At 53.2% G+C, this 115,343-nt stretch carries 113 protein-coding genes, 1 pseudogene and 1 riboswitch (2 of these 115 cut by a window edge); of the genes and pseudogenes, 24 read left to right on the top strand and 90 right to left on the bottom strand.

Translation table 11 applies throughout. The annotated features are described in order from the left end of the window. From BN3795_RS16005 to BN3795_RS15990, 4 genes are all read right to left on the bottom strand, one after another. Nucleotides 1–1,745: the 5' portion of an elongation factor G gene (locus BN3795_RS16005; protein ID WP_068785693.1), read on the bottom strand. 229 nt of this gene lie to the left of the window's left edge; the window shows 1,745 of its 1,974 coding nt (coding positions 1–1,745); the start codon lies at nt 1,743–1,745; its stop codon lies beyond the left edge, outside the window. Between the two features lie 18 nt (nt 1,746–1,763). Further along, entirely contained in the window at nt 1,764–3,119 is a 1,356-nt protein-coding gene (locus BN3795_RS16000; RefSeq protein ID WP_269800218.1) for a PFL family protein, read from the bottom strand. Nucleotides 3,120–3,142: 23 nt separating this feature from the next. Further along, on the bottom strand, nt 3,143–3,412 hold the full coding sequence (locus BN3795_RS15995) for an ACT domain-containing protein (protein ID WP_068785691.1): 270 nt from the start codon (nt 3,410–3,412) through the stop codon (nt 3,143–3,145). 90 nt (nt 3,413–3,502) lie between these two features. Beyond that, entirely contained in the window at nt 3,503–4,012 is a 510-nt protein-coding gene (locus BN3795_RS15990; RefSeq protein WP_068785690.1) for a MerR family transcriptional regulator, read from the bottom strand. A gap of 189 nt (nt 4,013–4,201) precedes the next feature. On the opposite strand from BN3795_RS15990, the gene BN3795_RS15985 reads away from it, so the two are divergent. After that, nucleotides 4,202–5,056 (top strand): SDR family NAD(P)-dependent oxidoreductase, encoded by an 855-nt coding sequence (locus tag BN3795_RS15985; RefSeq protein WP_068785689.1) that lies wholly within the window; start codon nt 4,202–4,204, stop codon nt 5,054–5,056. A gap of 39 nt (nt 5,057–5,095) precedes the next feature. On the opposite strand, the gene BN3795_RS15980 is transcribed toward BN3795_RS15985, so the two are convergent. The 5 genes from BN3795_RS15980 to BN3795_RS15960 form a co-directional block, all read right to left on the bottom strand. Beyond that, the gene (locus BN3795_RS15980; RefSeq protein WP_068785688.1) at nt 5,096–6,637 is read right to left on the bottom strand and encodes a glycine betaine uptake BCCT transporter; all 1,542 of its coding nucleotides are present in this window, start codon (nt 6,635–6,637) and stop codon (nt 5,096–5,098) included. 72 nt (nt 6,638–6,709) lie between these two features. Next, nucleotides 6,710–7,279: a GNAT family N-acetyltransferase gene (locus tag BN3795_RS15975; RefSeq protein ID WP_068785687.1), complete on the bottom strand. Its 570-nt coding sequence runs from the start codon at nt 7,277–7,279 to the stop codon at nt 6,710–6,712. Between the two features lie 100 nt (nt 7,280–7,379). Next, a complete protein-coding gene (locus tag BN3795_RS15970; RefSeq protein ID WP_068785686.1) occupies nt 7,380–8,246 on the bottom strand; it encodes a VOC family protein in 867 nt (288 codons plus the stop codon). Between the two features lie 175 nt (nt 8,247–8,421). Beyond that, nucleotides 8,422–8,856 (bottom strand): Rrf2 family transcriptional regulator, encoded by a 435-nt coding sequence (locus BN3795_RS15965; protein WP_068785685.1) that lies wholly within the window; start codon nt 8,854–8,856, stop codon nt 8,422–8,424. Nucleotides 8,857–8,954: 98 nt separating this feature from the next. After that, nucleotides 8,955–9,443, bottom strand: coding sequence for a cysteine hydrolase family protein (locus BN3795_RS15960; protein WP_068785684.1), 489 nt, complete (start codon nt 9,441–9,443; stop codon nt 8,955–8,957). Nucleotides 9,444–9,613: 170 nt separating this feature from the next. Here BN3795_RS15960 and BN3795_RS15955 point away from each other — a divergent pair, with 170 nt between their 5' ends. Both BN3795_RS15955 and trxA read left to right on the top strand, forming a co-directional pair. Beyond that, the gene (locus BN3795_RS15955; RefSeq protein WP_068785683.1) at nt 9,614–10,003 is read left to right on the top strand and encodes a MerR family transcriptional regulator; all 390 of its coding nucleotides are present in this window, start codon (nt 9,614–9,616) and stop codon (nt 10,001–10,003) included. After that, the gene (trxA, locus tag BN3795_RS15950) at nt 9,984–10,322 is read left to right on the top strand and encodes a thioredoxin (protein WP_068785682.1); all 339 of its coding nucleotides are present in this window, start codon (nt 9,984–9,986) and stop codon (nt 10,320–10,322) included. Before BN3795_RS15955 ends, trxA begins: the two co-directional genes overlap by 20 nt. Nucleotides 10,323–10,390: 68 nt before the next feature. On the opposite strand, the gene BN3795_RS15945 is transcribed toward trxA, so the two are convergent. Continuing rightward, entirely contained in the window at nt 10,391–10,774 is a 384-nt protein-coding gene (locus BN3795_RS15945) for a MerR family transcriptional regulator (RefSeq protein ID WP_068785681.1), read from the bottom strand. Nucleotides 10,775–10,994: 220 nt separating this feature from the next. Here BN3795_RS15945 and BN3795_RS15940 point away from each other — a divergent pair, with 220 nt between their 5' ends. Beyond that, nucleotides 10,995–11,933, top strand: coding sequence for an aldo/keto reductase (locus BN3795_RS15940; RefSeq protein WP_068785680.1), 939 nt, complete (start codon nt 10,995–10,997; stop codon nt 11,931–11,933). 77 nt (nt 11,934–12,010) lie between these two features. Here BN3795_RS15940 and BN3795_RS15935 read toward each other — a convergent pair whose 3' ends face one another. The 3 genes from BN3795_RS15935 to BN3795_RS15925 form a co-directional block, all read right to left on the bottom strand. Further along, nucleotides 12,011–12,478, bottom strand: a complete 468-nt coding sequence (locus tag BN3795_RS15935; RefSeq protein ID WP_068785679.1) for a hypothetical protein — start codon at nt 12,476–12,478, stop codon at nt 12,011–12,013. A 111-nt stretch (nt 12,479–12,589) separates the two neighbouring features. Next, nucleotides 12,590–13,675 carry an AI-2E family transporter gene (locus BN3795_RS15930; protein WP_110945205.1) on the bottom strand — a complete coding sequence of 362 codons (1,086 nt, stop codon included), beginning with the start codon at nt 13,673–13,675 and terminating at the stop codon, nt 12,590–12,592. Between the two features lie 48 nt (nt 13,676–13,723). Then, entirely contained in the window at nt 13,724–13,996 is a 273-nt protein-coding gene (locus BN3795_RS15925; protein ID WP_068785678.1) for a hypothetical protein, read from the bottom strand. A gap of 173 nt (nt 13,997–14,169) precedes the next feature. Between BN3795_RS15925 and BN3795_RS15920 the strand changes: the two genes are divergently transcribed. Further along, nucleotides 14,170–15,402 carry an aminopeptidase gene (locus BN3795_RS15920; RefSeq protein WP_068785677.1) on the top strand — a complete coding sequence of 411 codons (1,233 nt, stop codon included), beginning with the start codon at nt 14,170–14,172 and terminating at the stop codon, nt 15,400–15,402. Nucleotides 15,403–15,482: 80 nt separating this feature from the next. Here BN3795_RS15920 and BN3795_RS15915 read toward each other — a convergent pair whose 3' ends face one another. Continuing rightward, entirely contained in the window at nt 15,483–16,691 is a 1,209-nt protein-coding gene (locus tag BN3795_RS15915; RefSeq protein WP_068785676.1) for an MFS transporter, read from the bottom strand. Nucleotides 16,692–16,904: 213 nt separating this feature from the next. On the opposite strand from BN3795_RS15915, the gene BN3795_RS15910 reads away from it, so the two are divergent. Further along, a complete protein-coding gene (locus BN3795_RS15910) occupies nt 16,905–17,492 on the top strand; it encodes an RNA polymerase sigma factor (RefSeq protein ID WP_068785675.1) in 588 nt (195 codons plus the stop codon). Between the two features lie 19 nt (nt 17,493–17,511). Here BN3795_RS15910 and BN3795_RS15905 read toward each other — a convergent pair whose 3' ends face one another. The 3 genes from BN3795_RS15905 to BN3795_RS15895 all read right to left on the bottom strand — a co-directional run bounded on the left by BN3795_RS15905 (nt 17,512) and on the right by BN3795_RS15895 (nt 20,026). Beyond that, entirely contained in the window at nt 17,512–18,831 is a 1,320-nt protein-coding gene (locus BN3795_RS15905) for a hemolysin family protein (RefSeq protein WP_068785674.1), read from the bottom strand. 276 nt (nt 18,832–19,107) lie between these two features. Next, nucleotides 19,108–19,560: a spore coat protein GerQ gene (gerQ, locus tag BN3795_RS15900; RefSeq protein ID WP_068785673.1), complete on the bottom strand. Its 453-nt coding sequence runs from the start codon at nt 19,558–19,560 to the stop codon at nt 19,108–19,110. A 43-nt stretch (nt 19,561–19,603) separates the two neighbouring features. Then, nucleotides 19,604–20,026: a cell wall hydrolase gene (locus tag BN3795_RS15895; RefSeq protein ID WP_068785672.1), complete on the bottom strand. Its 423-nt coding sequence runs from the start codon at nt 20,024–20,026 to the stop codon at nt 19,604–19,606. A gap of 266 nt (nt 20,027–20,292) precedes the next feature. On the opposite strand from BN3795_RS15895, the gene BN3795_RS15890 reads away from it, so the two are divergent. After that, nucleotides 20,293–21,615, top strand: coding sequence for an FAD-dependent oxidoreductase (locus BN3795_RS15890; RefSeq protein ID WP_068785671.1), 1,323 nt, complete (start codon nt 20,293–20,295; stop codon nt 21,613–21,615). A 138-nt stretch (nt 21,616–21,753) separates the two neighbouring features. Here the strand turns inward: BN3795_RS15890 and BN3795_RS15885 are convergent, their stop codons facing one another. From BN3795_RS15885 to BN3795_RS15870, 4 genes are all read right to left on the bottom strand, one after another. Continuing rightward, nucleotides 21,754–22,173 carry a DUF2500 domain-containing protein gene (locus tag BN3795_RS15885; RefSeq protein ID WP_068785670.1) on the bottom strand — a complete coding sequence of 140 codons (420 nt, stop codon included), beginning with the start codon at nt 22,171–22,173 and terminating at the stop codon, nt 21,754–21,756. Between the two features lie 203 nt (nt 22,174–22,376). Next, nucleotides 22,377–22,574, bottom strand: coding sequence for a hypothetical protein (locus tag BN3795_RS15880; RefSeq protein ID WP_068785669.1), 198 nt, complete (start codon nt 22,572–22,574; stop codon nt 22,377–22,379). 205 nt (nt 22,575–22,779) lie between these two features. After that, nucleotides 22,780–24,066 (bottom strand): WD40/YVTN/BNR-like repeat-containing protein, encoded by a 1,287-nt coding sequence (locus BN3795_RS15875; RefSeq protein WP_232729950.1) that lies wholly within the window; start codon nt 24,064–24,066, stop codon nt 22,780–22,782. 66 nt (nt 24,067–24,132) lie between these two features. After that, complete coding sequence (locus BN3795_RS15870) at nt 24,133–25,146, bottom strand: polysaccharide deacetylase family protein (RefSeq protein WP_068785667.1); 1,014 nt, start codon at nt 25,144–25,146, stop codon at nt 24,133–24,135. 348 nt (nt 25,147–25,494) lie between these two features. On the opposite strand from BN3795_RS15870, the gene BN3795_RS15865 reads away from it, so the two are divergent. Continuing rightward, nucleotides 25,495–26,421, top strand: coding sequence for an L-lactate dehydrogenase (locus BN3795_RS15865; RefSeq protein WP_068785666.1), 927 nt, complete (start codon nt 25,495–25,497; stop codon nt 26,419–26,421). Nucleotides 26,422–26,570: 149 nt separating this feature from the next. On the opposite strand, the gene BN3795_RS15860 is transcribed toward BN3795_RS15865, so the two are convergent. Together BN3795_RS15860 and BN3795_RS15855 are read right to left on the bottom strand one after the other, a co-directional pair. Further along, on the bottom strand, nt 26,571–27,815 hold the full coding sequence (locus BN3795_RS15860) for an MFS transporter (protein WP_068785665.1): 1,245 nt from the start codon (nt 27,813–27,815) through the stop codon (nt 26,571–26,573). An 18-nt stretch (nt 27,816–27,833) separates the two neighbouring features. Further along, entirely contained in the window at nt 27,834–28,289 is a 456-nt protein-coding gene (locus BN3795_RS15855; RefSeq protein ID WP_068785664.1) for a CBS domain-containing protein, read from the bottom strand. 164 nt (nt 28,290–28,453) lie between these two features. Here BN3795_RS15855 and BN3795_RS15850 point away from each other — a divergent pair, with 164 nt between their 5' ends. The 3 genes from BN3795_RS15850 to xerS are packed head-to-tail and all read left to right on the top strand — an operon-like array spanning nt 28,454 to nt 30,736. Next, nucleotides 28,454–28,891, top strand: coding sequence for a MarR family winged helix-turn-helix transcriptional regulator (locus tag BN3795_RS15850; protein WP_332835610.1), 438 nt, complete (start codon nt 28,454–28,456; stop codon nt 28,889–28,891). A 57-nt stretch (nt 28,892–28,948) separates the two neighbouring features. Then, on the top strand, nt 28,949–29,608 hold the full coding sequence (locus BN3795_RS15845) for a spermine/spermidine synthase domain-containing protein (RefSeq protein ID WP_068785663.1): 660 nt from the start codon (nt 28,949–28,951) through the stop codon (nt 29,606–29,608). Between the two features lie 30 nt (nt 29,609–29,638). Beyond that, nucleotides 29,639–30,736, top strand: coding sequence for a tyrosine recombinase XerS (xerS, locus tag BN3795_RS15840; RefSeq protein WP_068785662.1), 1,098 nt, complete (start codon nt 29,639–29,641; stop codon nt 30,734–30,736). Nucleotides 30,737–30,782: 46 nt separating this feature from the next. Here the strand turns inward: xerS and mobB are convergent, their stop codons facing one another. From mobB to BN3795_RS15815, 5 genes are read right to left on the bottom strand one after another with little or no spacing between them, the layout of a single operon-like run. Further along, nucleotides 30,783–31,271 carry a molybdopterin-guanine dinucleotide biosynthesis protein B gene (gene mobB / locus BN3795_RS15835; protein ID WP_068785661.1) on the bottom strand — a complete coding sequence of 163 codons (489 nt, stop codon included), beginning with the start codon at nt 31,269–31,271 and terminating at the stop codon, nt 30,783–30,785. A gap of 48 nt (nt 31,272–31,319) precedes the next feature. After that, nucleotides 31,320–32,588 (bottom strand): molybdopterin molybdotransferase MoeA, encoded by a 1,269-nt coding sequence (locus BN3795_RS15830; RefSeq protein WP_068785660.1) that lies wholly within the window; start codon nt 32,586–32,588, stop codon nt 31,320–31,322. Further along, nucleotides 32,585–32,929, bottom strand: coding sequence for a prenylated flavin chaperone LpdD (gene lpdD / locus BN3795_RS15825; RefSeq protein ID WP_068785659.1), 345 nt, complete (start codon nt 32,927–32,929; stop codon nt 32,585–32,587). Before lpdD ends, BN3795_RS15830 begins: the two co-directional genes overlap by 4 nt. Before the next feature lie 38 nt (nt 32,930–32,967). After that, entirely contained in the window at nt 32,968–33,900 is a 933-nt protein-coding gene (locus BN3795_RS15820; protein ID WP_068785658.1) for a dihydroorotate dehydrogenase, read from the bottom strand. Beyond that, a complete protein-coding gene (locus tag BN3795_RS15815) occupies nt 33,897–34,592 on the bottom strand; it encodes a dihydroorotate dehydrogenase electron transfer subunit (RefSeq protein WP_068785657.1) in 696 nt (231 codons plus the stop codon). The genes BN3795_RS15820 and BN3795_RS15815 overlap by 4 nt, the downstream gene beginning before the upstream one ends. Nucleotides 34,593–34,781: 189 nt before the next feature. Here BN3795_RS15815 and BN3795_RS15810 point away from each other — a divergent pair, with 189 nt between their 5' ends. After that, nucleotides 34,782–35,600 carry a polysaccharide deacetylase family protein gene (locus tag BN3795_RS15810; protein WP_232729949.1) on the top strand — a complete coding sequence of 273 codons (819 nt, stop codon included), beginning with the start codon at nt 34,782–34,784 and terminating at the stop codon, nt 35,598–35,600. Nucleotides 35,601–35,639: 39 nt separating this feature from the next. Here the strand turns inward: BN3795_RS15810 and BN3795_RS15805 are convergent, their stop codons facing one another. The 4 genes from BN3795_RS15805 to BN3795_RS15790 all read right to left on the bottom strand — a co-directional run bounded on the left by BN3795_RS15805 (nt 35,640) and on the right by BN3795_RS15790 (nt 39,022). After that, a complete protein-coding gene (locus BN3795_RS15805) occupies nt 35,640–36,347 on the bottom strand; it encodes a 3D domain-containing protein (RefSeq protein WP_068785656.1) in 708 nt (235 codons plus the stop codon). Between the two features lie 7 nt (nt 36,348–36,354). Further along, a riboswitch (cyclic di-AMP (ydaO/yuaA leader) is annotated at nt 36,355–36,522 on the bottom strand. A gap of 180 nt (nt 36,523–36,702) precedes the next feature. Continuing rightward, nucleotides 36,703–37,425 (bottom strand): amino acid ABC transporter ATP-binding protein, encoded by a 723-nt coding sequence (locus tag BN3795_RS15800; protein WP_068785655.1) that lies wholly within the window; start codon nt 37,423–37,425, stop codon nt 36,703–36,705. Next, on the bottom strand, nt 37,412–38,074 hold the full coding sequence (locus BN3795_RS15795) for an amino acid ABC transporter permease (RefSeq protein WP_068785654.1): 663 nt from the start codon (nt 38,072–38,074) through the stop codon (nt 37,412–37,414). Before BN3795_RS15795 ends, BN3795_RS15800 begins: the two co-directional genes overlap by 14 nt. 96 nt (nt 38,075–38,170) lie before the next feature. After that, the gene (locus BN3795_RS15790) at nt 38,171–39,022 is read right to left on the bottom strand and encodes a transporter substrate-binding domain-containing protein (RefSeq protein WP_068785653.1); all 852 of its coding nucleotides are present in this window, start codon (nt 39,020–39,022) and stop codon (nt 38,171–38,173) included. Nucleotides 39,023–39,309: 287 nt separating this feature from the next. Between BN3795_RS15790 and BN3795_RS15785 the strand changes: the two genes are divergently transcribed. After that, nucleotides 39,310–41,058, top strand: coding sequence for an alpha-glycosidase (locus BN3795_RS15785; RefSeq protein WP_068785652.1), 1,749 nt, complete (start codon nt 39,310–39,312; stop codon nt 41,056–41,058). Nucleotides 41,059–41,087: 29 nt separating this feature from the next. Here BN3795_RS15785 and glgA read toward each other — a convergent pair whose 3' ends face one another. Next, nucleotides 41,088–42,518 (bottom strand): glycogen synthase GlgA, encoded by a 1,431-nt coding sequence (gene glgA / locus BN3795_RS15780; RefSeq protein ID WP_068785651.1) that lies wholly within the window; start codon nt 42,516–42,518, stop codon nt 41,088–41,090. Continuing rightward, nucleotides 42,515–44,446: a 1,4-alpha-glucan branching protein GlgB gene (gene glgB, locus BN3795_RS15775; RefSeq protein ID WP_068785650.1), complete on the bottom strand. Its 1,932-nt coding sequence runs from the start codon at nt 44,444–44,446 to the stop codon at nt 42,515–42,517. Before glgB ends, glgA begins: the two co-directional genes overlap by 4 nt. A gap of 182 nt (nt 44,447–44,628) precedes the next feature. Between glgB and BN3795_RS15770 the strand changes: the two genes are divergently transcribed. Then, the gene (locus BN3795_RS15770; RefSeq protein ID WP_068785649.1) at nt 44,629–45,846 is read left to right on the top strand and encodes a glucose-1-phosphate adenylyltransferase; all 1,218 of its coding nucleotides are present in this window, start codon (nt 44,629–44,631) and stop codon (nt 45,844–45,846) included. 71 nt (nt 45,847–45,917) lie between these two features. On the opposite strand, the gene BN3795_RS15765 is transcribed toward BN3795_RS15770, so the two are convergent. The 6 genes from BN3795_RS15765 to BN3795_RS15740 form a co-directional block, all read right to left on the bottom strand. Beyond that, on the bottom strand, nt 45,918–46,460 hold the full coding sequence (locus BN3795_RS15765; RefSeq protein ID WP_068785648.1) for a GNAT family N-acetyltransferase: 543 nt from the start codon (nt 46,458–46,460) through the stop codon (nt 45,918–45,920). Nucleotides 46,461–46,462: 2 nt separating this feature from the next. Next, nucleotides 46,463–47,887, bottom strand: a complete 1,425-nt coding sequence (locus BN3795_RS15760) for a sensor histidine kinase (RefSeq protein WP_068785647.1) — start codon at nt 47,885–47,887, stop codon at nt 46,463–46,465. Next, entirely contained in the window at nt 47,884–48,582 is a 699-nt protein-coding gene (locus BN3795_RS15755) for a response regulator transcription factor (protein ID WP_068785646.1), read from the bottom strand. The genes BN3795_RS15760 and BN3795_RS15755 overlap by 4 nt, the downstream gene beginning before the upstream one ends. Before the next feature lie 28 nt (nt 48,583–48,610). Further along, nucleotides 48,611–49,867 (bottom strand): FG-GAP repeat domain-containing protein, encoded by a 1,257-nt coding sequence (locus tag BN3795_RS15750; RefSeq protein WP_232729948.1) that lies wholly within the window; start codon nt 49,865–49,867, stop codon nt 48,611–48,613. Nucleotides 49,868–49,881: 14 nt separating this feature from the next. Next, nucleotides 49,882–50,616, bottom strand: coding sequence for a phosphonate ABC transporter ATP-binding protein (locus BN3795_RS15745; RefSeq protein ID WP_068785644.1), 735 nt, complete (start codon nt 50,614–50,616; stop codon nt 49,882–49,884). A gap of 96 nt (nt 50,617–50,712) precedes the next feature. Further along, nucleotides 50,713–50,904: a hypothetical protein gene (locus tag BN3795_RS15740; RefSeq protein ID WP_068785643.1), complete on the bottom strand. Its 192-nt coding sequence runs from the start codon at nt 50,902–50,904 to the stop codon at nt 50,713–50,715. A gap of 74 nt (nt 50,905–50,978) precedes the next feature. Here BN3795_RS15740 and BN3795_RS15735 point away from each other — a divergent pair, with 74 nt between their 5' ends. Then, entirely contained in the window at nt 50,979–51,896 is a 918-nt protein-coding gene (locus BN3795_RS15735) for a winged helix-turn-helix domain-containing protein (RefSeq protein WP_068785642.1), read from the top strand. Nucleotides 51,897–52,004: 108 nt separating this feature from the next. Beyond that, nucleotides 52,005–52,772, top strand: coding sequence for an HAD family hydrolase (locus BN3795_RS15730; RefSeq protein WP_068785641.1), 768 nt, complete (start codon nt 52,005–52,007; stop codon nt 52,770–52,772). Nucleotides 52,773–52,915: 143 nt separating this feature from the next. On the opposite strand, the gene BN3795_RS15725 is transcribed toward BN3795_RS15730, so the two are convergent. From BN3795_RS15725 to thyA, 10 genes and pseudogenes are all read right to left on the bottom strand, one after another. Further along, nucleotides 52,916–53,410 carry a DUF4358 domain-containing protein gene (locus BN3795_RS15725; protein WP_068785640.1) on the bottom strand — a complete coding sequence of 165 codons (495 nt, stop codon included), beginning with the start codon at nt 53,408–53,410 and terminating at the stop codon, nt 52,916–52,918. Beyond that, on the bottom strand, nt 53,407–54,543 hold the full coding sequence (locus BN3795_RS15720; RefSeq protein WP_332835609.1) for a DHHW family protein: 1,137 nt from the start codon (nt 54,541–54,543) through the stop codon (nt 53,407–53,409). The genes BN3795_RS15725 and BN3795_RS15720 overlap by 4 nt, the downstream gene beginning before the upstream one ends. A gap of 23 nt (nt 54,544–54,566) precedes the next feature. Further along, entirely contained in the window at nt 54,567–55,973 is a 1,407-nt protein-coding gene (locus BN3795_RS15715; RefSeq protein WP_068785639.1) for an MBOAT family O-acyltransferase, read from the bottom strand. Nucleotides 55,974–56,020: 47 nt separating this feature from the next. After that, nucleotides 56,021–56,701, bottom strand: a complete 681-nt coding sequence (locus tag BN3795_RS15710; RefSeq protein WP_198524735.1) for a GDSL-type esterase/lipase family protein — start codon at nt 56,699–56,701, stop codon at nt 56,021–56,023. Nucleotides 56,702–56,846: 145 nt separating this feature from the next. Further along, nucleotides 56,847–58,673, bottom strand: a complete 1,827-nt coding sequence (locus BN3795_RS15705) for a sensor histidine kinase (RefSeq protein WP_068785637.1) — start codon at nt 58,671–58,673, stop codon at nt 56,847–56,849. Beyond that, entirely contained in the window at nt 58,670–59,347 is a 678-nt protein-coding gene (locus BN3795_RS15700) for a response regulator transcription factor (protein WP_068785636.1), read from the bottom strand. The genes BN3795_RS15705 and BN3795_RS15700 overlap by 4 nt, the downstream gene beginning before the upstream one ends. A 156-nt stretch (nt 59,348–59,503) precedes the next feature. Beyond that, nucleotides 59,504–61,604 (bottom strand): annotated as a pseudogene (locus tag BN3795_RS15695) (DNA topoisomerase 3). A gap of 135 nt (nt 61,605–61,739) precedes the next feature. Then, nucleotides 61,740–63,227: a glutamate synthase subunit beta gene (locus BN3795_RS15690; protein ID WP_068785635.1), complete on the bottom strand. Its 1,488-nt coding sequence runs from the start codon at nt 63,225–63,227 to the stop codon at nt 61,740–61,742. Nucleotides 63,228–63,327: 100 nt separating this feature from the next. Next, nucleotides 63,328–63,813, bottom strand: coding sequence for a dihydrofolate reductase (locus BN3795_RS15685; protein ID WP_068785742.1), 486 nt, complete (start codon nt 63,811–63,813; stop codon nt 63,328–63,330). A 33-nt stretch (nt 63,814–63,846) separates the two neighbouring features. Further along, the gene (thyA, locus tag BN3795_RS15680; protein ID WP_068785634.1) at nt 63,847–64,641 is read right to left on the bottom strand and encodes a thymidylate synthase; all 795 of its coding nucleotides are present in this window, start codon (nt 64,639–64,641) and stop codon (nt 63,847–63,849) included. A gap of 277 nt (nt 64,642–64,918) precedes the next feature. On the opposite strand from thyA, the gene BN3795_RS15675 reads away from it, so the two are divergent. Next, complete coding sequence (locus BN3795_RS15675) at nt 64,919–65,692, top strand: hypothetical protein (protein ID WP_068785633.1); 774 nt, start codon at nt 64,919–64,921, stop codon at nt 65,690–65,692. A 7-nt stretch (nt 65,693–65,699) separates the two neighbouring features. Here the strand turns inward: BN3795_RS15675 and BN3795_RS15670 are convergent, their stop codons facing one another. After that, entirely contained in the window at nt 65,700–66,164 is a 465-nt protein-coding gene (locus BN3795_RS15670) for a hypothetical protein (protein ID WP_068785632.1), read from the bottom strand. Between the two features lie 177 nt (nt 66,165–66,341). On the opposite strand from BN3795_RS15670, the gene BN3795_RS15665 reads away from it, so the two are divergent. The 3 genes from BN3795_RS15665 to BN3795_RS15655 all read left to right on the top strand — a co-directional run bounded on the left by BN3795_RS15665 (nt 66,342) and on the right by BN3795_RS15655 (nt 70,118). After that, nucleotides 66,342–66,629: an ArsR/SmtB family transcription factor gene (locus tag BN3795_RS15665; RefSeq protein WP_068785631.1), complete on the top strand. Its 288-nt coding sequence runs from the start codon at nt 66,342–66,344 to the stop codon at nt 66,627–66,629. A 4-nt stretch (nt 66,630–66,633) separates the two neighbouring features. Beyond that, nucleotides 66,634–69,159: an FAD-dependent oxidoreductase gene (locus BN3795_RS15660; RefSeq protein ID WP_068785630.1), complete on the top strand. Its 2,526-nt coding sequence runs from the start codon at nt 66,634–66,636 to the stop codon at nt 69,157–69,159. 119 nt (nt 69,160–69,278) lie between these two features. After that, nucleotides 69,279–70,118, top strand: a complete 840-nt coding sequence (locus tag BN3795_RS15655; protein WP_068785629.1) for a class I SAM-dependent methyltransferase — start codon at nt 69,279–69,281, stop codon at nt 70,116–70,118. A gap of 43 nt (nt 70,119–70,161) precedes the next feature. On the opposite strand, the gene lpdA is transcribed toward BN3795_RS15655, so the two are convergent. The 4 genes from lpdA to pdhA all read right to left on the bottom strand — a co-directional run bounded on the left by lpdA (nt 70,162) and on the right by pdhA (nt 75,388). Further along, entirely contained in the window at nt 70,162–71,577 is a 1,416-nt protein-coding gene (lpdA, locus tag BN3795_RS15650) for a dihydrolipoyl dehydrogenase (protein WP_068785628.1), read from the bottom strand. Between the two features lie 3 nt (nt 71,578–71,580). Beyond that, the gene (locus tag BN3795_RS15645; RefSeq protein ID WP_068785627.1) at nt 71,581–73,200 is read right to left on the bottom strand and encodes a 2-oxo acid dehydrogenase subunit E2; all 1,620 of its coding nucleotides are present in this window, start codon (nt 73,198–73,200) and stop codon (nt 71,581–71,583) included. A 90-nt stretch (nt 73,201–73,290) separates the two neighbouring features. Further along, nucleotides 73,291–74,271 (bottom strand): alpha-ketoacid dehydrogenase subunit beta, encoded by a 981-nt coding sequence (locus BN3795_RS15640; protein ID WP_068785626.1) that lies wholly within the window; start codon nt 74,269–74,271, stop codon nt 73,291–73,293. A 49-nt stretch (nt 74,272–74,320) separates the two neighbouring features. Continuing rightward, a complete protein-coding gene (gene pdhA, locus BN3795_RS15635; protein WP_068785625.1) occupies nt 74,321–75,388 on the bottom strand; it encodes a pyruvate dehydrogenase (acetyl-transferring) E1 component subunit alpha in 1,068 nt (355 codons plus the stop codon). Nucleotides 75,389–75,646: 258 nt separating this feature from the next. On the opposite strand from pdhA, the gene BN3795_RS15630 reads away from it, so the two are divergent. Then, on the top strand, nt 75,647–76,375 hold the full coding sequence (locus tag BN3795_RS15630) for an alpha/beta hydrolase (protein WP_068785624.1): 729 nt from the start codon (nt 75,647–75,649) through the stop codon (nt 76,373–76,375). Nucleotides 76,376–76,479: 104 nt separating this feature from the next. Here the strand turns inward: BN3795_RS15630 and BN3795_RS15625 are convergent, their stop codons facing one another. Continuing rightward, entirely contained in the window at nt 76,480–77,160 is a 681-nt protein-coding gene (locus BN3795_RS15625) for a trimeric intracellular cation channel family protein (protein WP_068785623.1), read from the bottom strand. Between the two features lie 145 nt (nt 77,161–77,305). Between BN3795_RS15625 and BN3795_RS15620 the strand changes: the two genes are divergently transcribed. Both BN3795_RS15620 and BN3795_RS15615 read left to right on the top strand, forming a co-directional pair. Beyond that, nucleotides 77,306–77,947 carry a thiamine diphosphokinase gene (locus BN3795_RS15620; RefSeq protein WP_068785622.1) on the top strand — a complete coding sequence of 214 codons (642 nt, stop codon included), beginning with the start codon at nt 77,306–77,308 and terminating at the stop codon, nt 77,945–77,947. A gap of 280 nt (nt 77,948–78,227) precedes the next feature. Beyond that, nucleotides 78,228–78,737, top strand: a complete 510-nt coding sequence (locus tag BN3795_RS15615; protein WP_068785621.1) for a C40 family peptidase — start codon at nt 78,228–78,230, stop codon at nt 78,735–78,737. A gap of 112 nt (nt 78,738–78,849) precedes the next feature. Here the strand turns inward: BN3795_RS15615 and BN3795_RS15610 are convergent, their stop codons facing one another. The 23 genes from BN3795_RS15610 to BN3795_RS15505 all read right to left on the bottom strand — a co-directional run bounded on the left by BN3795_RS15610 (nt 78,850) and on the right by BN3795_RS15505 (nt 102,961). Further along, the gene (locus tag BN3795_RS15610; RefSeq protein ID WP_068785620.1) at nt 78,850–79,527 is read right to left on the bottom strand and encodes a response regulator transcription factor; all 678 of its coding nucleotides are present in this window, start codon (nt 79,525–79,527) and stop codon (nt 78,850–78,852) included. Nucleotides 79,528–79,622: 95 nt separating this feature from the next. Beyond that, complete coding sequence (locus tag BN3795_RS15605; protein ID WP_068785619.1) at nt 79,623–80,696, bottom strand: MoeB/ThiF family adenylyltransferase; 1,074 nt, start codon at nt 80,694–80,696, stop codon at nt 79,623–79,625. Between the two features lie 114 nt (nt 80,697–80,810). Further along, on the bottom strand, nt 80,811–81,803 hold the full coding sequence (locus BN3795_RS15600) for a F0F1-type ATP synthase (protein WP_068785618.1): 993 nt from the start codon (nt 81,801–81,803) through the stop codon (nt 80,811–80,813). After that, on the bottom strand, nt 81,790–82,332 hold the full coding sequence (locus BN3795_RS15595) for a hypothetical protein (RefSeq protein WP_068785617.1): 543 nt from the start codon (nt 82,330–82,332) through the stop codon (nt 81,790–81,792). Before BN3795_RS15595 ends, BN3795_RS15600 begins: the two co-directional genes overlap by 14 nt. 10 nt (nt 82,333–82,342) lie before the next feature. Continuing rightward, a complete protein-coding gene (locus tag BN3795_RS15590) occupies nt 82,343–82,813 on the bottom strand; it encodes a hypothetical protein (RefSeq protein WP_068785616.1) in 471 nt (156 codons plus the stop codon). Nucleotides 82,814–82,839: 26 nt separating this feature from the next. Further along, the gene (locus tag BN3795_RS15585) at nt 82,840–83,331 is read right to left on the bottom strand and encodes an ABC transporter permease (protein WP_068785615.1); all 492 of its coding nucleotides are present in this window, start codon (nt 83,329–83,331) and stop codon (nt 82,840–82,842) included. A 25-nt stretch (nt 83,332–83,356) separates the two neighbouring features. Beyond that, nucleotides 83,357–85,144 carry a hypothetical protein gene (locus BN3795_RS15580; protein WP_232729947.1) on the bottom strand — a complete coding sequence of 596 codons (1,788 nt, stop codon included), beginning with the start codon at nt 85,142–85,144 and terminating at the stop codon, nt 83,357–83,359. A 292-nt stretch (nt 85,145–85,436) separates the two neighbouring features. Beyond that, the gene (locus BN3795_RS15575) at nt 85,437–87,314 is read right to left on the bottom strand and encodes an ATPase, T2SS/T4P/T4SS family (RefSeq protein WP_068785613.1); all 1,878 of its coding nucleotides are present in this window, start codon (nt 87,312–87,314) and stop codon (nt 85,437–85,439) included. A 7-nt stretch (nt 87,315–87,321) separates the two neighbouring features. Further along, on the bottom strand, nt 87,322–88,152 hold the full coding sequence (locus BN3795_RS15570; protein WP_068785612.1) for a hypothetical protein: 831 nt from the start codon (nt 88,150–88,152) through the stop codon (nt 87,322–87,324). Further along, nucleotides 88,149–88,865, bottom strand: a complete 717-nt coding sequence (locus BN3795_RS15565; protein WP_068785611.1) for a hypothetical protein — start codon at nt 88,863–88,865, stop codon at nt 88,149–88,151. Before BN3795_RS15565 ends, BN3795_RS15570 begins: the two co-directional genes overlap by 4 nt. A gap of 14 nt (nt 88,866–88,879) precedes the next feature. After that, nucleotides 88,880–89,836 carry an SAF domain-containing protein gene (locus BN3795_RS15560; RefSeq protein WP_068785610.1) on the bottom strand — a complete coding sequence of 319 codons (957 nt, stop codon included), beginning with the start codon at nt 89,834–89,836 and terminating at the stop codon, nt 88,880–88,882. 19 nt (nt 89,837–89,855) lie between these two features. Then, a complete protein-coding gene (locus tag BN3795_RS15555; RefSeq protein WP_068785609.1) occupies nt 89,856–91,379 on the bottom strand; it encodes a serine/threonine protein kinase in 1,524 nt (507 codons plus the stop codon). A gap of 181 nt (nt 91,380–91,560) precedes the next feature. Next, complete coding sequence (locus BN3795_RS15550; RefSeq protein ID WP_110945204.1) at nt 91,561–92,940, bottom strand: cyclic-phosphate processing receiver domain-containing protein; 1,380 nt, start codon at nt 92,938–92,940, stop codon at nt 91,561–91,563. A 61-nt stretch (nt 92,941–93,001) separates the two neighbouring features. Then, the gene (locus tag BN3795_RS15545; RefSeq protein ID WP_068785608.1) at nt 93,002–93,850 is read right to left on the bottom strand and encodes a deoxyribonuclease IV; all 849 of its coding nucleotides are present in this window, start codon (nt 93,848–93,850) and stop codon (nt 93,002–93,004) included. Then, complete coding sequence (locus BN3795_RS15540) at nt 93,840–94,658, bottom strand: Fpg/Nei family DNA glycosylase (protein ID WP_068785607.1); 819 nt, start codon at nt 94,656–94,658, stop codon at nt 93,840–93,842. The genes BN3795_RS15545 and BN3795_RS15540 overlap by 11 nt, the downstream gene beginning before the upstream one ends. Nucleotides 94,659–94,719: 61 nt before the next feature. Beyond that, the gene (locus BN3795_RS15535) at nt 94,720–95,511 is read right to left on the bottom strand and encodes a TIGR01457 family HAD-type hydrolase (RefSeq protein WP_232729946.1); all 792 of its coding nucleotides are present in this window, start codon (nt 95,509–95,511) and stop codon (nt 94,720–94,722) included. A 219-nt stretch (nt 95,512–95,730) separates the two neighbouring features. Beyond that, nucleotides 95,731–96,669, bottom strand: a complete 939-nt coding sequence (gene rnz, locus BN3795_RS15530) for a ribonuclease Z (RefSeq protein WP_068785605.1) — start codon at nt 96,667–96,669, stop codon at nt 95,731–95,733. Nucleotides 96,670–96,769: 100 nt separating this feature from the next. Beyond that, nucleotides 96,770–100,213, bottom strand: coding sequence for a methionine synthase (metH, locus tag BN3795_RS15525; protein ID WP_068785604.1), 3,444 nt, complete (start codon nt 100,211–100,213; stop codon nt 96,770–96,772). A 250-nt stretch (nt 100,214–100,463) separates the two neighbouring features. After that, the gene (locus BN3795_RS15520; RefSeq protein WP_068785603.1) at nt 100,464–100,877 is read right to left on the bottom strand and encodes a FixH family protein; all 414 of its coding nucleotides are present in this window, start codon (nt 100,875–100,877) and stop codon (nt 100,464–100,466) included. A 66-nt stretch (nt 100,878–100,943) separates the two neighbouring features. Beyond that, nucleotides 100,944–101,741, bottom strand: coding sequence for an HAD family hydrolase (locus BN3795_RS15515; RefSeq protein ID WP_068785602.1), 798 nt, complete (start codon nt 101,739–101,741; stop codon nt 100,944–100,946). A gap of 45 nt (nt 101,742–101,786) precedes the next feature. Further along, a complete protein-coding gene (locus tag BN3795_RS15510) occupies nt 101,787–102,317 on the bottom strand; it encodes a hypothetical protein (protein WP_068785601.1) in 531 nt (176 codons plus the stop codon). Between the two features lie 12 nt (nt 102,318–102,329). Then, entirely contained in the window at nt 102,330–102,503 is a 174-nt protein-coding gene (locus tag BN3795_RS25100) for a DUF896 domain-containing protein (RefSeq protein WP_110945203.1), read from the bottom strand. A 164-nt stretch (nt 102,504–102,667) separates the two neighbouring features. Beyond that, complete coding sequence (locus BN3795_RS15505; RefSeq protein ID WP_232729945.1) at nt 102,668–102,961, bottom strand: LysM peptidoglycan-binding domain-containing protein; 294 nt, start codon at nt 102,959–102,961, stop codon at nt 102,668–102,670. A 279-nt stretch (nt 102,962–103,240) separates the two neighbouring features. On the opposite strand from BN3795_RS15505, the gene lexA reads away from it, so the two are divergent. Beyond that, a complete protein-coding gene (gene lexA / locus BN3795_RS15500; protein ID WP_068785599.1) occupies nt 103,241–103,867 on the top strand; it encodes a transcriptional repressor LexA in 627 nt (208 codons plus the stop codon). Nucleotides 103,868–103,974: 107 nt separating this feature from the next. Here lexA and BN3795_RS25605 read toward each other — a convergent pair whose 3' ends face one another. The 11 genes from BN3795_RS25605 to miaA all read right to left on the bottom strand — a co-directional run. Next, nucleotides 103,975–104,130, bottom strand: a complete 156-nt coding sequence (locus tag BN3795_RS25605) for a hypothetical protein (protein WP_198524734.1) — start codon at nt 104,128–104,130, stop codon at nt 103,975–103,977. 158 nt (nt 104,131–104,288) lie between these two features. Beyond that, on the bottom strand, nt 104,289–105,626 hold the full coding sequence (glnA, locus tag BN3795_RS15495; protein WP_068785598.1) for a type I glutamate--ammonia ligase: 1,338 nt from the start codon (nt 105,624–105,626) through the stop codon (nt 104,289–104,291). Nucleotides 105,627–105,649: 23 nt separating this feature from the next. Next, on the bottom strand, nt 105,650–106,051 hold the full coding sequence (locus BN3795_RS15490; RefSeq protein WP_068785597.1) for a MerR family transcriptional regulator: 402 nt from the start codon (nt 106,049–106,051) through the stop codon (nt 105,650–105,652). An 82-nt stretch (nt 106,052–106,133) separates the two neighbouring features. Further along, complete coding sequence (locus BN3795_RS15485) at nt 106,134–107,387, bottom strand: methionine gamma-lyase family protein (RefSeq protein ID WP_068785596.1); 1,254 nt, start codon at nt 107,385–107,387, stop codon at nt 106,134–106,136. Nucleotides 107,388–107,405: 18 nt separating this feature from the next. Next, entirely contained in the window at nt 107,406–108,740 is a 1,335-nt protein-coding gene (hflX, locus tag BN3795_RS15480) for a GTPase HflX (RefSeq protein WP_068785595.1), read from the bottom strand. A gap of 24 nt (nt 108,741–108,764) precedes the next feature. Further along, a complete protein-coding gene (locus BN3795_RS15475) occupies nt 108,765–109,748 on the bottom strand; it encodes an AAA family ATPase (RefSeq protein ID WP_068785594.1) in 984 nt (327 codons plus the stop codon). A 110-nt stretch (nt 109,749–109,858) separates the two neighbouring features. After that, nucleotides 109,859–110,545, bottom strand: coding sequence for a YdcF family protein (locus BN3795_RS15470; protein WP_068785593.1), 687 nt, complete (start codon nt 110,543–110,545; stop codon nt 109,859–109,861). 3 nt (nt 110,546–110,548) lie between these two features. Beyond that, complete coding sequence (locus BN3795_RS15465) at nt 110,549–111,109, bottom strand: DUF402 domain-containing protein (protein ID WP_068785592.1); 561 nt, start codon at nt 111,107–111,109, stop codon at nt 110,549–110,551. Nucleotides 111,110–111,259: 150 nt separating this feature from the next. Further along, on the bottom strand, nt 111,260–113,905 hold the full coding sequence (locus BN3795_RS15460; RefSeq protein WP_068785591.1) for a PBP1A family penicillin-binding protein: 2,646 nt from the start codon (nt 113,903–113,905) through the stop codon (nt 111,260–111,262). A 315-nt stretch (nt 113,906–114,220) separates the two neighbouring features. Beyond that, the gene (gene hfq / locus BN3795_RS15455; RefSeq protein ID WP_016312028.1) at nt 114,221–114,460 is read right to left on the bottom strand and encodes an RNA chaperone Hfq; all 240 of its coding nucleotides are present in this window, start codon (nt 114,458–114,460) and stop codon (nt 114,221–114,223) included. Between the two features lie 24 nt (nt 114,461–114,484). Further along, nucleotides 114,485–115,343: the 3' portion of a tRNA (adenosine(37)-N6)-dimethylallyltransferase MiaA gene (gene miaA / locus BN3795_RS15450; RefSeq protein ID WP_068785590.1), read on the bottom strand. The gene runs 116 nt beyond the window's last position; only the last 859 of its 975 coding nucleotides appear in the window; its start codon lies off the right edge, out of view; it ends in the stop codon at nt 114,485–114,487.

The raw sequence follows: 115,343 nt of genomic DNA, 5'->3' as shown, positions 1-115,343 counted from the left end.
CCGTAGTCCATAAAGGTGGACACGGGTACAACGCCGGTAATAACGGCTGTCCGATCCCCTGTTTCGGGCGGATCAAATCGGCCGTGAGCTTGCTGAATGTCGGTCAGCACCTTGCCCAGTTCATCCAGTCCCACTTTGATTTTAAACTGATATACCGGTTCCAACAGCATGTTCTCCGCCTGCTCTAACGCTTGCCGCAACGCACGGTAGGTGGCTTCGCGGAAATCCCCGCCGCTGGTGTGTTTGTTATGCGACCGTCCGGTCAGCAGCGTGACCCGAACATCCGTCAGAGGAGAGCCGGTCAATAAACCGTGATGCTCCCGCTCCAAGACATGCTGACCGATCAAATTCTGATAGCCAACAGATAAATCATCGGCATGACAAGCATTCACGAAAGTAACGCCGCTTCCCCGTTCCCCCGGTTCCAGCCGCAAATGCACTTCCGCATAATGGCCTAAGGGCTCGAAATGTCCGCAGCCTATAACTGGAGCGGTGATCGTTTCCTTGTACAAAATCTCCGGCGGTCCAAACGCGAGAATCATCTGAAATCGCTCCCGCAGCACCTGCTGCAGAACTTCCAGTTGAATTCGGCCCATCACGTGGATATGCAACTCCTGCAGCGCTTCATCCCAGCGTGTACCCAAGGTGGGGTCCTCAGCGTCCAGCAGTCGAAAGACGCGCAGCACTTCCTTCTGGTGCAAAGGCGCTTCATACAGCACCTTGGATTGCAGCGTAGGCGTGAGCTCGCGGCGAATCGTATCGCGCAGCGCCCCCACCGCTTCCCCGGAATACGCTTCGGTGAGTCCCGTCACCGCAAACAATTCGCCCGCGCTTGCTCGATCCACCTGAATAAAGCGCTGGCCGTTGTATTTGCGAATGCCGGTGATCTTTTCTGTACGGCGCCCCCCGTCGCTTTCCGGACCATATGCCATTTCGTCCCGAACTTTCAGTTCCCCCTGCAGGGCTTTCATAAACGTTACCCGTGTTCCTTGTTCGTCATGCCGAATTTTGTAGACGCGTCCGGCAAACGGAAGTTGTGGATCATACCGGGTTGGCGTCAAGCGATCCAATGCACTTAGAAAAGAATCGATGCCGATATCCAGCAGCGCCGAGCCCTGCATACAAGGAAAAACCCGCCCGTCTGCCACAAGCCGGGTCAAATGCGCATTCCATTCCTCATCCGAACCGGTTCCTTCCAGAAAAGGCTCAAGCAGCGCCTCTTCCCGCTCGGCCAACCAGGCCTTTTGCGTTTCGTCCCATCTGCCGCTTTCCGCCCAGCCGGACAAGTCCAGCACATTACCGCTCAGCTCGGAGCGGAGGTCCGCCAAGACCCGATCCGGGTCTGCGCCGGTACGGTCGGTTTTGTTGATAAAGAAAAGCGTTGGAATCCCATAAGTGCGCAGCAGCTGCCAGACCGTCTCCGTATGGCCTTCGACGCCCTCCACGGCGCTGACGATGATGACGGCGTAATCGAGGACTTGCAACGCTCGTTCCATCTCAGCGGAAAAGTCGACGTGGCCGGGCGTATCCAACAGGAAATATGTCGATTCCCCGTACTTCATCTCCGCCTGATCGGCGAATACGGTAATCCCGCGCGCTTTCTCGATCTCATGGCTGTCGAGGAAGGCGTCGCGGTGGTCGACCCGGCCGCGGCTGCGAATCGTTTGCGTGTGATAGAGCAGCGCCTCGGCAAAGGTCGTTTTGCCGGCGTCGACGTGCGCCAGCAGTCCAATCGTTTTATACATGGCCGCGTCCTCCGCCGCCTAATTCTTAAAGCTGTGGATCGGCGCCGGAATGCGTCCGCCCCGCTCGATGAACGGCGCGCAATTGAAGGCGTTGACCGGCATAATCGGCGCGTAGCCCAGCAAGCCGCCGAATTCCACGATCTCGCCGACGTCTTTGCCGATGACCGGGATGATCCGAACGGCCGTCGTTTTGTTGTTGACCATGCCGATCGCCGCTTCGTCGGCGATGATGCCGGAAATCGTCGCGGCGCTGGTGCTGCCCGGAATCGCGATCATGTCGAGCCCGACGGAGCACACGCACGTCATCGCTTCCAGCTTCTCCAGCGTCAGCGCGCCGCGCTGCACCGCTTCGATCATCCCATGGTCCTCGCTGACCGGGATGAACGCGCCGCTCAGGCCGCCGACGTAGGAGGAGGCCATGACGCCGCCTTTTTTCACGTTGTCGTTCAAGATCGCCAGCGCAGCCGTTGTCCCGGGAGCGCCTGCTTCCTCCAGGCCCATCACCTGGAAGATCTCCGCGATCGAATCGCCGATCTCCGGCGTTGGCGCTAGCGACAAGTCGATAATGCCGAACGGAACACCCAGCCGTTTCGAGGCTTCCTGCGCCACCAGTTGGCCTACCCGGGTCACTTTAAACGCCGTCCGCTTAATCGTTTCGCATAACGTCTCGAAATCCTTGCCCTTGACTTCTTCCAGGGCTCGCTTCACCACGCCGGGACCGCTGACGCCTACATTGATGACGCACTCTTGCTCCCCGACGCCGTGGAACGCCCCGGCCATAAACGGATTATCCTCTACCGCGTTGCAGAAGACAACCAGCTTGGCGCACCCGATCGAACCCCGGTCCGCTGTCCGTTCGGCCGTTCGGATAATGATGTCTCCCATCTGTTTAACGGCATCCATGTTGATCCCGCTGCGGGAGGAGCCGACATTCACCGAAGAGCAGACCCGATCCGTGACCGCCAATGCTTCAGGAATGCTGTTGATCAGCACTTTATCGCCATTCGTAAAACCCTTTTGCACGAGGGTTGAAAACCCCCCGATAAAATTGACGCCAACCTCCTTGGCAGCCCGATCCAGCGCTTCCGCTACCGGCACAAATGTATCGGTCTTCAGCCCGCCGGCGGCGATCGAAATCGGGGTCACAGAAATCCGTTTGTTGACGATCGGCACGCCGAATTGCTTCTCCAAATCTTCGCCGGTCTTCACGAGATGCTCCGCCGTTCGGGTAATTTTATCGTAGATGTTCCGGTTAAATACGTTCATCTCCTCATGAGCGCAGTCCATCAGGCTAATGCCCATCGTAATCGTACGCACGTCGAGGTTCATTTCGCGGATCATCGAGTTGGTTTCTTGTACTTCTACGCGTGATATCATGTGGTTTTCTCCCCTTCCTCTCAGATCCGGTGCATCGTATTAAAGATATCCTCATGCTGCAGCTTGATTTCAACGCCGATCGTAAGTCCCAGCTCCTGCATCTCTTCGACCAGCTTCTCGAACCCTTTGGCTGGCGCGGAAATATCGACGATCATCATCATGTTGAAATATCCTTGAATGATCGTTTGCGAAATATCGAGAATGTTGACGTTATTATCGGCCAGATAGGTGCACACCTTGGCGATAATCCCCACTTTGTCCTTGCCCAGTACGGTGATAATCCCCTTCAAACGAAGCTCCCCCTTTAAATTCAAGACTCCCCCGCCATTTCGCGGACGAGTCGTCTGCTCCGCTTATTATGGCAAAAGAACGGCAAATCTTCAATAACGGCTTTCACTGGGGGATGGGGAAAAATAACGCAGCTCGGCAGTCGACAACGTTTTGGACTGCGAGGCGCTTTTCTTACCGTCCGTGCCGGAACCCTGAGCGCTTTCAACCTCACAGTCCACGGCACGGTATTTCCCTTGCTTCAGCTTCAAGTCGATAAAATCGACCACCTGCTGCAGCGAGGCGATTTGCTCAACGATATCGGCCCGGTGCCGGACCATCTTCTCCACGAGCTCCGGATATTCCCCCGGATCCGTATCGACGGACACCTTCAAGAATGGCCGCATCTCGTCCAGCGGCATGCCGGTCTTCTTCAGGCAATTCACCAGCCGGATCGTGTCCAGATCTTCCTTGTAATAAACGCGGTGACCGTTCTCCTTCCGCTCGGCGCGAGGGAGAAGCTTTATTTTCTCATAGTATCGCAAGGTGTCCTCCGTTGTCCCGGTTCGTTCGGCAGCTTGCTTTATAGTAAAAGTGAGTTTATCTATAGATTCGATTGCCATAAGTAGTTTGGTTCCCCTCCTGTTCCTCGATGAAATGTCTTATCTGCATGATATAACTTGGAGTCAGCTCCAAGTCAACTCCTCCAACTTAAACTTATTAACTCCTTGACTTGGTGTCGACTCCAAGATCTAGAATCGGCCTGAAGACCTGTAAAACGTCTAGATTTCCAACCAGGAGGGATTGCATCGATGCAGACCAAAAATGAAAATATCGCCTTAATCACAGGGGCTAACGCCGGGATTGGGCTGGAGTTGACACGTATTCTGCTGAACGAGGGGTGGCAAGTGATTGGCTTGAACCGCTCCGATTGGCCGACGGACGACCGAAAGCTCCAACACGCGGTTCAAACGGGACAGCTCAGAACTTACAAGACGTCGGACTTATCCGACTTTACCAGCTTGCGGCAAGCGCTGGAGCAGATTCAAGCGAACGAGGAGCGGATTGACGTATTGTTTAACAATGCCGGTCGCAGCTTCCCCGAATTGGAATACTCGAAGCAAGGCCGGGAGCTTCACTACGAGTTGATGACGGTCGTCCCTTATATTGTCACGATGGAATTGAAGCCATTGCTTAGCCGGGGACGCCTGAAAACCGTCATCAATACCTCTTCCGCAGTCGTAACCCGGGTCAAAACCTTTGAGCCGGAGCGGCTGGAACGGCCCACAACGTTCCGTAAGCTGCTCGGTCCTTACGCCAATTCCAAGCTGGCGCTCTCCCTGTGGACGGAAGCCATTGCCCCGCAGCTTGCGGCGGAGGGCATCGAAATCCGCAGTGTGGATCCGGGAAGCAACAACACGCTCCGCAAAGGGAAACACTCGGGGCTTCCATTCTGGCTGAAGCCAATCATGAAATTGTTCTTCTCCCCGCCGAGTTATGGAGCAGGTCAATTATGGGCCGGAGCAGTCGGTCATGCTCGAGGGCATAACGGCGTTTTTCTGGTGAAAGGAGAAGCCGCGGAGATTAAGTTCCGGGAGCAGGGTCAAACGGTGCTGAAACGAGTTCAGACCATCTATGAAACCGAGTTTCTTCGGGAACGCCGCTAGACCTGCGGCGTTCCTTCATCATCCTGAGATCTACCTGATTCAGGACGGTTCGATATTTTCTTTCGCCCGCAATCGTTCAATGAACAATCTGGTTTCCCGTTCCCTGCGCTTTCGTTCCTTATCCTCTCCGTTCAAGGCCTTCAGTAGGGAGACGCACATCCCGAGCATAATTACGGCAAAAGGAAGGGCTGCAACGATTGAAGCGGTTTGCAGGCCGCTAAGGCCTCCGCTGATCAGCAGCGTTAAGGCGATTAACGATTGCAGGATGCCCCAAGTCAATTTAACTTTATTACTCGGATTCAAAGCCCCTTTGGAAGATAACATCCCAAGCACGAAGGTTGCCGAATCCGCGGAGGTTACGAAGAAAGTAATGATGAGCAAAGTGGCTAACGCTGCAATCAACATGCCAAGCGGCAGTTGTTCCAACATGAGGAATAAAGCGGTCGTGACGTCTTCTTGAGCAGATCTGGCCAATCCGGAATGCTTGAATATTTCCATATTCAAACCGGTTCCTCCGAATACGGAAAACCAAATAAACCCGAAAGCACTGGGGACGAGGAGAACCCCGAGCACGAATTCCTTGATCGTTCTTCCCCGAGACACACGGGCAATAAAAGTCCCCACAAATGGTGCCCAAGCGATCCACCATGACCAATAAAATAACGTCCAGTTGCCCACCCAGGTTCCTTGTGTGAAAGGGGTCAAGCGCAAGCTCATGACAACTAGGTTTTGCAGGTAATCTCCGAGCGTTGAGGTAAATGTGTCGAAGATAAATGAGGTTGGGCCTGCCAACAAGACAAACACCAGCAAGGTGACGGCAATGATTAAGTTGATATTGCTTAACCATTTGATTCCTTTGTCCAAACCCGTTAGTGCGGACAACAAGAAGAGGACAGTAACTACGGATATGATCACAGCTTGAGTGGTTAACGAATTGTGAATCCCAAACAAATGATGAAGCCCTCCGCTAATCTGCAGGGTCCCTAATCCTAAAGAGGTGGCTACTCCAAATGCCGTCGCTATAACGGCTAATACATCGATGGCTTTGCCCAATAAGCTTTGGACCGCCTTTTCGCCCAGTAATGGAATAAAGGTCAAGCTAATGAGGCCGCGATAACCTTTGCGGAATTGGAAATATGCCAGGGCCAGCGAAATAAGCGTGTACACCCCCCAGGGATGTAATCCCCAGTGAAAAAAAGAATAACGCATTGCTAATCTGGCGGCTTGTGGAGTCCCGCCCTCCGCTCCTTCCGGAGGAACCATATAATGCGACAAGGGTTCCGAAACACCCCAAAAGACAAGTCCGATGCCCATCCCCGCACTAAAGAGCATCGCGAACCAAGAGAGGTTCGAATATTCGGGTTCGTCCTCATCATTGCCCAATTTTATTTGCCCGTGTTTGCTAAAAGCTAGATAGAATGAAAAAATAAGAAGTCCCAGCGTGGTCATTAAATAAAACCAGCCAAAACTTCCTATAGAAAATCCTAATACCCGATCTGCCGTTTCCGCCAGTTGTTCCGGAGCTAACGCCCCAAAAAGTACGAACAACAAGATAATCAAAAAGGAAACGATAAATACCATTCCTAAACCCCCCAGCCTCTATGATAAACCTTCTTTTAAATTGTTTACCTAGAGTACGGGGGAATATGCAGTTTACCGGAAATTCCGGTTCCGTGTTGCTTCATATTGCTTCTTCAGCAACGCAAAGACAACAGCGTCAACGAATTGGTTCTTCTCAAAGAAGGTTTCCTTCAAATAACCTTCCTCGTGAAATCCCGTCTTCTCCAACAAGTATCGGGATCGAATATTGTCAGGGTCAATATACGCCTCGATCCGGTTCAGTCCCAAGTCCTCGAACCCAAATCGCAGGATCTCCTGCAGCACTTCGGTCATAACGCCTTGGCGCCAATAGTCCGGGTTCAGCTCGTATCCGACCTCGGCTTTATAATGATCCTTCGACCAGTTGTGAAACCCGCACGTGCCGATCACCCGGTCGCTTTCGGCTTTCACTGTGATCGCCCAGCGAAAGCCTCGCTTCTCCAGATAGCGGCTGTTCCACTTTTGGATCAGCTCCTCCGCTTCCCGAAGCTCCACAAATCGATCCAAATCGTAATATTTCGTTACTTCGTCGTTGGAGAAATAATGGAACAAATCGGCGGCATCCTTCGAGGTTAGCCTGCGCAGTACAAATCGCTCCGTTTCCAATTGAGGGAACAATTTCATAACGACCGGTCCTTTCCTAGAGTTTACGTAAATCTATTATAGGTGAAGGACCACGCCGAAAGGAAGAGTCAAAAAAGTACGGGTTGCAAGGGAGGTCCGTTCAGGTTGTCACCGTCAGTCGGATTCCGATGCCGAACGGGTCGCTCAGCCGGAGGTCATTCCCCTCCCGCTGATAGGCTACATTCGCTTCGGCTAACCGGCTCTCAACCGCTTCCAGAGCGGGAACATCCGGCAATTCTGTCGTGAAGTAGCGGATGCCGACCGCATCTTCCGGGGCGGGCGGCGCCCCTTTGCCGGCCCACAGGTTCAGGCCGATGTGGTGATGATATCCGCCGGCTGAGATGAATAACGCCGCCCCGCCATAATGAGCGGTGACCTCGAATCCGAGAATCCCGCAGTAGAACTGTTCGGCCTGCTGCAAATCACCAACATGAAAATGCACATGCCCGATGCGTGTTCCTTCCGGCAATCCGTTCCAGTCCGCATGTTCGGACAGATTCAGCAGGTTCTCGATGTCCACCGGATCTGTGGTCATCAGAACTTCGCCAGCGGCGTTCTTTTGCCAGGTCTCCCGCGGGCGGTCGGCATAAATCTCGATGCCGTTCTGATCGGGATCATTCAGGTACAACGCTTCGCTGACGAGATGATCGCCTTGACCGACCGGAATTTGATGCCGGATCAGATTGCGCAAGGCAAGTCCCAGCGCGATTTGGCCGGGAACCAAGATGGCAAAATGATATAAACCGGACACGGACCGCTCCGGCATAACCCGATATCTTGGATCGGCCTCCAGAATCAGCAAAGGCTGTTTGCCGTCGGCGGTCAACTCGGCGACGGGGCCGTTCTGACGAAGGACCTGGAAGCCGATCACCTCTTGATAAAAGGCAAGCGACCGCTCGAGATCGCGGACTTTAAGACGAACTGCGCCGATTTGCGCATCAGGATGGATGGGTAAGGGATAGGCCATGTCTTTTCTCCTCCTTCGGATCTAAACGGTTCCGCTCTAAATGTAACAAGTATAGTTACAAACAAATTGTTGTAATCAGTATAGTTACAGGAGAGAGAATTGTCAATTGGGCGCCAAAAAGCCCCCTAGGACAGGGGGCTTTACATCCTCATTCGTTGCGAAGGGAGATTCCGCTTTAGACCGACGCGGTTTTGGATGAGATCTCGTTCACTACGTCCTGCAACGTTACGGCTGCAAGGGTGTTCTCCATCGCCTTTTGCGCCAGGGAGAAGATCGGTTCGATCGCCGACTGGATATTCTTGCCAACCGGGCAATCCGGGTTAGGATGGTCATGTACGGCGAACAAGCCGTCCTCCTCTACGACGTGTACCGCGCGGTATACATCAAGCAGCGAAATTTGGTCCAGCGGCCGTGACAGCTTGGATCCGGCAACCCCCGTACGTACTTCAACCAGGCCCGCTTTATTCAGCATACCCATGATTCGGCGGATCACGACCGGGTTGGTGTTCACGCTGCCGGAAATATATTCCGAAGTGCTGATCCCGTCTTTGTTGATTTCAAGCAGGGACAGTATGTGAATGGCCACGGAAAATCTGGAGCTGATCGTCATGATTAGCCTATCCCCTTTCCCTCATCTTGTAACCATATTAGTTACTCAAGGTGGGGAATGTCAACCGCCTTTTGCGGACAATCCCTCCACGGAATGAATTAAACTTGCTTCAAAATAGCTCGAATCACCGAGTAGCTGATCAGGCTGCGATCCCGGTACACCATAGCCACCGCATCGGGATGCTCGCCGAGGATGCCCTTCTGCAAAATGGCCGCGCCAAATCCGCGTTCCACCGCCCCGTTAAACGTAAAGGTGACGCAGTGTTCGGCCGCAAATCCGCAAACCACCACGAAGTCGGTGTCCTTTTCTCGTAGAAACTGTTCGAGGTCGGTTTTCCAAAACGCGTTGTTCCATGCTTTGGATATTCGCAGGTCGGAGTCGGCCAGCTTAACCTCAGGAATCACCTCGTACCCCGGAGTTCCTTCGCCCCCGTCCTTATCTTGGACCACGACGACGGGCCGCCCCGCCTCCCTGAACAAGTCGGCGACGGCATTCATATATTCGCACACCCCCGGAATTTCGCTTTGGATTCGCGGAGGGTTCAAAAAAGCTTGCTGCATATCGATGATCAATAAAGCCGGTTTCATGCCTGCTCCTCCTTTGTCGCCTGCTTTGAGGCGCCTAATTTCCTACATTATACACGATCCCAGCCGATCATCGCCGGAAGATTTTTTGGGGATCAAGGACGAAAACGGTTGACCCTCACATTAATGTGAGGGTTTATAATGAATCCAAGAAGGCAGGTGATTCGAAAGCGATGAGAATCGGTGAATTGTCCAAAGCGACCGGCGTCAGCATCCGCTCCCTTCGATATTACGAAGAGCAAGGCTTGATCGCTTCGCAGCGACTGGCCAACGGGTACCGCGATTACCACAGCTTTTCGGCCGAACAGGTGAAGACCATCCAATTTTATTTAAGCCTGGGACTCACCACGGAACAAATCGCCGGCTTCCTGCAATGCGTCATGTCGAGCAAAGAGGCATTCTGTCGTGAGATCATGCCCGTGTACCGCAGCAAGTTGAAGGAAGTGAATGAACAGATTGAGCTGCTGCAAGCGATCAAGGCCAATCTGGAGGAGCGGATCAGCCATATTTTAGCCGAAAATCCCGAAATGGAGATGAATGAGAATGGCCACGAAACGAATTGAACATGTAAATGAATTTGCGGAGGCGATCCAAGCACCGGGCCTTACGCTCGTTGACTTTGACGCCCCTTGGTGCCCGCCATGCAAAGTGTTGTCCCCGATCTTGGATGAGCTCCACGAAGAATATGACGGTGCTGTGAACCTGCTTAAGGTCAATTGCGACGAACTCCCGGAATTGGCCTCGCAATTTGGCGTGATGGCCATGCCCACCGTCCTCTTCTTCCATCAGGGCAAACCGGTAGAGAAGCTGATTGGGCTGCGTCCCAAGGAGGCTTACACGAGTGTGATTGCGAAGTACCCGCCCGCTTCCCATACGGCATAATGGAACGAGAACACCTCCAAGAATCCGGATCTTCCCTTGTTTAGGAATCCGGCTTGGAGGTGTTTTCCTTATATTTTAATCTTTGTGTTGTTGATTTGAGCTTCAAGGACATCGTACAGAGCCAGCTTATAATTGATCTTGTCGAGGTTTCGGTATAGTTCATTGATCTTCCTCTCGATTTCCGCTTTATGCTCAAGCATCATTTCTTTTCGCTCTGCAAGGGTGCCCTCTCCTTCTTTAAACAACCGTACATAGGTCTGGATCTGAGCAATGGGCATGCCGGTTAATCGAAGTGCGGTGACAAAGTGAATCCACTCTAAATCCTCTTGATCATATAAGCGTTTTCCACTCTCATCTCGTTTCACAAATGGAAGCAATCCTTCATTTTCATAATACCGCAGGGTGGAAGCCGTAATGCCTGTCATGAGGGTCGCTTCTTTAATACTCATCATCTGGAAACCCCTCCTTTTGATTAAAGTTCACTTTAAGTTAATTTCAACGCATTATGGTACTGATCATAGCAAGAAATGGCATGAAACGCTATAGAAAAGCGAATAAATTCAATAAAACCCCGTTTGCTCAAACTTAAAAAAAACACCCTTGACTTCAAGCATACTTTAATTTGTAGGCTAAACATGAAGTCCAGAAATTAAAAATGAAAGGATGAGCGTCTTGAAAACAAAACACTTGGGACATAGCGAGTTAGAGGTGTCGGCGATCGGGTTAGGATTAATGGGGATGTCGGAGCTTTATGGGAAAGCCGATGATTCGGAATCCATCCGCACCATTCATCGTGCGTTGGAACTTTCCGTGACTTTGCTGGATACCGCTGACTGTTATGGCAACGGCCACAATGAAGAACTGCTCGGCAGAGCCTTGAAAGGACGGCGGGATCAAGCTGTCATCGCCTCCAAGTTTGGCCTGGGGCCTAATTTTGAAGGGTTCTTTGGTCATCCCGATTACGTGAAGGGAGCGATTGACCGCAGTCTCATGCGTTTAGGTGTGGATCATATCGACTTGTATTACTATCATCGCGTTGATCCGAAGGTTCCCATTGAGGAAACCGTTGGAGCGATGTCTGATTTGGTGAAAGCCGGGAAAGTCCGTTATCTGGGATTGTCGGAAACCCCCAGTGAGATCATCCGCCGGGCTCACGCCATTCACCCCATTTCGGCTTTGCAAACGGAATACTCCCTCTGGAGCCGTGAAGTCGAAGCAGACATTCTTCCAACCGTCAATGAACTCGGGATTACCTTTGTGGCTTACAGTCCGCTAAGCCGCGGGTTTCTCTCCGGTGCTGTACGTAAGTTTGAGGATTTTGCCCCAACGGATTTTCGAAGACTACTGCCTCGATTCCAAGGCGACAATTTCCAACTAAATCTGGCGTTGGTGGACAAAGTGAAGGAGCTTGCTGAAGAGAAGAACTGTACTCCCTCCCAATTGGCTATTGCTTGGACAATTGCCAAAGGAGCCTTGCCGATTCCCGGAACGAAGCGGATCTCTTATCTGGAGGAGAATATAGGGTCACTGGATGTGGAACTCTCCTCCGAAGATATGCTTCGCATCGATGAGGTGATGCCCCCTGCTTCCGTAAGCGGAGATCGTTACTAATCTCATCTTAACAGACGAAACCAGCCAGCTGCCGACGTACGGGTCGGTGACTGGCTGGTTCTTCTGTTAGCTTCTGTTCATTCGTAAACAAGGATATCTCGGAGTTGCTTGGCTTGTTCGATATACGGTCCCTCCGACAAATTGTTGAATGCCAGATGGGTGGCCCGCAAACTTAGCAGTTGATCGCCTGGCTTGAGGCCGAATTGCTTCCAGGTTGTGTGAGGCAGCGTAAAATAACCTTTGTTGTTCAGGTACACCCAGCAGAACGTCCGTTCCTTAAAGCTGATAACCTCCCCTTCCGGGATGGCGAATTGCTGCAGCTGAGGAATGCTGGCGAAAATCGTGGCAAGCGGTGAGTTGGCGATCAATTCCTTGCAGACCACGCTAAAGCCTTTGGCCGTATTCCGGCCGGTCATTAGGATAATGTTCGAATCCGGGCGAATCTGGTACTCATGCAGGGCTTGATCCGGAAGGTAAAACGATCCGTCGGGAAGAATTTTGCTCCATGCGTAAAAGTACTTCCCGCCTTTGGCATTCACTGCCATATCTATCATCCCCCGAGCGTATTGAATATGTAATATCATCGCGCAATCGCGGGGCCGTGAGATATGATTTTAATCACCCGGATCAGGAATTGGAATCCTATTGTAAATGGCTTATTCGGTAAGTTCTTCAATTTTATCGGCAAAATACAGCTTATGCGCCTTCAGTACGATAATCTTCAGCATCATATACACCGGAATTGCCAGGATCATTCCCAGAATGCCGCCGAAGTCGCCGGCTACCAGCAAGAGAACAATCGTTGTCAAAGGGTGTATGTTGATCGTCTTCCCGTAAATGTAAGGAGAGATCAAGTTGCCTTCGATTTGCTGCGCCAGCACGACGATGAGGATAACCCAGATCACCATGGACGGAGATACCGTGAATGCCACGATCACGCAAGGAATCGCCCCCAGCAGCGCGCCAAAATAAGGGATAAAGTTAAACAACGCGCCCACGACCGCAAGAAGCAGCGGATAAGGCAAGCCGATGAGCCAGAATCCGATGAAGCTCATAAAGGCCAGCAGTACGGCGCTGATCATTCGCCCGGCGATAAATCCCTTCAGCATGCTGTCGATCTCATGAATGACACTCGCTCCGTCGCGGCGGTAACGTGACGGCAACATCCGTACCAGTAAAGGCGTAACCCGCTCGTCTTCCTTCAGCATGTAATACAGCAAAATCGGTACCGTCCCCACAACAATGACGAAATCATTAAGAAAAGTCACCACATGCGATAAGTAACCCGAGATCTTTTCCATCGCCGAGTTCAGATATTCGGTCACCTTGTTCATCAGCTCCGGGCTCGTCTCATTCGTGACCATCGAGAAATACCGGTTGTTCCGGACGTCATTCATCTGCGATTGCACGCCGTCAATCAGCTTCGGCACGTTGTTCATGAATTCAATGATCTGCTTCTGCAGCGGCGGCCAGACGACGATCAGGAAGATCGTAATCACTCCGGCGAACATCAGATAAATCAGCAGGATGGCCAGCACCCGGTTCAGCTTCTTGCGTTCCAGGAACTGCACGATCGGACGCAGCAGGTAATAAAGAAATCCGGAGATCGTCAACGGGACGATCAATATGGAGACCAGGGTCACCAGCGGATTAAAAATAAAGCTGACCTTGGATAATAAATAAATGATGGTCAGCACCATAATAATTCCCAGTGAGGTGCGATAAAACGGGTGTTGCCACACGGTTTGTTCCTCCTCTCCCCTCTTCCGGCTCAACCGGAAGCTTGCGGATCAAGCGTCCGGCAGCGTATCCAGCGCGGCATCCAGCAGAGTATCAAACCAATCGTCGTCCTCCTCGATTCGCGCATCCACCGCAAGAAATTGCTCCTCGATGCCCGGCTCATCCGCATAGTGAAGGCTGTAATCCCAATCTTTCCCCTTCTGGCTGAAGAACGTAATTTCATAACCGGCCTTATGCGAGCTGACTTCAAAAACGGTCTTTCCGATATAGGAACCGTCTTCCTCCCGGCGCATTTCGGCGTGAACAATGGTCAATTCGTTCATATGGATCGTAACTCCTTTTTTTGGGACCGTCTTATTAAAATATCGTACCATGTTTTGGGGGAATATCAAATGTAGAACTTGAGGGAACCGCAGTTGCCCAGCATTCCAATTTCGTTCCCGAATGGTGTATGATAAGACAATAACCCATTTCCAAAGTATGGAGGAGACCGTATATGTCCGATTTTCAAGCGAAACTGGAAAAATATGCAGAATTGGCCGTCAAAATAGGGGTTAACGTACAGCCTGGCCAGAACCTGATCATCAACACGACTCTCGATTCGGCGGAGCTCGTTAGGCTCATCGTCAAGCAAGCTTATGAGGCCGGCGCCCGCTTTGTCAAAGTCAACTGGAGCGACGATGTGGTAACCCGCCTTCGCTACGATCTGGCCGCGGAGGAATCCTTCCTGGATGAGCCGAAGTGGTATGCCGGAGAAATGCTGGAATACGTGGAAAACGGCGCAGCGGTGCTCCACGTGATCTCGTCCGACCCCGACTTGCTGAAGGGCGTGTCCACCGAGCGGCTGACCAATCATCAGAAAACATATGGCAAAGCGATGAGCAAATACCGCGAAATGCAGATGTCCGATAAGTTCAGCTGGTCGATCGTGGCAGTTCCCTCGAAAGTTTGGGCGGATAAAGTATTCCCTGAACTTCCTGAAGCCCAACGTGTTGAAGCCCTATGGGAAGCTATCTTCCGAACGGTTCGTCTGGATCAGCCCGACCCGATTGCAGCTTGGAAGCAGCATATCGAGAACCTGACGCAGAAATCCGATTACCTGAACGCGAAACGTTACAAGAAGCTGCATTATAAGGCTCCCGGCACCGACTTGACGATTGAACTGCCGGAAGGCCATCTGTGGGTCGCGGCAGAAAGCATCAATGCGCAAGGCCATACGTTCCTGGCCAACCTGCCGACGGAAGAAGTGTTCACCGCTCCGCATAGAACCGGGGTGAACGGCACGGTCGCCGCCACGAAGCCGCTGAGCTACCGGGGCACCATCATCGACCGGTTCTCGTTAACTTTCGAAAACGGACGTATCGTGGATTATCAGGCCGAAGTGGGCGCCGATGTCCTGAAGCAGCTCGTCGAGCTGGACGAAGGATCGCATTATTTGGGCGAAGTCGCGCTTGTTCCGCACAACTCTCCGATCTCGCAATCGGGCATTTTATTCTACAATACGCTGTTTGACGAGAATGCCTCCAACCATTTGGCGATAGGCAATGCGTACGCCTTTAACCTGGAGGGCGGGAAATCGATGTCCCAGGATGAATTGGCCGAGCGCGGGCTGAACTCCAGCCTGGCCCATGAGGACTTTATGGTCGGATCCGCCGAGATGGATATTTTCGGCGTGACCGCAGACGGCAAGGAAGAACCGATCTTTGCCAAAGGCAACTGGGCATTTTGATCGGAGAAAGGAAATAAGCGCCCCTTTGGCGGAACGCTTCCGCCAAAGGGGCGCTTTCTTTATCCTCAGGTTCTGCAGCTTCAAGATTCGACTGGCGCAGATCTCACAGATGATGTATAGGCCCGGCTGCGCTGGATCATCACGGCGGTTGCGCTTAAGAGTACCAGCAGCGCCAGGAAACCGGCCAATATCCATGCCGACGTATCCGCACCAAGCAGGTCCATGCTCTCTCCGATTAACAGCGGCAGCAACGCGCCCCCCACACCCCCTGAGGCAATCAACAAGCTGGGGGTCGTCTCCTCCGTGCCCGGCAACAGCTTGTTGGCGAAGACAAGTGCGATCGAGAAAAGTCCCGACATAAACAAACCAAACAGAACGATGAGGGTAAACAGCCAAGCAAGCCCTCCGCCCCAGGCAAACATGGAAATGACGACGAAGCTGATCAGGCAGCCCATGGCCACATAACGGCTGTAGGAGATTCGCTCGGCAACAACGCCCGCAAAGAGTCGGCCGAATGTCATCGCGATCCAGAACAAGGTTACGCTGAACGCGGCGGTTGGCTTATCGATGCCAAGCTTCTCGATCAGCAGAGACGGCAAGAAATTTACGAAACTCATTTCCGTGCCGACATACACGAAGAAGAACACAATAAAGACAAGGAGCAGCAACCCTCGGGTTCCGGGGTACTTCTTCAACGCCTTCCCCTTCCCGGCCGTCTTATCGCTTCTCGCTTGAAGGGTCTGTTTGAATTCGCCGAAGCGGCCTTTGCCCCAAGCAAACAACAGGACGAATGCCAGAATCGAGACCAGCAGGAAGGCGTAACGCCAATGTTCCAATCGAATAAAAGCACCCGCAGCCAGCGGCATCAGGAGTGCTCCCAATCCGAAGAATACCTCCAGTCGACTCATGGCCACAGCGGTTCTTTCAGTGAAGGAGGCGATAATGATCGTTCCGATCACCGCTTCAATCATCCCAAACCCATAACCGGCTACGGCCCCGACAACGTACATCCATTCCCATGGCGGAAGCAGCGTATACACAAGCTCCGCGGCACCTAACATCCCGGTTGCAATCAGCAGACCGTTCAGCTTGCCGAGTCTTGCAATCAACAGAGGGGAGATCAGGACTCCCACCAGGAAGCCGGAAAACTGGGCAAAGATCAGCAGACCGCCATCGCCGTAATCTCTGCCGTAATGCTCCAGCAAGCTAGGCATCAACGAACCCACCACGACGTGAGCCAATCCGATCAGCAAATAAGACCAGCATCCCATCCAAAATAAACGTTTCACGAACGAACTCTCTCCTCTCGTCACCCTGTTGCAAACACACTTCTTCTATTGTAATGGATCGTTGCATGAACGTCATCTGTTGAAAATTGGCGAAACCGATCGGAATGAGGTTGAAATCATGGAAAATCATTCCTTTTCCTGAGAAAGTAGAGTAAAATTGGATAAGAGAAGGATCGGATTTCGGCTTAGGATATCAGATAGAGAGGTAACTTTATGGTCAGTCAGTTGCAGTATTTACTTACCGCTAATTACTTGGAACTGCCGGAGCGCGTGCAGGAAGAAATCTATTACGCTTACTTCGATTTGGTGTACGGCACCGTCTACTATATGGTTAAGGATCATCAAGCAACCGAGGACATTATTCAGGAAGCCTTCCTGATGGTTGTACTCAAGAAGCCGGATTTCGACAACGAGAACAGTTTGCGCGCCTGGTTGAGAACGGTATCGAGGAATATGGCCATCACCTATTTGCGCAAGAATCGCAAATATGATTGTACGGTCGACTCGGACTGTGCGCTGCAGGAGGTTGCCGCGACAGCTTGGCCGGAGGATTCCGTAGAGGGCTGCGTGGAAACCAAGCTGTTGGAGGAGGCCATCAGTTCTTATTTGCATCAGATTAAACCGGAGTACCGCATGCTGCTGGAGTATCGCTGGAAACAAGGTCTCAGCTATAAAGAAATTGCCGATCGTATGGGCTTATGCGAGAATCTCGTCCGGCAGCGATTATATCGCACCCGGGAGGGAATTAAGAAGATGCTGCACGCAGAATGGGATGAACAAAAACCGGATGCCTCTATGTAAATAGACATCCGGTTTGATTTTAAGCGCCGGCTTCTTCCAGCGGCAAGAGCTGCTGGCGAATGAGCTTCACGCGGGAGATTCTCTTGTGATCGGTCTCCTCCACCACGTAGGTGTATTCGCCGTAATCCACGGTTTGCCCTACCTGCGGAGGCAGGATATCAATCCGCGAATACAGCCAACCTCCGATCGTATCATAATCGTCCGAATCCAACTCCAGACCGAACCGATCATTGATCGATTCAATCAACATCAATCCATCGATGGAATACGAATGCATATCGAGTTGCTCAATCCCCGGACGTTCTTCATCGAACTCATCCTGAATTTCCCCAACGATCTCTTCGACGATATCCTCTAACGTGACCATTCCGGAAGTCCCGCCGTATTCGTCGATCAGGATGGCAATTTGCGTTCTTCCCCGCTGCATGCGTTTCATCAAATCGCTGATCGGGATCGATTCCGGCACGGCCATAATCGGACGAATCAGGTCGCGAAGATCCCGGGTTTGAGAGCGGATCAAATCTTTGATATGAATAAATCCGATAATATGGTCTTTATCTTGATGGCAGACAGGATAACGGGTTCTTGTGCCTTCTAAGGCGATTTCCAGGTTCTCTTCCAGCGAATGCTGGGTATACAAGCAGATCATTTCCGTTCGGGGGATCATGATCTCCCTTGCGGTCGTATCGGCGAACTCAAAAATATTGTCCACCAGCGACATTTCCGTACTATCAATCAAGCCGCTTTCACTGCTCTCCTTCATCATGACACGGATTTCTTCCTCCGTATGCAGGGAATCCTGCTCCGACACCGGCGCGATCCCAAACAACCGCAAGAGGCCGGAGGAAAGGCCGTTTAACATCCAGATAAACGGGTACATCAAACGGTAAAATATGCGCATCGGCCACGCGAACCATAACGTAATGGTCTCGGCTTTACGGACGGCAATCGTTTTCGGGGCCAGCTCCCCCAGCACGATATGCAAAATGGCGATCAGCAGGAAGGAGACCGCTAATGAAACGATAAATCCCGGCCTTTCGCTGAAGCCCATCATTTCAAACAGCGGACCCAGCATGCGGGCAACCACCGGTTCGCCAAGCCAACCCAGCCCTAACGAACTGAGCGTGATCCCAACCTGACAGGCCGACAAATAACCGTCCAAGCGGCTTAACAGATCTTTCGCGATCCGCGCATTCCTTCGTCCTTCTTCGGCTAAAGCTTCAATCCGGGAACTCTTCACTTTTACGATGGCAAATTCGGCCGATACAAAAAATCCGTTAAGCAACACCAATAACACCATGAATCCTACAGAATAAAGACTCGGTAAAGGGTCACCCAATACGTTTCCTATTCCCGCCGATCCGGCAGCGAATAGGTGCACCTCCTTCGTGATTTAAAGTCAGCGATAGGTTGTATCTTGGCATATGAGAACTGCAGCGTTATTTTCCCAAGGGATTCATCTCCTTTTGCCATGCGGCTGCATCCTGTATGATGAATTCTTCTTAATGATATTATTATACACTACACAGTCAAACGCTGCGGTATTCCTGACGAACAGGCGTGGCAGGCCTGAAAAATAAAAAGGCTCCCTTCGATCAAGGGAACCTTAAGTAGATTATCGCCGGGTCGGCGGCGGAGAACCGATCACCCCGGGGTATTGATAGAGCAGCGGCTCGTCGAACGTGGCATAGTCGAAATTGACCATCAACATAACCGTTCGTACACCGGTCGTCGGATCGCTGATGATGATATGGTCGCGTCCGGCAGCTTCCAACACGCCTCTGAAGACCTTCGCATTCCATTCGCTGTTGTTCTCGTAGGTCATGTAGAAGGTACCGACTTTGCCTAAATTCAGCCGGAAGATATTCTCGATGTAGGATTGCTCATAGTTTACCGGAGCAGGCATTACAGTGCCGCCGGGCGTTATCGGGCTTCCGACCGGCACTTGGGGCGGCATGGCTCCTCCGGTTGGCTGAGGATATCCGGAATATCCGCCTCCGACGTGAGCAGTCGGATAGGTGCCATGACCCGCGGGAGATGTGGTTGGCCGGTATTGCTGAGTAAACATGCAATTCATTCCTCCTTAGGATTGATCAAGCGAAACATTGAAGTTAATAAACGGAAGGGCAGTCTTCCGCAGATGGAGAAAAGAAACAGTGCGCTTTAAACCGGCCGGTGTTCTGCTGGTTGTACCAGGTATCAGGGCAATTTCCCGTAGGCCGGAAAAACCACAAGGCGTTGGAAGCCGGCCATACCCGCTCGCCGTTAATGACGCGCTGCGCCAAACGAATTTCGCGATCGCGGGCTCTTTGGTAGAAATAGCCTTTCACCGTGGCTTCAAATCCGCCGGGATTCTGAAACACCATCTGATTCATGTCGCGAATATCTCGAAAATCCAGGCAATTTCCCAAGATACGGTTCACGCCGACATTGCCGACCATCAGCATGCCCTGTTCGCCTTCCCCTTCCGCTTCCGCACGCATCAGGCGCGCCAGGAGCCTAACGTCTGCGGAATTCGTTTTAATGACGGCCAAATTGGCTCCTCCTCCCTCTCTACTGAACGATATATCTTATGTGCATCTGCCTATCTTGGTGCTTCGGACTGGAAAAAAATCGGTGTCAAGGACCTGGAGAGCCTTGCAAATGTGAATACGGTTACAATCTTGAACATTTCGTGTCTATTTCTATGGACGCGCTTACATGAATAGCATATACTGTAGATGAATAATGTTTTTTTATACGTTTGTGCTGGTTTCGTTATAAAACGGTTGCTTCATTATACCTTTTAGGAGGTTACCTCATGAGAATCGCGATTATTGGCGGCGGCTTGGCCGGGCTTACGGCTGCTGCATATCTGTCGGACCACAGCGAGACGTCCGGAACAGTATTTGAACGAAGCCCACAGCTCGGCGGACGGGCTTTCACTTATGAGAAATCGGGATTTACTCTGAACTACGGAGCACACGCCGTCTATGGCATCGACAGACACACGCTCCACGTTATGGAAGAAGAACTGCATTTGAAGTTCCAGAGCAAGCAAGTGGATAAACGTAAGGTGATGTATGCCAAACACGGCAAGTTAACCCCTGCCCCGCTTGATTTCGTCAACATTATGAAGACGGATGTCCTGACTCCGATGGAGAAGGTCCGGTTTGTCGCCGAAATCGCTGCCGTCATCGGGAACCTTCATCACTTGAAGCAGCATCGGACACTTGGCGATTACCTGGATCATTCGCATGCTTCAGCAGATGTCAAAGAACTGTGGGAACATCTTGTCTGCTCCAACTTCTTCATTACACCGGAGGAAGCGCGCAAAGTATCCGGCGAAGTCATCGCTGAATATTATCACAACCTGTTCCTCTCCGGCCGGCCGGTCAGCTACATTCTGGGCAGCTGGGCGACGATTACCGATCAGTTGATCGACAAAATCAATGAGAACGAGGCATGGGAGATTGCCGTCAAGGAACCCGTCGAGTCGATTACGATGGAGAATGGTAAATATCTCCTGAACACCAAGACAAGACAACAGCTTGAATATGATCAGGTCATCTTCGCCATGCCGGTGCAGCAGGTGACCAAACTGCTGGAAGAGACCCCTTGGGCAAGCACGCTGGAACCGTACAAGAACAACACCTCGACAGAAGTGCTTGTATATGATGTGGGCTTCTCCAAAGTAGTCGCTCGCCCTTTCCACTATATCAGCGATATGGATCACAAGATTTTTATCAGCGACGTCTCAGCCACTGACTTTACGGTCGCCCCTGTGCATGGTCAGTTGCTGCAGGGAATCGCCTACTTGAATGACGATTTCTCCGATGAGGAACAGAAGAAGCAATATCTGGAGCAGAAAACCCAGCAAATGGAAGCTTTGTTTGATACGTATTATCCGAATTGGCGTGAGTTCGTAGAAGTCAAACGCGTATCCAAGAAAGCGATGGTTGCCAGCGTGAAGAATATTCACACGAACAAATTGCTGCCGACCCGTTTGGCCGGCGTCCCCTTCTTCTTCTGCGGGGATGGTTGCGAAGGGAAGGGCGAGTTGGCAGAGCGCGCCTTCTCCAGCGGCCGGGCCGTCGCCCAGGCGATTCTGGAGCAAGCCGCAACCAAGGCCTTATCCTATTAAATGCAATCACAAAAACAGAAGCGTACGCAGGAATCGTCATGGTCGACGATGCGTTACGCTTCTGTTTTTATCTGTCTGGCTTGTATCAACCTTCCCCTGCCTGCCTTTCTTGTGAATTTCGTATGCTTGATGCCTTCCTCACCCGGAGCTATGCGATTTCCGGTATTCCTGCAGCTCGGTCCGATAGGTGCGGCCCGCTCGCTCGAATCCGTGGAAGCGGCGGCCCTGAAACGTCAATTTGCCTTCGTCCCCTTCCGCACATTGCCCGTATTCCACCCCGGACACCACAAACTCTAAACGATCACCGCTTTCGACCTCGAAGGTCATATAGTACTTGGTGTCAGTACGATTGACCGAGGTGTCGGTGTCATGGCGGTGGCTCACTTCCGTCCGCTTGCCGACGATCACAGATTGGACGCTGAGCACCGGCTGCTTCTGGTTTCCAATCGCGCGAAGAATTCCTCCCGTGGCCGTAACGGCCAGAATCCCGATGATCACCACAAACAAAATCGGCAGCGCCGTTTCCACCACGCCAAACATTTCCGTCCAGGACTGCATAGCGTAATCCCTCCTTCAGAGGTTGCTCCGTATCGCTGTTCTCCCCTTTCCCCCTATGTATATGCCGGCCGAAATAAAACTTGTTATTCCGCGTGTCCAGAAAATATACCACTCTTGTCCCAAATAACGAGAGAAAAACCAAAAACCCCTGATTCGACTCGCGAATCAGAGGTTAATTGGGGACCCGAGGGAGCAGGTTGAAATCAGGCATAATACTCGAACAACAATTGACGGGTTTCCTCGGCGCCTTCGGCTTCCCGATCGAACGCCTCGTCTAGTCCTTTCTCAGCCCAGCAAGCTTTGCATTGCTCTTCGGTGGTGCACAGGTGAGCATCCTCGCAATGGTAACAAAACTGAAGATAATTTCGGGTCAAGGTTTCCTCGTGAACAGTTGGTTTCATCAGGTTCCACTCCTATCGTGTTGGGAGCATTCGCCCCGTGATTAACTTGCAGGGTTGTTGTTCCTTCTTACAAGTTAAATATATCACAAAGTCAGAGGAACACATGTGATTATTTTCACAATATGATGAACATCACAAAATTTCTTTCTTGCCTCATATAAAAAAAGCACGGCGCCCCCGCGCCATGCTTGAAAAACCGTATGAATTACAACACCCTCCAGCTCCGTCCGCCGTCCTTCGTCTGCATCAGCAGCGAGCGTTGCTGATCCTCTTTGGCCACCAACAGCCATCCGACTTGGGGGTTGAAGAACTGAAGCTTCACGATCTCGGGATAGCCTTGCAGCGTTTCGATCAATTTCTCGCTGGGCGGCAACGGCGTCCAGCTCCCCCCTTGGTCTGAAGTATAATATACCGTTGAATCCAGAAGGGTCCATCCTTCGTTTCGATTCAGGAAGGTAGGAGCGAGCTTCTCATTTAATCCCGTCTGCCAAGAAAGCTTGAACGGTGCTAATGTCCACGTGTTGCCCGCATCCTCGGTAAAATATCCGTTGAATTTGGTGGAGTTCCCACGGCTGCAGCCGACGGGAATCCACCCTTCCCTAACGCTGCCGGAGAAGAAGGACACCTTGCCGATTGTAAAGCTGTCACAGGTTTTGTATTTGTCCAGGTTGAAGAACCGCTCATTGGGAGCCCAGGTTAACCCGCCGTTCTCTGTTACGTATAAGGTGGGAAGCCCTTCCTTGATCTCGCTTACAAACCCGCGCAGCGGGCTTGTAAAGGCCATCGAGGATTGGGTACCTGGAATCCCGGTTGGGTGATCCGTAGACAGGAGGCTCTCGAGATCCGTTCCTCCGATCAGGGCTTCGAAGGATTGGGCTCCGTCGTCCGTCGCAAATAAGGAGCGCACGCCATTCGCTCGCGAGGTGCCCTCAGATAAGATCCATCCATTGGAGGGGTCGGCGAACACCATCGCCTTCACTTCCCCATTCCCGGGAAACGAAGTCACCTTCCAGGTGGCCCCGCCATCGCTCGTACGCAGGACCAGCGTATCTCCTAATCCCGCAGAATTACGCACGATAAAGCCATGATCGGGATCGAGAAAGAAGATATCTTTGCCGTATTCAGGTGTGGTTGTAAAGGGTACGGAAGCCGCAGGGGATATGTTCGTCCAGGTTTTGCCGTTATCCTCCGTAATATAGAGACGCAGTTCATTGCGCGTACAGCCCCATGCCAAACCCGTCGTTTCGCTCAGCAATTGAAAATCGGTGAGACGGGTTTGAATCTGGTAGCGGTTATTGGGGTTCTCCGCCGGAGCAGCGGCGGGATGTCCCTGGTTCTCGGAAGCTTCAGGATTGATCACCGTGATCGTCTGCCCTTCCTCGGCAGGCTCGTCTTGAACGGGAGCAGCGGCCGGAGGCGGCTCGGAGGAACAAGCCGTCAGAAGCAAGACCGTAACCAGGGCGGTTCCGGCTAACTTGTGCCACAAGCTCAACCCGAACCACCTCACTTTCTGCATAAACTGAAGTAAAGTTATTATACCATAGGTGTATACTCGCCGTTATAGCCGGGAATCGTTCCCAAAGTTTACCGTGAAATGCTGATCCGGCTTGTAGACCGCGAAAGCATATCCTTTGCTTTGCAGATATTCGATGATTTGCGGAAGCACCTTTACCGTCTGAGCTTTCTCGTGCAACAGGATAACTTCCGTGTTTCGGTGGGTTTGACGCTTCACTTCCTTCAGAATCGTGCTTGGGCTGTCCGGATATTTCCAGTCCTTGGAGTCTACTGTCCAATCCCACATTTTAAATCCCGCTTTAGCGATATCGCCGCGGAATTTCTTATCAATCTCCGGCTTGCTGCCATACGGAGCACGAATTAAGGTCGGCGAGGTTCCAGTCAACTTCTCCACCAGTTTCTGCTCTTTCGTAAATTCCTCGATAAAATGAGCCGAGCCTTCCCCGGTATACAATATCTTCTTGTTGTGGGTCATGCTGTGCAGTCCCACGTAATGGCCCGCTTCCAGCGCCTCGTTTACGATCGCCTTATGCCCGCTGAGTTGATTTCCGATCATGAAGAACGTACCGTGAATCTGATAATGCTCCAAGATTTCCAGCAGCGGTTCTGTATATTTACTAGGCCCGTCATCAAAGGTCATATAGATGACTTTTTGCTTAACGGGGGTTTGGGATTGCTTATCGGGCAATGCTGGCTGCTTCGTCTCTACTGCGGGTTGTGCCGGTTGTACGGGAGGGGCAGGCTCGACTTCTGTCTGAGGCACGTCGTCCCCTTTTTTCGGGTTGGTCTCTGACTCATCCGAAATCCGCGGTTGCTCCAGAGTTCCGGTCTGTTCTTCCTTTGTCTCTCCTGCAGCCGCCAGCTTAGCCGGGAGGACGACCCGGCTGGACTTGTGGAATGGCTCGCGCAGCAGCGGAGCCACCGCCACAGCAGTCAGCGCCAGAGATGATGCCGCCAGCACGACCGCTGCCGTAACCATAAGTTTCGCCGGCCGCGTCATCCCCGAGCGCACGGTGCGTTCTCCATGCTTTTCACTTCGTTTTCCATAAGGCGACATGTGGTTCACCGGATTCCTCTCTCTCTTTGTTCTATTTACTAGAATAATATAAAGCGAGAGTTTCGTCCTTACAGAATCGTTAATCGATGGTTACAAAGTGATAACAAGTTCCCAACGATTGATCTTGGTTTACATAATATTTATTACGTTCATTTTCTATTAAAACTGAATATTCCACATTTTACTTTAAATTTTGAGCTTCTATCAGGTACAATGAATTTGGGCAAATACATATCGCACTTCTTCGGGAGCAGCGAATCGGCCTTGAACGCTTGCCGCTCACAGGTTAAGAATGCAGAGATTGGCGCAAGCTAAGGTTTGGAGAATATGACGAGGGGATGAAAAAAAATGAAGAACAAACTGCGTTCCAGTCGGGTTGTGATCATTGGGACAGGGGCGGTTGGCGCGACAACCGCTTATACGCTGCTCTTAAGAGAACGAATTTCCGAGCTGGTACTGATCGATGCCAATAAGGAGAAAGCCCTTGGCGAAGCGCTTGATATGAACCACGGCCTTCCCTTTACGGGCGGAGTCAAGCTTTGGGCCGGAGATTACAGCGATTGTGCCGATGCCGATATTATCGTCATTGCAGCAGGTGCCTCCCAGCGTCCCGGAGAGACCCGAATCGATTTGCTGAAACGCAATGCCGGCATTTTTGACAGCATTATTCAGAATATCGTTAAGTATAACGATCACGGTATTATTCTTGTCGCCACGAACCCGGTTGACATTCTATCCTACGTATCTTTGAAGAAGAGCGGATTCCCGTCCAATCGCGTCATCGGCTCCGGTACCCTGCTCGACAGTGCGCGTTTCCGTTATTTGATCGGACAGAACAAGAAAATTAATCCGCGCAGCATCCATGCGCATATTATCGGCGAACATGGTGACTCCGAACTTCCGCTTTGGAGCTTGGCCAACGTTGCCGGGATCGGGCTGGAGTTCTCCGCGGAGGATCGCGAGGAGATTTTCAACAGTACGAAGAATGCGGCCTACGAGATCATTAATGCCAAGGGGGCCACTTCGTACGCGATCGCGCTCGCGCTGGACCGGATTATTGTCTCGATTCTGCAGAACGAAGGTTCCGTTCTTAACGTCTCTACCCTGCTGACCGATTATAACGGGGTGTCCGACGTTTATCTCGGCGTACCTAGTATCGTTGACCGCTCCGGGGTCCGTGAAGTGCTGGATCTGAAGCTCAGCGACGAGGAGCTTGCGCAGTTCCACGCCTCAGCGAATAAATTAAAGGGCGAAATTGCCAACTTGGATCTGTAATCGCAAGGATCATGATAGAAAAAACGTCCGGACTGCACTCATGCGAATGCAGCACCGGACGTTTTTCTACTGTACAATTTCTTGGTTATATTTCATGTCATTAATCACTATATTTCACTTCGTTAATTATATCTTAGTACATTGAATGATTAATGCCCGGATTGCACTTCGTCGACATGTTTGACATGCTGATGATTCACGGCAATAAAGACAACGGCCAGCAGTACAAATCCAGCACCGACTAGAAACGGAACATGCGGATTAAACCACTCGGCCAACTTTCCTGCCATAAACGGAGCGACTGCCCCGCCCAGAAACCGCAGAAAACTGTAGGCAGCCGAAGCTGTGGAGCGCTCGACCGGCGCCGCGTTCATCACAGCGGTTGTGATTAACGTGTTGTTATTCCCCAGCATGGCTCCGGCGGCAATCACGGCGGCGATGATGACCCATTGCGTATCTGTCCAGATTCCCATGGCGAGCAGCAGCAGCGCGAACAGGAACAACATCGCACCCATCGATTTCACCGTACCGAACTTCTCCTGCAGTTTGGGGGCAGTTCCTACAGAGGTGATCGCGAGCAGGACCCCCCACGCCAGAAAGACATAACCCAACCCATGTTCATCCAGCCCCATTACGAACGGGGCGTAGGCCATAAGCGTAAAGAAACCAATGTTATAGAAGCAGGCGGTTAATCCCAACACCACAAGCGAACGGTAACGCATGGCCCGAAACGGGGCCAGCAAGGAAGTGCGGGAAGCCTTCGAGCCTGCAGGCTCAGTAGATTTGGGCATGAGAAAGCTGAGCCCGAGGAACGCAATCACCATAAGCGAAGCTACGCCAAGAAACGGGCCGCGCCAGGAGATGGCGCCCAGCCAGCCGCCAACGAGCGGGCCGACCGAGATGCCGAGCCCCACAGCAGCTTCATACAAAATAACCGCTTTGGCGGTGCCGCTCCCGGACAAAGTGACAATCGCTGACAAAGCGGTGGCGACGAATAATGCATTTCCCAGCCCCCAGCCGCCGCGCAGGCCGATGATCGTCCATACGTCGCCGGCCATACCGCCCAGCGCAGAGAATACCGCAATTACAACAATGCCGGCGAGTAAAGTCCACTTGATGCCGATTCGTGATGAGATCGCACCGGTAATCAGCATGACGAGCGCCATCACCGCATTATAGCTGGTGAACAACAGCGTCACTTCACTGGGCGTTGCATTCAAGCTGTCGGCGATCGCCGGCAGGATCGGGTCCACCAATCCCAAGCCCATAAAGGCGATGATCGAGGCAAAAAAAACAGCCCAAACGGCTTTGGGTTGTTTGATTAGACTCGGGCTTTCAAGTTCCAAACGTTCTGTAGTTTCCGAGAAACTAACGATTTTTGACGATGATGACATAAAGACTCCTTCCCCGGGTTATAAGAAAGATTTAAAGGAATGCCTGATCACATCTCCCCGGCTGATAATTCCGACAAGCACCCCGTTGCGTTCGACCGGAAGCTTCTTAATTTGCTTCTTCCCCAGAATCGCCGCAATATTCTCAATTTCCTCGTCCCACGACACGGTATAAACCTTCTTCTTGCCGATCTCTTTGACATTAAGATCAAGCAGCCGCTTGGCGCGTTGTTCAAAATCTTCCTGATCGCCTCTGAATACGGCAACGTAATAGATCGAATCAACCACGACATCCCGGTGTTTGCCAATGTAGCGCATAATATCACCGTCGCTGATATAGGACACGATTTCATTGCGCTCATTGACCACGGGAAGTCCGCTGATCCGGTATTCCATGAATCGTTCGATCACGGAACGAACCGTATCGGTCTCTTTGACTTTGTATACCTGCTTGATCATAATCTCATGCGCTTGCATGGATATCCCCCTCGTATAATTGTATTATACAACTACTTTAATTCTTGTCAATCATTTGAGCTCCACGGCCTGTGCTTCCCTACGCGGCCGGACGGCATTCCATTTAATTTCCTACCTATTCTATGATACGATAGACTTATCCTGCTTGGCTGTGAGGTATCAAAATGATGGACGAAAAATCACTTGAAACGATCGAATTAGAGATCGCCGTATTATACCGTCGAATCACTACCGTGACGGCATCCCGAAAACATGGAAATTTGGACCGTTCCGCCTACCTGCTGCTGCACCGGATCAGCGCCCACGGCGCGGTAGGCGTGAAATCATTGGCTGATGAATTCCAACTGGACATCTCTACCGTCAGCCGACAGGCCGCTGCCCTCGAGCAAAAAGGGTATGTGCGACGGATTCCCGATCCCGCCGATCGCCGCGCCTTCTTCATGGAGATCACGGAGCTCGGCGCTAAGGAGTATGCGGACTATAAGGAGACCCGGTTAGCGCGAATTCGCGAGCTGACGGCAGATTGGTCCGGCGAGGAGACGCAGACCTTTGCGAGTTTGCTGCAGAAATTCAACCATGCCCTGCTGAATTCCAAATCTTAACCGGCTTTGTTTTGTTTACATAATACCTATTACGTAAATCTAACGGAGGTTACCCTAATGAATGATATCGATATGCCCCTTGAGATCCTTGAGCGTACTGTAACCCCTCGGGGCGAAATCCAGTTGCAACGGCGCGGAGATCATTTCGAAATCATCAGCAACGGCACCTTTCTGATGGCTACGTATAACGGCGAATCCGAACGATTGTTGGTCCGCCGCGCCTTGGAGCTGGTCCCTGCTCCTGACAAGGTGCTGATCGGCGGACTGGGAGTCGGCTTCTCGCTGCAGGAGGCGCTTCGCGATCCCCGTGTCCAGGAAGCAGCCGTGGTTGAGATTGAATCCAAGATCATCGAGTGGAATCGTTCGGTGTTGGCCCGGGTGAACGGGCATGCCCTTGGACACGCCAAAACGCGGTTAATTCATGCGGACCTGGTCGCCTGGATTCGGGAGACCTCGGAGACGTTCGATCTGATCTGCCTCGACATCGACAACGGTCCGGACTGGAAAGTATTCGACGGCAACGCCTCGCTGTACGATGAAGCCGGTCTGACCGCGCTGCAAAGCCGGCTGCGGCCCGGCGGCTGCTTATCGTTCTGGAGCGCAACCTCCTCCCCGGATTTCGCCCGGCGGCTGCAGGAGGCGTTCGGGAATGTGGAGACCCGCGAGGTCCCGCAAACCCACGGTGATCCGGATTTTATCTTCTACGTGCGCCGCTAGGAAGGAAGCCCGAGCTCAGGAGGAACTAACATGAATATCCAAAAAACGATCGATCGCAAGAAACTGGACGAGAAGGTAGTTCATATGCCCTGGTTCGTGCAGCAGTTTATCGACTATAAGCTGCCGGACCTCTCCCCTTCTACTCTGCTGGAATATGTGCGGGACTATGAGCAGTTCTTCAACTGGCTCCGATCGGAAGGATTAACCGCTGCGCAGACGAATGCTCAAGTTACGCTCATAGATCTGGAGACGCTCCATATGGAGAGCATTGTAGGTTACCGTCTTTACCTGACCACGCGAACCGAGAGCGCCAACTCCAAGATCACCGTGTCGCGAAAAATGTCGTCCCTGCGCTCTTTATTCCACTATTTAAGCCAAATTGCCGAGGATGAGAACTTTTATCCGCTGTTGAAGCGGAATATCATGGCCAAGGTGGAGATCAAGCGGATTCATAAGCCGAAGGACACGGCGGCCAAGCTCAAGGGCAAAATACTGGAGGATGACGAGCTGATTGAGTTCATCGCTTATATCGCCGAGGGATACGGCCGGGACGTTGCCGACAACAAGCAAGCGATGTACGCCTATGAACTGAACAAAGAACGGGATGCCTGTATTGCCAGCCTGATCCTGAATTCCGGATTACGTGTATCCGAGGTTGTCAACCTGAACGTGGACGACTTGGATCTTACGAACAAACTGATTCATGTCTACCGAAAAGGCAACAACGACGAGTCGTTCAAAACCCCGGTTTACTTCAGGGAGCAATCCAAAGACGATTTGGCCGCCTATCTGACGCTCCGGCAAACGCGGTACCGCACGCCGAAACGGGAAAAGGCGCTGTTTGTGGCCGTTCCGAACGGCCAAAAGGAAGGGAAACGGATGACCAAACGGGCGATCCAGGCGATGATCATCAAATACGCCAAACGGTTCGGCAAGCCGTATTTGACCGTCCATAAGCTGCGGCATTCCTTCGCCACCGACTACTATTTACAGAACGATATTTACAAGACGAAAGAGCAGCTCGGCCACGCCTCGACGGAAACCACCGAGGTGTATGCCCACCTCACAGACAAGACGATGTCTGAGGCGATTGAACGCCGGGTCAGCGGCTCCCCCTCCGGTACCTAAAAAAGAGGACTTCCCTGCAGTTTATGCGGGAAAGTCCTCTTTGCGTTTACAACCAGCGATGCCGAAGGAACTCGGCGATCTGTTCGATTTCGTCACGTTGGAACCGGCGCGGCTCCTCCTGACTGGCAGGAAAGGCCGCTTCCTTCTGGATTACGGCGCACACCTGCTTCAGATCCCGGATTAAAGGTTCGTCTTCCGCGGAGCGAAGCATCACCATTTTAGGATAGGACTCCTGCTTGAAGCCCTCCACCAAAATCAGATCATAGTCGGCAAAACGGGAGATCAGATCGGCCAGCGGTGTTTCCCGCTCTTCAAAGATCGCCGTCCGCCAGGGCGACGTAATCGCGGTCCCCGCCGCTCCAGCTTGTCGATAGCGGTATGAATCCGTCCTCTCGCGGTCGGCTTCAAACCCATGCAGGTCGTGTTTGATCACCGCCACGCGAAGATTCATGCCATGAAATAGTTCGATTAGCCGGGTGATTAAAGTAGTTTTCCCGCTGTTTTTATATCCGACGATTTGAATGACCGGCGCCATGCCTGCAACCTCCTTCGCTTCACCCTCCGGTTGAATGTTCTCCGTCCGTCAGAAATAACTGCCGGGCAGCCTCAGGACCTTCACCTGCTCGCCCGCTTCCATTCCCGTACGGGATGGCGGGATGACGATCAGAGCATCGCTTTCTTTAATCGTGATCATCACCCCGGACTCGTCCAATGCGGCCGGTATCGCATAAAGCTTGCTATCCCGCACCTCAAGCCGTCCGCGGACAAAGCGGGTAAAGTTGTTGATTTTGCCGTAGGGGCGAGCAAGTTCGGCCGTAAACTCCGGCAGAAACGGCTGCGCCATGCCCATCATCTTGCCGATGGCCGGCCGAACGAACAACTCAAAGCCAACGAAGCAGGCTCCCGGGTTGCCGGACAAGGCAAACAGCAGCTTGTCGTCCTTTACCGCAGCCGTTGTCACACTGCCGGGACGCATCGTTACTTTGTTGAATAACATCTCCACGCTTCCGCCCGAGACCAGATCAGCCATAACATCGTAATCGCCAACGGATACGCCGCCGGTGGTCACAACCATGTCGTAGTTCGCGAAGGCTGCCTCCACCTGCGCTTTGGCTTGGTTCAAATCGTCTTCGATGGCCTCGAACAGGATCGGTACACCGCCCGCTTCGACTATTTGACTGTAGAGCATATAGGTGTTGCTGTTACGGATTCGGCCATCCTGGAGCGGTTCGTCAACCCGCAGCAGCTCCGAACCTGTGGAGAAGACGGCGACTCGCGGCCGCTTCTTAACTGATACCTGGTGAATCCCGAACGTGGCCAGCACGGAGATTTCCCCAGCGGTCAGCTTCCGACCCGCTTCCAGGACCACGTCGCCCTCCGACAATTCGAGCCCTGCCGGCGTGATGTTCTTGCCCGGTTCGATGGCCCGAATCAAGCGGATATAGGTTTTACCCTCCTGCACCACGGATTCGGTCATTTCGAACATGACGACGGCGTCCGCTTCATCAGGAACTTTGGCCCCGGTCATAATTCGAGCCGCTTGTCCGGATTGGAGCTTCCTCTTCGGAACGGATCCGGCTGGAATTTCGTCCACGACTTCCAGCATCACCGACTGTCCGTCATGGCAGTCGGCCGTATCGCCGCTCAGGATGGCGAACCCGTCCATGCCCGATCGGCGGAAATGAGGATACGGATGAGGCGCGTCAACCTGCTCTGCCAGGATGCGGCCATAGGCCTCCGGCAGCGATACAAGCTCCGAGCCCGTACTCATTATGTAGTTCATGATTTTCGCCTGCGCTTCCGCAACGGGTAGCGCCTTGCGGCGGAACTTATCCTGTTCAGCTTCCTTCATTGCGGATTCGCTCCATTCCCTTGCTGCTCCTGCAGATATTGATCCAGCATCTCGGAGGTGAGCCGGGAGATCTCCCTAATTTCTTCCTTGCTCAAATCGTCATAATGAATCCCCATCACTACGGTGACGGTTCGATCCAGCGCCGCCGAAGCGCGGCGGGCATACTCCTCGCTTAATGTGTGCTCCTTATGCCCCGGGACGGCGGAGGTCAGCACCTCGGTCCCTTCCCCTGTCTTATACGCGGTGGACGCCGCGCCGATATGCGAGACTCCTCCGGTCATCAGCAGCAGCAAATCACGGCCGACCGGAATCGCTTCCAGCTTGATATCCTCAAATGACAAATTGCCGCAGCTCCCTTCACAACAGTATGTCCTTTATTTTATAGGATTCCGCGGATTTCGTCCAAGGTCCGGACCCCTTCTAGATGGAACCAGGCCTCAAGGTCTTCGAGGAGCTGCTCGCCCGCGCGGAGATGGACAAAGTTATAGGTCCCCACCTGGACAACTGCAGCACCTGCCATAATAAATTCCACGATGTCCTCCGCGCTGCTGATACCGCCCATCCCCATCACCGGAATCGTTACAGCCTGGCTGACTTGATGCACCATCCGCAAGGCGATCGGTTTGATCGCCGGCCCGGACAATCCGGCATACCCATTGTGGAATACGCTGCGACGTTGGGCAATGTCGATCTTCATCGCCGAAATCGTATTGATCAGCGATACGCCGTCGGCCTGCTCCTCCTGACACATCACGGCCATGCTGACGATATCCTCGGCATTAGGCGACAGCTTCACGATAAGCGGCAGCGACGTCGCAGCCCGCACCTCGCGCACGACCTGCCGGGCGATCTCGGTTTTGATCCCGTACGCCATCCCCCCGGCCTTTACATTGGGACAGGAAATGTTCAGCTCGATCATATCGACCGCAGTCCGGTCTTCACGTTTGCGCCAGGCCGCATCCTCCTCAATTAACCGGGCGCCTTCCACGTACTCTTCGATCGAGTTCCCGCCCAAATTCACAATACGTGCCAGATTCAGCTTTTCCCACCTCGCACACTCTTCCTTCAGGAAGGCGGGGATTCCCGGATTTTCCAATCCGACGCTGTTCATCATCCCCGAGGCGGTTTCGGCAACGCGGACTCCTTCGTTCCCCGATTTGGGATGAAGCGTCAACCCTTTGCCGGACAATCCGCCCAGCTTGTTAATCTCATAAATCGCCCCATATTCCTTGCCAAATCCAAACGTCCCGGAAGCCATAACAATTGGATTCTTAAAAGCAACCCCGGCGATGCTGCAGGATAAATCCGTCATGCGAACACCACCTCTTCCGCCAAAAATACCGGTCCGTCCGTGCAGGCCTTCTTTCGGCCGTCTTTGCATTTCACACTGCACACGAGGCAGGCCCCAATCCCGCAGGCCATGCGGTTCTCCAGGGAGACGTAGACCTGGGTCTGTCCCCCGGTTTGCGCCTGTTTGCGCTGAACGGCGTGGAGCATCGCATGGGGCCCACAGGCGATGACCGTATCATAGGCGCTAAAATCGACCTTGTCCAAAATCGACCCGCCCACATCCACCGTAACTTTGCCTCGGGATGCGGCGCGGAATTCGTCTACCATATAAGCCTGGCGGCTGTAGCCGAGGTAGACATCTGCTTCCGGAACGGATCTCAGGGCATAGTAGAACGGGGCGATGCCGATTCCGCCGCCCACGAAAGCGGTCTTCCCTTGCAGCTGCGGAAATCCGTTGCCGAACGGTCCGTCCAGCGTCAGCGTGTCGCCGGGCATCAGTCCCGATAACCTCGCAGTTCCTTCCCCCGCAACCATAACCAGAAATTCGATTTGGTCCTCCGTGAGATTGAAAATGCTGATCGGGCGGGATAGCAGCGGATATCGTTCCCCGGCGCGCAGCATGTAAAACTGCCCCATTTTCCCCGAGAACCGCCCTTGTGCCGTAAGCTTGAACACCCCTTCTGCGACTTCCTGATTGACCACTACAGTTGCCATGAATCCACCACCCCTTAGGTTTACACTTCATCAAAGGATGCAATTTTTTGTCGGGATCGTCTGTGATAAACCTCACAACAACAATTGGCTAGCTTGAACTGTCGAGGTTTTCTCGGTTTCATTCATTTTCTGCAAAAGTTAGGGAATACTACAATTTACGTTCAGTATTGGGATGAAGGGGGATTCTCATTGTTTACTCAGTTTAAGAAGACACTGACCCTCGTGATGGCCGCATCACTGTTGGTGTTCGGCGGATCTGGGGGCCATCCGGTTGATGCTTCTTCATTCGTTCAAATCACGGAGTCGCAGGAAGACTTGCGGGACTATCGCACGGTTCCCGTTGAGGCGAAACCAGCGGATCTGAATGAACTGCGTCGCAAATATTCGGAGACCTTCAAATTTCGGGGGCCGGAAGGGAAACAGATAGCGCTGACATTCGATGATGGGCCCGATCCGCGGTTCACGCCGCAAATTCTGGATGTGCTTCATCGCAAAGGGGTGAAAGCCACGTTCTTCGTCGTTGGCGTAAGGGCCAAGAAGTTTCCCGGCATCATGCAGCGGATTCATCGGGATGGCCATATCATCGGCAATCACTCCTTCAGTCATCCGAATTTTCACAACCGCTCCGTGAAGCAATTTCAGAACGAAATCCAGCGAACGGAGAAAATCATCCAGAGCACGGTTGGTTACCGCCCCAAGCTGATTCGGCCGCCCTATGGAGAGATTAAGGAAGAACAGCTGCAGTGGGCCCAAAAAAACGGGTATACCCTTGTGAATTGGAATGTGGACTCGCAGGATTGGAAAGGCCTCGATAAGGAGAAAGTAAAATCGAACGTCATCCGCACGGCAGGACCCGGCTCGATTATCCTTCATCATTCGGGCGGCGGCGTTGGCTCCAACTTAAACGGGACGATACAGGCTTTGCCTGAGATTATCGACACCTTGCAAGCGCAAGGGTACCGCTTCGTTGACCTGGCCGAGCTGCTGCAAACGAATAAATACCGCTAATGAACAAGAGCCCCCTCGGCGAGGGAGCTCTTGTTTGTCTTAATTTAAGACGTATAGGGTTACATTCTGAAAACCAAACTCTTTTGCAGCCGCTGCACTGCCGGGAATGAAGATGTCGATGCGGTTGCCTTTAATGGCGCCGCCCTGGTCGCTGGCTGTCGCTAAAAAGGCTTGATCGGGCAGGCCTTCATGGCTGTGACCGGTCACGAGCACCTTCGTGCCCATCGGAATGACTGTGGGATCCACGGCGATGGTGCCGAGCTTCAGCGGGTTGCCGAAGTAGTCCACCGCGCCCCATTTCCCATTTTCGCCGGCCGCTGCGGTATATGCCGAAGCTTTCACACTAAGGGTCTGCGAGTAAGTAAAAGTTTTCCCCCAAGCCTCAACGACATTCTCGTTGGACATGACCTTCAGCTTGGAAGCCGTTGCGGTTGCGGAAGCAGATGCCGGTGCCGGTGCGGACTCCGGTTTCACCGGAGCGGCGGATGCCAGTGCCATGGCGTGGGTTTCCGCTCCCGGAATGACAATATTTAAGTCCTCGTAAATATTTAACGGGTTAACCGATGGATTCGCGGCCATCAGCTTGTTCATATCTACACCGTATTGCTTGGCAAGAAGATAAAAGGTGTCTCCCTCCACGGCCTTATGTACCGCGTCTGCATGAACGGATGCCGTCTGCAGGGTAATCGTCAAACTTGCGGCGAGGAGCGCCGATGCTGCAATTTTAGACCAAATGCGACTTTTCAATGAAATGCCCTCCTTTTACTGCGCCTGCGGAGTTAGTTGTCGGATTCGGGAAAAAGGATCGTTCCCGGCGCAACCGATGGATGCGCTTCACCCCAAGAAAACGAAGACGTTCAACACGGTTCGTTCTCATCTTTCGTCCTCCGCACCTAGGTTCAGGTTTCGGCCTATTGAATATATCACAATTTTGTAACCAATTGTTCAGGTAATTCCCACCAAGTGGCGAAAAACCTTGATCGGACGGGTTACATTTTTGTGTCCAATCGTAAACGGAAGGTTAAATTCGATCGTACGTTCGGCGCTGGCAAGACCGAAATAAACCGCCCGAATGGAGGTTCGGACGGTCGCTGAGTTGTGCTTATAAGACCTTGCTCAGAAAATCCTGTGTGCGCTGATGCTTCGGTGCGCCAAATACTTCTTGCGGCGTTCCCTGCTCGAGAATTACGCCTTGATCCATAAACAGAATCCGGTCGCCAACTTCCCGGGCAAACCCCATCTCATGGGTAACAATGACCATCGTCATCCCTCTCTCCGCCAGGTTCTTCATGACGTCGAGCACTTCCCCGACCATCTCCGGATCCAGCGCCGATGTCGGCTCATCAAACAGCATCACATGCGGTTCCATGGCCAGTGCGCGGGCGATCGCGATCCGCTGCTTCTGACCGCCGGACAGCTGGGCCGGATAGGCATCCCGCTTGTCTTCAAGCCCAACCGTATGCAGCAGGTCCATGGCAATCGCTTCAGCTTTGCCTTTGTCGAGCTTTCTAACGCGAATCGGGGCAAGCGTAATATTGTCAATCACTGTCTTGTGCGGGAACAGATTGAAATGCTGGAACACCATCCCCATTTTCTCACGGGTTTTATTAATATCATGTCCTTTGCCGGTGATGGATGCCCCCTCGAATGTGATCTCTCCTTCGGTCGGAACCTCCAGCAGGTTCAGGCAGCGGAGAAACGTGCTTTTTCCCGATCCGCTCGGACCAATCACGACAACGACTTCCCCTTTGGAGATTTCCAGGTCGATGCCGCGCAAAATATGCAGTTGGCCGAATTTTTTATGCAAGCCTTTAACGGTGATCACTGGTCTTCAACTTCCTTTCGAACACGCCTAAAATACGGGACAGCGTGAATGTCAGAATAAAGTACATGATCGCGATAATCAAATATGGCGTCATCCCATCATACGTGATCGTTACGACCGACTGCGCTTGATAGATCAGTTCCGCCGTACCGATGATCGATACGATCGACGATTCTTTGATGATCGTAATAAACTCGTTGCCGATGGCGGGGAGCACCGATTTGATCGCTTGCGGAATGATGATGTGACGCATGGCCATCCCTTTGGTCATGCCCAAGGAACGGGCTGCTTCACCCTGCCCCCGGTCGACGCCTTGAATGCCGGCGCGGAATATTTCCGCCAAATAAGCCGAACTGTTGATCGACAGCGTGATCGCCCCGGATTGAATCGGCGTGAAGTTGACGTCAAACATAAACGCAAATCCGTAGTGAATGATCAAGAGCTGGACCATCATTGGCGTGCCGCGCAGAAATTCGACCCAGGCATGGCCGAAGAAGCGTACGATCCCCCATGGCGACATACGCAGCAGCGCGATCAACAATCCGAGGATAAAGCCGCAAAACACGCTGATCGCCGCCAACAGCAGCGTATACTGCACGCCGGCCAAGAAGTAACTGCGGTATTCCATAAACATCGAAATAAGATCCATAATGCCTTCCTTCCTCCTCCTTTACCTCAAACCCTTACGCAAAAAAACAGAAAATAGCGAATGGGTTTCGCTATTTTCTGCAGAAGGATACCGTGATTATTTCTCCGACAACGCACTTGCATCAGCAACGAATCGATCAATGCTGCCGTCGCCGATCAAGCGATCCAGCGTTGCGTTCACTTGATCCAACAGCTCCTGGTTGCCCTTCTTGATGCCGATCACGTAGCCTTCATCCTCAGTTACAGGCTTGGCATCGGTGATCACCAGGCCCTTCACATTCTTCACGAACGATTCCGCAACCGGACCTTCCAGAATGGCCGCATCAACGCGGTTTGTATTTAGCTGCATAATAATATCATTGATTTTGGCCAGCGAAGTCAATTTGGCATTCGGGATTTCCTTGCCCATGTCCTCTTGGATAGATCCTTGCTGAACGCCGATTTTGGCGCCTTCCAGCGATTCCATCGTGCTGAATTTATCTTTATCCGCTTCGCGGGTCACTATGGCTTGCTCCGCCTTGTAGTAAATTTGCGACATGTCAATTTGTTCGGCGCGTTCCGGAGTCGGGCTCAACCCCGAGATGACCAGATCGACCCGGCCGCTCGACAGTTCGTTCAGCAGCGTGTCGAATTTCAAATCCTTGATTTCCAGCTCAGCGCCCAAATCCTTGGCGATTTCCTTGGCGATCTCCACATCGAACCCGACGATTTCGTCTTCGCCTTTATCGTTCTTAATGTGGAACTCGTACGGCGGGAAGTCCGCGCTCATGCCGACGATCAGCTTCTTGGCCGGTTCGGTTTGCTCGCCGCCCGCTTGGCTTTCATTTTGATTCGCGGCTTGACCGGCGTTGTTTGCGGTGTTTCCGCTGTTATTTTTTTCCTGACCACAGGCGGCCAGCACCAAAGTTACCATCATAACGGCTACGAGTAACATGCCCCATTTCTTCATACTTCTCTCTCCTATTCTGCTTGACTAATTTTCACTCTAAGATGATTACTGGGCTAATTATAAATCAGAATGTATATATATGCAAAACAATTTTCATAGCATTCATAAGATATTCACAGTTGCCATATGAAACAACCCGCGTGGCGTCTCATTTATCATACTTTGGTCAATTTGCTGAATATTTATGTTAGGTTTGCTGGGGGTGTTCATGCTCTGCGGCGTGTTGGGGAATAATGTGCCTAATCAATCAACGATCACAAGCCATTTGCAGAGGAGGCACCGAATCCGTGTTGCTTGAAGCGCTCTATCATGTTCCCCGGGATAAATGGGCTTATGCCTACGATCCATCCACCATTCATCTCCGCATCCGTACCAAACGGGATGATGTGGAGCAGGTCTACGCAATGACCGGGGATAAATACGACTGGTCGGGGACTTATTTGGAACTGCCGATGGAAAAAGCGGCTCATGACCGCATGTTTGATTACTGGGAGGTTGCCGTACGTCCCAAATTCAAACGCCTCTCCTATGCCTTTAAACTGACGGCGGGGACGGAAACGGTATATCTGCTGGACACGGGGGTTCAATCGGAAGCCCCGCAACCTCCCGGCGAATGTTTCGAATTCTCTTACATCCATGAGATTGAAGTGGTCCGGGTGCCGGAATGGGCGAAACAGGCGGTATTTTATCAGATCATGCCGGAACGATTCGCTAACGGGGACCCTTCCAATGACCCCAAACCGGTGGAAGCTTGGGGCGGCAAGCCGACACGCGAGAACTATTTCGGCGGTGATTTGCAGGGGATTATTGATCATCTGGACGATTTATCCGATCTGGGCATTACGGCACTTTACTTGACGCCATTGTTTACAGCTCCGTCCAACCATAAATACGATATCATGGATTATAAGCAGGTCGATCCCCAATTCGGCGATAATGAGCTGCTGAAAACCTTGGTGGAACGCTGTCACGACCGGGGCATCCGCGTTGTGTTGGACGCGGTGTTTAACCATTGCGGCGAGCATTTCCCTCCGTTTCAGGATGTGCTCAAAAATGGAGAATCCTCCCCCTACGCCGGCTGGTTTCACGTCAACTCTTTTCCGGCAAAGGTGGAAAATGGGGTTCCTACTTATGATACGTTTGGTTTTTTTCCTAATATGCCTAAATTTAATACGGCCAACCCCGATTTGCGGAAATATTTGCTGGGCGTCGCCGAATATTGGATCAAGGAGATCAAAATAGACGGCTGGAGGCTTGACGTAGCCAATGAAGTCGACCATCCGTTCTGGCGCGAATTTCGGCAGGTCGTGAAGCAGGCCAATCCGGAAGCTTATCTGATCGGGGAGGTTTGGAGCGATTCGCTGAACTGGCTGCTGGGAGATCAATTCGATTCCGTCATGAACTATCCGTTCGCCGATAAAGTGTTGGAGTTCTTCACCGGCGGAGTCGATGGAGCCGCCTTCTCCGACGAGATGGGCTCGTTGATCATGCGGTATCCGCATCAAACGAATGAAGTTGTCTTTAACATGCTGGGCAGCCATGACACGCCGCGCCTGCTGACACGCGTCGGCGGCGACAAGCGGAGATTGAAGTTATGCGTTGTGTTTCTGTTTACGTACACTGGGACACCATGCGTGTTTTACGGCGATGAAATCGGATTGACCGGTGACGGGGATCCGGATTGCCGCAAATGCATGGAGTGGGATCGCAGCAAACAAGACCGGGAGCTCTACGATTTCTACAAACTGATGATCGGGCTGCGCAAGCGGCATCCGGCTCTCCGCCACGGTCGGTTTCGGTTCTTGCATGCCGAGCCGGGCGATCCGTGTATCGTGTATGAACGGATGGATCAGCAGATGCATTTTACCGTGTGGATGAACAACACGCCTAAGCCGGTCACATTAACGCATCCGATTCAGACGAACGATTGGCGTGATGCCTTGACCGAAGAATCCGTAGCCCCGGCGAACGGGATCATGAGCATTTCCCTTGAGGCTTATGGCTTTCGCATTCTGTATCGGCATCTTCAACCCTAAGAACAAGAAGAGCGGGCGCCAGGCGTCCGCTATTTCTTCAGACTTTCGTAGATCTCGATATATTGCCGTGCCGAGGCATCCCATCCGTAGTCGCCATTGAAGGCATTCGCCGTGATCCGGCTCCAGTGCTCAGGCTGACGATAGAAAGACAAGGCCCGCTGCAGCGTATGCAGCATATCGTGCGCGTTGTAATTGCGGAATGTGAAGCCGTTCCCCTCGCCCGTTGCTTCGTTATAGGAGCGCACAGTATCGTTTAAACCGCCGGTTTCCCGGACTACAGGGATCGTTCCATACCGCAGCGCCAGCAATTGGCTGATCCCGCAGGGCTCGAACCGCGATGGCATAAGAAACAGATCACTCCCGGCATAGATGCGTCTGGACAAGGCCTCGCTGAATTTGATCTGCACCGCCAGCTTGCCCGGGTGCCGTAACGCCGCTTCCCGGAACCAGTCTTCATATGTGGGATCCCCCGTGCCCAGCAGTACAAATTGCACCTCTTCTTCGTTCAGCCATTCATCCAGGACCCGAATCACCAAATCCAGCCCCTTCGGCTCGACCAGACGGGTGACCATGGAAACGAGCGGCGTATTCGGCGCTTCCGGTATTCCGAGCTCCCGCTGGAGCGCCGGTTTATTGGCTCGCTTCTGCTCCAGATTGCGGCCGTAACGGGCAAACAGCTCCAGATCCGTCTCCGGGTCGTACGTCCGGGCGTCGATTCCGTTGACGATCCCCGATAAGCGCCCGCCCAGCGAGCGAAGCAAACCATCCAACCCGTAGCCGTAATGCTCCGTCTTGATCTCCTCCGCATACGTAGGGCTAACCGTCGTCACATGGTCGGCGTACACCAAGCCGGCTTTCATGAAGCTCACGTTGCCGTAATACTCCACGCCTTCCGGCGTGAAGACTTTCCAAGGCAGCCCTAGCAAATCCCCAAGCACCCCTTCCGGGAAAATGCCTTGATACAACAGATTATGTACCGTATAGACGGTGCGGATATTCTTGTACTCCGGCCGATCGTGGTAATGCTCTTGCAGCAGTAAAGGGATCATCGCCGTATGCCAATCATGGCAGTGGATGACATCAGGAAGAAATCCGGTCAGCGGAAGCAGTTCCAGCACGGCACGATCCAGAAAGGCAAACCGTTCGCCATCGTCCCAATGTCCATAGACGCCGTCCCTGCCGAAGTAATCCTCGTTGTCGATCATATACACGGTCATCCCCTCCCAGTTCATCCTGGAGAGGCCGCCATATTTCTTCCGCCAACCCACCGGGACAACACCGGTCCCTAAATGCTCCAATCGCTCCCGGTAAACGGGCGGCATTTCACGGTATCTTGGCAGAATGATCCGCACGTCATGGCCGGCTTCGATCAACGCTTTCGGCAACGCGCCGATGACGTCGGCCAGCCCTCCCATCTTGATAAACGGCGCGGCCTCCGCCGCAGCAAATAAGATGTTCATCCTTTCGCCCTCCTTCTTGGCGCTTGACGCTTCCATACCGTCATGCTCAGCGGAGGAAGCGTTACGGTCAGGCTTTGAGGTTGACCGTTCCAGGCTTCTCTCTCACTGCGAAGCACTTGTGGCTGCGGGTTCCCTAAGCCTCCGAATTGCACATCGTCACTGTTAAACACAAGCTCGTATCGTCCAGGCAGCGGAACGCCAACGCGATACCCGCTTCGCGCCTCCGGCTGAAAATTCAGCATCACAAGCAGCGGAGCATGCGGCTGCTTGCCTTTTCGCACAAACGCAATCACACTTTGCTTGTCGTCGTCCGGAATCATCCACTGATATCCCTCCGGATCATGGTCCAGCTCCCAAAGTGCAGGTTCCTGCAGGTAGAAGCGATTCAGCGCCTGACAGTAACCGTGGATATTCCGATGTGCATCGTATTCGAGGAGAAACCAGTCCAACTCCCCTTGATCCCGCCATTCGATAAATTGGCCGAATTCAGCGCCCATAAATATCAGTTTTTTCCCCGGAGAGGTCAGCTGATACCCCAGCAGCAGGCGAAGTCCGGCAAATTTCTGCTCGTAGGTGCCCGGCATCTTATCCAGCAGTGATTTTTTGCCGTGCACCACCTCGTCATGGGACAGCGGAAGCGCGAAGTTCTCCGAATAGGCGTACCAGATCGGAAAGGTAAGCAGATGATGGCGATACGGTCGCTCGCCAAACGGGGTTTCGAAGTAATCCAGCGTATCGTTCATCCAGCCCATATTCCATTTGTAATTGAACCCCAGACCCCCGTGATGCGCAGGAGCGGTAACCCTCGGCCAGGCGCTCGATTCTTCAGCCATCATCAAGGCATACGGGAAATAGCGGAACACCGCCGTATTTAACTGCCGCAGGAATTCGATCGCCTCCAGATTCTCCGTGCCGCCGAGTTCATTACGCGCTGCCGCCCAGGAAGGCTTTTCGAAATCAAACCGAAGCATGCTGGTCACGGCATCCACTCGCAGCCCGTCGAAATGGTACATTTCAAGCCAATATATCGCACTGGAGATCAAAAAAGAACGAACCTCGGGTTTATTAAAGTCAAAGCTCAGAGTCCCCCAGCCGGGTTTTTCCGCTTTAGCTGGATCCGCATATTCATACAGCGGCGTTCCATCAAAAAGACGCAGCCCATGGTCATCCTTCGTAAAATGACCCGGCACCCAATCCAGCAGCACCCCGATCCCGGCCTGATGACAGCGATCCACGAAATACATCAGATCCTGCGGTTCGCCGTAGCGGCTGGTCGGAGCAAAATAACCGGTAGCCTGATACCCCCAGGACAAATCGTACGGATGCTCGCAAAGCGGCATCAACTCGATGTGAGTGTAGCCCATCTCTTTGACATAAGGGATCAATAAATCAGCCATTTCGCGGTAGGTGTAATACGATCCATCGGGCCGCTGCCGCCAAGTTCCGAAATGCAGCTCATAAATGTTCATGGGTTGTCCATAAGGGGTGCTGCGCCCTTGAATCCACGCTTCATCGCCCCACTCGTATCCTTCCAGAGAGGTAATGAGCGAAGCGGTTTTCGGCCTCACCTCTGCGTGAAAGGCATAGGGATCCGCTTTGAATTGAGTTTTCCCGTCCGGTCCTGTTATCGCAAACTTGTAGAAACTTCCAACTGGAACATTCGGAAAAAAACGAGTCCAAATTCCCGAATCGGGTATCTTATATAGTACATCATGTGTCCCCATCCAACCGTTCCAGTCGGCGACAACGGCGACTTGACATGCATTCGGGGCCCAAACGGTAAAGCGGACACCGCGCCTTCCCTCTTCGGTTACGGGATGGGCGCCAAACGTGCGGTAACTTTGATACAATGTCCCTTCATGAAACAAGTAGATCTCTTCTGGAGTAACCGCAGAAGCCCAAGATGAATCGGACCTGGAATCAAACAAACCAATCACCCCCTCACACGAAATGAAAGTAATTCAAGAAACTTTAGTGATTATAAAAATTATTTCAGTAAATACAAAATAATGATGTAATAATTTCGTTCGTTTTCCATATTTTATTCCAACTACATTATATCCTTTAATGTATGTGCTACACAGACAAAAACATACGGGAGGGAAATGAAATGAGGAAAAAGGACTGTATTGCGATGCTTCTTGCCGGCGGGGAAGGACGAAGATTGTCTCCGCTGACGACCAAGCAGGCGAAACCGGCCGTGCATTTTGGCGGACAATACCGGATCATCGATTTTCCTCTCAGCAACTGCGTCAATTCCGGGATCGACACGATTGGCGTGCTCACGCAATACGAAGCGGCTTCGCTCCATGAGCATATCGGCGAAGGCGAACCCTGGAAGCTGACGCACTCCGAGGAAGGCGGGATTACGCTACTCCCCGCTTCTCGGGAAGGCGTTGAGGAATATGCGGGAACGGCGGACGCCATTTACAAAAATATGGCATTTGTTGACGGCCATTCGCCCAAATACGTCCTTATCCTTTCGGGAGACCATATTTACCATATGGACTACCGTCACATGCTGGATTTTCATCTCAGTCATCAGGCCAAAGCGACGATTTCAGTGATGCCGGTGCCGTGGGAAGAAGCCCATCGGTTTGGCGTGATGTCCAGGGATGAACGAAACCGCATTACCGAATTCGCAGAGAAACCGGCCCAGCCAACCAGCAATCTCGCTTCGATGGGGATTTACTTGTTCGAGTGGGAGTTCTTGAAGCGGCAATTGGAAGAGGATGCAGCGAATCCCAACTCCAGTCATGACTTCGGCAAGGATTTGATTCCGAAGATGCTGGCGGGAAGCGAGCCGTTGCATGCTTATGAATTCCAGGGCTATTGGCGGGATGTGGGAACCGTTCAAAGTCTGTGGGAAGCGCATATGGATCTGCTTGTCGAGTCTTCCGGGTGGAAGCTGCAACGAGAGGATTGGCCGATGTTTACGCGGGAACTTCCGATGCTGCAAGGGTGGGTCAAGAAGCGGAATGTTCATGCCCCCTCTTCTCTGGTTCATGATTATTGCGCGTTCGAGGGGTATGCCGAACGTTCAGTAATCTTCAGCGGCACGGAGATCGGCCGGTATTCCCGGATCAAGGACAGCGTCATCATGCCCGGCGCTAAAATTGGCCGCAATGTCTACATCGAGCGGGCCATCATCGGAGAAGGCGCGATCATCAAAGACGGAGCCGTCCTTAAAGCGGAGCCTGGCGAGATCAACGTTGTCGCCCCCTACGATACCGTGTTCGCCAAACCGCTCAATCGGACGCAGCCTTCGCGCTTACTTCAAGAAGTGTATGATGCCCCCCGGCTTCGGGCCGAAGGGCTGCTCTCGTAACCAGAACAGGGGCCGCTTCGAAAGAATCCATGGAGAATCTTTCGAAGCGGCCCCTTGGGGTTTTACTGAGGCTAGCTCTGGAAATACAAATCAGCGTCCAGCTGATATAAGTTAAATTCACGGCCGTTTAAGTTCCCGGTTCCCTGAGGCTGGAACCCTAAACTCTGGTACAGCCGGTTCAGCTTCAAGTTCTGGTTCCAGCAGTCCAGCCGCAAGCCCGCGCGTTGCAGCGCGCGGGACCGCTTGGCAGCATAACGCAAAATTTCTCCACCCAGCCCGAGCCCGCGATAGGGCAACCGAATCGTCAGCCGATGCAGGTAGCTGTATCCAGGGACATTGCGTTCCCCCCAATAATCCGGGTCCGAATCCTGCAGCGTGAACATCGCCGCGGCTTCGCCAGAGGCATGGAGCAGGTAAATTTCCCTGTTCTCGTAATAACTCTGAATCAATTCCGGGGTGAATTGCTGTGGATCCCATTGCTTGACACCGTTCTCGTGCATCCAGTTCGCAGCCTCAACCAAAAGCTGTCTGACAACTGCTAAATCCTCTTCGCCGGCCAGAGAAACGGTAAACGTCCCCTGAGCCGTCTCTAGCTTATCAATGGGCGGTATCAACGCTAAGTTCCCTTCTCTCCTAAAGTGTCGCTTAACAGCGGCAATGTCACGGAAACGGTCGTCCCTACACCAAGCTCACTTTGGATTTCCATTTCTCCGTGATGCAGTTCGACCAGTTGCTGGCTGATCGCCAGACCCAGCCCGGTACCGCCTCCCTGGTGATTCACCTGGAAGAAACGGTCTTTCACTTTGTTTAAATACTCTTCGCTAATTCCAATCCCCGTATCGATGACTTCAATCCGGACCCGTTCGTTCTCCACGCGATCGATCACGAGATGGATCCAGCTTTGCTCATGGGAGAACTTGATCGCATTGTCCACCAAATTCAGAAATACCTGCTTCAGGCGGTTGCCATCTCCGCTGACGATCGCAATGCCGTCGGTTTTATCTTCAAGCTTCAGCTGAATTTGCTTCTGCTCCGCCTTGGCCCAGACGTTTAACATCGTTTCCTGAAGCAGTTCCTTCAGATTCACCTCGCCGATGACGAGCTTCATCTCATTGGATTGCAGCTTCGAGAAATCGAGGATCTCCTCCACAAGCCCGATCAAGCGGTCGGTTTCCTTGGCGATGATCCCCACTCCGATCTTCGTCTCCTCGGGATCGAAGCCCCCGGACGTCAACGTCTCGCTCCAGCCTTTGATCCCGGTCAGCGGCGTACGTAACTCGTGCGAGATCGAAGAGATGAAATCGTCCTTGATCTGATTGCTGCGAACGATCTCCTCCGCCATATAGTTCAAAGTTGCAGCCAGTTCGCCTAACTCGTACCGGTAATTGCCTTTGATCCGCGCATCGAATTTGCCGCGGGCCATCTGTGCCGATACCGCCCGAATATTGTTAATGGGCTTAACGATCGAGTTCGCCAAACCGATACTGAACAGCGTAACCAGCGCAAGGACGGCAGCCGATACGGCGATCGACATAAACGTCAGGTTCAGCAGCTTAGAATTTACCGACTCCATTGAAGTGACATAGCGGACGATATATTGCGTCTGGCCTTGAATCTGCAGCGGTCGCGATACCGCCATCACCAGCTCGCCGGTCGCCGACTGCCGGCCGATCCATTTGCCGACGTTCCCGGCTAACGCTTGCGGGACGTCGCTGGTCTGAATCGCTTTGTCCGCCTGGAACGCGTTCGTGCTGGCCTTCACCTCGCCGCTTTGATCCAGAATCATCAGCTCGGTGTTGTCGAGCTCGAAAGTACGCAGCATCTCCGTAAAATAATCCGGATCCCCTTCCACGTTCAACCGGACGAACTTCTGGAAGTAGTCGGAAGCCCACATGGAATGATTGGACATATGGTTATAGATCGTATCGTAATAATACATGCGAATGGTCAGCGTGAAGATAATCTCGACCATAAACAAGGTTACGAAGACGACGATAAAGTAGTGTAAGACAATTTGCCGGCCAATCCCTTTTTTGATCATTGTCCCTCGCCTTTCCACTTATAACCGTGCCCCCACACGGTTTGCAGGAAAGCCGGTTCGGACGGATTGCTTTCGATTTTCTGCCGCAGACGGCGAATATTCACGTCCACGATCTTCGGATCTCCCATATATTCCTTGCCCCAGACATGGTCGAGCAGCAAATCGCGGCTAAGCGGCGTATTCTCCTTCTCCAGGAAAAACTGAATCAACGAAAACTCCGTTGGCGTCAATTCGATCAACTGTCCATTTTTCTTAAATTGCTTGGAGATCAAATCCAACGTAAACGGCCCCGAGGTAAACGTCACTTTCGCGCTGCTCTCGCGGTAAACGTTCACCCGGCGCAGCAGGGACTGGATACGGGCGATCAGCTCCGTTGGGCTGAACGGCTTGCTGACATGATCATCCGCCCCGACGGACAAGGCATAGACTTTGTCCTGCTCCTGGACTTTGGCCGTCAGGAAAATGATCCCGATCCGTTCATTGGTTTCGCGGATGCGGCGGCACACTTCAAAGCCGTCAATCCCCGGCACCATCACGTCGAGAAGCGCGATATCAATGTCCGGAACGCTCTGCAGCTTGCTTAACGCTTCATTGCCGTCCGCCGCTTCGAGCACGTCGAAGCCGTTCCGTTTCAAGTTAATCACGATAAAACTGCGGATGGACTCCTCGTCCTCCAAAATCAGCACTTTGCTCAATTTGGTTGCCCCCTCTTCAAAAAACAGCTTAACGCTTGATTTCCGTCTCGCCTTTGTTGACTTTCAGATCCGTATGGCTGAGGAACCCGATCACTTTATCGGCATCCCGTGCAAGCAGCTCCCAATCCGCTTTGTTCCGTTCCCATTCCGACAGCGTGAAGAAGCGGATTTCGGCCACCGGTTCGTTCGTATCGGTCTTGACGAAAATCAGGTGCTCATTTTTGTCCGATTTCGTATCGATCGTTACCTTCCCTTGCCATTCCTTCGGGAAATTGAAGTAGAAACGCCCGGCCATATCCATGTATTGCTGCATCACGAATTTGAGCCCATCCTTCTCATCCCACTGATAATACGAAAACAGCCACGGAATTTCATCGAAGGAAATATACTCCCAGCCCTTAGGCTTCTCCAGCATGCCGATTTCCAGCAGGCCGTCGTTATTCACGTCACCGCTGAGGATCGGATATCCTTTCAATGTCATATCCTGCGAAGGCAGCAGGTTGATCAGCTCCCCGTCTTTCATCACGATGACTGTCGAGAAAGCCGAGTGAGTTCCTACCGTTGCATCAAGTATAATGCCCTTCAAGTTTGGCGTGATGTTGCCGCTGACCGCATTATAATACTCGGTGATCGGATCGTCGAGTTCCAGATGACTTAATTCCTTGAAAGATCCGTCATATTGATACGTCGTGACCGTTGCATATTGCTCGCGCTTTAGGTTCACGACCGTAATGTCGGGAATACCGTCCTTGTTCAGATCATCCACCATAAAATAGTGATACGGCAGCGCGATCGCTTTCTCGACTTCGTTGCCGTCATAGGTGTAGATGGTTAAGCCTTTCTGAAGTTCATCGGAACCGCTCGAGAAGCCGGCGATGATCTCCAGCCTGCCGTCGCCGTTCAGGTCCAGCAAATCAAAGGTCTCAAGGACCTGGCCTTCGCCGTCAAACCGGACCTTCAGCGCCCAAGAATCCCCTTGATGCTCCAAAATCATCCCGTGAATCCGTACCGCTTCATCCGGCGTTTCGTAGAACACCACGGCCTCTTTGATTCCGTCGTTGTTCAAATCCGGCGTACGGATGGAGCTGATGTTGCGAACATCCCGCGGGGAGACGATTTCTCCGCCTTTCAGCTCCGCCTTAATCACGCTGATTAACGACGCGCGGTCGGTAGAGAGCTGCGGGGTTTGCATTAACGATTTCGGATCGCTGATAATACTGCAGCCGCTCAAGAGCAGGAGCAGGCAAGCACCTGCCCAAGCGGTAATCCTCCGGTTGGTGAACATACGCATCACTCGTTTCATGCCAAATCAATCAGGCGTTTATCTTCCGGCGTCAACCGCCGTCCGGACACATCCAGCTTGAGTTCTCCTTCATGGAGTCCCCAGATCCGCGTGCAATAACGCTCCGCCAATTCCAGCGGCAGCGCCGCTATCACGATTTTGTTCTGCTGTGAGCAGAGCTCCTTCAACGTCTCCAGTACGCGTTCCGCCGATTTGGGGTCCAGGCCGATGACCGGCTCGTCCGCAGCCAGGAAGCTTGCTCCGTGAACCAACGCCCGGCAGATCGCCACACGCTGGCGCTCGCCGCCGCTCAGCTTGCCGGCCTTCACGTGAGCTTTGTCGAGTAGGCCGTATTTCTCCAGCTCGTCCATCGCGCCCATGTAATCGTCCGACCGCACCATCCCGGTGAGACGACGCAGCGGCGGAGTTTGCCCCGCTTGTCCGATCAGGACGTTCTTCAGCGCGGTTTTCTCCGGATACAGCGAGGGGTTTTGTTCAAGATAAGCGCATTGGGAGCGATACTTCTGCGAGCCGCGCCCTCCGCCTTCAATCACCTTGTCCCCATTCCACGTATAGTCTCCCCGGTTCCAGTGTTCACGAAGCGCCAAGCAGCGCAGAAGCATGCTCTTTCCGCTGCCGCTTGCGCCTACAACGCCGATCATCTCCCCCGCGCCAAACTGGACGTTGATCTCGCGGAGCACCTTCTTCTTATTCCCATCCACTGTTTTCTGCAAGTGGTTGACTCTGATCATATCCGATTCTCCTTTAACTCTAAGAGGTAATTCGCATTATTAGGATTACCTTTTTCCTTTACCTTTTAGTGTATTGGAAAAACCGGCGAAAATCCATTACAGCCTGTTCATATTTGCGCTTTTTTTACCGACCACCGGCCGAAAGGCCATTTCAGCAGCAGCTTTTGGCTGAGATCGGCGACGATAATGACGGCAATCTGAATGAACGTGGGTGAAAAAACAAAGAAAAATCGTCAAAAATTCGACGACTTTTCCCCAATTGATCTTTTCCGAATAATCCTTAAACATTATAGTAGACAATCCCCTGCCTAACAAGCCATAATGAATCTGAATGCAAAGATCTTTGGGAGGTTTGTTCTGTCATGGCCTATGATGTGAAAGTGGACCATTCCTTGGTCTACGAACTGATCAGCAGCTTTATGATATATACAACGCAAAAATGGGTGAACAATCTCGATGTGGGGGCGGAATGGATCGCCGAGATCGATGCCCGCCTGACACCGGAGGAGCGGCGGCAATTCGCCGAAGCGGCCGACTACCCGTTCAGCGATTACGACGTATTGTACGTTTGGGCTTTGGAACGTGACGGAGCGGGTGAGGTCTCGCGTTTTCTGAACGATATCGCGGAAATCCCTGTCGAAGCCCTTTGCCATCGCACCAAATCCTACATTCCCTCTGTGAATAATGATACTATAGAACGGATTCGCCGCAGCTATATCCCGTTGTTGAAATGCTGGCAGCGGCTTTATTTCGGTCCGATTGAAAACCAATTTCTCCCGCTGCTGGAGGAAGATGCAGCCGAGAAGCATACGCTTCTGCAGAAGATGGACACCGACGCTCTGATTGAATACGCCTCAGGAGGGCTGGTGCTGGAGCCCCTGAAGCCAATCCAACAAGTGGTGTTGACCCCCTCCATTCATTTTCGGCCGATCAATACATACGTCTTCTATGAGAATGTGTTGTTTATCCAATATCCGCTGGATATTCCGGAGCTCGATGAGGACGAGCCCCCGATGGTGTTAAAGCGTCTGACCCGGGCGTTGGCCGAGCCTCAGCGTCTCCGCCTCCTCCGCTACGTCGCCGACGAGCCGAAATCGATGCAGGAGATGCTGCGGGATTTAGGCGAGCCGAAGGAACAACTGATGCATGACCTGATGCGGCTTCGCGTCGCCGGCCTGCTGCGCATCCACCTGCTCGCCCAGGACACGGAGAAGTTCAGCATTCGTCCGGACGGTGCGGCGGAGCTGCAGATGTTCCTGGAATCTTACATCCGACTGTAGGGTGCTCGGCTGTCGGCTGCTCGTTTTTGGCGAGACGCTTCCGCTTGTGTTAGGATAGAGTTAGACATATAGACAAGCGTTTCTTTGGATAAGGAGTGACCCGTTCTTATGAATAAAACCTTACTTCAACAAGTCATATTTGATTTGGATGATACTCTGGTCCATTGCAATAAATATTTTGATCTGATTCTCGATCAATTTGCGGATCTGCTGACCGATTGGTATAAACCGTACGGCATTTCAACGAAGGAAATCCGCGAGAAACAAACGGAAATCGATGTGGCCGGCGTCCATCAAATCGGATTTGCCAGCTCGCATTTCCCGGAGTCGCTGGTCGACACCTATCGCTATTACGCGCGGTTGACAGGACGAAAGGGGCTCCCCGAGGAGGAGAACCGGTTGATGAAGCTGGGACTCAGCGTATACGAGCAGCCGATCGAGCCGTATCCCGGGATGGTCGAAACGCTAAATCTCCTGCGCAGCCAAGGTCATGAGCTTCATTTGTACACCGGCGGGGAAACCGTGATCCAGGAGCGTAAGATTGAGCAGATGCGGTTGGCCGATTATTTTCAGGACCGAATCTACATTCGCCAGCACAAAAATGCCGAAGCCCTGGAGGAAATCCTCCAGGCACGTAATTTTGACCGCAACCGGACTTGGATGATCGGCAACAGCTTGCGCACCGATGTCATGCCTGCCCTCTCCGCCGGAATCAAAGCGATTTATATTAAAATCCCCAATGAGTGGCTGTACAACCTCGTGGAACTTCAGCATGACGGGGATATGGAAATGCATACGGTCACTTCGCTGGAGGAAGTGCCTCGCGTGATCTTCAATCAGATACATCATGCCGAACGGCAAAAACGGACCTTGTAAGGGTCCGTTTTTGGTTGGTACGGCGGTTTGAAGTGCCTACACACTTCANCAGATACATCATGCCGAACGGCAAAAACGGACCTTGTAAGGGTCCGTTTTTGGTTGGTACGGCGGTTTGAAGTGCCTACACACTTCACATCCGATCATGAAAATACCTCGTCAAACCCCCGCTCTATGGAGTCCGCCTCAGCCGAGACCGCAAACAGAATGTATAGGCCATGCGTTTTTAATACGCGGTTTTCGACCAGATCATACTCTTCTGGACGATAATCCTTGAATTTGGCGGTTTGCGCCGCGATTCTCTCTTCGATTTTCGCCATTACGCGATTTTTCTCGCTTTCTTCCTTCAGCTGGATCACCAGCAATTCTTCCGCTTTCACGTTGGATGACGCCGTATAGAGCACGAAACTCGCCACATCGTCGCTTGAGAGATGATAGAGCTTCTTCAGTCTCTCCTCGTCACCTTGCTTCATATTGCCCAGGTTCGCCGATTTTTCGATCCGCTCGCCGACCTCGACCGCCGACAGGTTGCTGCTCTCCCCTTCCCTCCCGGTGCATCCGGCCAGCAAACCGATCATTAAGGATAACGCCAGCATCGCAAGGATCGGCTTTCTTTTCCATAAAACTAATCGCTTCATTCAATCATCTCCGATAAATTCTGAATGGATGGATCCGCAAAAAACGTGTTGATATTATACATTACCAGCAGATCGTGAATTTCCCGGTCCCGAACCAGGGCCGACAAATCGCCGTCGTAATAACGAAGGTCCACGATATCGATTTCGCTGAAGTGCTTCGTCAAAAACGGAATTAAGCTGTTGGCGTACGAATCTTTCACGATTAGCAGCTTCTTCTCCGCCGCTTGAGGTGACGTGATCTTCACGAAGCCATGGTTACCGTTCATAAACACGGCATACTTATCCTTCGCGTTCAAGTTCTCCATGGCATATAAAGACCCGGCAGAATGCTGTTCATCGGCATACTCCACCGTAATCTGCTCCTCAATCTTTGGCAGCCAAAGCTCGATTTCATCCGGCCGCAAATGCTTGAAGCCGCTTCTTGAATACAGTGATCCGTAGAATTGATCCGTGACCTGCCGAAGTTCAAACTCGGTTTTTGCTTGCGGGACGATTCCCATTTGCTTGCATAACTCGCGGTACGCATAATAAGCCCCTAAGGTTGTCCAATGATGGTCCGTCCTGTAGTAGAGGTATTCCTGGCGGTTGGCGGACAAGGCCGGGTAAACATCGACAAACTGAATCGTATCGCCAAGGGCATCCCTCATTTGCTTCAAAGAAGCAAGCTCATCGCCCACAGGCGCATAAGCCGGAAGCTTCTCCTTGTTAATCGTTAATGAAGTGGGCGCCAGCATGACGTAGATTTGCAGGTTTGGCGTCGCGGCAGCAAACCTCCGGATCGCCTCCGCGTTCTCCGCCACCCGTTCTCTCGCCGGCGGTTGAAACTGCTGAATCAGATAACCGTCCTTGCCCAGATAAACTCCGTTGCTTTCTTTTTGCCCCAGAGCCCGCCCCGTATCGGAGTTGACGCCGATCCAGAAGTCGCGGAAAGGAAATTGGTCGGACACGTACTTCTCGTAATCGACCGTAAATTTCCCTGAGGTCAGAGCATGCAGCGAATATTTCGGCCTCGGTTCCAGCATCCGGTTTTCCTCCGGGGAAAACTTGCGGTCCGGGGTCAACCAACCCGCAACAGGAAGCGCGCCTAAAAATACCAGCAGCAAAATGGCCATGGCCTTTTGAACGTTTTTCAATTTCGCCGCCTCCTTTCCCCGCGTCAAAAACGAAAGTATAAAAACGGATTATAAGTTTCATGGACGAGATTCGCCGTCGACAGGAACAGCAGCAGCAAGTAAAGACCTAACGCCACGGCGGATCCCGCGATCGCCCATCTCTTCCGAATACGTAACAGAAGCCTGCGCGGAAGCGGCGTCGCGCATACGGCCAGCAAAGTCAACCAACCAGCGTAAACCGACAGATCGTATAGCGCCTGCCGATCGGCGAAACCATTCGAACCGTACCCGATCAGCGAACCGATGAACTGGACGGCAACACCTAGGTTTTCGTATTCGAAAAACACCCATCCGATCATGACGGCTGCCAGCGTGTAACCATGCGCGACACAACGCGGGAGACGGCTCAGCCCTTTCAGCCAAAACAGCTTTTCAGCGGTAACCAGGAACCCGAAATATAGCCCCCACACGATAAAGTTCCAGCTCGCCCCATGCCATAATCCGGTGAAAAACCAGACGATCAGCAGATTGCGCAGTTGCTTCGCAAGTCCTTTCCGGTTACCGCCAAGCGGGATATAGACGTACTCCCGAAACCAGGAGCCCAAGGAAATATGCCATCTGCGCCAAAATTCCGTGACGCTCCGGGATACATACGGGTAGTTGAAGTTTTTCATAAAATCAAACCCGAACATCTTCCCGAGACCGCGGGCCATGTCGGAGTATCCGCTGAAGTCGAAGTAAATTTGCAGCGTGAACGCCAAAAGTCCGAGCCAGGCGGAAAGTACGCTGAGTTCTCCCGGCGGCGTCGCTTTGACGTTCGTCCACAACAAGCCGATTGGGTTGGCCAGCAGCGCTTTTTTGGCGAGGCCGCGGATAAACACCTCGGCCCCTCTGCCGAACCGGTCAAGCGTCATGTGCCGGGCAACAAGCTGCCGGGCGATGTCGCCGTATTTGACGATGGGACCGGCCACAAGCTGGGGGAACATCGCCACGTAAGCGCCGAACGAGATCAGATTGCGCTGCGCGGTCACTTTGCGGCGGTAAACGTCAATCACGTAGGACATCGTTTGAAACGTATAAAAGGAGATGCCTAGCGGCAGCGGAAGATCCGCTGTCTGAAGGCGAAGAGGCAACACCCCGTTCAGATTGTCCACGACAAACCCGGCGTACTTGAAGAAGAACAATACGCCTAAATTGACGATGAGGGAACCGGTCAATAGACCGTTGGCGATCCCGGGTCGCTCCCGGTGCTTCTCAAGCATCAACCCGACCGCATAATTGAACAAAGTGGAGAACAGCATGATGAGCACATAGAACGGCTCGCCCCAAGCGTAGAACACCAGGCTGGCCGCGAGCAGGACGGCATTTCGAAGCTTCGGGGGCGATAAATAATAGACGAACAAGGTCGCCGGCAAAAATTGAAACAGGAAGATCAAGCTGCTGAATACCAACGCTTATCCCTCCCTGCTCCGCCGGGCCGCAGGCACCGATGCACTCGTCACTCGACCCGTTCCTTCAAGGCTTCCAGCATGAGCGGATAAAACTCCGGCTTAAAATGAATGCCGTCCGTATCGTACAGGTCCGGACGGCTCGCCGCTACCGGGGTCAGATCGACAAAGGCGACTTCTTCCTCGGCGGCCATTTCCTTAAGCTTCTCGTTATAAGCGGGAATGTTTTGATAACGTGGCTCTTTTCCGAGCACCTCCTCCGTAACGGGAGTAACCGACAATATCGTGATTTCGGTTTGAGGCAGCTTCTGTTGGATCGCTTCGATCAAGGCTGTGTAATGGTTGATCGCGTATTCCTGCGGGTTATCCGTCGGCCATAAAAGATCATCCGAACCCAATTGGATGAAAATGTGCTTGGGATTTCGCTTGGACAGCTCCTCTATATCTTCCATGGCGAATTCCGCTGTTTTTCCCGCTCCGGCCAGGACGTTTTTGTCGTCCAGCACATCGTGATACGACAAGCCTTCCGTAATGGAATCCCCCAGAAAAACGCTATTCTGAAACAGCGAAGTCAACTTGGTTTGCGTTGTTTCTGCAAAGGAAGCCTCCTGCGTTTGACCGGCGGAAGCCGGTTGGCTGGTCGAGGGTTCCCTTCCCGCGTTCTGCCCTCCGCAGGCCACAAGCGAACAAAGAATCATTCCGGTCAGCCCGATTTCCAGCATCTTTTTCATTCTCTTCACTTTCCTCTCTAGCGGTTTTCTCTTTCACATGCATAGGATAGCGAAAAGAAATGCAGATCGGGTGCAGACCGGGTCAATATGACCTGAAGATTGGGCCGGATCCGAGGACACAAACAAAAAGCGCAGAACCGCAGTTCTACGCTTGTTTGCGCAAATCGAAATAAAACAATACTCCCTCCGCCGTATTCATTACGCCGTAGGACGAGCCGTGCAGCTCCAATATATTTTTGGCGATCGCCAGGCCCAAGCCGGTTCCGCCGGTCGCCGCATTTCGCGAAGGGTCCCCGCGGTAAAAGCGATCCCACACTTTCTCCAACTGCTCCTCCGGAAGATGAACTCCGCGATTTTCCACGCCGACTCTTAGGGTATCTCCTTGATCGGCTGTGGTGACGAGGATGGTTTCCCCTTCTGGCGTATAGCGAATCGCGTTGGTGAGAAAATTGACCAACACCTGTTCGATGCGGTGCCGGTTCGCCACGACTTCCGCCGCAGTCAGCAAGGTGGACAGCTTGAGCCGCTTGGCCGCCAAGTCCGGCAACAGCTTCCCGCAGACCCGCTCGACGACCGGGACGATTTCGAACGGTTCCGTGTGCATGGCGTACGTGCCCGACTCGTATTTCGCCAGCTCCAGCATATCCGTAATCAGCAAAATCATGCCGTTCACTTCTTCTTCCATCGCTGCAATGTAATAATCCCGCTTGTGGCCGGCAACTCCATCCCTCAGCACAGCCAAACCGCTTTGAATGACGCTCAGCGGCGTCTTCAGCTCATGCGAAACGCCGGCGATAAATTCCTTTCGCGTATGTTCCAGCTGCTTTTCCTTCTCGATGTCCTGCTCGAGCTGCAGGATATGGGCATGCAGCCGGTCGGACAGTTCGTTGATGCTGCCGGACAGCTGTCCCAATTCATCCCGGCTGCGCACCGGCAATTTCTCGGAGAAGTCTAGCTTGGCGATCTGCTTGGTGGTCCGGTTGATTCGCAGCAACGGCCGGGCAATCCGGCGGGAAAAATAAAGCGAAGCCAGCACTGCCAGCAGCAATGCGGCGATCACGATATAGCCATAGTAACTCCGCATGACTTCTGCGGCCTCGCTGACGGGCTGGAGCGAAGTCATGGCGAAGAGGTAAGACAACTTGCCGTTCCGGTCTTGGGTGCGTTCCAAGAAGATTTTGTAGTTCACCCCGTTTTCCGCAAAATCCGTCATCTCGTCATTTGCATCGTCGTAGTCCCCGTACAGCAGGTCCGCCTGAAAAGCTTTGATCCGTTCCAGAAACAGACCGTTTGTATAGCGGGTGACGTCGGCTCCATCCGGAAGCCGAAGGTTCGTGATGGTTCCCTCGACCAGCGCTGAAGGGTACTTCTCAAAGTATTGCACCGGACTTTCGAAGCGAGGAACAACTTCATACTCCTTCTGGGTCAAAAGCGCATTTTCCAAGCGCCCTTCCTCCCGCAAACCGGAGTCGCTCCTGGCCATCCGCTGGGGAACCAGACGATGATTCATGATGAGGCCTTCGATCGCGATCGGCTTGCCTTCCTGAACCCAGGTGCCTCCGAAAGCGTACAGCGGATTGTCGGCGCTGAAATCGTCCACATTCGCCACGGTATAAAGCGGAAAAGTTAGCGTTTGGCCAGCAGGCATCGGGAATCCGGCCGCCTGTTCCAATCGGACCTCCATCTCAAAATCGCCGGAATACAGCAAGCTCCCCATTTCGTCCAACATCGCAATCCAAGTGCCATGCTCACGGTAGAACTCCTGCTCCAGTTCGGCCACCGCCTTCGGTTCCCCGTTCGTTTTCATGTATTCCTGCCGAAAGGTATGAACGGCGGCTTTAACTTTCTCCACCTTCTGATGCACGTAAAACTGTTTGAAAAACACGGTTTGCCCGGCGAAAATCAGCGCCACGATCAACAGGCAGAGCGCCGTCGTCAACAAAAACAGCTTGAGAACGATCCCCCGGATCATGGCCGCTCCTCGAATTTGTAACCCGCCCGCATGACGGTCACGATGCATTTGGCTTTGTCGCCTAATTTCGCCCGCAAATTGCGCATATGGCTGTTGATTGTCCGTTCGTCGCCGGGAAAATCATAACCCCAGATTTTCGTCATCAATTGCTCCCGGGTTACGATCATTCCTTGGTTCTTCATGAGATAGGCCAAAATTTCGAATTCTGTATACGTAAGGCTGCAGTCCTCCCCGTCGATCGTAACGGTACGGGAAGCAAGCTGGATCGCGATCCCGGCGCCCGACAGCAAGTCCTTCTCCTGGCCTGGGGTGCCCCGGGGTTCCAACAAGCGTCTGGCCCGCGCCATCAATATCGGCGGACTGCACGGCTTGACGACGTAGTCGTCTGCGCCTAATTCGAATCCGAGCAAGGTGTCGTCTTCGTCCGAGCGGGCCGTCAGCATGATGATCGGGACGTCCGACACCTTGCGAATCCGTTGACACACCGACCATCCGTCCAGTTCCGGCAGCATGATGTCAAGGAGGATCAAATCGACCGGATGCTGCTCGAACAAAGCCAACGCCTGCTTCCCGTCGCCAGCCTCCAGCACGACGTAACCTTCGTTCACCATATAATCTTTGATAATCTCCCGCAAAAGGAGCTTGTCTTCGACAATTAAAATCGTTTTGGACATGATTCTACCTCTCAATGACGTGTTGAATACTCCTAAGCCTACACTAAACGTTTTTACCCCAAACCTCAACCGAAGCGGTGAGTTATAGCACGAAAGCAGCCGGTTTAGGTCATCGGCTGCTTCTTAGTTAATATCATTAATTAAATAGATTTGAACTTATGAAGGAGATGGGGCAACTGTACTATCGGCTTGCTCCAGAGTAAGCTTCCCGGTATTGCGGTCTGCCAATAAAATGCGCCCTTTTACTTCTCCGCCGTCCCGCTTGAACGACAACAGCTGTGTCTGGCCTTTGGTCAGCAGCGCGTTGAGCATCGTCGGCGAGATCTTCTTGCCGCTGAATTCCTTCCAGATGACGAAACCGCAGCCCTNTTCCGCCGCGCCGGCTCCCCTTGTCCGGCTCCTCCGTGCCGAACATGGAGGCGTCCGCTTTCTGCTGCGTACGCACCTTCTCGATGATCGAAACGGTGAACCGGCGCACGTTCTCCATAAACTTTTCCCGGGCCGCTTCGCCTTTTGAAATCTGATACAGCCGCCGCTCCCATTGCCCCGTCATCTCCGGCGAGGTCAGCAGTTCAACGCCGGCGCGGCGGATCAGCTCCACCGCCGTCCGGCCTTTTTGCGTTACGGTGATCTTCTTGCCCTGCATCGTAATATATCCTACGTTCTTCAGCCGCTCGATCGTTGCCGCCCGCGTAGCTGGGGTGCCGAGACCGGCATCCTTCATCGCTTCGCGCAGCTCTTCGTTCTCCAGTTGCTTCCCGGCACTCTCCATCGCTTTCAGCAGCGTGCCTTCCGTATAGTGCTTTGGCGGCTGCGTAGCCTTCTCCTTCGCTTCCGCTCCGGTGCATTGCACCGGACGGTCCTTATCAATCTGGAACGGCTCGCTGACCAAATCTTCAGCTTCCTCTTCCTCGTCCTTCTTCTTCCCGCGACCGCTTCCGGATTTCGTCCCGTCGTCCCCCGGCAAACACACCTTCCACCCGAGGGACAGCAGCTCCTTCACGTTCGTCTTGAACGTTTCGCCTTCCACTTCGGTCAGCACGGTATGCTGCTTATATTCCGCCGCCGGATAGAAATGCGACAGGAACCGCCGGATCACAAGGTCGTAAACGTTCTGCTCCTCCTTGCTTAAGGTGCCCGGACGCCGAAGCGTTGGCAGGATCGCATGGTGATCCTCAACCCGCGAAGGATTGCAGACCGCTTTGTTGCCGACATGCACCAGACTTGGCCGGCCGCCTTCCGCCAGCTCCTTGTAGCTCGAGGATTTCAGCATATGCAGGACCTTGTGCATGCCGTCGATATTTTGCTCGGTCACATAGTTGGAGCTCGTCCGCGGATAAGAGATCACTTTATGCCGTTCATACAACGCCTGGGCAATGTCCAGCGTCTTCTTGGCGGAATAACCAAACTTCGCATTGGCTTCCCGCTGCAGCAAGGTCAAGTCATACAGCTTGTACGGATATTCTTTCGTATCTTTAACCTCGTATTCGGTGATCCGGCCTTCCTTGCCGCGAACCTTCTCGGCGATCGCCGCAGCTCGCTCTCCGTCCGTCAGGCGGTCCCCCTGCCAACTGCCCGTGTACTTTCGCGCGTCCAGCTCGAACTCCGCTTTGATCTCATAGTAAGTCAGTGAATCAAAATTCTCAATTTCCTTCTGACGATCATAGATCAGCGCAAGTACCGGGGTTTGCACCCGGCCTACCGACAGCAGCTCCCGGTGCTTGGTCGTAAACGCCCGCGTGGCGTTCATCCCGATCAGCCAGTCCGCTTCGCTGCGCGCCCGTGCGGCTAAGGTCAGGTTCTCGAACTCGGACGCGTCATACAGCTCGGCAAACCCTTTGGCGATGCTCTCGCTGGTCAAATCGGAGATCCACAGACGCTTGACGGGCTGGGTTAACTTCAACTGCTGCTGAATTAGCGCAAAAATATACTGCCCTTCGCGCGCGGCGTCGCAGGCATTCACGATCGCGTCGCAGCGTTTCGCCAGCTCACCGATCGTTTTCAACTGATCTTTCGTCCGCGGATTCGGCACGATCTTGAATTGATCCGGCAGAATCGGCAGGTCGCCGAAGTTCCAGCGTTTGTATTTTTCGTCGTAGGCATCCGGCTCGGCCAGGCCGAGCAGATGACCGATCGCCCAAGTAATGATGTAGCGCTCTCCCTCCAGATAGGACCGGTTGTTCTTCGCTTTCGGCTCAATCACCGCGGCGATCGTCCGTCCCATGTCCGGTTTTTCGGCTATTACGAGCGTTTTCATGCTTAAGCGCCCCTCTTCCTCTGTCTACTGAATCTAAAAAAAGAGCCGCGCTTCGCGCAGCTCTAGTAAGCTAGTACCTATTATAGCATATGGACCCAGGATCGTCCTGTCATTTCTTGCATCCGGTTCGTTGCCTTATACCAGCACCGTCGAACCCATCAAGTATTTATCCACTTCACGGGCGGCCTCACGGCCTTCGTTGATCGCCCAGACGACTAAACTTTGACCGCGGCGCATGTCCCCGGCGGCGAACACTTTATCCACATTTGTCTTGAACTGGCCGTATTTCGCCTTCACATTCGTGCGGCGGTCCTTCTCCAGGCCCAGCTCATCCGCCAAGGTCGATTCCGGTCCGTCGAACCCGATGGCGATCAGTGCCATTTGCGCCGGGAAGACGCGTTCCGTGCCCGGGATCGGCTCATACGTTTTGCGGCCGTTCTCATCGACTTTCCGCTGGATCTGCACCGTGTGCAACTCCTTCAGATTGCCGTTCTCATCGCCGACAAAGCGCGTCGTCATGATCGAGAATTCCCGAGGATCGTTGCCAAATAGCGCTTTGGCTTCTTCCTGAGCATAGTCGAGCGTGTACACGTTCGGGAATTGCGGCCAAGGGTTATGGATCGGATCGCGTTCCAGCGGAGCTTTGGCATGCGTGCCGAATTGCGTAATGCTGCGGCAGCCGTGGCGGAGCGCTGTTGCCACGCAGTCGGAGCCAGTGCCCCCCCCGCCGATGACGATCACGTCTTTCCCTTCTGCGGACAGATATTGCCCGTCGGTTAAGCCCGAGTCGAGATAACTCTTAATCGTCCCGTTCAAGAACGGCATCGCATAATGTACCCCGTTCAAATCGCTGCCTTCGATGTTGAATTCGCGAGGTTGGGTTGCCCCGCCGCACAGCACGACAGCGTCAAATTCATCAACGAGCTGCTGTGCTTTGATATCTTTGCCGATTTCCGTACGGGTCACAAATTTGACGCCTTCCGCCGCCAGCAGATCAACGCGGCGTTGTACGATCGATTTGTCCAGCTTCATCGTGGGGATCCCATACATCAGGAGGCCGCCGATCCGATCCGAACGCTCGTAGACCGTCACCTCATGGCCCGCTTTATTCAACTGTGCGGCGCACGCCAGACCTGCTGGTCCGGAACCGACCACAGCCACTTTACGGCCTGTCCGCTTCTCCGGGGGTTCAGGTACAACCCAACCTTCCTCGAATCCTTTATCGATAATCGCCTGCTCAATCGTCTTGATGGTCACCGGTTCCCCGATCAAGCCAACGGTACAAGAGCCTTCACAAGGCGCGGGGCATACTCGTCCCGTAAATTCGGGAAAATTATTCGTTTTGTGCAAACGATCCAGCGCTTCTTTCCAGAGATTGCGATAAACCAGGTTGTTCCATTCGGGTATCAGGTTGTGCACGGGGCACCCCGCCGTCCCGCCGGTCATATCGATCCCCGAGTGGCAATAAGGTGTGCCGCAGTCCATGCAGCGCGCCCCCTGGGTGCGGAGCTCTTCGGCAGACATATGTTTATGAAACTCCTCCCAGTCCTTCACCCGCTCGGACGGGCTCCGGTCTCCGGGAAGTTCGCGTTTGAACTCCATAAATCCTGTTGGTGTAGACATCAAAAGTTCCCCCATCCGTCATCAATGTATCTTGATGTTAGCATTCGGGGGAACTGTTATTAATGGATTATTGATATGATAATTTGTACTGATCATCACATCATGTGCGACGTTCATAAGTTAGAAAGCGGTAATCAAACGGGTTCTTCTCGTCCCGCACTCCCTGTTCTTCATGGACTAATTGGAAGTCTTCCCATGCAAAGTGAGGGAAAAATACATCGCCTTCGATCTCTTCATCGATCCGTGTCACCAGCAGCCGATCCGCCAGCGGCAGGAATTGTTGAAACACGCCTGCACCGCCGATGATCATCAGTTCACCTCGCTCCGCGTAGGTCAACGCTTCCTCCACCGAATGAACGACATCGGCTCCCTCGGCCGTATAGGAGGCATCCCCGGTGATCACCACGCTATGCCGGTTGGGCAGCGGTTTACTTCCCATAGATTCCCAAGTTTTGCGGCCCATCACGATCGTCTTCCCCGTCGTATTTGCCTTAAAGTACTTCAGATCGGCCGGGAGCCTCCAGGGCAGCTGATTGTTCCGGCCAATGGCTCCATTTCGGGACATCGCCCATATTAACGTAATCATTCCCAACTTTATACCGCCCCTTTCTCACAGGTTTTAAACTGCGACCGTTGCTTTAATTGTTGGATGGTGCTGGTACCCGACGAATTCGAAATCTTCGTAGACATAGTCAAAAATCGAGTCCGGCTTCCGTTTGATCACCAGCTTCGGCAATGGATACGGCTCCCGCTCCAGCTGAGTCTTCACCTGTTCGATATGGTTGTTGTAGATATGCACGTCCCCGCCCGACCAAATGAACTCACCCACCTCAAGATCACACTGCTGAGCGATCATATGCGTGAGCAGTGCGTAGCTGGCGATGTTAAACGGCAACCCGAGGAACGTGTCCACCGAACGCATCGTCAACATACAAGACAGCTTGCCGTTTGCTACATAAAACTGAAAGACAAAATGGCAAGGCGGCAGCTTCATTTGATCCACCTCGGCCACATTCCAGGCGCTGACCAGGTGGCGGCGCGAATCCGGGTTCTTTTGGATCGCCTCCACAACGTTTGCAATTTGATCGATTTTTCGCCCGTCCGGGGCTTCCCAGGAACGCCATTGCGAGCCATATACCGGCCCCAGGTCGCCGTTCTCGTCCGCCCATTCATCCCAAATACGAACGCCATGCTCTTTGAGATAAGCGATATTCGTATCGCCGCGCAAGAACCACAGCAGCTCATGGATCACCGATTTCACGTGAATTCGTTTGGTCGTTACCAGAGGGAAACCCTCGCTTAAATCAAAACGCAGCTGCCGCCCAAAGACAGAACGCGTCCCGACGCCGGTCCGATCCTCCTTGGGGGTCCCGTTCTCCAGAACATCCTCCAGCAAATCCAAATAGTTTCTCATCTTATTCTAACACCCCGTCACGTTGTACTCTAATCCACCCTATTATAGCAGACTTCCCCTGCTTTTGGATTTCGTTTGTTTCAGGCTGTGCTCCAGAATGTTTGTTCGCATCAAAGCTTGACATCGTCGGTTTGGATGGTTATAGTAAAAAGACCATAACCTAATAGATCCATGCGAGTGAAGCACCTCGCAAGACAGGCGTAATGCCTGGCTTGGAGGTGCTTTTTTGCGTGCTTGTTAGGCTTGGAAAATCATGAAAGTGAGGAGTTGTTCGTTCATGAAATGGAGACAACCGGTGAAAATGGCATTCGCCGCCGCCATCGCTTTTTCGCTGCTGGTGGGTGGAGGCCGGTACATGCAAGCTGCAAGCTCCTGGGATGCGGCTTTGGATGGAATCGATGCGGTATATGACGGGTTGACGGCGGTTCAAACGCTGGTGAAGCAGGAGAGCCTCGAGATCTCGGCGCTGCGGAAGAAGAACAACGACGCTTTGTCCGCGCTAAATGCGAAGATCCGATTGATTGATCAGACAGTTGTAACCCGACTTGCACAAGAGTCTGAGGCGCTGCAGCGCAAGCACGCGCCGCTGTTAGAGCAGTACGCTTCACTGGGTAAACAAGCCGCTGACGCCAAGAAGCGCAAGGATAAGAAATCGGCGGATCTGCTGGAATTGAAACGCAATAAGTTGAAACCCTCGGCAACGGCCGCTTCCGCAGAAATTAGGGCGAAGAAGGAGACGCTCGCGGCAGCGAAGAAATCCAAAACCGCCAAAGCGAAAGTCGTCAAAGACGCGCTGGTACCGGTGCAGACCTTAAAAAAGCAGATCACCGCCGAAAACAAATCCGTCGCCGCCGCGCGAAAGCACCTCTCGGCGGCGGATAAACGATATAAATCCAGCGTCAAACGCGGCGACGCTATTCTCGCGGCTCTGGAGCTAAAGGCGGTCTATGATCAGACCAAAGCCATTCACGCCTCTTTAACGAAAGTATACGCCTGGGAGAAGCAAGTGGCCCAATTAATCACCGCTGCTTCGGCGAAGCTGCCGAAATAGCGCCGGGTCACCTTTCAGCTGTTAAGCTCAGCTCCAAGGTTCCGCGGACTCCCTCGTCTTCATATCGAATTTGAATCAATAATTCTTCGTTGTCAATAACGCCCACCGGAAGGTCATATTGCTTCGTTTCGGAAGAATGTTTGGATATCCCCATCGAATGTACGGCGGCACATTCACGGTTATCGCGAGGCTGCTCTTCATGAACAATGGTGATATAGCTCCCACAGTCGGCGATAATATCGACCATCGTACCGGTTTTATTCGAGAGGGTGACTTCCAATTCATATTCCGAACCGTCTTCCGATCGGGTTGCGTTCGCAGTTACTTTGAGCACCTTGTCCTCGATTTGCCCGGCCAGCCTTGCCGGAGCATTCTGGGGCATTCCCTCATTTGGATCTGTTGCCTCTCCCCCCGTCAATAGGGTGAACAGCAGGTAAATCAGAAATAGAAGATTCGAACTTCGAACGATCATGGGATATCCTCCAACCTTTTTCTCATTTCTCCTGTCGGACCTATTGACGAATCTTAAGGTTTATAGGTTGCAGACAGGAGGAATGGAGGATTGGAAAGAGCTAATTTCATTTTTAGAATTGCTATATCGTAATATTAGGATATAATGATAAAGAGAGATAAAACGAGGTGAACTTTCATGGATAACCATTTCAAAGCCTATCAGGAGACCGCCGAGCTTCTGAAAGCTCTGGCTCATCCGGTTCGGTTGTGCATCGTCCGCGGCTTGCTGGATCAGAAGCAATGCAATGTAACCTACATGCAGGAATGTCTGGAACTGCCGCAATCGACCGTATCTCAGCACCTGCAGAAGCTGCGCAGCCTGGGAATCGTCGAAGCGGAACGCAGCGGCCTGGAAGTCAATTACCGACTGGCGAACGAGAGAATCATCAAGCTGGTTCGCCATTTATTTGAGGAGGAACAATAAAACCGTGAGCAGAAAAATATTGATTGTCGGCGGCGTTGCTGGCGGAGCGTCTGCGGCCGCAAGACTTCGCCGTTTGGATGAAGATGCCCAGATCATCATGTTCGAACGGGACCCTTACATTTCCTTTGCCAACTGCGGGCTCCCCTACTATCTTGGGGATACCATCAAGGATCGCTCCAAGCTGCTGGTCCAAACGCCGGAAGCGATGCAACGCCGCTTTAACATCGATGTCCGTATCGAAAGCGAAGTGATCGGGATCGATCCGTCCGGCAAAACCGTACTTGTGCGCAGCAAAGAGCGCGGCGAATACCGGGAGAGCTATGACGCAGTGATTTTATCGCCCGGAGCCAGACCCATCCGCCCGAACCTTCCGGGCATCGAGAGCAGCCGAATTCATACCCTGCGGAATATTCCGGACACCGACCGCATCAAGCAGCGGGTTGTTGATGAGCAGGCCGCTTCAGCCATCGTGATCGGCGGCGGATTTATCGGTGTGGAGATGGCCGAGAATTTAAGAGAAATCGGGCTTGAGGTGACGTTGATTGAAGGCGGTCCGCAAATTTTGGCGCCGTTTGATCCCGAAATGGCCGGGGTGCTGGCCAAGGAACTGGAGGATCACGGGGTGAATCTGCTGATGTCGCAGACCGTCACTTCGTTTATGGAACAAGGAAATCAGATCGAGGTTCGCACTTCGGAAGGCCAAGCCTTATCCGCAGATCTTGTGATCTTGGCGATTGGCGTCACCCCGGATACGGCTTTTCTGAAGGACACCGGAATGGAGCTGGGGCCAAGGGGACATATCTTGGTAAGCGACAAGCTGGAGACCAGCATTCCGAATATTTACGCCGTTGGGGATGCGGTTGAAGTCTGCGACTATGTGAATGGATTCAAAACCGCAATTCCTTTAGCCGGTCCCGCCAACAAACAAGGGCGGATCGCAGCGGACAACGTCTGCGGCCTTGAGACTTCCTATAAAGGTTCGCAAGGTACGTCTATCATCAAGGTGTTTGGACTTACCGGAGCCGCGACCGGAAATCATGAGAAAACCCTGCAGCGTCTGGGTATTCCCTACCAGGTCACCGTAGTGCATCCCAACTCCCATGCTTCCTATTATCCCGGCGCAACCCCGTTATCCCTCAAGCTGTTGTTTAAGCCTGACGGCACTCTGCTTGGCGCACAAGCCGTCGGTTATGACGGGGTGGATAAACGGATCGACGATATTGCCACCGTTCTTCATTTCCGCGGGACGGTAACGGATCTGACCGAGTTGGAGCTGGCCTACGCCCCTCCTTACTCTTCAGCGAAAGATCCGGTCAACATGGCTGGTTATACCGCTGAGAACGTGGTTAGCGGACGTTCCCGCGTGTACGTTCCACAGGATTTAGCGACCCGGGACGAACAAACGACCTTGCTGGTGGATGTCCGTTCCGAGATCGAACATGCCAACGGTCATATCCCCGGTTCCCTGCTGATTCCGGTCGATGAGCTGCGCGATCGGCTGGATGAACTGGACCGCAACAAAGAGATTTGGGTTTATTGTCAAGTGGGCTTACGCGGCTACACCGCATCGCGAATCCTGCAGCAAAAAGGCTATCAGGTGCGGAATCTGACCGGCGGCTTCAAGCTTTATCAAATGGCCAACTATCAGCCTGGGCAAGTAAACATCCCGGGCCGTCCCGAATCCGAATCACGTCGAGCGAATGCGGAAATTGCCGCTGCCTCAGCGGCTCCGGCCATATCCAACGGGAACTCTCAGGCGGGGACGTCCGGTACGTCTGAGACTGAGCTGCGGGCCGATGCCGAGCTCGACACCTGCGGGCTGTGCTGCCCCGGCCCGCTGATTCAAGTGAAACAGGCCATGGATCGTTTGGAGATCGGGCAAATCCTGCACGTAACCGCCTCCGATCCCGGATTCTACGAAGATGTGCAGGCTTGGGCCACCATGTCCAAACATCGGATGATTCAGGTCGCCAAGAACGCAAACGGAATCATCGAGGCTTACTTAAGCAAGGAGGATCCCAACAAGCTTGGCGGTATTTCAGTACAGCCGGCAGCCGCACCGGAAGGCTCAACGATGATCGTCTTCAGCGGGGATTTGGATAAAGCGATCGCGTCATTTATTATCGCCAATGGCGCGGCCGCCAGCGGCAAGAAAGTGACGTTGTTTTTCACCTTCTGGGGGCTGAACATCCTTCGTAAATCGGAGAAAATACCTGCCCGCAAAACCTTGATCGGCCGGATGTTTGGCATGATGATGCCGCGCGGCAGCCGCAAATTATCCCTCTCCCGCATGAACATGCTGGGTATGGGAGCCAAGATGATCCGCGGCGTAATGAAAAATAACAACGTCTCTTCCCTGGAAGAGCTCATGGCCAGCGCCATAAGCCAAGGCGTTGAAATCGTCGCCTGTCAAATGTCCATGGATCTGATGGGCATTCGCCAGGAAGAACTGATCGATGGCGTTAAAATCGGCGGGGTTGGCTACTACTTGGGCAAGGCTGACCAATCGGGGATTAATTTGTTCATTTAATATGCATTAAGGGTTCTTGGTCCATGGGGCTGAGAACCCTTTTTTTAATATCCGGGCTTATTTTGCTGTATAATTGATGGGGACTATCCCCCATCATTCCAGCGATAAGGAGACCTCCCATGAGCGAACAGATTCGAATCAATAACGTAGATCGCTTTAGCGGGTTCGGCGATCTGTATGACCAGAGCCGGCCCCAGGCCCCGGTTGATCTCATCAACATCCTCACCATGTATTTGGGCCGATCCCCGGAGCTCGTCGCAGATGTCGGCTGCGGTACCGGCCTCTCTTCCTTCATCTGGCTGGATCATGCGAAGCGAATCGTGGGGATCGAGCCTAACGAGGATATGCGCGCCGTAGCGATGAGCCGCTGGCAGAAACAGGGTCGTCCGGCACACCTGCAATTTGCCCCAGGCATGTCTTATGCCTTGCCGCTGGAGCCCAGTTCTGTGGATCTCATCACCTGTTCTCAATCCTTCCACTGGATGGACCCGCAGCCCACGCTGCAGGAGTTCGCCAGGGTGTTACGCCCCGGAGGCCTCTTTGCCGCTTATGACTGTGATTGGCCGCCGGTCCTCTCCCCAGCGCTTGATCAGGCCTATGAACAGCTCATCCAATTGGCTGACAAGCGGGCAAGCGAGCTGAGCGAAGACGGCAAAGAAGCCTATAAATGGCCGAAGGACCAGCACTTGCAGCAAATTCAGAAGAGCGGCTTGTTCCAGTATTCTCGTGAGATCGTTTTTCACCATTGGGAGGAAAGTGACGCCAATCGATACGCAAATCTGGCCCTCAGCCAAGGCGGCCTCCAAACGGCTTTGAAATTAGGGGCCAACGACATCGCTGACGCTGCTGAGCAATTTCGCGAACTTGTGAAGCAAGAATTCGCCGGTGAGATCCGCCCTATCCTGTTTGGGTATCGGATGCGGCTTGGTGTGACTGCAAAAAAAAGAGCAAGACCGTGAATTCGGCCTTGCCCCATAGACTTAGGAGATATAACTATAGAAATTAACGAGAGATTACGTGAATCGGATGACCTTCAACCAGCTCTGCGGTTTCCATTACGATTTCGCCCAGGGTTGGGTGAGCGTGAATGGTCAACGAGATATCCTCAAGCGTAGCGCCCATTTCAACCGCAAGACCCAGCTCGGCGATCAGGTTGGACGCTTCGATCCCGACGATTTGCGCGCCGAGAACCACGTTGTTCTCTGCATTTGCCACGATTTTGATGAAGCCCTCCGGTTGGTTCAGGGAAGTCGCACGGCCGTTGCCCGCGAACGGGAATTTGCCGGCTTTCACCTTGAAGCCCTTGTCCTTCGCTTCCGATTCCGTCAGTCCCACGCTGGAGCATTCCGGATCGGTAAATACGACCGCAGGGATCGCTTTGTAATCCACTACGGAAGGAAGTCCCGCGATCGCTTCCGCTGCAACCTTGCCTTCGTAGGAAGCTTTGTGTGCAAGCGCAGGGCCTGCCACAATATCGCCAATCGCGAAGATGTTCGGGTTGCTGGTGCGTCCTTGATGGTCAACTTTGACCAATCCGCGATCGGTCAATTCCACGCCGGCCAGATCCAGACCCAAATCGCCATCGGTGTTTGGACGGCGGCCCACCGTTACCAAGAGGTAATCGGCAGTTACTTCTTTGCTTTCACCGTTTACGGAATATTTCACTGTCACGTTCTTATCGGTTTGTTCCGCACTTTCGGCTTTGGCGTTGGTTACGATTTCGATGCCGGTCTTCGCCATGTTCTTGGCAACCAGACGGGTCATATCTTTGTCGAAGCCAGGCAACACCGTATCCATGCCTTCAATAATCGTCACTTTCGTGCCGAATTTGGAGAACATTTGGCCGAGCTCGGCACCGATATAACCGCCGCCGATCACAACGAGGCTGCTAGGAATTTCTTGCAGCTCCAGCGCTTCCGTCGAGGACAGGATACGTCCGCCGAACGGGAAAGGCTTCAGTTCGATCGGACGGGAACCGGTCGCCAGAATGCAATGCTTGAAGCGATACCGCGGCGATTCATGATCGTTGAAGCAACGGGCTTCGTTTTCATTGATGAACATCACTTCACCGCTGAACACTTCGACCTTGTTGCCTTTGAGCAGACCGCTGACGCCTTGGGTCATTTTCTTCACGACACTGCTTTTGAACTCCTGCGTTTTCTTGAAGTCCACCTTCACGTTCTCCGCCGTAATCCCGAAGGCATCGGCATGTTGAGCGGATTCGTACTGGTGAGCTGCCGAGATCAGCGCTTTGGATGGGATACATCCGCGGTTCAAGCAGACGCCCCCAAGCTCCGATTTGTCGACGATGAGCACTTTTTGCCCAAGCTGGGCGGCGCGGATGGCCGCCACATATCCGCCGGGACCTGCACCGACAACTAATGTATCAATATCAAGAGAAGCATCTCCTACTACCATTGATTACACCTCCATAACGAGCAGCTCAGGGTTCGCGAGCAGCTGTTTGATATAGTTCATAAAGTTTTGCGCCGTCGCGCCGTCGATCAGACGGTGGTCGAAGCTGAGCGACAAGGCCATTACCGGAGCAACAACGATCTCGCCGTTTTTGACAACCGGCTTCTCGCTGATGCGGCCGGTGCCAAGGATCGCGACTTCAGGGTAGTTGATGATCGGCGTAAAGAACATCCCGCCGGCAGAGCCGATGTTCGTGATCGAGATCGTGCTGCCTTTCATCTCGTTCGCTGCCAGTTTGCCTTCGCGACCGCGGGAGGCGAGGTCTTTGATCGCTTCGGCGATCATCCAAATGCTCTTGCGATCCGCATCTTTGATCACCGGTACGATCAGACCGTTATCGGTATCCGTTGCAATGCCGATGTTATAGAATTTCTTATACACGATCTCATTGTTTACTTCGTCGATCGAAGCGTTCAGAGCCGGGAATTGACGGGAAGCGGCAACCAATGCTTTCACGATGAACGGAAGATAAGTGACTTTAATGCCTTTCTTCTCGGCGATAGGTTTCATCCGAGTCCGGAAAGCGACCAGTTCCGTAACATCCACTTCATCCATAATGGTTACATGCGGGGCAGTGTAAGCCGATTTCACCATCGCGTTGGAAATCGCTTTGCGAATGCCTTTGAACGGAACGCGTTCTTCTTCGCCATCCGTAGAAATTGCAGTTGGCGCAGCGGCGACCGGGGCTTTGGCGGCTGCGGCTGGGGCTGCAGACTGCGCAGCAGGTGCTGCGGCTTGCGCTGGAGCTGCGGCTCCGCCTTTTTTGAAGTTATCTACATCTTCTCTCGTGATCTTGCCGGCTTTCCCTGTCCCTGGTACCAACGACAAATCCACGCCTTGTTCACGAGCATATTTACGTACGCTAGGCGTAGCGAGAATTTCGCGGTTTGGAGCGACCGGAGCTGCGGCTGCAGCCGGCGCACCCGCAGCGGCCTTAGGTGCGTCATGCGCTTGTTCCGGAGCTGCGGCTTGTTCAGGCACGTCGCCTTCGGCATCAATAACAGCTACCACGTCGCCTACGCGGAATACGGCGCCGTCTTTGCCGAACACTTCAAGAACCGTACCGTTCACCGGACAAGGTACTTCCACGACAGCCTTGTCGTTTTGCACTTCCATAATGATGTCTTCGTCCGTCACCTTGTCGCCCGGTTTAATGTGCATTTTGATGATTTCGCCTTCATGCAATCCTTCGCCCAGCTCTGGGAACCGGTACTCGAATTTAGAGGAAGAAGCTGCTGCTTGCGGAGCTGGAGCGGCTGCCGAAGCTGCCGGAGCGCTTGCGTCTGCAGTTGGAGCCGGAGCTCCCTCTTGCTCAGGAAGATCGCCTTCGGCTTCGATTACGGCCACCACGTCGCCTACGCGGAATACCGCGCCGTCTTTACCGAATACTTCTTGTACTACACCATTTACCGGACAAGGTACTTCAACAACGGCTTTGTCGTTTTGTACCTCCATGATGATATCTTCATCTGTTACTTTGTCCCCTGGCTTGACATGCATTTTGATGATTTCACCTTCATGCAAGCCTTCGCCCAGTTCTGGGAAGCGATATTCAAACTTAGCCACAGGAAAGACCTCCTAAAAGTTTTGTGAGCCCATGCCTTGAATCAACTTCGAGCAAAACTTGCTTCGGAAGCATAAGCTTTGTTCTTCGATTTAGAATTCAAGCACTTTGTTAACGCCCTCGATCACACGAGCCGGGGACGGCAGCCATTGGTCTTCGATTTGCGCGAACGGATATACGGTATCCGGCGGAGCGATGCGAAGTACTGGAGCTTCAAGGTGCAGAATCGCTTTCTCGTTGATCTGCGCGATCACTTCCGCTGCGATGCCGGCCGATTTTTGCGCTTCCTGAACGATGATTGCGCGATTTGTTTTCTTCACCGAGGCCACAATCGTATCGATATCCAGCGGTACGAGTGTACGCAGGTCAATCACTTCGGCCTTAATGCCTTTAGTTTTCTCCAATTCTTCCGCGGCTTTGACTGCGGTATGAACCATGAGGCCGTAGGCGAGAATCGTTACATCCGAGCCTTCGCGAACGATATTGGCTTTGCCGAGCTCAACGGTATACTCCCCTTCCGGCACTTCATCGCGGAAGGCATGGTACAGGTTCAAGTGTTCCATGAAGAAGACCGGATCGTTATCGCGGATTGCGGAGATCAACAGTCCTTTTGCATCGTAAGGGTTCGAAGGAATGACCAGCTTGATCCCTGGAGTTTGGGCGATCAGGCCTTCCAGGGCATCGGTATGCAGTTCAGCTGCTTTAACCCCGCCGCCAAACGGCGTGCGAAATACGATTGGAGCGTGGTAACGTCCGCCGGAACGGTAACGCATCCGCGCGGCTTGCACGAGAATTTGATCCAATGCTTCGAAGATAAAGCCCACGAACTGGATTTCCGCAATCGGACGGAAACCTTGAATCCCGAGGCCTACCGCCATCCCGCCGATAGCCGATTCCGCCAGCGGTGTATCCATGACGCGCTCTTCCCCAAATTCCTTCTGCAGGCCTTCCGTTACACGGAATACCCCGCCTACATTACCTACGTCTTCGCCGAAAATCAGAACGTTTGGATCGCGTTGCAGTTCGACGCGCATGGCGTCGCGAATCGCTTCTTTCATATTCATTTGTGCCATTGCTTGTATCCTCCTCTATAGAACGATCAGACTAGTTTACACGTACGTATTATTGAAAATCGGCCTTTTGCTCTTCCAGGTGCTTCGGTGTTTTTTCAAACATGCTGTCGATCAGCCCTGGAATCGTCATTTTCTCCGTTTGTTCCGCTTTTTTGATTTGCTCGTTCACTTTGGCTTTCGCTTCTTCTTTCACCCGAGCGGTATCTTCTTCGGTCCAAAGACCTTTCTTCTCCAGATATTTAGCCAGGCGAGCGATCGGGTCTTTCTCGCTCCATTGCCCTTCTTCTTCCTTCGTCCGATACTTCGAAGTATCGTCGGACAGGGAGTGCGGACGGAACCGGTAAGTGACCGCTTCGATCAATGTCGCGCCTTCGCCGTTGCGCGCGCGTTCAGCGGCTTCCTGCACGGCGCTGATGACGGCGAACACGTCCATGCCGTCGATTTTCACGCCGCGGATCCCGGCTGCGACCGCTTTATGCGCGATCGACAAGGCTGCGGTTTGCTTCGCGAACGGCGTCGTGATCGCATAACCGTTATTTTGTACAAAGAAGATGACCGGCAGCTTGAATACCCCGGCATAGTTCAGCGCTTCGTAGAAATCGCCTTCCGACGAACCGCCGTCACCGGTATAAGTAATGGCTACATGTTTCTGTTTCTTCAGTTTGAAGCCCATGGCAATCCCCATGGCATGCAGCACTTGGGCACCGATAATAATCTGTGGCATAAGTACGTTAACGCCTTCCGGAATTTGTCCGCCGTGCTGATGCCCGCGGGAATACAGGAAAGCTTGATACAGCGGAAGACCATGCCATACGAGCTGCGGCATATCACGGTAGCCCGGGCAAACGAAGTCTTCTTTATCCAATGCGAACTCGCTGCCTACCATAGTAGCTTCTTGTCCAGATACTGGAGCATAAAATCCGAGGCGGCCTTGGCGGCCCAAGTTGATCGCACGTTCGTCCCAAGTACGCGTAAATACCATGCGATACATCAGTTCTTTCAATTGATCGTCGGACAAGGCCGGCACTTTATCTTTGTTAACGATTTCACCGTCTGGCGAGAGCACGGTCAAAGCTTCAACTTCTTCCGTGTATACTTCATAAGGAATCTTGCTCATTTTTTTCACCTCGACTGAAAATTTGATTAACTTGTTCCTCTGTTATAGAATTATTATACTCCTGTTTCATCCTAGAAGTCAAAGGAATTAAGGTTTATTGTGTTATATTTTTATTTTTGTGTATGTAACAGTTTTGCAAAAATAGTATAACACAAACCCATATTGTGGTAAGCTAGCGTTATCCCTATTTCACGGTAAATGTTACTTGATTCAAAAGACAAAAGCAAAATCCATCCAACTGGGAGTGTGTGTCAAACCATGACGGATTCGAATTATTTGAAAAGAACCATCGTTAAAGAGGAAATCCAAAGCCAGTTCCTCGGGGAGAAACGATACTTGCGCATCTATCTTCCTCCCGGCTATAACGAAATTCTCAGTTATCCCGTCATTTATTGTCAGGATGGTGAGGAGTTCTTCAACTTCGGACGCATCGCTACTCATGCGAATCGACTGATTCTGGATGAGGATATCGAGCCCTTCATCATCGTAGGCGTGGAGGTTAATACCGCGGTCCGCACGGAGGAGTACGCCCCGTTCGGGAACCGCTTTGACGCCTATACACGCTGTTTTACGGAAGAGATTATTCCCTTCATCGAGCGCAATTATCCGGTTCGCCGCGAACCTGCGGATCGGGTGCTGGCCGGCGATTCATTAGGGGCAACCGTCTCCCTCCACCTGGCTATGAAAAACCCGAAACTGTTTTCCAAAATCATCAGCTTGTCCGGCGCCTATTATGAGCCGTCCTTGAAAATTCTCGCTCAGGAGACCGACCTATCCTATTTGTCGCTGTTCATGATCGTAGGGTTGCAAGAGGATCATTACACTACCGATACGGGAACCTATAACTTTGTTGAATTAAACCGCAGAGCCAAAGCGCTGCTTGAGGAACGCGGTGCCCGCGTTGCCTATTTTGAGAAAGACGGCAAACATCTTTGGGGATTTTGGCAAAATGAGCTGCCGGATGCATTGATGTATTTTCTAAAATAGCGCTTTCATGATCGAGCAAATTCAGAGGCTGCCCAATGTAGAACTCTCATCTACTTCGGGTAGCCTCTCTCTAGGTGTCAATTTCATTCCCGTTGGACTGCGCGTTAAGGAGTCTGATCCTGTACGATAGCGCGCTCGGAGCTTGGCGCTGGTTTGGTTTCCGTGCCAATATAGATGGCCCCCGTTGCCAGCGATCGTCTCGGCAGCTTCCATTTATAATGAACAGACAACATGCGGAAAAAGACTACCGCCGCAAACAGCAAGATCAGTTCGAGCGTTGATCCGAACCACCCCATGCCAATTGCCAGACCCGCCAGCATGGCCCATACGGCATAGATTTCGTCCCGCAGCACCAGCGGCTTACGCCCGGCCAGCAGATCGCGGATAATTCCGCCCCCGATTCCGGTAAGCACCGCCGCAACCAGTACGGCGCTCATCGGATGCTTCATCTCCGTTGCGTATAACGCCCCTTGAATTGCAAAAGCCGACAAACCGATCGCATCAAATAATACCTCCGTCCGCTTCCAGCGGCGAACCCACGGCATCGGCAGCACGAAGGCGACAAACACGGACAATACGGCCAGCATAATTAAATCCCCTTGCGCCCATAACGTCGTGACCGGGACGCCGATCAATACATTGCGAATGATCCCGCCGCCAAAAGCCGTTACCAGACCCAGCACAAGCACCCCAAGGATATCGTATTCCTCTTCCATGGCGACGAACGCGCCGGACATGGCAAATGCCACGGTCCCGATGATGCTAAAAATATCAAAGATGTGCATCTCTTCCGTCCTTCTCTGCCTTTCTCTGTCAGCTTAATTTCATCAATCCCCATTGTAGGCCCACAAGGTGAAATTGTGCAACCCTAAAATCTGAATTATACTATCTGAAGCAATCGATTATGTGGCGTGAAAGGAAGTCGTTGATATGACTGGAAACCGGGTGCTTATCTTTGCCGGCGGGCGCTTAGATCCGGGGATGCTTCGGGAGGTACGTTCGGACGATGTTCTGATTGGAGCTGACCGCGGGGCTTTATTTTTGGTGGAGCATGGAATGAAGCCGCATTTGGCGGTGGGAGACTTCGATTCCGTGAGTGCAGAGGAACTGGCTCTGATTCAAAATAACAGCCTCGAGCTTCTCGCATGCGATCCGATTGATAAGGACCTGACGGATACGGAGCTGGCTTTCGACCTTGCCGTGCGAAGAAACCCGGCGGAAATCGTGTTAACCGGTGTGATCGGAACCCGTTTGGATCATACGCTGGCCAACCTGCATATGCTTCTTCGTGCAGCGGAGCAAGGAATCACCTGTGCGATTTGGGATGAGTATAATTACGTAACCCTGTGCGGATCTGTCTGCCGGGTCGAGGATCGCGGCTATACCTATGTCTCGCTGCTCCCGCTTACTCCCGAAGTAACCGGGATTACGCTGGACGGTTTCATGTATCCCCTACATAACGCAACCCTGCGAATTGGACAATCCCTGGCGGTTAGCAATCAATTAGCAGCTCCTGTCGGAACAGTACATGTTGCCGAAGGTTGGCTGCTCGTCATTCAAAGCCGAGATTAGTACCCTAGTTATTTCATTTTTGTAACCTTTTCGATACTTTTATGTTATATGAAATGAATGCAAAAACCCTTGAATTTTCAAGGGTTTTTTACATCTCAAAATTCGACGTTTCGCTTGAGTTCTTAAAAAAATGTAAACTTTAATGTTATTTTAATAATCGCCTCCAAACCGTTGGGGCTCAAGGTTTTTAGGAGACTCTACCATATTATAGGAGATTACAGATCTGTTATACTTCACTTACGAACCGGTCAAATAACAAGAACTTTGGAGGTACAACAACATGAATAAACGCACTCTTTTCCAAAAAGTATTGACGGTCGGACTGGTGTCCGCCATCGGTTTCAGTACGCTGCTTGCCGGCGGGGCTGAACCTGTACAAGCCCAATCTGCGACAAGCACCGCCGTTTCCAAAGGAACGCAGGTTGTAAATTACGGGAAACAGTTTTTGGGCAGACCTTACAAATTCGGAGCTTCTACCTCTACAACGAAGGTATTTGACTGCTCCTCCTTTACGAAATATGTATTTAAGAAGTACGGCGTCACTTTACCGCGTACTTCCTCCGCGCAAGCCAAAGAAGGTTATGCAGTTTCGAAGTCGAATCTGAAAGCCGGGGATCTGGTCTTCTTCTCCAGCGGCAGCCGGGCGAACGGTAAGAACGTAACGCATGTGGCCATCTATATGGGCAACGGCAAAATTCTGCATACTTATGGCAAGCCAGGAGTCACGATCTCTAATCTGAATTCCGGCAACTGGAAAAAAACTTACCTGAAGGCTCGCCGCGTTCTGTAATCGGACAAGCCTAACATTACCTCATTCAAGAAGTCGTTGCATTCATCACTCGATCGCAGCGGCTTTTTGAGCAAAATAACCTGGACATCACGATGACCGGGTTATTCGTCGTTTAACTTAACATGTATCCTGTGCCGCGTATCGTGTGGAGCAGCTTCTTTGTATGTCCGCTGTCTATTTTCTTGCGTAAGTGCCGGATATAAACATCGACCACATTGGTTCCCGTGGCGAAGTCATAGCCCCACACTTGCTGCAGAATCATCTCCCGTCCGCACACCTTCCCCGCCCGTTTCAGGAGAAAAAGCAATAAATCAAATTCCTTCGGCGTTAATTTAACGGGCTCCTCATCTCTCCACACCTTGCGGCTGCGCAGCTCGATCCTTAAATCCTCATAGGAGAGCTCGGTTAAGGAACCGTCCCCTAACCGTTTGAACAGGGAGATCAAATGGCCGACGCGAGCATACAATTCTGCGATCGGAATGGTGACTTGCACCACATCGTTAGCCCCCCGGATAAATCCGCTAACCACCGCATCCGTATTCCAGTCCTTAAGCAGCAGGAGGATCGGAAACGGAGCGAACCGCCCAATTTCCTCCTGAAGGGCTGCCGAGGCTTCGTCCGGAATATCCGTTCCCAGCAGCAGCGCATCCGGAAGCTCTTCCTCCAGCAAACGAAGGAGGCCGGCCCCTTCCCGCTTCCAGCCTACCCGATAGCCCGCATCCTCCATTCCGCTCTTAATTCGCTCCCCTTCAGCGGGATCTTCTAACACCAGCATAACGTATCTTTTCATCGCGAGACCACCTTACCTGCATCTGCCAATCCATTAATTAAGATGAACATTCTGCAGTGAAACCATTCGGTCGTCCCGGATTCCCGCGCTCCGCTTTAACCCAAGTAGCGATCATAGATGGTTCTGGCTTCTGACGGATCTTGCGTACCGTGGATTAGCGCTCTTCCGTCCGCAAACAAGACCAACCGCCGCTCAGCGATCGAAAAGGATAGCAGAAACGGATTGACCTCTACCGTCCCCTCCTGCAATCGCTCCAGCTTCTTCGCCATCTCCGGCAACTGGACCTTCCGTTTGGCCGCTGGACGGATCTGCACCGTGTCTCTGCCGCAAAGCACCTCTGTTTTCCGATGGCTCGAAGCGGACAAATACGGGTAAGTCGCCCCGTTGCCGCAGGACAGACAACCCTCCTGCTTGGCGGATCCCACTTTAATGGAAGCCTGTTCATTTCGCCACAGGTCGAAGGTGAGCAGGGTGCCGCGCAGCGCCTCAGGATGCCCGGTAAGCAGCTTCAACGCTTCCGTCGTTTGATGGGCGACGACCGTTTGGACCGCCGGAGGAATGACGCCTACCGTATCGCAGGTATCTCCGCCGAGCGGCACAGTCCCCAGCAGACAGTTCAGGCAAGGCGTCTCGCCTGGCACAATCGTGTAGGTAATCCCGTAACTGCCGACGCAACCGCCATAGATCCAGGGAATGCGATATTTTTGCGATATATCGTTGATCATCAATCTAGTATCAAAATTATCCGTGGCATCCATAATGAGATCGATCCCGGGGATGAAGCCTTCCAGCTCTTCCGGATCGACATCCACCACATGAGCATCGATCTGCACCAGGCTGTTGATTGCGGTTAATCGCTGTTTGGCGGCAATCGCTTTCGGCAATCGCCCAGCCGCATCCGCTTCGGAAAATAGCTGTTGGCGCTGCAAATTGCTCCATTCCACATAGTCCCGGTCGGCGATCACGAGATGGCCCACGCCCGCCCGCACCAGCGTCTCGGCGATGCCGGTGCCAAGGGCCCCCGCTCCAACAATCAGCACTTTCGCTTGTGCGAGCTGGTCTTGTCCGGCAGGGCCTATAGGAGCAAACAGCCTTTGCCGTGAGTAACGGTCCGGTAATGGCTGTTCTTGAGCTTGTTGTTGCTGCGTTTGCGTTTGATCTCTTTCCATTTCAGTTCTCCCCTCGCCAATGCTTGTACTCCTCATGTATCCGGTGGAGCAACCGCTTCGTTGTTTCAAGCATAGTACAGTTAAGGGGAGAATTCAAAGGCGTTTCCCTGCAACTTAGGGTCCCGTAGCTCTACAATCCAGAGGATAATACCCGCTTTCCGCTGCATCGCGTTCATTCGCGAAAATCTCTTCCTCACGGTAATTTAGCCCCCTGGCCTTGGTGCAGGTCTTTCGATAGTAATATTTCACCCCCGTGACCGGGTCGACCGCTCCCAGGATCGCCGGTGTCCGGTCCAGTCTTCCCCCGCCTAATGCATAATTGTTGTAGTAGCGATCCCCGACCGGAATCCCTTGCAAAAACACCATGATCCCGACATCATTCAGCGTGTTATTCCACGCCTCGTGCGGAATGACCGGCAAGGTGAACGTATAATGCACCCCCTGCTTCGCGGCATACCCATGATGCAACCGAATTGTCCGGGCGAGATCCTCCTCAATCCGGCGGACAATCGCCCCGCGCCGTACGGCATCGAATTCTTCATCGTTCTGCAGCAGCGGGATGGAGACCTCCGACTTGACCTCGGTTTGCAGGCCGCTGACCCAACGGTTTGCCGCTGCATCGTAAGCCGTCACTTTCCCGTCCAAGGTAAAAGCCAGGCTGTTTCCGCTTGCATCCAGATAAGTATAGGGCTTCTTATCCTGCCAGCGGTAACTCAGCGTCTCTTGCTTCGATTCTGTGTCCGCCGAATACAGATAGTAGCCGTCGTAATCCATGACGACAACCGCCGGGAGATAACTTAATAGGAACTGCTGCCCCACCGGATCATCGGCGACGCCAAAATTCAAATACAAACTCCGAAGCAATGCAGCCAAGGCTTGCTCTTTATCGGCGCGCATCCATTTCGATGAGCCGTACCCGCTTTCGAATTGCTGCAGCTCATTTCGATTCAAGGCCGCTGCCGCATCTTGTACGGCCGTGCGCAATGCAGCAGTATAACGGGTTTCGAGACGGTTCACTTCCCGCAGATTCTCCGCCCGTTGTCCGCCCAGCCAGAGGATTGGGGCCACAACGATAACGAAAATCACCGCCCAATCAGTAATCTTCATTTAACACCATACCTCCGTATGTAAGCAGGGACGACTTCTCATGGCCTGCCCCGTTGTATAGGAATTCGGAGAAGATATCCAGCGGACTTCGGGCATGATCCAGTGCCGTAACGGCGAAGAAATCACCTTCCTGGAGCTTGTACGGCTCCCCCTCTTGCCCTGTCTCGCTCGGAAACAGCACCTTTAAAATATCCGCGGTATAGAAGGCATCGTAAACCACGCTGAAATCATTCAGGAAGGTTCCGGGATCCGCCGGATCGCCATACTCCGGATGGTAGATCTTATGACGATGTTCCAGCTCAACCTCATACCCTCCCCCATTTTGCTCCATGTCGCGGACAAAGTCCTCATACATCGCCGGCGTGACAAGCCCCTTGTTCCGCACGGCGTCGGTAAACTGAACCAGCGTGCGATAGGCCGCCAAATAACGGATATCCTCCTGCCGCTGCGCCGTCTGCAGTGCCGGAAACAGAAACAGGAGCAGCACGGCAAGCAGCGCGGCCGTTATTTTGGACAAGGCATTCACCATTCCCTGCCACCTACTTTCTGTGAATAATGACCCGAATCACTTCCCCGGAAGAATCGAAAATACGCTCCGCCTCATATTCCGCCCTTAAATCTAACACCGCCAGAGCGCGCTCGCGGCTTCGTTCCAGCAAATCCTCCATCGGATCATTCGAAGCGGCATTCAGCACAACGCCGTCCAATTCAATCCTTGCCCCAACGTTGATCCAATCCGGAATCCGATGGAGGAGATCATTCCCTGTAATCCCCGTTATAGATCGTTCCAGAGGGTCGCCGTAACCGGGATGCCCGCCCGTATTTCGGACATGGACAAGCTCCTCGCCTTCATGAGCATAGACGCTTCGCTGAACCCCATGTAGCTGAGCAGCAAGCGCGTCATAGGACGCGTTCGGTTCCCCTCCAATTTCTAGCGTATATAAGGCCGCCGCGATAAATGAGCTGACCGAGAAGAGCAGCCATACCAGGCTTCTTACAGGATTCAGCATCTTAAGTTCGCCTCCAATCCACAGCCTTACGGAATTAACGTCGTTTGGGTAAAGATTAATCCCCGCACCACATTAGAACTGTCCTTGACAACCCGTGACTTGAACTTGCCGCTGGGATTGACATATTCGTTCAGCCGCTCGTTCCAGGCATTGCTGATCGCAGCAAAACTCTGACCGTTCACCGAACCATACCGCTCGGAAGATTCGGGCTCATTGATGTTTAATACGTCCCCGTACCATTCCCCGCCGCTGTTCTTTCCGGTTTTCACCAGGATGCCAAATTGATCGCGATCTTTAAACTTACGCAACGCATTGGTCACCTGCGAGCCGCTCACCGTCGTATCGTCATATACGGTAAACGAGGCTTGGGACAGCTCGGTTTGAATATCGGAGAAGCTGTTTTGCGCTGTCTTCGTGGCTTCCTGCGCGGATACGAACAAAATGACAACAATTGTGATCAAAGCGATCGTCAAAAAGATCCCCGCCGCTACTTTTAAAGCAGATGAAGCGTTATTCATCGCTAAAAACCTCCTTCATTTCATCCTATAATTTTTGAAGTTGTTCGAAATACAAGCTCATTTGTTCAAAGCTCATCCAAATCAGAGGGATGACCAAATAGGCGAACACTAGCGCATACATCGGGGTAAACCCGATCATCCGGCCCCAGCCCGCTTTGATATCCAGCGATTTCTCGTAGTCCAGCCGTCTGCGTTCAAATTGATAGGACATATCGCTGTCAAGATCGTCAAAGGCATCGGCGACCCGGAGTTTCTCCGATGCCAGAAGCAACTTGTCCACCAGACGTTGGAATTCCTCCAGCATGACTTCGCTCTTCAGCTCCAGCAACGCCACCTCAGCGTCATGGCCGTAATTCAGCAGGCATTTTTGCAGAGGCTCTCGAAAGATCACGGCATAAGAGGCCAACCACTCCAGGATCTCTTCTACCGAGATACGTTCCAGCTCCCGAAGGATGGCAATCATCGTCAGATATTGATACACCTCATGGCGCATGTCCATCAGCCGCATCCATCGTTGGAAATACAGCGTCCAGAGCGGCAACTGGTAACCGGCGAGTCCGGCCAGCAAGGCTGCGGCGACTTCCCACCACTTCAGAGATTCGCGATTCCAGCGCTGCAGCTTATCCTGAATTCGATGCGCCGCCTCAGACAACGTTTCATGAGAACGGCCTCCCCCTTCTGCTGTCCACCTCGTGGAGACGGAACGGGCGATTGCGTCATAATTGGCCGCTGCCGACATGCCAAGCTCCCGCATCACCGCAGCATCTCTCTCAGCATCCAGACGCCCGGCTTCAACCGCGTCTTCCGGCAAGGCGCCAAAAAAGGAGGAGGCCTGGGGAGGTTCCGTCAGAATGTGTTGCTGTGCGAGTTGGTGAAGCACCAGGCATGCGCTGAGCGTAACAAGGAAACTGACGAGCAGAGCCGCGATCCGCCTCACCTGAAACCATTCGACCCGCAGTCGGTGATTCGTCTCCTTCAGCAGTTGGGATATCCGGTGATAGGCCATGGAATCCGGCGGTGGAACCAATTGCCGGCAGATCCGGCCCAGCGTCCGGTGCAAATAGACCCTCGCTTCCCACGGTCGCTTCGCGGTTTTCGCTCGATACGCCGTTTCCTCTTCGCTCTTGAGCTTCTGCAGCAGAACATAACTGAACAGAATGGTCAGGAACAGTCCCGCCTTGATCACCATTCCCGCCTTGCTTAAGTAGAACGAATCCATTAACGGGAAATGCCCCCTGGCCCACATCTCCACCGGTTTCGTGAAGAATACCGGCAGCAAAGCGATCACATGCAGCCCTTTTAACAAATAATCCAGCCGATTTTTTCGAATCAGCTCCAACTGAACTTCACCGGTCAGCCGGCTAATTCCGCGAAGATACATGGAACCTTCCGTTCGTTTCCGATCTCCGTATTCCGAGACCAGTCGGGAAATCCCGGCGAAGGCCTTCAAATAGCGGCTCGGTGCCTGTTCATAATACTTCTCCAATGCCTCGTCCGGATCGGCTTCTTCCAGTGCTCCGCTGATCCAATGGGCATGAACCCCGACCTCGCGGCCGGTCGCCTCCCCGGCTTCCTCAATTGCATCCGCCACCATGCCATGACGATGATAGGCGTGACGGACGGCGGCGAAGAAGCTGAGCATTTGCTCCAGCAGTTTGGTTTCCAGGCGGTTGACGTAACCATCAAGCAGCAAGCCTTGGAGCACGGCGGCTGTAATTAACAGCGACAGGAAGAACAAGCCGTCGGGATTCAGCACCGTCAATATCGCAATAGACACAGCCAATATCCCTGTGATCCCATAAGCCAGCTTCATCGTTTGACGCCTTAGCTCCCGCTCGTCATAGGGGTGAAGGACCGCCAACCGCACTCGGATTTTTCTGGGATAATTCCTTAGCAAGGGCACCTTCATCCAAGCGGTATATGACCTCAGGTAGAAAGCGGTGAGACTTACCCGAACCCAACGCAGCGGCTGCTTAGAGGTTGAACCGGTGGATCCCCAAGCATCCGACCATAACGGGTTGTCCCTCCTGCCAAGCATCTGACCCGCGGTGTATAATCCGATGCAGACTATCAAAGATATCCCAAATACCAGTATGAGGATCGTCTTAAGCTCCAACCGTCTCCCCCCAATACGAGTCTACAAACCGCTCAAAGTCCGCAGCATCTTGCGGCAGCATTTCACGCAGCATCGCCTCACGAGATGGACGTGAAATCGGCTGAACGGCAACGTAACGCCCATTTCGATACTCCATGATAACCCGTTCTTCATATCCGCTTTGATCACAGGAATAAGCCTTGTCTGCACGAGCTGACCCCGGATTGGGGTCACCCGGAGCAGAGTGTTGCTCCGGTTCCCGTCGGCAGCATTCCGTGATCCGTTCGATGTATCGCTGTCCCGACATGTCCCGGCGCAGGTGGATATCGAAGTCGATAACCGAAGCAACCTGCAGCTCTGCGATTCGTTCGTCGCGGAACACGCCGGTCTTCAGCAGCGAGTTGCGCAAGGATTCGATCAGGTCGCGAAATGTTTTGGCGTGATGCGTAAACAACGTAAACAAACTGGCCACTTGCGCCATCTGCACCATCCAGGCCGCAACCTCGTCCGTCGCCACCTCCCCGAGGATATGGACGGTTCCGTCCGTCTTCTTCTGCAGGTCCAGAGCGGTTTGCCCGCTCACGTAATCGGTCTCCCGGAAGCTTAAGATGTTTCGCCCGCTGTACAAACGCCGCAGATGCAGCTCGAAAGACATTTCCTGTACGCGAAGAGTGTATGCGGCATAGATATGCTTGACCATCGCCATCAAGAGCGTCGTTTTGCCCGAGCCCTGTGAGCCGGTAATCGAGGTAATCCGACTTCCCTTCATGAAGTATTTCAGCAATCCCAACGGCAGCTCCGCGTTGCCGCCTTGGATCAATTGCTCCAGTGAAGCAGCGAGGGGATCGAACTTCCGGACAAAGAAAGCCCACGACTCCGCAAAGGGCGGCCGAACGACCACGATCCGAGAGCCGTCCTTCATTTCGTTCACCTTATAACCGTTCACCTCTGACAATTGACCAGGCAGGTTAAACTTGTAGATGTTCTGACAAACGCGCTTTAGCTCCGCTTCGCTGCCAAAGGACAGGAACGCCAGGCGGATGCTTTTACCCTTATAAAAAATCCAAACGCTATCCCAAGCGTAGGTCACTCTTTCCCCATCCTCATCAACGACAGGAAAATCCCCGTTGGCTGCTGGATGCCCCAAACCGGTGCGAGGAGAAATTTCACTCGCAGCATAACCGCCCGGAATCCCGCTGACCCCTCCGCTCAGCCCGTCAATCCGCATATCCCGCAGCTCATCCACCACGGAGAAGCCTCTATACCTTTGGTAGACTCGCTGGACCACAAGATCCAGCTTCTCCTGAAACGTAAGCGCCCGGTACTCCAGGAAAAAGATAGGGTCCACATCTTCGGCCGTGATTTCATATACCGGAGAACCGTCCACGGTTTTGGGCGGTTTGGGGTCATCCAGCGCATAGTCTTCTATCAAACGGTTTAGCCCGTCCGTACCGTACCGCTGCTTGTAGAGGTACAGGATGATGTCAAAACGGTCTTGGGCCGTTAACAGCTCCCGGCGCTGAAAGGGCAGGATCCGGTCGATATTATGCGCGGTGATTCCGTAATCGCCCGCAAGCATGTCCTTGATAAAAGACTTAATATACTGCTTGTCTTGCGGATCCCCGTACGCGCATCCCCGAAGCGCCTGGCGAAGCTCCGCGCGGGCTTTGGCTTGGCGATTCCACGCTTCTTCGCTTATGCCCCAGTCATTGCCGACCGAGCGGCTGAGCTCGTGCAGCCGTTCCTTAATATAGGACGTCATAGCCGACAGCTCAAAGCGATCATCGCCGTTCCGGCGATCCGGTCCCCTTGCCCCTGAAAATTTGACTTTACGCCAGATCAGGAGCAAGGCTGTCAGCAAAAGGAGCGTTATGATTAAACCGTTCATCAACCCTCTACGCCCCCTTCTCTTTCAGGCTGGCATCCGAGGCCAGCTCCATTAAGGTGTCTCCCAACTCGCGATAGCCTTTCAGCAGAAGCTCGCGAGCACCTCCCCGTTTGGGCCAAAGCGGCTGTTTGCGAAAATACGACAAGATCCTGCGGTCGTTCCAGGCATCGGCGAACTCGGTATGATGCGGAATCCCTATCATCCGCAGTTCGCTGGAATAACGCCGCTTCAAGTTAGTTAACCCGTAACGGGACTGCGGGTCATACGGAGAGATAACCGCTGCCCATTTCGCTTTCGTTTCTCCAAGGCCGGCAGTGAGGTTCGCATACCATTCGTCTATGATTCCGAGTCGATGCGGGAGCACCGTTACGAAGATGTCGCTGTCTTGCCTGTTCTGCAGCACCTCGATTAACCGCTTGCCTTGTGCATGAAGCACAAGGTTATCATAGGATTGATCCGCGATCGCCAGCACATCGGCGACACCCTTCGGGTCTGCATCCTTCCAAGCCGATTCGCCAATGCGCGTTCCACATACCAGATCAAGACGTCCGCGCAGCAGCGGGACGGTGTAGTCGGCCAAATTGCTTCTTGTCAAGCGCCCGCTAGACTGCAAGCGAAGCAGTGCGTCAAGGCCATGCTCCGGGAGCGACTCTTTATCGCAGGCCTCGTCGTGCAGGTGTAGGGTCTGCCGAAACCCTTCCTCCAGGCCGCTCCCGGCAGACCCTTCATTGAACAGGAGCAGCCGCCGGGGATACCTCAGCCCTAGCGTGACAGCGGTGGCTACGGCAGCTTCGGCAGCGCCGCCGAGACCGCCGTCCCAAAACACAAGACGGCTCATGCTTGCCTCCTCTCCGCTTGGCGTACGGCACGTTTCGCGATCGACGGCTCCCAGCCCGCCAGCTCGTGCAGTAATTGGCGAAGCGCTCCTTTGTAGGAACGAGAGAGGCTTCCAAGTCGGAGCTGCTGCGTATGTTCGTTCTCCAGTTGAACTGCCAGATTGGATTCATCCCAGGGGATACACAGCTCCGCCGAACGCCACTCCAGCGGCAGCTCCTCCAACAAGTCCAGGATGAGACGGCTGTTTACGCCACTGTCGACTGTACGGATAAAAACCGGCCGTACCGCCAGCCCCCGTAATTGCGGCCAGAGGTGGAACAAGCTGCGAAACCACTGCTTACTCGCTTCGACCTCGTATCGATCGTAGGTCGTCACCCAGACGACTTCGTCTGCTGAAGTGAACGCCTCAGAGGTGAGGCCGCTTAGCGTTTCCACGTCATGCAAGAGGAAATCGTATGCGGAGATGACCTCCTCATCGCCCCCCTCCATCGTGGATGAGCAGTTCGGAAAGCTTGCACCGCCAGTCGCAACGTCAAAACCTTGGAACTCCGTTAACGAGAGGATCGAATCCTCTCCGCCTATGGAGTACCGGTATTTGCCGCCCTCCGTACCATCCCGTAACAACACCTTTGAGCCGGCTGTTGCCAGGACGCGGCATAAGTACAATAAAAGGTCGCGTTTATCACTTTTTCCAACAAATAACCATCGCTTCACTTCATCCCCTCCTCTCATCGCACTGAGTCCAGCTCAAACCGGTCGGATCCGGCTGAAGCTCCGTCCGAAACGAAGCTCCCTGGCTGGAGATCTCCGCTCGCTCCCGCCGATTTCGAGGCTTGCAGCTTCGTCTGGCTGCTTGCGTATTCAGCGGCCCGCTGCGGTGACATCGTTGATAAATCGCTCTCCAGCCCCGAGCGTGCCGCGTTGCTGAGACGAAGAGACTGTTCCGCTTTCTGCACGATATTCGGATCCTTCCGGATCAGCTCCATGACGCTTTCATTCACCGGATAGGTGGGCACCGGTTTGCTTTGCAGATGGGGCTCGACATAAGCGAGCGCATAGATCGAAGCTTTATGTAAATAAGCATCTACAATGGCGCTGGATAACGAGAGAATTTCCGCTTCGCTTAACGTTACCGTTAGCATTTCGGAGCTTAAGGTTTCCACTTTCTTTTTGGAGAGTAAGATATAATCCTGGCCCGTCGGGAATTGGATGCGGATGTCGATGACATCCTTCTCCTCCAACAAATTCGGAAGCTGGACGAAGGCCATTTCCCGCCAACGCAGATCATCGGGGATCGGATCTTCTTCATACAACAGCGCTTCCGTCAAGGGCGTCAACGAACGAAGTGAAATTTTGGCGTACTTCCCCGCAATGTCCTCCCCGGATGCGAAAAGGTCGGCGGGAACGCTGTCTGCGGGCAGCTCCACCCGCTTTAAATCGTTTGCCCCAATCCGGTGTCCAGCGGGAATATCCCGCGTGGGAACCCATCCTTCTACGGTCCGTTGCTGCGCCTGGCTGCGCAAATCGGCCAACCGGGTCTCATAATCTCGGACTAGGGTGCGCTTCTCAGCGTGCACTTGTCTTTCTCGTACGACGGCATATCCCGAAAAGGCAACGCCCGAGATGACAATTCCGGCCAGTCCGGATAGCAGCATATGTTTTGTTTTCTGCCTGATTCTCGGCATAGATCAGTCCACTTCCTTTCTACGTTTTAGATTTCATTCGAAACCGGAAGCCCGTCCGCTTGGCCTTCGTCAGCAGGTTCCCGCAAACCGCTTCCAGCGCACTGGATAACGAAGACGCCGGTTCAAAAGGATTGGAATCCGCGGGTAAGCCGAACACGCTCTTGGTACGAAGGTCTCGGCGAATTCGCCGCAAACCGGCGGTTGAAGCCAAAGGCACGCAAATCCTCCATGAAGGCGGAAGCGGCCCCCCGCTGGTTAAGGCTGTAACGAAGTTCCCCAACTCCTCGGATCTCCACTCCGCCCCGGACCCAACGATAATCGACAGGTCCGCGCGGCGGAATTCCTCCAGCAGCTCCTGGCTTCGGCCCGTTCCCAGATCGCAGACGACGCACCCGAATCCTTCCGACAGCAAGGAGATGAAGTCTGCGCGAGCTGTCGGCTTGGCATAAAGCGCTTGGCCGATGCGGAACCGTATTCCCTTGTTCCCCTGATCCGCATAATCCTCCCCTTCCAGATGACGGGCTAATCGAGCGAAAGAGAGCGACTTGGGATCCAGCTCCACAATCGCGACTTTCTTGATACTGCGGGCCAGTAAATGGGCAAGCGCAATGGCCGTATAGGTTGCTCCCGCCCCGGTCGAGGCGCCAATAACGCCTACAATTGCCGGGCGGCCGCGGTATTCGATGAACTCAGCGGCCCTGACGCTTGAACCGGGATTCGCGGCTCCTGGCGGCGCGGGCTTCTGCAGCAATGCAGCAAGCGCACTAATAACCTCTTCTGCCGAAGCGAAGCGGTCTGCAGGCCGAACCTGCAGCAACTTAGTCACGATTGGCCGCAGCGGCTCGCCCTCAGTTTCGCGCAACGCCGTCGCCGCTTCGGGTGTCCATACCGAATACCGTCCCCCCGTGCCCATATAGAGCAGAACGGCGCCCAAGGAATACAGATCGGTCCGCGCATCGCTTTGGCGATCGCCGTATTGCTCCGGAGCGGCAAAACCAACCGTTCCGAGCTGCACCGTGTCTTCCGTTTTGCCGGCCGTAAAGGTACGGGCAATACCGAAGTCCACGAACCGAAGCTCGCCTTTGTCGTCGACCAACAGATTAGCCGGCTTCACATCCCGGTGGATGACCGGAGGTTCGTGCCGATGCAAGTACCGCAGCCCTTCGGCGATTTGGAGCCCAAAGCGGACCAACAGTTCAAGCGGCAAGCGCCCTCCTCTCGCACGGATGAATTGATCCAAGGGCACGCCCTGAATATAATCCATAACGATATAGGAATATCCGTCCGGGTCGGGATCCATGAAATCGACAATCCGCGGCAGCCGATGATGATTCAATGTGCTTAACAGCTGAACCTCTTTGGCGGCGAAGACGGGTTCTCCGGGGACGGTCAAGCATTCCTTTACCGCCCATGTCTTTCCCGGCAGCTTCAGGTCTTCGGCCAGATAAACCCGGCTCATGCCCCCTTGCCCGATCATTCGTTCGATCCGGTAACGTCCTGCCAACGTGTCGCTTGGAGCGAGCTTAGGAACGAACCTGGCCATGACTCCTCCTTTCCTGAACGCAAAAAAGGGAAAACCTCCCTCCGTCATTCCTTGGCTGTTTGGCCAAGCGAGAAATGACAGGGATGCTTTCCCTATTGCGGTCATTGTATAATTTTGGAATCAGTATAGGACGGCTGGCGGCAAAAGTAAAGCCTTTTTTCAAAACAATTTATTCACGCCATTAATATTTAATCATGTAGAGCGTGATTTCATCGCGGTTGTGAAAGAGCTGCTTTGCCTGCTGCACTTGAAGCCGGGCCTCCTGAAACAGTTCGGTAACCTCCTGAATCAATGCCATCGGCTTCTTGGTCAGCAGCTTCACCGTCACGAGAACCGTTCCGCCCGGAACCAGTGCGTACAGCAGCTCCGTCACGAGTCTAGCCGTCAATTTCGGGCTCCAGCTCATATCGCACACCAGAAGATCAAATTGATTTTCCTTAAATTTAACGCGATTTGCATTCCGCTGAATAAAGGTCAGCTTCGGCGAAGACAGCAAAGAAGGATGCAGCTTCGCCGTATCCACCGCGGTTACGCTGAGACCGCGTTCCAACAGAAATGAAGTCCAGCCGCCCGGCGCGGCACCGATATCCAGCGCTTCGCGGAACGATTCGAACGGGATGCCGAATGCCGCTTCCGCTTCCAGAAGCTTGAATTTCGCCCGGGAGATTTGGCCTTCTTCCTTGCGGAAACGGATCGCTCCGCCGTTCCAATCGGAGAGGTTATCCTGCGGGTGCGCCACCCCGGCATAAATCCGATCCTGGCCGGCGAACACCGAGATAATCCAATCGGCATCCCGCACCACAAATTCCCCGACGGACACATCCTGCAGTTCTTCCTGCAGACGCTCCTTCAACTCAGGTGCCGTCCCCGACCAGAGCCCCTCTTCCGCCTTGCGTGCCTGTACGGCAATTTTAGCACCCGGAAGGCGAAAATCGGCCATCAGATATTTCCGCAGCGGTTCAAGCCATTCCTCCGGATTCCCCTCGGCACCTTCCCCCGGGCACCACTCCCAGTCAACCAGGAACGTATGCCGCAGAAATATCGGCGGCGTTTGCCGCAGCCGCTGCTGGACATCCTCCGGCATCGCCTGCAGCGAAGCCGCAAAGACTTCACCGGGCACGAGCATGGAGCTCTTGACCCCGCCGAACAAACGGCGCAGCTCTTCTTGGGCATAGGGCGCAAAGCCATGATTCGCCGTGCAAATCCACTTCGAATGGGGCGGTACCTTGCAGTTTCTGGCGATTTCCTCCAGCCGTTCGAAGGGGACCGGTCCATTATGCAGCTGCACATGTTCCGGCAAGCCCTGGTAAAGGATTTCGTACATGCTTTTCTTACCGGACATGCTTGAGGTGTGAAGATAGATTTCTCGCGGAAACCGTCCTTCCCGGACCATAGCAGCCGCCATCTCCGTACCGTCAGGCTCATCCGGCCCCATATCGTAATCCAGCGATAAGATGTCTACTTCCGTCAAACGAAGCAGCTCCAGACATTCCTCGACGGTGCGCGCTAATGTAAATCCCTGCGGACATCGGCGAAAATCGTCCATATATACATGAATCAATAGTGTTCTTCCTTTCCCGCGGTATTTCACTCCAGGCGGAGTCTGGCCGCCTTGCCAGACCTTACGCCCACCGTCTCACTCGCTCCATATCCTCTCTGTAGGTCCCATCCTCCCCGGTTTCGCTCTCAAAGATAAGCGGGGATTTCCGGATCGCGTCGATCTGCAACAGCCAGCGAAAGCCGGCTTCGCCGATATAGCCCTGGCCTACTCGGGCGTGACGGTCCTTGCGCGATAATACCGGGTATTTTGAATCGTTCAGGTGGACGGCGCATAAGCCGTCCCAGAACCCGAGCTCCTCGGCTTTAGCCGCGAAGCTCTCGTCTCCTTCGCCCCGCCACATTCCCGCCCCAAAGGCATGGCAGGTATCGAGGCAAAACCCGATGCGCTCCGAATCCCGGCACAGGTTGCGAATCTGGACCAACTCCTCGATCGTCATCCCCATGTCGCCGTGATCGCCGGCCTGGTTCTCGATCAGAAGCTTTGCCGAACCCTGCCAGCCGAAGAGCACATCATTAATACATTGTATAATATTTTGATAACCTTGTAAGGGGTTTCCTGACTTAAATATCCCAAAATGTACAACAATCCCAAGAGATCCGCACGCTTCGGCGATTTCAAGGTCATTGCGCAGCGAATTCACCACTCGGCCGTATGCTTCCCCGTCGGTATCCTTGCCGATGGCGAGGTTGCTGGGATAAGGCGTATGCGCGATCGAAATCAGGCCGTGTGCTCTGCACAGGGTTCGGCACTGTTCCGCGTCCCGGGGATCAATGCGTTTGACTGTAAGGCTCCGCGGATTTTTCGGAAAATACTGAAACGCACCGGCCCCCCATTGCAGCGCGGCCTTCGCAGCGCCAAAGTAGCCGCCCCGTATGCTTAAATGTCCCCCCACTTTCAGGTTAGCGGTCATGCTGACATCCCGGGCTGTAGAACACTTTGCGCCCGTTCATTTCCGCTTTTACGATAGCGTCGCCGCAGCGCGGACAGGTCTCTCTCTCCCGGTCGTATACCCTGCAGGTATCGTTCGCTCCCCCCGTCAGCTTATCATCCCGGGTCAGCGGCATTTCCATATACCCGCCGGCCTCCGTCGCCTCGATCAGCACATCCCGAACCGCTTGGTACAGACGGGCAAAGTCCTCGTCGCTGAAGTTCTGCAGCTTGGCCATCGGCAGCAATTCCGCCGCGAACGCGATTTCATCGGCGTAACAGTTGCCGATTCCGGCAATGACATCCTGATTGACGAGCGTCGTCTTGAGGCTCCCCCGGCGCTTGCGCAGCAATGCGGTAAACCGCGCTTCGTTCATCCGGCGGTCCAGAAGCTCCGGTCCCAGATGCGCGAGAAGTTCCTCCGCCTCCTTAGCGCTGTGCAGATGCAGATGCCCCAGACGCAGCCCGATGAAATAGAGCACCCGTTGGTCACCAAAGGCGATTTCAACCTGGGTGCTGCGGTCCGGCCGGTCCTCCTTGGAGCCGAGGTAGAGCAATCCGCCAAGCATTAAGTGAAGCAGCAATCTGCGTCCATTATCCAGATGGAAGAGCAGATGTTTGCCTCGGCGCTCGATGAAGATCACCTGTCTTCCCGTCAGCTCCCGGGTAAACTCCTCCACCGGCAAATTTACCGACTTCTCCCGGCCTACGGTCACTCCGGTAATCGGCAGGTCCAAAATGGATTGCGACAGTTGTATTCGATAATTTTCCATCTCCGGCAATTCCGGCATGGTACATCTTTCCCTTCATTCTTATAAGTTCGTTCATTCCATGAAACATAGAGGGTTCATTTCATCCGCAAATTCGTTCGCGGGCTTCTTTCAGGTCCCGGCATACCACATCCGCTTCAACGCCGGAGGACTTCACGTAGTCCGGCAGATTGTCGGCCGTCGTGACCCCGGTTAACACGAGGATCGTCCCGCAGCCGGCCTTTACTCCTGCGGCGATGTCCGTATGCAGGTTGTCCCCGATGACAGCGACTTCCGAAGCTTCCATACCAAGCCGAGCTATGGCAAAATCCATCAGAGGTGCTGACGGTTTGCCGATCACTACCGGCTTAACGCCCGATGCTGCCTGAATGGCTGCGGACAACGTTCCCGCTCCCGGCATCAAGCCCTCCTGGGAGGGAAGCAGCAGATCGGGATTGGTTAATACATAACGGGCTCCGCCCCGAATCCAGCGGGCAGCCCGAGTTAGGGTATCATATGTAAATTGACGGTCGATGCCTTGCACTACCACGTCGGGCTCATCCAAGTCCAGCTGGAGTCCGGACTCGACCAACGCCTCCGTGAGCCCGGCTTCGCCAATAGCTGCGACTTTGCAGCCCGGATGTGCTTCAGCAACGTACCTGGCCGCAGCAACAGCTGAAGTACAGACCTCCTCCGCCCGCGCCGAGATGCCCATTGCCTCCAAATGCGCGGCGACCTCCCGGGGTGTCCGCGAGGAATTGTTGGTGACGAACAGAAATGGGATCCGCTGAGCGCGCAAAGCGGAGATCAGCTCATCCGCACCGGGGATCATCTTAGGCCCATGGTATAGGGTGCCGTCCAAATCAATGAGATAGGCCTTCCAATGCTTTGGCAAAATCCTCATCCTTTCCGTTTCGCCGAGTCCCTATTTTATTGTACCTAGGAACCCCGGGGTCAGGCAAATTTTCCCGTCCCGAATGCGATGACCCTGTCAAATCAGCGCCCGCATTCGCCGCATGTCGTCGAACGATCTCGAACGGTGATCCAACCGAGTCTTACCCCCTTGACAAACTTTGAAAGGCTCTGTCAGTTCCTGCGCTTTCCCGGAAAATAATTATTTCCGCCCGCAGCGCCGCACTATGGGATAAAGAACATGCTCAAGAGCCAGCTGTGCATTCGGGAAGATCGAACGCGCCTCCTCCTGCAACCGCAGCAGTTGATCGTCCGATTTGTAGCGAGAGCTGAAATGCGTGAGCAGAAGCTGCTGCACGCCCGCTTCCTTGGCGGCCTCCGCCGCTTGTTTGGCTGTGCTGTGATGGTAATCATGCGCGGTCTTCGCCAGCTCATGCAAGAAGGTGGACTCATGGACCAGCAGATCTGCATCTTGGGCCAAAATGACGGCATTCTCACACGGACGTGTATCGCCAAGAAGGGTTACAATCCTGCCGGATTTAGGCGCTCCCAGCACATCCTTCGCATGCAGCGTCTCACCGCCCGGCGCGACTACGCTTTCCCCGCGCTTGAGTTTGCCGTATAACGGGCCCGGACGAATGCCGTACCGTTCCAGCACGGCGGCGTCCAGCTTACCCGGCAGGTCTTTCTCAACAACCCGATAACCATAGCTGTCGATCCGGTGTTCCAACAACGCCGCTTCTACCCGAAACGATTCATCCTCGAACAAGAGCCCGCCCTGATGCTCCACGATCTCCAGCTTATAATTAATCCGTGATTCGCTGAGCGACAGGGTCGTCTCTACGAATTTCTTCAAGCCCTTTGGCCCGTAGATGACCAGAGGCGTATCCCCTCCCTGATAGGCGCGGCTCGAAATAAGCCCGGGCAAACCAAAGAGATGATCTCCGTGAAGATGGGTGATAAAAATGAATTCCAGTTTGCTGAGTTTCAGCGGCGAACGCAAAATCTGATGCTGGGTGCCCTCGCCGCAATCGAACAGCCAGAGCGAACGGCGCTCCTCCAGCAGACGCAAAGCCACCGAGGTTACGTTCCGTTCCAAGGACGGTACCCCCGCGTTCGTCCCTAAAAAATATAGTTCCATGCCTTTTCGTCCTTTACGCTAAAATAGGGCTTCATCCGACGTCCAGATTGCCAAAACCCTCCGAAGTTCGGAGGGTTTGCCAAGGAGCTTCTTTATGGGATTATACCCCAGCTTTGTCCACGTTAAAATATTGGGCTTCCGGATGCGCGAAGACCATCGCCGAGACGGAGGCTTCCGGCTCCATCATGAACCCTTCCGTCAAAGTGATGCCGATGTCCTCCGGCTGCATCAGATCAAACAACAGCTGTTGATCTTCGAGGTCCGGGCAAGCCGGGTAGCCGAATGACACGCGAATCCCTTGATATCGTGCGCCATGTCGTTGTTTCATCGTCATGTTCGCCGGATCCGGGAATCCCCAGGTATCCCGCATGATATGGTGAACCCGCTCCGCCAGCGCTTCGGCCAGCTCCAGCGCTACCGCCTGCAGAACGTGGGAGCGCAGATATTCGCCTTGTTCCTTCCATTTCTCGGACAAATCCCGGACACCTTGTCCGGCGGTGACCACCAGGAACCCCACGTAATCCATTTGCCCGCTGTCCACCGATTTCAAGAAATCCGCCAAGCACAGGTAAGGCTCGACCTTCTGGCGAGGGAAGCTGAACCGCTTCAGGACTTTGCCGGGCTCGACCGGATCGTAGATCAGAATATCGTTACCGGACGATTGCGCCGGGAAGAATCGATACATCGCTTGCGTGCGGATGATCCCGTCGGTTACCGCTTCGAGCAGGATTTGATCGACCGTCTCCTTCAGTTGCACTGCCTTCGCTTCACCCGCCGCCAACTGCTGCTCTACCGAGCCGCGCAGCCCCAAATGATGGCCCAGCAGCATTTGCATATTGATATAAGGCGTAATATGACCAATCGGATAATCGCGAAGCACATGCCGTTCCAGATCAGGCGGAAGATAGACCGGGGCATCCGTCGAGATTTTGGAGCGCTCCACACGGGTCAGCTCCGGCAGCGGATCCGCAACGGCTACGGCCCGATCCGTATCTCGCTCCGCTTCCATTTCAAGGCGCATCTGCTCCCGGGCGGCCGGATCCATCAGCTTGTTGGCCAAATCAAGGCCGTCCATCGCGTCCTTGGCGTATACGACCATACCGTCGTATTCCGGCCGGATCCGCGTCTTGGTGAATTTGCGGGTAAGCGCTGCTCCGCCCACAAGGATCGGGATGTCAATGCCGGCATTTCGCAAATCCTGCGCCGTCGTGACCATTTGCTGCGCCGATTTCACCAGCAGGCCGGAGAGTCCGATCGCGTCCGCTTGCTCCTGCCGATACGCCTCGATAATGCGCTCCGGTGGTACTTTTATGCCCAAATTGACGATCCGGTAACCGTTGTTGGAGAGAATGATCTCGACCAGGTTTTTGCCGATATCATGCACGTCGCCTTTCACCGTTGCCAGCAGGATTTTACCCTTCACGCTGGTTTGGTTCTTCTCCATAAACGGTTCAAGGTAGGCCACGGAAGCCTTCATGACCTCGGCGCTTTGCAAGACCTCTGCCACGATCAGCTCATTGTTATTAAACAACCGGCCAACTTCTTCCATGCCCGCCATAAGCGGACCGTTAATGACCTCGAGCGCAGTGTATTTCTTCAGCGCCTCTTCAAGATCTGGAATCAATCCTTCCTTCGTGCCTTCCACGACATAGGAAGCCAGACGTTCCTCAAGAGTTAGCTGTGTCGATTTCTCGACCTTCTCCACCTTCTTGTTCCGAAAGGCTGCTACGAACGCGGCCAACGTCTCATCATTGGTGTGGTAGATCAGCTCCTCTGCCAATCGGCGTTCCTCATCCGGGATCTTGGCATAGCGTTCCAGCTTCTCCGTGTTGACGATCGCGTAATCGAGACCTGCCTTGGTACATTCGTACAGGAACACCGAATTCAGCACCTCGCGGCCCGCTTCGGGGAGGCCAAAGGATACGTTACTGATCCCCAGCACGGTATGCACTTTCGGCAGCGCTTCTTTGATCAGCCGGATCCCTTCGATCGTTTCCTTCGCCGACCCAATGTATTGCTCATCCCCGGTACCGACCGGAAAAACAAGCGGATCGAAAATCAAATCCTCCGATTGGAGTCCATATTTATGAACAAGCAGGTCATGCGAACGTTTGGCGACCTCCAGCTTGTCTTCCCGCGTGATCGCTTGCCCCCGCTCATCGATTGTGCCTACGACCACCGCTGCGCCGTATTTATGAATCAGCGGTGTCACACGCTCGAACTTCTCTTCGCCGTCCTCCAAGTTAATGGAGTTAATAATTGATTTCCCCTGGCAATATTGAAGCGCCAAATCAAGCACTTTCGGATCGGTTGTATCGATCATCAGCGGCACCTTGACTTTCTTGACAACCAGCTCAAGGAATTTCTGGATATCCTCCGCTTCATCGCGATCCGGATCCTGCACGCAAACATCGACAACCTGAGCCCCGTTCTTCACTTGGGCACGAGCGATCTCAGAGGCTTCTTCATATTTGCCTTCGACGATCAGCCGTTTAAACTTGCGTGACCCCAGAACGTTCGTGCGTTCCCCAACCAGATAAGGCCGGTTCGCCGATTCGATATAAACCGGCTCGATGCCGGAGAGTGCCGGCAGATGGTTACCTGCCAGTTCGCGGGGCCGATAATCTTTCAACGTATTCGCTAATGCGGCAATATGGGCCGGGGTTGTCCCGCAGCAGCCGCCAGCAATATTCAACCAGCCCTGCTCGGCGAAAGCGGACATTTTCTGCGCCAGCGAATCCGGGGACTCGTGGTAAATCCCGTTCTCATCCGGCAAACCGGCGTTCGGGTGACAGCTGACCGCTGCATGCGCCAGTCCCGACAAGGTCCGGATATGATCTCGCATAAACTCCGGTCCGGTTGCGCAGTTTAGGCCGACGGAGATCGGATTCAAATGCTCCAGCGAAATGTAGAAAGCTTCGATATTCTGGCCCGCCAATGTCGTGCCCATCGGCTCGATCGTACCGGAGATCATCAGCGGTAAAGCGATCCCCGTATCGCTGAACGCCTGCTTGATCCCGATGCTCCCTGCCTTCACATTCAGCGTGTCCTGCGAGGTCTCCAGCATCAGCGCATCCACGCCGGCTTCGATCAACGCTGCCGCCTGCTCCGCATAGCTGGCTGTCAATTCATCGAACGTGACGCCGCCGGTAACGGACAGGGTTTTCGTCGTAGGCCCAAGAATCCCCACCACATAGCGGGGGTGCTCCGGGGTACTGTATTTTTCCGCTGCTTCAATCGCGAGCTTGGCCGCAGCCCAATTGATTTCACGCGCCTTCTGCGGGATATCGTATTCAGCCAGCACGACAGATGTCGCACCAAACGTATTGGTTTCGATCAGATCAGCACCTGCTTCGAGATATTTCTCATGGATGCCGCGAATCACATCCGGACGGGTGAGCACAAGCATTTCGTTGCAGCCGTCCAGCTCATCGCCGCCGAAATCGGCTGGAGACAGGTTCTCCTGCTGAATCATGGTGCCCATGGCGCCATCGAGGATTAATATTCGTTCTTTCATTCTTTCGAGCAGGCTAGGTTTACTCATGATCATGTCCCTCCCGTAAAACGTTACGTTTTAGTTTAACAGAATAAAGCGTTGAAGAAAAGAGAGGTTGACGATTTCCCGTCACTTCTCCCCTTTAATAATATTAATGTTATCCTATCAATCAACTTAGAATTAAAATCCGAACAAACCCATGCTTTGTAGCTTGAAAAATTCGGGAATTCACAAAAACAAAAAAGCCGCCATCCCCCAATCGGGGGATAGCAGCTGATCCTCAGGGCAGACGGCGAGCTTACTCCACCGTAAATTGCTTCGACGGCATCGAATGTTGATCACGTGCGGTGACATGGGAAATCACTTCATAGGTTCCCGGCTCCTTCAACGTATGCTCCAGCACATAGGTCCCCTCCCCTGCGCCTTTCACTTTGACCTGACTGTGCTTGGCGTTGTCGACCGAGGTATTCCAAAATTCGAACATGACTTCCTTCGCATCGTCCACGTTCTCGCCGCGATGCGTCACCTTCGCCGTAAACTTCACAGTTTCCCCGGCTTTGAGCGCGGATGGTGTGACTTCAAGTTCAACTTGAATAGGCTCTAATGCCGCATCTGCCTGAGCTTCCGTCGACTCGCCGCGACCGCATCCGGCGACAACGACTAACGCAAGCATGATGGCCGCGAGCAGCCCTGATTTCCTACTAACTTTCATTCAGATTCCCCTCCTTCCGCAGCGGATGACCCTCGATCCTAACAAGTATGTCGATTGCTAATCCGTTTAAGCCAGCTTATCCAAGAGATCATATAATTCGGACAAATGCTTGATCTCATAATCCGGTACGATCTCGCCGGTGAGGGACTTGCCGTCCCGGTTCACCCAGACCGCAGTCATTCCGACACTAAGCGCCCCTTTGATATCCGTCGTCAGCTTGTCCCCGACCATGATTCCCTCCCCCGGTTCAATCGCCAGACGTTCCAGCGCATGGCGGAAAATGGACGGATCCGGCTTCCCTTTACCGAAACTCCCCGAGATCACAATCTCGTCGAAATAGGGCGCCAGCTCCGGAACGCCGTCCAGCTTCTCCTGCTGCAGCGCGGGGCAGCCGTTCGTCAGCAGCAGCAGCTTCACCTTCCCTTTGAGTTCCTTCAAGACCTGGAATGTCTCCTCATACACATGCGGACGGGAACGGCGTTCGCGACCGAACTGTTCCGCCAGCTCTCCGGCCAGATCCTCGTCGTCCACTCCAAGCGAGTGCAGCCCGCGCCGCCAGGATTCCTTACGATAGATTGGGGCTAACTGCTCCAATTGGCGAAACTCCGGTTGTTCCCCCGCCGAGAACGTTGCCCATAGTCCCTCGAACGGATTGATCCCGATCATCTTCGTGAAAGGATAAGTTTCATAGGATTCATACAAGCTCCGTGCTTCCCGGCGTACTGCTTCTTCCAGTTGCTCCGGATCCAATCCTTCCGCCTTGGCCGCCGCACTTTCACAGGTTGCTGCAAAAGCCTCTCTTACGCTCCGATCATCCCAGAGCAGCGTGTCGTCCAGGTCAAAACAAACCGCCTTGATCGTCATTCGTCCCAGCCCTCTCCATTCTTATCGCATATTATCGCAAAAGGTTTATTCTTTCTCCAGCTTCACATGATGGGTATTGGCATACAGCTCCAGCCGTTCAGCCATCGCTTCCGTATCAAACCGGTTGCGGGTGCGGTAGAACACCCATTTGGGTTCCCGCGTCTTGGGTTCGATCACGACTTTGTTGCGGCTAACCTTGATTTTGCTGATGTTCCCCGCATCCAACATCCGGTCCCGATTAAATTTCGAAGTGTACAACCCGCTTTTGTTCACACGCAAATAAGGCTTGCGCAAGAAGATGGCCAAGGCCAGCACGATATACAGAAAGATCGTCGCCCAATACAGGAACGAGTTCACTTCTGCGGAGTTGCCGATGATTCCTACGCTGGCATACAGTAGGGCCAGCAGAAACAACGCAACGGGCAAAATGATGTTGCGCCCTTTAAATACATCGCCTTCTCCACTCGCTCCAAGCGAAGACCGCGAATTTCGCGTCCCCTTCCCGACGTTTGGTCCCTTGCCTTTCTTGCTCATTTTGAGCTGATTACGCTCTACTTTACGGTCAAACGAACCCATACCTGTTCCTCCCTATTTATCTACAATCTCGATCGACTCGAGCTGTTGCCGAAAATTCCTGCGAACGTTTTGCAGATACGTCTCCCGAAGCTGAGCTCTTTCCAGGATTTCGTCCTGCGATAATCCTTCTTGCTTCGCCTTACGAGCCAGCTCGTTAATCCGCTTAACCAACGTATCAATATCCATAAGTTCCTCCCGCTTCTTTATATACTTACTCCCCATGAAGTTTCACGGGCATTAATTCTTACTTTGACATGAGAAAAAGAGCTTGTCAAGGCGACGACAACCCCAGTCGTAACCTGAAAACAAGCTCCTGCTCTACCTATAATAATAACCTCGGCCAGCATCCATTATCGACCCGGCAGCATCAGTGTATCCCCGGCTTGAATTGAGCTGGTATGCAGCCCGTTCGACCGCATCAGCTTCTGAATGTAAACTCTTGTATCCTGTCCCTGCGGCTTATGAGCCACAGCTATTTCCCATAGGGTATCCCCAGGCATAACCACAACGTATTGCGCCGGGTTAACCGCCTCGGAAGTCTCAAGGGAAGCTGCAAAGGCCTGAACCATCCCCGTACAAGTAAGGCTGATGAGGAGCAGAAGAACGGCGATTTTGGACCATCTGCTCTTCAGGAATCCATTCATATGTAAGCTTCTCTCCACTGGACGACGAAAAGAAGGTTGCTCGTAGATGCTTTGATAGGAACTATACTTCAACATTTAGCCATCACTCCAAACAAGTGTTCTGTTTTCTGTAATCAATATAACACGAACATTTGTTTGATTCAATAGTTTTTCGAACGGTTGTTCTCTTTTTTTCATATTTATTGGCTTTCTTCTATTTGATTTAGAACTAATGTTTGTACGAACGGAAGTTCTGTGTTATAATTTTTCCAAACGTTACTAAATGGGGTTGATCCGTACATGTCAAAGGTATCAAGCCGGCAACAGGCCATTCTTGAATTTATTCGCAACGAAGTACGCGCCAAGGGTTATCCTCCTTCTGTGCGGGAGATCGGCGAAGCAGTGGGATTGGCGTCCAGCTCCACCGTTCACGGCCATTTGGACCGACTGGAGAAGAAGGGATTTATCCGCCGAGACCCGACGAAGCCGCGCGCCATCGAGTTGTTAGGCCAAGAGGAGTCGGAGAATTACAATTTATTTGCACATAGCATTGCCCGTGTTCCCGTTGTCGGGAAAGTCACTGCAGGCATGCCTATCACGGCGACGGAGAATATTGAAGATTATTTTCCGCTGCCCGAGCACTACGCGGCTGACGGAGAGATATTTATGCTTTCCGTGGTCGGCGACAGCATGATCGAAGCCGGGATACATAGTGGGGATTATGTGATCGTCCGTCAACAACAAACGGCCAACAACGGAGATATCGTTGTCGCCATGACGGAGGATGACGAAGCGACGGTCAAGACGTTTTATAAGGAGAGCGACCATATCCGCCTCCAGCCCGAGAATGCGACGATGGAACCGCTTCGTTTGAAGCATGTGACCATCCTGGGCAAGGTCATCGGTCTATTCCGCGACTTGCACTAATTTGAGGCTTCCATTCAGCGCAGCAGGATGCAATCACCAGGCAGGACGAAGCGATCGTTATCGGCTTCGTCCTGTTTGCGTATGACCGGCACCGCACCGCTTCCCCTTTACTCCCACTCGAAGTTCGTGGAGTTCATCGGATTGTAGCCGTTCTTTTCCCGCCGGCCGCGCGTACCCCAGCCGAACCCCGCACGTTCGCTAATCCACCATTGCTTCAGCCGATAACGTCGGCGTTGGTATCTTTTCAATTCGGTCACAATCATCTTCGTTTAACCTCCTTAGTTCATACCTATAAGTTGTCCCATTTCCGGCTAAATCATGGCATTTTTTGAAATCCATAAACTGTAATTCATGACTTCACCCGAAACAAGGCATAAAAAAGCGGCCCCTGATCATTCAGGAGCCACTTTAGCGTAGTGGTTTAGTACAAGGTCATGTATTGATCACGTTCCCATTGATGAACCTGCGTGCGGAAGATGTCCCATTCGATTTCTTTCAACTCATAGAAATGAGTCAAGGCATGATCTCCCAGCGCATCGCAGATGATTTCGCTGCGCAGCAGCTCGCCCAACGCTTCTTTCAAATCGGAAGGCAAGCTCGGAATGCCTTCTTCGACCCGTTCTTCCTCCGACATCACGTAAATGTTGCGGTCTACCGGATCCACCAGCGGCAGCTCGTTCTTAATCCCGTCCAGACCGGCTTTCAACATCACGGCCAATGCCAGATAAGGGTTGGCGGCCGGGTCCGGATTACGCACTTCGACCCGCGTGCTCAGGCCCCGGGAAGCCGGAATCCGAATCATCGGACTACGGTTGCTCGAAGACCAAGCAACGTAACAAGGCGCTTCATATCCCGGAACGAGACGTTTGTAAGAGTTCACGGTCGGGTTCGTGATTGCGGCAAATGCGCGGGCATGCTTCAGAATACCGGCCATGTAGTGACGAGCTTCCTTGCTGAGCCCCAGATTATCGCTTTCGTCATAGAATGCATTCACATTGCCTTTGAACAGCGACTGGTGGCAGTGCATCCCGGAACCATTCACGCCAAACAGCGGTTTAGGCATAAAGGTGGCATGAAGCCCATGCTGACGAGCAATCGTCTTAACTACCAATTTGAAAGTTTGAATTTGGTCGGCAGCTTTAATCGCATCCGCGTATTTAAAGTCGATTTCATGCTGACCCGGAGCCACTTCGTGGTGAGAAGCTTCGATTTCAAAGCCCATTTCCTCCAGCGTCAATACGATTTCGCGGCGGCAGTTCTCCCCGAGATCCGTAGGAGCCAAGTCGAAGTATCCGCCTTGGTCATTCAACTCGGTGGTAGGGTTGCCTTTATCGTCAGTTTTGAACAGGAAGAATTCCGGTTCCGGTCCAACGTTCATTGAGGTGTAGCCCATCTCCTCGGCTTCCTTGAGCGCACGTTTCAGAATCCCGCGCGGATCGCCGGCAAACGGAGTACCATCAGGCATGTACACATCGCAAATCAAACGCGCTACGCGGTCTTCGGTTACCCATGGGAAAATGACCCAAGTGTCCAGATCCGGGAAGAGGTACATGTCGGACTCCTCGATCCGAACATACCCTTCAATCGAAGAACCGTCAAACATCATCTTGTTGTCCAACGCTTTCTCCAATTGGCTGACCGGGATTTCCACGTTTTTAATGGTTCCTAGTAAATCCGTGAACTGTAAACGGATGAAACGTACGTTCTCTTCTTTGGCAATGCGCAAAATGTCCTCTTTGGTGTAACTCGTGTTACTCACCCTAACCTCTCCCAACGTTTAGATTATTTTTTGAAAAACCGAGAAAGTTCGCCTTGAATTAAAGAAACTTGTCCCGGTTTGTTCCCTGACACCAACTGCTGCTTCAACATGCGGTAAATTTGGGAATCTGTCATTTCCTTCCGCTTCTCTTCCGTGTCCTTCGTAATGACGGTCGCATCCTGGGACATCGGATTCATGACCTGCTTGATCCCGGCGATATTCACACCTTTATCGATGAGACCCTTGATCTCCAGCAATCGCTCGACGTCATTGAGGGAAAACATCCGCTGATTTCCCGAGGTACGTGCGGGTACAATCAATTCGTGCTGCTCGTAATATCGTATTTGTCTTGCCGTTAAATCCGTAAGTTTCATAACGATACCAATAGGAAACAAGGCCATATTTCTGCGAATTTCCTCACTCATCGCTCTCAACCTTCCAGTTAGATTCTCATGACCTTATGATATGTGAGTTATCCTAACATGTCAATAGTTATGTTAGGATAACTTACAACAAGTTGCGGTCCTTCATCGACTGAAGAGCGGTAAGGAGCCCAAATTTAACATGAGAATAGGTTAAGCCGCCTTGCATATAAGCGATATACGGGGCGCGGATCGGAGCATCGGCAGACAATTCCAAGCTACCGCCTTGAATAAATGTCCCTGCCGCCATGATCACAGGGTGATCATATCCCGGCATATCCCAAGCCTCAGGCACTACGTGGCCATCCACTGCCGCAGCCCGCTGAATGCCTTGAACGAACGCGATCAGTTGCTCCGGCGTGTCGAAGGCAATCGCCTGGATCAGATCGCTGCGCGAGTCCTCCCAGCCCGGCCTGGTTCGAAATCCTGCCCGCTCAAACAATGCCGCAGCCAGAATGCTACCCTTAACGGCCTGTCCTACGATGGTCGGCGCTAAGAACAGACCTTGATAGATCCCTCGGGTTGTCCCTAACATCGCCCCAACTTCGCCGCCAATCCCCGGTGCGGTCAAACGGTAGGAAGCTAACTTCACCAAGTCCTGACGGCCGCAGATATACCCCCCGGTTTCCGCCAAGCCTCCTCCGGGATTTTTAATCAGCGAACCGGCGATCAGATCGGCTCCCACCTCCGTCGGTTCCCGTTCCTCGGTAAATTCACCGTAGCAGTTGTCCACGAACACAATTAGATCCGGCTTGATCTCCTTGGCCCGTCGAACCATCTCACCGATCTGCTCCACGGTGAAGGAATCCCTCCAATCGTAACCGCGGGAGCGCTGGATCCCGATGACTTTGGTCCGGCCGGTAACTTTGGCCTTCACCGCGTCCCAATCCACGGAGCCGTCGGCAAGCAATGCGGTTTCATTATAAGCGATCCCGAAATCCTGCAGCGAGCCGCTGCCATCCCCGGCTGTTCCAATTACTTTATGTAGTGTATCATATGGGCGGCCTGTGATATAGAGCAATTCGTCCCCAGGCCGCAAGACCCCGAACAACGCTGTGGCGATCGTATGCGTGCCGGAAGCGAAATGCGGCCGTACCAGCGCAGCCTCTGCGCCGAATACGTCCGCATACACCAGATCCAACACTTCGCGGCCTCGGTCATTGTAGGCGTACCCCGTGGAGCCTGCAAAATGATAATCGCTGACTTGGCGATGCTGAAAAGCTTCAATGACCTTCCATTGATTGTGATCGACGATTCGGTCAATCTCCCGAAACCGGCTTTGCGCCTGCCGTTCAGCGGCTTCCAGCCAATGTACGATTTCTTCTGAAAATACTGCCATCGTTACGTTATCTCTCCCTTAATCTAGTCCATCGTTGGTGGTGTTCTCTGCTTGAGGATTGGGTTTGGGAATGGCATAAGGGGCTAGTTGATAGCCATATTTCTCGAAATCCGCCCGGTTTACATCGATTTCGTAGATCATGTCATCCTCGTCCATCTGCTTGTCTACCACTTCCCCAACCCGATATAACACCGGGGTAAGATCTCCTCGATCCGCCGGAATCCGGAAGGTCTTCGTTCCTCCGGACAGCTTGCGCTGCACGGCTTCGCGAATGGCGGCCAAATCCTTGTCGTCAAATGCCGAGATCATCAGGTACCCTTCGCCGGCAGGCAGCATCTGCAGCCGTTCCGGCGGGCAAATATCCCTTTTGTTAAATAAAACAATTTGCGGCTTCCCCCCGGCCCCCAATTCGTCCAAAATCCGGTCGACCACTTCTACTTGCTTCTCCCGCATCGGTGAGGATGCATCGACAACATGAAGAATCAGGTCGGCCTCATTCACCTCCTCCAGCGTAGCCCGGAAGGCGGCGACCAAGTCATGCGGCAGATTTTGAATAAACCCAACCGTGTCGGTCAATACCACTTCCTTGCCGCCCGGCAGCGGCAGCAGGCGGGTTGTTGGATCGAGCGTGGCAAACAGCTGGTTCTCTACATAGACGTCGGCTGAGGTCATCGCTTTCAGAAGCGTTGATTTCCCGGCATTGGTATACCCGACCAGCGCAATTTGCACCACGCCGGTTTCCTTCCGCCGCGCCCGATGGAGCTGGCGATGCCGGGTGACTTCTTCCAGTTGACGCTTCAATTCACCGATCCGCCGGCGAATATGGCGCCGATCCGTTTCCAGCTGGCTTTCCCCCGGCCCCCGCGTACCAATTCCGCCGCCTAAGCGGGACAGGTTCTTCCCGTGCCCGGACAAACGCGGGAGCAGGTAAGTCAATTGAGCCAGCTCCACTTGAATAATCCCTTCCCGCGTTTTCGCCCGCTGCGCAAAAATATCCAGGATCAGCTGAGTTCGGTCGATGATTTTAACGTCCAGCATTTCCTCCAAGTTGCGCACCTGGGCTCCGGCCAATTCCTGATCGAAAATAGCGGTGTTCGCCTCCGCCTGCTGAAGCACTTCACGGAGCTCCAGCACTTTGCCTTTACCGATCAACCACCGGGGATCGGGTTTATCGCGATTTTGCACGACGGTTTCGACAACCACGACCCCGGCCGTTTCAGCCAGCTGCACTAGCTCGGCCAGGGAATATTCGGGATCGATTCCGCTCTGCTTCGACTCCGGCGTAACCAAGCTGACCAATACGGCCACGTCCGGGCGGTGGTTGGTTGTCTCGTGCATAGGCAACTTCGACATGATCACGACTCCTTCAATCAACCTTCAAGATTTTTTGGCATCAAGCTTCAGATCTTCGGTTCGGATGGTCATGAGCTCCAGCTTGCCCGGCGAGCCCCCACCATACTGATTCAGCAGCCGTACGGCTTGCTGCCGGACGGATCGTTCAATCACGTTGCGGACATAACGGGCATTGCTGAACACCTGCTCACTCTCGCATTTCTCCCGCAGCAAATGCTGCTTTAATTTGAGTATCGCCTGCGGCATTAAGATATAATCGCGCTCTTTCGCCATCCCTTCGGCAATTTGAATCAACTGGTCAATCGAATAGTCCGGAAAGTCCATTTGAATCGGAAAACGTGAAGGCAACCCCGGGTTGGTCGACAGGAAAAAATCCATCTCGTCCGAGTATCCGGCCAGGATGAGGATAAATTGGTTCTTATGATCCTCCATCGCCTTGACCAGCGTATCGATCGCTTCCTTGCCGAAGTCCTTCTCGCCGCCGCGCGCCAGACTGTAGGCCTCATCAATGAACAAAATACCGCCCAGCGCTTTTTTGACCAAATCTCGCGTTTTCTGCGCCGTATGCCCGATATATTCACCAACCAAGTCAGCACGTTCGACCTCGATCAAGTGCCCTTTGCTCAACACGCCCAGACGCTGAAACATTTTGGCGACGATTCGCGCCACCGTGGTTTTTCCTGTTCCCGGATTGCCTTTGAATACCATGTGGTACACTTGAGCCCCGGAGAGCAATCCCGCCTCCGAACGCATGGAAGCAATTTGCAACAGCGCATATATCTCGTACATTAAATCTTTAATATGATCCAAACCGATCAGGTGATCCAATTCCTTTTGAATTTCGGCAAAAAGCCCCTGCTGCGGCAAGCCTTTCGCCGACGCCTGAGGTTCGCTTTCCGCAAGGGCTTGCGAGACGACAGGCGGTTCGGTGCTGCGGAGAATCACATTAATCTGACGCGACGGTCTCTCATCGGAAGAGCCGTTTCTGGCCATGACACGCCCAGACATAGGAAATCACCTCTTTATAAAGGTAGGGCTGAGAAGAAGTTCTATCAAGCCAACTGACGGAACACACATCTAAATGTATTCTCTCTCCCTGTCCGTTATTAGAAGTTTTGTCATGAGATCAGGCCGATAGCGAGTCCCAGTTGATCGAGCTTCCATTTGGAGTACGCCAAAATTTCCCGAAACGTGTTCGGAAACGGCTTCAATACCTTGGAATCGGTTAAGGAAAGACGGGGGGCGTCATAATCCAACGCTCTGGCAATTTCCAGCGCACGGTTGCCGTGATAGGTGTGAGTCACGATCAGCACCGAGGTAAACCCCTTCTCCTCCATGATTTCCTGGCTGAATTTCAGGTTCTCATAGGTGCTGGTAGCCTTGTTCTCAAGCAGCAGCTTCTCCTGCGGAACCCCACGCTCCACCAGATAATTGGCCATTCCCTCCGCTTCGGTATATCTCGAGCTTGGCGTATCCAACCCTCCGGTCAGCAGAAACCATTTGAATTTCCCCGCTTCGTAATCCTTCAGGCTCTGCTCCAGGCGTTCCTGAAGTCCCGGACTTGGCACGTCCCCCCAAAGGGAGGCTCCGAGGACGATCCCGACATCGGCGGGTTCACTGAGGGCAGAGTTGGCTGCCGGATTCCTCTCAATACTGCCGATCTGGGACAAGACGAACAACATCCAACCGATGCCGAGCAGAACGATGAAGCCGCCCCATTGAATCACCCTCTTGGCTACGCGGCTTTTACGCTTCCTTCGTGTCGTCCTGAGGCTCATGCTTTCACTTGACTTGATATCACGCATCGTTTATCCCCCTGGTTGATTCGGCTCCGAAGTCATAAACCCGCTCCGGTAATGATCCAGGGACAGGCGAAAATAAGGGAAACGCCGTTCCTTAATGTCTTGAAGTAATTGCCGGGCTGTCTCCGTTGCCAGATCGTAATCTTTTACCGATATAAGGCCTTTCGTTAAGGCTTCGTCCAGCTCGTCTTCATCCAATAAGAACACTTCACGATTTTTCAGCACGACGATATCCAGATATAAATCATCAAACCAAGGCACTCCCTGGTCGGTGACTCCTTGCGTCTTGCAAACATCGATATACCATTCCACGATCTCGCCATGATCATCAAACATTGCCGTAACGACGAAATGAGCGCCCTTGGGATAATACTGCAGCCAGGTATAACCCTTGTCGGCAATCCGAAAGGTGTGCCCCCCGTAGGTTTTCCATAACGGATCACGCAAGGCAAAGATGCTGTACAGTGTGACGTATCCCGTAAACTCGTCGCTCTCCACATACTTGGATTTGAATTGACGATGGGTTACACGGCGCCAATTCGCGCGGTCTCCGAATTTTCGCTTCATATATTAGATCCCTTTCAAAACAATGTATTATCAGCTTACCATATTTGAAAGAGAGTCACAAAAACCATTTTCACAAGAAAAAACCAACCCCCAGCCGCGCATTTGCGAAAGGCTGAAAGTTGGTTTCTTGGGGAGTTGGGTGCCTCCGGCTTATCCGCCGAACCCTGTGGCTCCGTCCGTGGTTCCCTGCGTAGCGTTGGTCCCCCCGGTCCCGTTCCCGCCATCGGCGGGCGGAACGATAACCCCACCGTCAATATCATCCATCGGAGGCAGGTCCGTATCGCTTCCGCTTCCATCGTTGCCATGACCGTTGTCGTTCCCGTTCTGCCCTCCGTTGCCATTACCATTCCCGTTGCCGTTACCGTTACCATTGCCATTCCCGTTTCCGTTACCATCGCCATTGCCGCCATTGGATTGGCCGTCCCCATTTCCTTGGCCACTTCCCGGCGGTGTGCCCTGACTGCCGTTCCCGTCTCCCGGAAGGTTAGGATCCACCGATGTCCCCGGATCCAGGCCGGGAGTCTCTCCGTCTGCTGGAGGTTCCTCGCTTTCAATCAGCACTTGAGCGTTGTTGGACGGCTCGCTTTCCACCGCATTTACCGGGTCGTAAGCCGTTACGTAATAAACGTATCCGGTTCCCGGAGTCACGCTGATATCTTCCGCCTCTGTCGTTACGGAATCCATGATATGGGTGAACTTCGATTCGGACGCCTCCCGGCGGTAGACATGGTAGACCGCATCAGCTGTTTCAACCCCGGTCCATTGAAGCGAGACCGCTCCGGTATCCGGGTTATACGCGGCGGTTAATCCGGTTGGTGCTGCGGTTTCCGTTTGGTCTTCCGGCTCTTCCTGCTGTAAGTTTTCCGGAACCGGGAAAGCCTTCACCGGCACGCCTTTCAGCGCTTCCTTCATCACGGCGGCGAACAAAGCCGCCGTTTGACCGCTGCTGCCGTTCAGCAGATGGTTCTTGTCCGGATTGTCGTATCCCATCCAGACCGCTCCGGTCCATTCCGGCGTATAGCCGACAAACCAGACATCGCGGTTTTTGCTGCTCTTCAATCCCGGGATCCCATGCTGCGTCGTCCCCGTTTTACCGGCAACCGGACGGTCCAGCTTCGCCCGTTTTCCCGTACCGTCGTTCACGACGTTTTGCATCATCGTCGTCATGTAATAGGCGGTTTGTTCGCTGATGACCCGTTTCGGCTTCGGTGCATTGTATTTGTATTTTTCCACGCCGTTGTGATCGACGATCGATTTGATTGAGTACGGCGGGTTATACGAGCCGCCATTGGCGAATACGCTGAACGCTCCGGCCATTTCCAGCGTGTTCGTACCGTAAGTCAAGCCGCCCAGGGCAATGGCCAGGTTGCGGTCATCTTTGTCCATCTTGATGCCCATTGCTTCGGCATATTTGACGCCGGTACCTACGCCAATCTCATTCAACAGCCAGACGGCCGGGATATTCTCCGATTTCGTCAAGGCATCCGTCAGGTTGATCGTTTTGGAGTACCCGTGCAGGTTGGTCGGACAGTATTTGCCAAAACACTGCTTCTCATTACTGATCTGCGAGTTCGGCGTAAATTTGCCGGATTCCAGAGCTGGCGCATACGAGACGATCGGTTTGAACGCCGAGCCCGGTTGACGGCGGCTGTTCAGCCGGCTGAAGCCTTTACGCTCGTAGTCCCGTCCACCAAGCAAGGCGATCAGGCTGCCGTTCTCATGGTTCATGATGACCATGGAAGCCTGTACCTGCTGGTCATCCTTGCTCTTCTCGAAGAAATCGTCGTTCTCGAACGCATTCTCCAGCGCCTTCTGCGCTTTGGCGTCCATCGTCGTGTAGATTTTATAGCCGCCGCGGTTCAATTCGTCTTCGGTCAACCCGAATTTCTCCTCGGCTTCCTCCACGACGTAATCCTTGAAGGCCAGATAACTTTGATTCTTCACCGGCGGCTCGTAATCGTAGTCCACCGCCTTCGCTTCATCCCGCTGCTCCGCCGTGATATAACCCTCCTGAAACATCAGGTCGAGCACCACCGCCCGCCGTTCCTTGGACAGCTCAGGGTTCTTCAGCGGATTGTATCGGGACGGCGCCTTTGGCATGGCCGCCAGCGTCGCGATCTCCCATACATCGAGTTGATTCAAATCACTCTTCCCAAAATAACGAATCGATGCAGCCTTAATGCCATAAACCGTTCCGCCAAAAGGAATTCGGTTCAAGTACAACGTCAGGATTTCATCCTTGGTCTTGTGACGCTCCAAGGCCATCGCGATCGACATTTCGGTCGCTTTGCGGAAGAAGGTTTTGTCCGCGCTCAGGAAAATGTTCTTGGCGAGCTGCTGCGTAATCGTACTGCCGCCCTCCACCAGAGAGCGGGCGACGATATCCTTGACGGCCGCCCGGCCGATCGACCACAAATCAACTCCGTTATGCTCGCGGAATCGTTTATCCTCCGTCGCCACAAAAGCCTGCTTAAGCAGCTCCGGAATCTGGTCGGATTCCACCGGTTCGCTCTTGTCGATGGACAATTCGCCCATCAACACCCCGGTGCGGTCATACACCTTCGTCGTTTCGTAAACGGTCAGCTTGTCCTCGTTCTGCAAGAGGATTTTCTCACCGCTGACCGTAATGTACATATAGCCTGCTATTGCGCAAAATACCGCAAAAGCAATCGTAAAAAATGAAGTCCATAACACGCGCTTGGCCGTCAGCTTTCTCTTTTTGTGCGCTTTCGGCGCTTTACCTGTTTTGTCCGGCTTGCCGCTTCTTTGCAGCCTTGATGGGCTTTTGCTAGACATGGTTTGTTCTGACTCCCTTCCTGCCAGTCTGCTTTGCAAGGTAGTTCAAAAATTTACTATTGATCACGAGGTTTAGCCTTTGATCACGAGGCGTTACGTTCCGTCAAAATTATCATATCACCGCATGAGCGTGGGTTCGATGACGGATTCGATGACGCGAGAGTGATTTTTTGAACATATCCTTGCCTGCATGAATTCATCGGATTAAGCTTCTGGCTTAAAAGTCCCCGGAAAGAAAAGAACAACCTTGGTTCAGGTTGCTCTGTTCTCATCCTATACTCTTAACGTATTGAAATTCAAAAAGTTTCGCCTGATTTAATCCTCGTTCTGCGATTCCTGCATGAGCGATACATTCCGCTGCGGCTGGAACGTCGAGATCGCGTGCTTGTACACCATTTGCTGGCGGCCGTCGCTGTCGATAACGATCGTAAAATTGTCAAATGCTTTAATCGTCCCTCTGATCTGGAAGCCGTTCGTCAAAAATACGGTGACCGGGATGCTCTCTTTCCGTAATTGGTTCAAAAATGTATCCTGGATGTTAATGGTCTTATTCATAGCCGTACCCCCAATAGGAATCAATTAGTGTTTAGAATTATATTCAAGATCAGCGGGAAACTTTCCTGCTATTATAGCATGGGCTGCCGCCAAAATCCCGGAAAAATTTTCGCCGTCGCCTACATCAATCCAGGCGATATCCTTCATATGGCGGAACCAGGAAAGCTGTCGCTTGGCAAACCGGCGCGTATCCCGCTTCAACTTCTCCACCGCGGCTTCCAGCGGAACCCCGTCCACCAGGTGTTCGGCGATCTCTTTGTACCCCAGCCCTTGCATTGAAACGGAATCTCGGCTATAGCCTTGGCGGAGGAGTTCACGAACTTCATCAACCAGGCCAAGCCTCAGCATCTCGTCGATTCGCCGTTCAATACGGTTATAAAGCATTTGACGGTCCATTGTCAAACCGATCAGGCAAAGCTCATAAGGCGACTGCCTCTGTTGCCTCTCCAACTGTGACGATAACGTCTCCCCGGTCAAATGAACGACCTCCAGAGCCCGGATCACACGGCGTACATCATTGGGATGCAGACGGGCTGCGGATTTGGGATCCGCTTCCGCCAATTTGGCATGCAGCGCTTCGGCGCCATAGGTATCCGCGAACGCTTGCTCCCGGGCCCGAAAATCTTCATCCGCCCCCGCTTCCGTAAATTGGAATTCATAGCACACCGATTCGATGTACAACCCCGTCCCCCCAACGATAAAAGGCAGATGCCCGCGACCTGTGATCTCCGGGATCAGCTTGCGGCACCATTCCTGAAACAACGCGACGGAAAAAGGCTGATCGGGATCCAACACATCGATCAAATGATGCGGGATGCCGCCCATCTCCTCCTCGGTGATTTTGGCAGTCCCAATATCCATCCCCCGATACACCTGCATGGAG

Source organism: Paenibacillus phocaeensis (genome assembly GCF_900021165.1).
GTDB lineage: Bacteria > Bacillota > Bacilli > Paenibacillales > Paenibacillaceae > Fontibacillus > Fontibacillus phocaensis.
The sequence above is the reverse complement of the archived record's forward strand: the minus strand, read 5'-3'. Positions and strand labels throughout refer to the sequence as shown.

Excerpts from the sequence above, each read along its gene's own strand:
- BN3795_RS15935 (WP_068785679.1), bottom strand. The coding sequence starts at position 12,478 with ATGGCAGTGAATGCCAAAGGCGGGAAGTACTTTTACGCATGGAGCAAA.
- BN3795_RS15540 (WP_068785607.1), bottom strand. The coding sequence starts at position 94,658 with ATGCCGGAATTGCCGGAGATGGAAAATTATCGAATACAACTGTCGCAA.
- BN3795_RS15855 (WP_068785664.1), bottom strand. The coding sequence starts at position 28,289 with ATGCAAGCGCATGAGATTATGATCAAGCAGGTATACAAAGTCAAAGAG.
- metH (WP_068785604.1), bottom strand. The coding sequence starts at position 100,213 with ATGAGTAAACCTAGCCTGCTCGAAAGAATGAAAGAACGAATATTAATC.
- BN3795_RS15740 (WP_068785643.1), bottom strand. The coding sequence starts at position 50,904 with ATGTTTAAGGATTATTCGGAAAAGATCAATTGGGGAAAAGTCGTCGAA.
- BN3795_RS15470 (WP_068785593.1), bottom strand. The coding sequence starts at position 110,545 with ATGCGTGATATCAAGTCAAGTGAAAGCATGAGCCTCAGGACGACACGA.
- hfq (WP_016312028.1), bottom strand. The coding sequence starts at position 114,460 with ATGAATAAGACCATTAACATCCAGGATACATTTTTGAACCAATTACGG.
- rnz (WP_068785605.1), bottom strand. The coding sequence starts at position 96,669 with ATGGAACTATATTTTTTAGGGACGAACGCGGGGGTACCGTCCTTGGAA.
- BN3795_RS15670 (WP_068785632.1), bottom strand. The coding sequence starts at position 66,164 with ATGATCGTTCGAAGTTCGAATCTTCTATTTCTGATTTACCTGCTGTTC.
- BN3795_RS15505 (WP_232729945.1), bottom strand. The coding sequence starts at position 102,961 with ATGAATGGATTCCTGAAGAGCAGATGGTCCAAAATCGCCGTTCTTCTG.
- BN3795_RS15980 (WP_068785688.1), bottom strand. The coding sequence starts at position 6,637 with ATGGTATTTATCGTTTCCTTTTTGATTATCTTGTTGTTCGTACTTTTT.
- BN3795_RS15925 (WP_068785678.1), bottom strand. The coding sequence starts at position 13,996 with ATGAACGAATTGACCATTGTTCACGCCGAAATGCGCCGGGAGGAAGAC.
- BN3795_RS15605 (WP_068785619.1), bottom strand. The coding sequence starts at position 80,696 with ATGGAAAGAGATCAAACGCAAACGCAGCAACAACAAGCTCAAGAACAG.
- BN3795_RS15830 (WP_068785660.1), bottom strand. The coding sequence starts at position 32,588 with ATGAAGGAAGCTGAACAGGATAAGTTCCGCCGCAAGGCGCTACCCGTT.
- BN3795_RS25100 (WP_110945203.1), bottom strand. The coding sequence starts at position 102,503 with ATGGATATTGATACGTTGGTTAAGCGGATTAACGAGCTGGCTCGTAAG.
- BN3795_RS15890 (WP_068785671.1), top strand. The coding sequence starts at position 20,293 with ATGAGAATCGCGATTATTGGCGGCGGCTTGGCCGGGCTTACGGCTGCT.
- BN3795_RS15790 (WP_068785653.1), bottom strand. The coding sequence starts at position 39,022 with ATGAAGAAATGGGGCATGTTACTCGTAGCCGTTATGATGGTAACTTTG.
- BN3795_RS15910 (WP_068785675.1), top strand. The coding sequence starts at position 16,905 with ATGGTCAGTCAGTTGCAGTATTTACTTACCGCTAATTACTTGGAACTG.
- BN3795_RS15520 (WP_068785603.1), bottom strand. The coding sequence starts at position 100,877 with ATGAAAGTTAGTAGGAAATCAGGGCTGCTCGCGGCCATCATGCTTGCG.
- BN3795_RS15960 (WP_068785684.1), bottom strand. The coding sequence starts at position 9,443 with ATGAAACCGGCTTTATTGATCATCGATATGCAGCAAGCTTTTTTGAAC.
- BN3795_RS15945 (WP_068785681.1), bottom strand. The coding sequence starts at position 10,774 with ATGATGAGTATTAAAGAAGCGACCCTCATGACAGGCATTACGGCTTCC.
- BN3795_RS15970 (WP_068785686.1), bottom strand. The coding sequence starts at position 8,246 with ATGGCCTATCCCTTACCCATCCATCCTGATGCGCAAATCGGCGCAGTT.
- BN3795_RS15615 (WP_068785621.1), top strand. The coding sequence starts at position 78,228 with ATGAATAAACGCACTCTTTTCCAAAAAGTATTGACGGTCGGACTGGTG.
- pdhA (WP_068785625.1), bottom strand. The coding sequence starts at position 75,388 with ATGAGCAAGATTCCTTATGAAGTATACACGGAAGAAGTTGAAGCTTTG.
- xerS (WP_068785662.1), top strand. The coding sequence starts at position 29,639 with ATGAATATCCAAAAAACGATCGATCGCAAGAAACTGGACGAGAAGGTA.
- BN3795_RS15595 (WP_068785617.1), bottom strand. The coding sequence starts at position 82,332 with ATGGTGAATGCCTTGTCCAAAATAACGGCCGCGCTGCTTGCCGTGCTG.
- BN3795_RS15870 (WP_068785667.1), bottom strand. The coding sequence starts at position 25,146 with ATGTCGCCTTATGGAAAACGAAGTGAAAAGCATGGAGAACGCACCGTG.
- BN3795_RS15885 (WP_068785670.1), bottom strand. The coding sequence starts at position 22,173 with ATGCAGTCCTGGACGGAAATGTTTGGCGTGGTGGAAACGGCGCTGCCG.
- BN3795_RS15975 (WP_068785687.1), bottom strand. The coding sequence starts at position 7,279 with ATGAAATTGTTCCCTCAATTGGAAACGGAGCGATTTGTACTGCGCAGG.
- hflX (WP_068785595.1), bottom strand. The coding sequence starts at position 108,740 with ATGTCGAAGTTGCCTATGCACGAGACAACCAACCACCGCCCGGACGTG.
- gerQ (WP_068785673.1), bottom strand. The coding sequence starts at position 19,560 with ATGTTTACTCAGCAATACCGGCCAACCACATCTCCCGCGGGTCATGGC.
- BN3795_RS15545 (WP_068785608.1), bottom strand. The coding sequence starts at position 93,850 with ATGACCGCTAACCTGAAAGTGGGGGGACATTTAAGCATACGGGGCGGC.
- BN3795_RS15675 (WP_068785633.1), top strand. The coding sequence starts at position 64,919 with ATGAAATGGAGACAACCGGTGAAAATGGCATTCGCCGCCGCCATCGCT.
- BN3795_RS15580 (WP_232729947.1), bottom strand. The coding sequence starts at position 85,144 with ATGAAGCTGGCTTATGGGATCACAGGGATATTGGCTGTGTCTATTGCG.
- BN3795_RS15485 (WP_068785596.1), bottom strand. The coding sequence starts at position 107,387 with ATGGCAGTATTTTCAGAAGAAATCGTACATTGGCTGGAAGCCGCTGAA.
- BN3795_RS15510 (WP_068785601.1), bottom strand. The coding sequence starts at position 102,317 with ATGGGTTCGTTTGACCGTAAAGTAGAGCGTAATCAGCTCAAAATGAGC.
- BN3795_RS15750 (WP_232729948.1), bottom strand. The coding sequence starts at position 49,867 with ATGTTCACCAACCGGAGGATTACCGCTTGGGCAGGTGCTTGCCTGCTC.
- BN3795_RS15760 (WP_068785647.1), bottom strand. The coding sequence starts at position 47,887 with ATGATCAAAAAAGGGATTGGCCGGCAAATTGTCTTACACTACTTTATC.
- BN3795_RS15770 (WP_068785649.1), top strand. The coding sequence starts at position 44,629 with ATGAGGAAAAAGGACTGTATTGCGATGCTTCTTGCCGGCGGGGAAGGA.
- BN3795_RS15795 (WP_068785654.1), bottom strand. The coding sequence starts at position 38,074 with ATGGATCTTATTTCGATGTTTATGGAATACCGCAGTTACTTCTTGGCC.
- BN3795_RS15860 (WP_068785665.1), bottom strand. The coding sequence starts at position 27,815 with ATGTCATCATCGTCAAAAATCGTTAGTTTCTCGGAAACTACAGAACGT.
- BN3795_RS15620 (WP_068785622.1), top strand. The coding sequence starts at position 77,306 with ATGACTGGAAACCGGGTGCTTATCTTTGCCGGCGGGCGCTTAGATCCG.
- BN3795_RS15490 (WP_068785597.1), bottom strand. The coding sequence starts at position 106,051 with ATGAGTGAGGAAATTCGCAGAAATATGGCCTTGTTTCCTATTGGTATC.
- BN3795_RS15845 (WP_068785663.1), top strand. The coding sequence starts at position 28,949 with ATGAATGATATCGATATGCCCCTTGAGATCCTTGAGCGTACTGTAACC.
- BN3795_RS15710 (WP_198524735.1), bottom strand. The coding sequence starts at position 56,701 with ATGAAAAAGATGCTGGAAATCGGGCTGACCGGAATGATTCTTTGTTCG.
- BN3795_RS15555 (WP_068785609.1), bottom strand. The coding sequence starts at position 91,379 with ATGGCCAGGTTCGTTCCTAAGCTCGCTCCAAGCGACACGTTGGCAGGA.
- BN3795_RS15665 (WP_068785631.1), top strand. The coding sequence starts at position 66,342 with ATGGATAACCATTTCAAAGCCTATCAGGAGACCGCCGAGCTTCTGAAA.
- BN3795_RS15630 (WP_068785624.1), top strand. The coding sequence starts at position 75,647 with ATGACGGATTCGAATTATTTGAAAAGAACCATCGTTAAAGAGGAAATC.
- BN3795_RS15965 (WP_068785685.1), bottom strand. The coding sequence starts at position 8,856 with ATGACGATCAGCTCCAGATTTTCCGTGGCCATTCACATACTGTCCCTG.
- lexA (WP_068785599.1), top strand. The coding sequence starts at position 103,241 with ATGTCAAAGGTATCAAGCCGGCAACAGGCCATTCTTGAATTTATTCGC.
- BN3795_RS15625 (WP_068785623.1), bottom strand. The coding sequence starts at position 77,160 with ATGCACATCTTTGATATTTTTAGCATCATCGGGACCGTGGCATTTGCC.
- BN3795_RS15920 (WP_068785677.1), top strand. The coding sequence starts at position 14,170 with ATGTCCGATTTTCAAGCGAAACTGGAAAAATATGCAGAATTGGCCGTC.
- mobB (WP_068785661.1), bottom strand. The coding sequence starts at position 31,271 with ATGGCGCCGGTCATTCAAATCGTCGGATATAAAAACAGCGGGAAAACT.
- glgA (WP_068785651.1), bottom strand. The coding sequence starts at position 42,518 with ATGAACATCTTATTTGCTGCGGCGGAGGCCGCGCCGTTTATCAAGATG.
- BN3795_RS25605 (WP_198524734.1), bottom strand. The coding sequence starts at position 104,130 with ATGATTGTGACCGAATTGAAAAGATACCAACGCCGACGTTATCGGCTG.
- trxA (WP_068785682.1), top strand. The coding sequence starts at position 9,984 with ATGGCCACGAAACGAATTGAACATGTAAATGAATTTGCGGAGGCGATC.
- BN3795_RS15820 (WP_068785658.1), bottom strand. The coding sequence starts at position 33,900 with ATGACGGATTTATCCTGCAGCATCGCCGGGGTTGCTTTTAAGAATCCA.
- BN3795_RS15560 (WP_068785610.1), bottom strand. The coding sequence starts at position 89,836 with ATGCCGAGAATCAGGCAGAAAACAAAACATATGCTGCTATCCGGACTG.
- BN3795_RS15735 (WP_068785642.1), top strand. The coding sequence starts at position 50,979 with ATGGCCTATGATGTGAAAGTGGACCATTCCTTGGTCTACGAACTGATC.
- BN3795_RS15725 (WP_068785640.1), bottom strand. The coding sequence starts at position 53,410 with ATGAAGCGATTAGTTTTATGGAAAAGAAAGCCGATCCTTGCGATGCTG.
- BN3795_RS15880 (WP_068785669.1), bottom strand. The coding sequence starts at position 22,574 with ATGAAACCAACTGTTCACGAGGAAACCTTGACCCGAAATTATCTTCAG.
- BN3795_RS15850 (WP_332835610.1), top strand. The coding sequence starts at position 28,454 with ATGATGGACGAAAAATCACTTGAAACGATCGAATTAGAGATCGCCGTA.
- BN3795_RS15705 (WP_068785637.1), bottom strand. The coding sequence starts at position 58,673 with ATGATCCGGGGGATCGTTCTCAAGCTGTTTTTGTTGACGACGGCGCTC.
- lpdA (WP_068785628.1), bottom strand. The coding sequence starts at position 71,577 with ATGGTAGTAGGAGATGCTTCTCTTGATATTGATACATTAGTTGTCGGT.
- BN3795_RS15685 (WP_068785742.1), bottom strand. The coding sequence starts at position 63,813 with ATGATTACGTTAATATGGGCGATGTCCCGAAATGGAGCCATTGGCCGG.
- BN3795_RS15730 (WP_068785641.1), top strand. The coding sequence starts at position 52,005 with ATGAATAAAACCTTACTTCAACAAGTCATATTTGATTTGGATGATACT.
- BN3795_RS15600 (WP_068785618.1), bottom strand. The coding sequence starts at position 81,803 with ATGAAGATTACTGATTGGGCGGTGATTTTCGTTATCGTTGTGGCCCCA.
- BN3795_RS15570 (WP_068785612.1), bottom strand. The coding sequence starts at position 88,152 with ATGAGCCGTCTTGTGTTTTGGGACGGCGGTCTCGGCGGCGCTGCCGAA.
- BN3795_RS15985 (WP_068785689.1), top strand. The coding sequence starts at position 4,202 with ATGCAGACCAAAAATGAAAATATCGCCTTAATCACAGGGGCTAACGCC.
- BN3795_RS15955 (WP_068785683.1), top strand. The coding sequence starts at position 9,614 with ATGAGAATCGGTGAATTGTCCAAAGCGACCGGCGTCAGCATCCGCTCC.
- BN3795_RS15575 (WP_068785613.1), bottom strand. The coding sequence starts at position 87,314 with ATGAACGGTTTAATCATAACGCTCCTTTTGCTGACAGCCTTGCTCCTG.
- BN3795_RS15745 (WP_068785644.1), bottom strand. The coding sequence starts at position 50,616 with ATGATCAGAGTCAACCACTTGCAGAAAACAGTGGATGGGAATAAGAAG.
- BN3795_RS15475 (WP_068785594.1), bottom strand. The coding sequence starts at position 109,748 with ATGTCTGGGCGTGTCATGGCCAGAAACGGCTCTTCCGATGAGAGACCG.
- BN3795_RS15610 (WP_068785620.1), bottom strand. The coding sequence starts at position 79,527 with ATGAAAAGATACGTTATGCTGGTGTTAGAAGATCCCGCTGAAGGGGAG.
- BN3795_RS15815 (WP_068785657.1), bottom strand. The coding sequence starts at position 34,592 with ATGGCAACTGTAGTGGTCAATCAGGAAGTCGCAGAAGGGGTGTTCAAG.
- thyA (WP_068785634.1), bottom strand. The coding sequence starts at position 64,641 with ATGAGAAACTATTTGGATTTGCTGGAGGATGTTCTGGAGAACGGGACC.
- BN3795_RS15585 (WP_068785615.1), bottom strand. The coding sequence starts at position 83,331 with ATGAATAACGCTTCATCTGCTTTAAAAGTAGCGGCGGGGATCTTTTTG.
- BN3795_RS15990 (WP_068785690.1), bottom strand. The coding sequence starts at position 4,012 with ATGGCAATCGAATCTATAGATAAACTCACTTTTACTATAAAGCAAGCT.
- BN3795_RS15640 (WP_068785626.1), bottom strand. The coding sequence starts at position 74,271 with ATGGCACAAATGAATATGAAAGAAGCGATTCGCGACGCCATGCGCGTC.
- BN3795_RS15515 (WP_068785602.1), bottom strand. The coding sequence starts at position 101,741 with ATGACGATCAAGGCGGTTTGTTTTGACCTGGACGACACGCTGCTCTGG.
- BN3795_RS15865 (WP_068785666.1), top strand. The coding sequence starts at position 25,495 with ATGAAGAACAAACTGCGTTCCAGTCGGGTTGTGATCATTGGGACAGGG.
- BN3795_RS15700 (WP_068785636.1), bottom strand. The coding sequence starts at position 59,347 with ATGTCCAAAACGATTTTAATTGTCGAAGACAAGCTCCTTTTGCGGGAG.
- BN3795_RS15655 (WP_068785629.1), top strand. The coding sequence starts at position 69,279 with ATGAGCGAACAGATTCGAATCAATAACGTAGATCGCTTTAGCGGGTTC.
- BN3795_RS15690 (WP_068785635.1), bottom strand. The coding sequence starts at position 63,227 with ATGTCTACACCAACAGGATTTATGGAGTTCAAACGCGAACTTCCCGGA.
- BN3795_RS15590 (WP_068785616.1), bottom strand. The coding sequence starts at position 82,813 with ATGCTGAATCCTGTAAGAAGCCTGGTATGGCTGCTCTTCTCGGTCAGC.
- BN3795_RS15460 (WP_068785591.1), bottom strand. The coding sequence starts at position 113,905 with ATGTCTAGCAAAAGCCCATCAAGGCTGCAAAGAAGCGGCAAGCCGGAC.
- BN3795_RS15465 (WP_068785592.1), bottom strand. The coding sequence starts at position 111,109 with ATGAAGCGAAAATTCGGAGACCGCGCGAATTGGCGCCGTGTAACCCAT.